Raw genomic sequence first — 113663 nt, 5'->3', positions numbered from 1 at the left:
GGCGGGGCCGAAAACATCGCTGCCTTCGGTACTTCCGTCCTGCAACACCGCGTTCCCGGCGATGCCCATGTTGAGCACCGCCAGCGGCCGGTGCGCAGCGAGGAGTCGACGGGCCAGGACATCGGGCCACCGTCCGTCGACGTCGAGGCTGTCCTGTGCTTCGGTGTTCACGTCCGCCGGTTGCTGGAAGCCGTCGGTGATCGAGTCGCCCAGCGCCACTACGGCACCGGTGGAGCGCGGCGCGAGGACGTCGACACCCGTCACGAACGGCCTCGTGGTGGTGCGCTGAGTGAACGCGCCGCCGTCGACGTCGGTGGTGTGGTCACCGGCGTCTTCCGGTGTCAGATACGAGGTCTGGCGCGCCGTGTAGTGCTCGGTGGGCTTGCCGACATCGCCGGCCACGTAGACGCTGACCGCCAGCGGTTCGAACGCTTGAAAGGAGAATCCGACGGGGTCGCTGACCACATCGTGCCCGGGTGCAACGGTTACGTCCTGACCGCCGTTGAAGGTCAGCGCCTGCACGGTGTCCGGCACCAGGGCTGCCTCGGAGGCGCGATGCGCGATGGTGGCGTGAGCGAACGTCACCGGCACCGCGCCGAATCGGTTCGACAGCCGCACCCGAGCCGTGGATCCACCGTACGTCGGCGTCAGGATGGCCCGCGTGGTCTCATTGCGCACCGCGGACTTGGGATTCATCGACTGGTCGAACTGGTCGGTGTCGAACGAATCGGAGGTGTCGGTGCCACGCGAGGCGTCCGACGGCGCCGCCGCCCACACGCCGACCCAGCCCTGATCGGTGCACCGCGGCAGGGGTGCCGCAGCCGCAACGCCGGGACTGCCGACCAGCGCCGCCAAGCCGACCGCGGTGATCGAAAGGGCTTGGTGTACAAGAGAACAAGTAGTAGCCGCGCAGTGCGAGCCTGCGGTGGTGGTGCGTCGGTACGGTGTGTGATCCATGCCAGAGCCTCTCGCCGGTTGACGCGCATCGTAATTTGCCGGCTGCCATAGCGAGATCGGTATCGAAAAGGCGAAGGCAACCGCGTGGGCGACCGGGGAGTCCCAGATACTCGCGATTGCAAGGATCTGGGTGCCGCCGGATTTCACAGCAAATTAGCAGTTTAGTCAATTTAAGTGCGAAACGGATTTGCCGCAAAGCATCAAGACATACCATCCGGTGGCGAGTGGTCTGACTGTTCCGCGGAGTGACCCTGTGTCAACCCGGGCCGATCAAGCCGTCCCACCGTTTCACAGACGGGAGCCGTCATGGCTGAGGTGACGAAAGTAGGGGTGGCTGCGCAGACCGCCGACTCGTTCTGCGAGGACTGCGGCTATCAGCCGGAGCTCAAGCGAAGTTTGGGTGGATTTCAGGTGTTCGCGATCTCGTTCGCCTCCATGTCGGTGGCGATCGGGATCTTCAGTACCTACGACGACGTGCTGCGTAGTGCAGGCCCGGTGGGAATCTGGTTGTGGCCCATCGCTTTGGCCGGGCAGCTGCTGATCGCACTGGTGTATGCCCAGTTCGCGGCCCGCATCCCGCTGACCGGCTCGTCGTACCAGTGGGGCTCTCGGCTGGCCAGCCCGAAGATCGGCTGGGTGTACGGGTGGCTGTCGGTCTGCGGCGGTGGAATCACCGTCGCCGCGATCGATTCGGCGCTCGCCAACACCGCGTTCATGCCGCTTTTCGGCATTCCGCCGAATGAGAACACGGCACGGTTGATCACCCTTGCGGCACTCGCCGTCCAGGTCGTGATCGCGATCGCCTCGACCCGGATCATGAGCATGATCAACACGGCCGCAGTGGGACTGGAGTTCGTCATCGTCATCGCGCTGGGCATCGCACTTGTGGTTGTCATCATCGTCACCGGGACAGCTACGCCCGGTAACCTCACTTCACTCGGCGTCGCCGAACACACCGCGAACTACTTCGGCATCGGTGGCGGCTTGATGCTGGCCATGCTGATGGGCATGACCACCCTGCAGGGCTTCGAGGTCGGCGCGAATATGGCCGAGGAAGCCAAGGCGCCGTTCCGGAGCGTGCCCCGGGCGATCGTGGGATCGGTGGTCGCATCCGGATTGCTGGGCATGCTGTTTCTGATCGTGCTGACCATCTCGATCAAGGACATCCCTCGCGTCAGCGCCAGCGAGTCCTCGGTCGCATTGATCATCCACGACCGGCTGGGTCCGGTGGTGGAGCGGGTGCTGCTGGTCGGCATCATCTTCGCGTTCTTCGGCGGCGGTCTGGTCGTCATCGTGACGTGTGCCCGGATCGTGTTCGCGATGGCACGAGACGGGCGATTCCCCGGTCACCGGCTGATGCGACGGGTCAATTCCCGTACGCAGACGCCCATCCCGGCGACGATTCTGTACTTCGCCCTGGGTGTCCTGCTGATGGTGGTCCTGCCCGGGTCTGCGCTGCTGAAACTCATCCAGGCCGGGACTCTGAACGAGACGCTCCTCTACAGCATGACCATCCTGCTGTACCTGGCGGTACGCAAGCGGCTTGGCCGCCGAGAAGGCGCGTTCGACCTCGGACGCTTCGAGATGCCCGTCGCGGTCGGCGCGTTCGTCTGGTCTGTCCTGGTGATGTTCATGGTCATTGCGCCCTCTGACTCGCTGGCGCCGGTGTGGGTCATCGTGGGCCTGGTCGCCATCGGCGGGGCGTACCTCGCCTTCCTCTGGCGGGCCAAACCTGAAGTGCTCGCACACCAACCCGGAGATGACCTCTTCGACATCGATCACGCGGTGACCACATGAGCATCGACACAGAGCTGCCGGTCGTGGTGATCGGTGCCGGACCGCAGGGTCTGGCCGCCGCGGCACACTTGGTGCGGCGGGGTCTGGAACCCGTTGTGGTCGAGGCGGGCGACGGCCCGGGTGCGGCCATCGCGGAGTGGGGACACGTGCACACGTTCTCGCCGTGGCCCGAGCTGATCGACGACGCCGCGGCCGAACTGTTGGCTCCGACAGGCTGGACCGCGCCGACGTTCGGGTACCCGACTGGCCGCGGATGGATCGACAACTACCTGGTCCCGCTGGCGAATATCCTCGGCGAGCGGGTGCGGTACCGCCTGCGTGTCACGGGCGTGTCCCGGCAGGGGCATGATCGCGTCCTCACCCCGGGCCGCCACGACGCGCCGTTCGTCGTTCACCTCGTGGGGAAGGACGGAGCCGAAACGCGGTTGTGCGCCCGTGCCGTGATCGACGCATCCGGGACCTGGGGCCAGCCCAATCCCATCGGCTCCGACGGTATCTCGGCCGTCGGCGAACGCGCCGCGGCTGCAGCGGGTTTGGTGACCTATGTGCCACCGTCGCCCGAACAGGCCGCGTCGTGGGCGGGCGGCCACGTGGTGGTGGTGGGTAGCGGTCACTCGGCGATGACGGCGATCATCGGGCTGGCCGAGACGGTGCGCCAGGAGCCGACGACACGTGTGACCTGGGCGCTTCGTCGCGGCGGGGTGGGCGACGCGTTCGGCGGTCCTGCCGACACCGCGCTACCGGAACGGGGCGCGTTGTGCACGCGGGTCCATGCCGCGGCAGACGACGGATTGATCACCGTGATCACCGGGTTCCGCACCGAACGTATCGATGTGGACGGTGGCCAGGTCGTTCTCGTCGCCGAGGATGGGCGTGCGCTGCCTGCCGCCGACGTGATCGTGGGGCTCACCGGTTTTCGCCCGGACCTGTCGTTCCTCTCGGAACTGCGGTTGACGCTTGATCCCGTGTTGCAGGCACCGCTGAAACTCGCGGCTCAGATCGACCCCAATGTGCATACCTGTTCCAGCGTCCCACCGCATGGGGTTGTGGAACTGTCACATCCGGACGAACCCGGCGTCTATGTCGTCGGGATGAAGTCGTACGGACGTGCGCCGACGTTTCTGGCGCTCACGGGGTACGAGCAGGTCCGCAGCGTGACGGCGGAACTGGCGGGTGACTACGAAGCCGCCCGCCGCGTTGAGCTCGTGGTCGCCGGCACCTCGCTGCAGAGGCCCCTGCGTCAGTCCACGAACTCCGACTGAGTCTCGATGAAGTCCCAATCCTCCGCGGTCAGACCGTCGCCGGCCTTGTCCGGAGGCCCTCCGGCCTCGGCAATGTGTTGAGCCACCTGCGACGGTAGTTTTTGAGCACGCAGGTTCTCGCGCAGCCATTCCTTGCTGTCCAGGGGCAGATCCAACCACCACATGTTGATTTCCATAGCGTCACCACCTTCCGTCGAATCAACCGTAGGCCCGGCAGAGGGCACGCTACAAGGGGTGGGTAGGCGTGAATGACGTTGCGTGAACGAAAGACCGGGGTGCAGCGAGCCGCTGGTGATCAGGGGAGCGCAGCGAATCGGGATACCGCTTCCTCGATCGCCGTACGCATGGCGGGACTGCCGGTGTGACCGGAGTCCTCGATGATCTTGAGCTCGGCATCGGGCCACGCCTGGGCGAGTTCCCACGCCGTGAGCAGCGGCCCGGACAGATCGAGGCGCCCGTGGATGAGGACACCGGGAATCCCGCTGAGCCGATCCGCATTTCGCAGCAGTTGGTCGTCCTCCAACCAGGCGTTGTGGGCGAAGTAGTGGGCGCAGATCCGCACGAACGCCAGCTTCGCCGCATCCGCCTTGGCGCTGTACTGGCCTGGGTTGCCGTGCGTCTCGTGGGCGATCACGGCGTCCTCCCAGGCGCACCAGTCGTGCGCGGCTTGCTCGCGGACCACGTGGTCGGGGTGCTCCATGAGATGGCGATAGGCCTCGACGAGGTCGTCGTCGCGTTCGGGAGCGGGTACGCCGGCGCGGAAGCGTTCCCACTCCACGGGCAGAAGAAGGCGCAATCCGTGGTAAAGCCAGTCGATTTCGCGAGGCCGCGTCATCGTCACGCCGATGAGGATGATTCCGCTCACCCGCTCCGGATGGCGTTCGGCGTACGCCAGGATCAGCGTCGAAGCCCATGACCCGCCGTAGAGCAACCAGCGGGCCAGCCCCAGATGGCGTCGCAGCGCCTCCATGTCGGCGAGGAGGTGTTCGGTGGTGTTGTGAGCCATGTCGGTGGCCGGGTCCGCGGCGCTGGGCACGCTGTCTCCACATCCGCGCTGATCGAATGTGATGGTCCGAAACACCGTCGGGTCGAACATCTTGTGGGCAGTGCGGGACCGTCCACTGCCCGGTCCGCCGTGCACGATCAGCACGGGCTTTCCAGTGCGGAGTCCTCGGGTCTCCCAATACACGCGATTGTCGTCGCCGACGTCGAGCAGCCCCCAACGATCCGGATCCTGTTCAGCCCCAGCCACGACTGGCCACCGTAACGGACTTCGGCAAAATGGTCCGCCCGGCGCGCGCGAAGACTACGTGATGGACGCGATGGTGCGATCCGCCGCCGATGGGGACAGCAGATCGATGGCCGGGAGCAGGGCGCGCAGCACCGCCGCGTTGACTTCGACGGGCTGGTGGGTCACCGCGCGGACGATCCACCGGCCGCCCTCCTGCGCCGAGAGCGCGCCCGCACCGGTGTATTCGGCTGTCGGAGCGATCATTTCGGTACGGACCAGGGGAAAGTACACATTCGTCGCGCGGACGTTGGGATGTGGCCGCTCGGCGTTGAGGCTGCGGCCGAAGATCGCCAACGCACTCTTCGAAGCCGCGTACGCCGAGAAGCGCGGAAACGTGTTGGCATGCAGGGCCCAGGTGCAGACGTTGACGATCTGGCCGCTACCCCGTTCGATCATTCCGGGTAGCAGTCCCAGCGTGAGCTGTACCGGGGCAAGGTAGTTCAGTGTCATCGTCCGCTGGTAGTCGTGAAGCCGGTCGGAGGCGTCGACGATCCGGCGCCGGATGGACCGGCCGGCGTTGTTGACCAGTACATCGACGTGGTCGTCGGCGAGATCGTCGAGCAGCCGTGCGATCGCGGTTTCATCGGCAAGGTCGCACGTGCGCCACTCGCAGCCGGTCTCCGCGGCGAGGGAACGCAGCTCATCGGCGCGCCGTGCCACGCCGACGACGCGGGCGCCGCGCGCTCGCAGTTGCGTCGTCGCCTCCCGGCCGATGCCCGCGGATGCTCCCGTGACCACCACGGTCAGATCACGGACGTCGCGGCCCGGCCCTGAGAGGGCGGCCTCGACCCGGTCGGGTAACAGGGTGCGGCGCTGGACCAATTCCTCGATGGCGCGGCGAATGGACAACGTGTCCTCCTAACTCGCGGCGGATGCCGTACATCCGCTGATATTACCGCTAGGTCACTTCAGGGGAAACTGTGCCCGCGCCCGGCGCCACTCAAGTGATCCCTCGGTCCAGGCAGCCCTGGCAGGCATCGGTCGGGCTGCGCCGACGCTGGACACCTGTATCGATGCCTGGCCGGAGACCGCGACCGGGCGGCATGATGGGCACAGCGCCAATGGTGCGGACCCGAGTATCGGGAGGAGATCACGATGACCATTGCACTGTCGACAACCCTGCATTCCTCCTTCGCGGATGCGGTCGAGCGGACTCGAGAATCCCTGGCTGGTGAGGGATTCGGTGTCCTCACCGAAATCGATATGAAGGCGACGTTGAAGGCCAAGCTGGATGAGGACATGGAGGACTACCTGATCCTGGGAGCCTGCAACCCGGCCCTGGCGCATCAGGCTGTTTCTGTCGACCGCCAGATCGGATTGCTGCTGCCCTGCAACGTCGTTGTGCGCAGAGACCCGGACAGCGACGGCCTCGTTCATGTCGAGGCGATGAACCCTCAACTGCTCGTCCAGGTCACCGGCGAGCCCGCGCTCAAAGCCGTCGCCCATGAGGCCGCAGTGAAACTTCAGGCGGCGCTCGATCGCCTGACGGATTCTTGACGCATATGTGAAAGGGTTTGTACGCCAGCGGTTATCGGTCGACATCTGGTTGCCGAAGGGCCCCGTCGAGGGCTCGGTAGAGGTCGCCGAGCCGAGTCTGTCCGGCCTGTGGGGCCGGCATGCGGGTGACGACGTCACGGACGTGGGCAGTGGCATGGGCTGCCGCCCAGTCGATTTCGGTATCGGCCGCGGCGCTATCGCCGGCCAGTTCGCGGGCGCGCGCGGCATAGACGGCGGGAGCGAGCAGGTGCATGGTCTGTCGGGCGGCTGCGGTGGCGGTCAGGTCCAGGTGGGTATACGCAACGGCCACAGCCATTTGCGCCGCGCGAGCCGCGGCCTTGGCGCTCGGGTCGTCGACCTCGCCGCAGGCCTTCAGAGCGGCGAACGCCAGCTTGCGCATTCGCTTGTCTCGCTGCTGCCCGCCCCCGAACGCCCGCGCTCCGTCGATGGCGTCGCGGGTACGGGAGTCGCCCGGCAGCGCATTCTCGAAATACGGAAGAGCACGGTCGGCGCAGTCCGCCGCCCACAGGGATACGGGCCGAAGGTCGTCCACCGTTATCAAGGTCATGAGTGGGTACAAGTATCCCTGCGCCCGGTGACGTGACCACCGGAGCGGGTTTGCGTGCGCTGCCGAGTGGGTATCCGTGGTGGTCAGCGACGGGGTCGTCCGGGAGAGAGCGTTGGATACTTACGAAGCGGGACCGGGCTCGGAGAAGCGCTACAACGCGCAGATGCGGATGATCAGCCTCGCCGCGGGGATCCTGGTCGGCCTGCGTTGCCGGCGGTGGGAAGACGAAATCGTCGAACTGATCGAGGTGGCGCAAGGCTGCCGGATGTCTCCGTACGAACTGGCCAAGGCGCTGGTCGACCTGGCCTCCGGCGCGCAGGTGACGAGCGAGGCATACCGACTGCATCCGGCATTGCGGATCGTGCGTCGGCAGTGGGGTTACCTGCTCAACGCGTCCCCCGGCCGCACATCGGTCGCAGGCAAGCGGCACGCCTAGGGCCTATCAGGCTTTCGCTCGGCGCCTTCGCAGCGCCTGTTTTGGGATCTGCCGATCGGGTATGGAACAGCGGGCGCGCCGACAGCCCCGGCGCGACCGACCGAAATCACTGGAGGAGGAATCCGTGGCTGATGTAGCTATCAAGTCCCAAGCCGACGTGATCGACCTGTTGATCGGTCAGCACGAAAAGATCAAATCGCTGTTCGAGGCCGCTTTGGCCGGCTCTGGCAAGGAACGTGAATCGACTTTCCGTGATCTCCGGCGCCTGCTCGCGGTGCACGAGACCGCGGAAGAGGAAATCGTGCATCCTCGGGCCAAACACAAGGTGCCGCATGGCGACACGGTCGTCGAGGCGCGGCTGGAGGAAGAACACGAAGCCAAGAAAATCCTCGCGGAGCTGGAGGAACTCGACGTTGACAGCGCGGAGTTCGTCACAAAGCTGACGAAACTCCGTCAAGCGGTCATCGACCACGCGCAGCGCGAGGAAAAGGACGAATTCGCCAAACTCAGCACCGAACTGTCCGGAGCCGAGCTCGAACGAATGGGCCGTGCCGCGGAGTTGGCCGAAGCCATCGCGCCTACGAGGCCACACGCCGGTGTCGAATCTCAGATCGCCAATGTGATGGTGGGACCGTTCGCATCCATGCTCGACCGCGCTCGCGACGCCATCAGCGGGAAGGCCTGACCGGCGTCCCGCCGGCGCGGTCAGTCCTCAGATACCTTGCCGCGCCGGCGGTACCGCAGCACGGCGCAGACACCGCCGAGACCTTCGGTGGCCGGGTATCCGGATGGGCACGGCAACGATCGAGGAGAAAGGTGATGACCGAATTCAGCATTCCGGGAGTGACCGAATCGCCGAGCCGGCGGATCCGGGATCTCCTGCAGACCCAACTGAGCACCTACAACGACCTGCATCTCACCCTCAAGCACGTGCATTGGAATGTGGTAGGGCCCAATTTCATTGGCGTACACCAGATGATCGATCCGCAGGTCGAGCTGGTCCGGGCGTTTGCCGATGAAGTCGCCGAACGCATCGCTGCACTCGGGGCCGCGCCGCAGGGGACACCGGGCGCGATCTTGAAGGACCGCACGTGGGATGACTACTCGATCGGGCGGGACACAGCGCAGGCGCACCTGGCGGCGCTGGACCTGGTGTACACCGGTGTCATCGTCGACATCCGCCGTGCGATCGACGAGCTCGGCGAACTCGACGTCGTGTCGCAGGACGTCCTGATCGGGCACGCGGCCGAGTTGGAGAAATTCCAGTGGTTCATCCGGGCTCATCTCGAAACCGCTGACGGCCAGCTTATCGATCACGGGGCCGAGCCGGGACGGGCCGCCGAACGCGCCAAACATGGTCAGCCACCACGTGGTTGGTCGATTTGAGCGCCGAACCCGATATCAGTCGATCACCGCGCTGACGTCGAGGCGCGACAGTCGTCGCGGCTCGGCCAGCACGTCGATTTCGGTGATCCTGCCGCCGACGACGACAAAGCCCATGACCGCGGCCACCCGGTCCGCGGCGGTGATGACGGCACCGGCCGCGCCATTGACAGTGGCCGGGTGTACCGCACCGCCACCACGGGCATACAACCCGGCAAGACGTGCCACGGCCTCGGCTCCGTGCTCCGATCGGCGGTCGCCGGGCCCGAAGTCGCCGTGTAGCACCACATCGGGATGCAGCACGGCCAGCAACTGGGCGAAGTCGCCGTCGCGGGCGGCGGCGAAGAATGCGTCGACGACTGTGCGCTGGGCAGCTAGGTCGCCATCCGGCGACGCGTCAGCTGCCTGGATGCGTTGGCGTGCCCGGCTGGCCAGTTTGCGGGTGGCTTGCACCGACCGGTCGACAATCGGCGCGATGTCGTCGAATGGCACCGCGAACACGTCGTGCAGCACGAAGGCGAGACGCTCGGCGGGCGCGAGCGTGTCGAGGACGATGAACAGCGCCAATCCGACGGAATCGGCCAGCAGTGCCTGATGTTCGGGGTCGACATCGTCAGCCGCGTCGATCACCGGGTCGGGCAGTGTCGACAGGGATTCTCGCTGTTGCCGGACGTGGCGTGCCCGCAGGGTGTTCAAACAGATCCGAGCCACCACGGTGGTCAGCCAAGCGTCGATGTTGTGCACGGCAGCGGTGTCGGTGCCTTGCAACCGCAACCAGGCCTCCTGCACGGCGTCTTCTGCGTCGGCGAGCGAACCCAGCATGCGGTAGGCCACCGCGCGTAACTGCGGTCGAGCCCGTTCGAACGGCTCTGCCCAGTTGTCGGGCATGGCGTGGGACTCCTTTGCCGCTGTCATGGGCCGGACACCGACCGGCCGGTGGAGCCGCTGACGCGGCGGGATGGTGGACGCAACGCCCACGACGCGACGACGAGTGCGAGCGCGACGGCCAGGACTCCAAGCTCCTGCAGGTCCTTGCCCGTGGTCAAGTGCGAGACCATCGCGCCGGAGAACACGAAGAAGGCCCCGGCGTATGCCCACTCCTTGAGTACGGGATAGCCCGGCACCAGGACCGCGGCCCCGCCCAGCAGTTTCCAGGTTCCCAGGATCACCATCAGGTACGTCGGATATCCGAGGTCGACGACAACGTCGCGGGCCAGTGGGATGCGCAGGATGTCCCAGATGCCGCCGACGATCAGTTCGGCGGCGAGCAGGCCGGTCGTGATCCAGTAGGCGACCGCACGTGTGGACGTGCGGCGCAGTGTGGTGAGTGCAGTCATGTCGATGCCCTGTTCGGTGTGATCGGTGAATGTGCTTCTACTTGTTCGACACCTCAGGACCGGCATGTGTGACAGCCGCTCGCTGAGATGCACCGACCGGGGCGGTCTGCTACCGTACGTTCGGTAATACACTTGTAGAACCATTTGAATAAACGCACGGTTGTCGCGGGTCTGCCCGCGGCACCGCATCCATTCGGGCATCGGCGACACGACTCACCGCGGGCGGCCAATGACGTTGGGAGCACGCGGGTTCCGGCAGTGCCCGAGTGGATTCTCCAGTCCTGACTAGCTTCGAGGAGCACCGATGAGTGAGCTGGACGCGGTAGAGGTGTCGGGCGCCGGCCAGCCGGTAATACACCTCTCCCAGCTGTTGCGGGCGCCGCTGGTGAGCCGGTCCGGTGAGGCGGTCGGCAAGGTCGAGGACGTCATCGTCCGCCTGCGCGGGGCCGACACGTATCCCATGGTGACCGGCCTGGTCGTCGGAGTCGGCAGTCGCGCGGTATTCGTCGGAACAGACGCAGTCGAGGAGTTGGCGCCGGGGCGAGTTGTACTCGCCAAGAACAAGATCAACCTTCGCGGTTTCGAACGCCGTGACGGCGAGGTGCTGCTGCAGGCGGACGTGCTCGATCACCGGCTGATCGATGTGGCAGCCGCCGACCTGGTCCGTGCCTACGACGTCGAACTGGAGAGCTCCGGCGAGGGGTGGGTGCTGACCCGGGTCGACACCCGTCGCCCTGCGCGGTTCTTCGGTCTCATCAAGGGGTCGGGCGGGCATGCGGCCCGGGACTGGAAAGCGTTCGAGCCCTTGATCGGCCATCATCGCTCGGTCGCCGTACGTCGGATCTCCGGCCGGGTCGGAAACCTCAAGCCGGCTCAGATTGCCGACCTCATCGAGGACGCCGATCGGGCCGAGAGCGGGGAGATCCTCGAGCGGGTGCGCAGTGATCCGGAGCTGGAAGCCGACGTCTTCGAGGAGTTGGATCCGGACAAGGCCAGCCGCCTGCTGGGGGACATGTCCGACGCCGACGTCGCCACGCTGCTGGGTCGCATGCGCGCCGACGATGCCGCCGACACCATCGCGGATCTCAAGCAGTCACGCCGGCGGCACGTGCTGGACCTCATGCCTGCTCCGCATCGCACCAAAGTGCTGACGTTGATGGGCTTCAGCCCCGACAGCGCGGGCGGGTTGATGAACGTCGACTACGTCTCGTGCGCGCGTACCACCACCGCAGCCGAGGCGCTCGCCTCGATCGGTGCCGCCACGACCATCCAGCCCGAGGCGCTGCTGAAAGTCCATGTGCTGGAACAGGATCAGCACCTGGCAGGAGTTGTTTCGGTGATCGCGCTGCTGCAGGTCGCGCCGGCGACGGCGGTCACCGAGGTGATGGACGCCGATCCCGTCCGGGTCAACGCCGACGCGGACCTCACCGATGTCGCGCTGCTGATGGCCGATTACAACCTCTATCTGGTTCCCGTTGTCGACGACAACGACCGCGTGCTGGGCGTCGTCACGGTCGACGATGTGCTCGAAGCGACCATTCCCGAGGATTGGCGGCGCCGAGAACCGGCTGCGCGTCCGGTGCGCGATGCCGGCGACCAGAGCCCGACGGTCACCGGAGCCCACGACTAGTGACGACCAACAACACGCCGCACACCGCGGTGCTCGACTCGGCGCACCTCGGCGATATCGAGGGCGCATTCGGGCGCATCAACGTCAACGATCCCGACCGGCCCCGCACCCTGCGCACCCGACTGCTCACCCTGCTGGCCATCGTCGGCCCGGGCCTCATCGTCATGGTCGGCGACAACGACGCCGGCGGTGTGGCCACCTACGCGCAAGCCGGTCAGAACTACGGCTACAGCCTGCTGTGGGTCCTGTTGCTGCTCATTCCTGTGCTCATCGTCAACCAGGAGATGGTCGTGCGGCTCGGCGCGGTCACCGGAGTCGGGCACGCGCGCCTGATCAACGAACGCTTCGGCCGCGGATGGGGCTGGTTCTCGGTCGGCGATCTGTTCCTGCTGAACTTTCTCACGCTGGTCACCGAATTCATCGGGATCAGCCTGGCCGCCGACTACATCGGGCTGTCCAAATACATCGTCGTGCCGACGTCGGCCGTCGCGCTCATCGCGATCATGGCGACCGGCAGCTTCCGGCGTTGGGAGCGGATGATGTTCGTCTTCATCGCGATCACCCTGTTGCAGATCCCGATGCTGCTCATGTCGGACCCGCAGTGGGGACGGGCGGCGAAATCCTTTGTGGTTCCCCATATCTCCGGCGGGATAAGTTCCGACGCGGTGTTGCTGATCATCGCCATCGTCGGCACCACCGTCGCGCCGTGGCAACTGTTCTTCCAGCAGTCCAACATCGTCGACAAGCGGATCACGCCGAGGTTCATCTCCTACGAGCGGGTCGACACGGCCTTGGGCGCGGTCGTCGTCGTCCTCGGCGCCGCGGCGCTTGTGATGACCGGTGACTGGGCCGGGCGATCCGCCGGCGCGATCGGCAGTTTCCTCGACGCGGGCGACATCGCTCACCTTCTCGGCCAGAGCAGTTCGATTCTCGGCGGCCTGTTCGCGATCGTGCTGCTCGACGCTTCGATCGTCGGCGCCGCGGCGGTGACGCTGTCGGCGAGCTACGCCTTTGGTGATGTGTTCGGGCTCAAGCATTCCCTGCACCGCGGCTTCTCCGACGCCAAGCCGTTCTACCTGTCCTATACCGCGATGGTGGCACTGGCGGCGATCATTGTGCTGATCCCGGGTGCGCCGCTCGGCCTGATCACCACCGCCGTGCAGGCACTGGCGGGGCTGCTGCTACCGAGCGCCAGCGTGTTCCTGCTGCTCCTGTGCAACGACCGGGAAGTGTTGGGGCCGTGGGTAAACCGTCCGTGGCTCAACGGTGTTGCGGCGGTGATCGTCGGGACATTGTTGTTGCTGTCGGGCATCTTGATGGCCACCACGCTGTTCCCGAATGTCGACGTGGTCTCGGTCGCGGAGTACCTGGGGCTGGCATTGGTTGTGTTCGGAGTGAGTGCCACCGTGGTGTTGCGGTGGATGTCACGGCGCCATGGGCGGCCATTGGAGCGGGAGGCGCTCATCGGCAAGCTGGCCGGTGCCGACAAGAGCACCTGGCGCATGCCGCCGTTGACCTTGCTGGAGCCGGTGAAGTGGTCGCCGGGGACGCGGTTGGGCATGATCGCACTGCGCAGCTACCTGGTGATCGGAGCAGTCCTGTTGATCGTCAAGGCGGTTCAGCTCACGCACTGACGTGTGACGGCCGGGAACACGTGCTGCGGCAGCGGTGCAGCGGGAAAACCGTTGCACCGCTGCCGAATAGTCGGCTCATACGGTCGGGTGGCCGCCCAACGAGGCCGTGATGACCGCGAGGGGAGTGGTGGTCAGCGCATGCAGGTTGGCGCGTTCCTCTGCAGTGAGGTTTCGGCGGGCCCACAGCCGGCCGATCGCGCCTGTGCCGGAACGCGGCCGGCGGTTGAGGCGAAACGTGTTGTGGATTGCTACGAAGGACATCGGGCCTTCTCCTCATGGGCAGCATCCAGCGGTACGCGAGCATCAATCACCTTGGCACAGAGGAGATCTATCCGATCGAGCGGATTGTCTTGCGCCGTGGATCAGCTGTGAATGACTCGTGCCCTGGCCGGATGGAACGGAATAGGACTGGGATAGGGACTTTCCCCACTACTAATCGTCCTCACCTCCTCAGGGCCGTGGCGCGCGTGGGCGCCGGTGTTGGGCACATAGGAGTGGATCGGACCGCGGAGCGGCCGGATGCACCCCTCTCGTCACAGCTTCGGCACTGCACGGCGTATTCGGATCGGAATCCGAAAGCCACTTGGGCTCAACCCTTAAGCCGGGAGGAGCTGTCCTGACCGGGGGCGTCTCTCGACGTTCGGGGTCAGTGGCCTGTGTCCATGCAGACGCCTCGCCCAACGAGGTGCTTGCGTTACAGGTGTACACCTCACGAACACTCGCGTCAACTTGCCGCCGCTCGTTTCGCGCACGCTGCGATTTCGGTCATGACTGTGAATAGTGCTGGCGACCAACACCTCTCACGTTCTGCTGCCGTTCTGGCGGCTGCGAATACCGCTCACCGCCCAACCACGCAAGGCCTCTCGACGCCCAAAAGGCCAGAAACCCCGCAGGGTCCCTGGCCTTTTGGCTCAGCGTGTGCGCTTAGCGGCCGATGCCCGCGTTGACGCCACCGTCGACACCGGCATCGCCGACGGGGGTGTTCACGCCACCTTCGACTCCGGTGTTGGTGGAGACGCCTGCGGGGGCGAACGGGTTGAGCGGGTTGGGCAGGTTGACACCGGTTCCGCCTTCGACGTTGCCGCCGCCGATCGGGGTGTTGACGCCGCCGCCGGCGTTGGTGTCACCGGAGACGCCTGCGGGGGCGAACGGGTTGAGCGGGTTGGGCAGGTTGACACCGGTTCCGCCTTCGACGTTGCCGCCGCCGATCGGGGTGTTCACGCCGCCGCCGGTGTTGGTGGAGACGCCTGCGGGGGCGAACGGGTTGAGCGGGTTGGGCAGGTTGACACCGGTTCCGCCTTCGACGTTGCCGCCGCCGATCGGGGTGTTGACGCCACCGCCGGCGTTGGTATCACCGGAAACTCCCGCGGGAGCGAACGGGTGGAACGGGTTGGGCAATTCGACGCTCGACCCGCCTTCGACATTGCCGCCGCCGACCGGGGTGCTCACGCCGCCGTCGGCGCCACCCGACACACCGTTATCGGCCCAGGCAGCGCCGGCGGTCGCAAGCGGAATCAGTCCGGCGGCGAGCAGCGCGGTAGCGCCCATGCCGAGGCCAAATGCAACTCCGTTACGCCTAGTCTTGCTCATGCGGATAACCACTCCAATCATGGATTATTCGGGTGTTGTCGCGGTCTCGACACCATCACGGGTGTCCACCATCGACGGAATTGATATCGGTCGTTACGCCGTCACCGTTACACCGCCGCGAAAAATTCCCTCGCAATCGTCGCTGGCCTGCACTGACATCCCTGGTTGACACGTGTTGAGCTGTTGGGACGCATGAGAATCGATCGCACCGAACGCATTGTCGCACGAAAGCTATTGATACACAGGTAAATATCAGGATGACCTGATAATGGCGCGGCTTTCTGTTTACCGCTGAATGTCCCCTGCCGAATGCGGTGGGGGTAGACGGAATATGAGAACTGTCAACACTATTAGTCATGTGTCCATCGAAATATGCTCATCTGCAAGGGTTATCGGAAGTCTGAAAGATATTCCTCGCTCTCGTCGCGTGGCCGCATGCGAACGGGGTGCCGGCCGAAGTGCGCGATCGGACCCGTGAGCGCGGGTTCCGCGGCATGCCGGCCTCAGATGCCGGTTGAGCAGCACGTTCGGTCCTTCACAAGACGGGTGTCCGGTGACCGGAACGTCACGGTAAACGCCTTCGCGCAGCTGCGCCACCAATTAGGGTCTAGCCACACCCGGCGTGCGCTCAGCGCGAATGCCGGATCGACGGACCCTGGAAGGACGGTTTCCCGGTGACGCGCTTTGATGTTGTGGAGGCCGGCATTGCGCAGCTGCGTCGCGCGCTCGAAGACGGCTCGGTGACCAGCGAAGAATTGGTGCGGCGCTACCTCGAGCGAATCGACGCCTACGACCGCAACGGCCCCCGGCTGAACGCGCTCGTGGTGATGAATCCCGATGCCTTGGCCGATGCCCGGGCCTCCGATCAGCGACGTGCCCACGGGCAGACGCTCGGACCGCTCGACGGCATCCCGTATACGGCGAAGGACAGTTACCTGGCGAAAGGGCTCACCGCCGCGGCCGGCGCACATGCGTTCGAACATCTGGTGGCGCAGCGCGACGCATTCACCATAGAGCGGTTGCGTACCGCTGGTGCGGTGCTGATCGGCCTGACCAACATGCCGCCGATGGCCAACGGCGGTATGCAGCGCGGGGTGTACGGACGCGCCGAAAGCCCCTACAACCGCGACTACCTCACCTCGGCATTCGGCTCGGGCTCGTCCAACGGCTCGGGGACGGCGACCGCCGCGAGCTTCGCGGCGTTCGGCTTGGGGGAGGAGACCTGGTCGAGCGGACGGGCACCGGCGACCAACAACGCCCTGTGTGCCTACACCCCGTCGCGCGGGGTCATCTCGGTGCGCGGCAACTGGCCGCTGGTGCCCACCATGGACGTCGTCGTACCGCATACCCGGACGATGGCCGACCTGTTCGAGGTGCTCGACATCATCGTCGCCGACGATCCCGACCCCCGTGGAGACTTCTGGCGGGTGCAGCCGTGGATCGAGATCCCCAAGGCGTCGGACGTGCGGCCCGCGTCGTACCCGTCGCTGGCGCCGGAGAGCCGTGAAGTAGCGCGGAACACGTTGTCGGGCAAGAAGTTCGGTGTCCCGAGAATGTACGTCAACGCCGACCCCGAGGCCGGGACGAGCGAACATCCTGGTATCGGCGGTGCCACCGGGCAGAGGATCGAAACCCGCCAGTCCGTCATCGACTTGTTCAACGCGGCCACGGCGGATCTGCAGGCCGCCGGAGCCGAGGTCGTGCTCGTCGACTTCCCGGTGGTCTCCAACTACGAAGGGGACCGGCCAGGCGCGCCGACCGTGCGCACCCGCGGCCTGATCAGCAAGGAGTTCCTGGACCGCGAGATCCTCGATCTGTCGGCGTGGTCCTGGGACGACTTCCTGCGGGCCAACGACGACCCGAAGCTCAATCGGCTCGCCGACGTCGACGGCGCGCTCATCTGGGTTCACCCCGTCGGTGCGCTGCCGGATCGCGCGGAGGGTTTCGGCGACGACATCACCACCTATCCCGACTTCATCCGGGAGCATCCGATCGAGGACTTCACCAAGATCCCGCACATCGAGGAGGGCCTGCGGGGACTGGAGGAAACCCGCCGGATCGATCTCGAAGAGTGGATGACCGAACTCGGCCTCGACGCGGTGATCTTCCCGACCGTCGCCGACGTCGGTCCCGCCGACATGGACGTCAACGAAGCCTCGGCAGATCTCGGCTGGCGCAACGGGGTGTGGGTGGCCAACGGCAACCTGGTGCCGCGACACCTGGGCATTCCCACGGTGACCGTACCAATGGGCACCATGGCCGACATCGGTATGCCGGTCGGCCTGACCTTCGCGGGCCGGGCCTACGACGACACCGCGCTGTTGTCCGTGGCCGCGGCCTTCGAGGCGACCGGGAACCGGCGTACCGTGCCGCCGCGAACTCCGCCCCTTCCGTAGTTCAGAGACCACATTTCACGAGGCTGACCGTGAACAGCCGAGGAGGACCAGTGACCGATAACCCCACGCTCATGCCAGCTGAGACGGCCGCCCAGGACCGGGTCTGGATGGCCTTTCCCAGCGAGGGCTACTCGCTGGGCGACACCGAAGCCGAACAGCACGAGGCCCGATCCGCCTGGGCCGCTGTCGCGCATGCCGTCGCCGGGTTCGAACCGGTCACCGTACTCGTGGACCCTGGCGAACTGACCGCGGCCCAGAAATACCTGTCGGCAGACATCGACATCATCGAAGCCCCGCTGAACGACGCCTGGATGCGCGATATCGGGCCCACCTTCGTGCATCGCGCCGACGGCTCGGTGGCCGCGGTCGACTGGGTGTTCAACGGGTGGGGTGGCCAGGACTGGGCGCAGTGGGACCGCGACGAGAAGATCGGGGCCACGGTTGCGCGGCTGGCCGGCACCCCGGTCATCAGCTCCCCGCTGGTCAATGAGGGTGGCGGTATCCAGGTCGACGGCGAGGGCACAGTGCTGGTCACCGAGACCGTGCAACTCGATCCCGGTCGTAACCCGGGGCTCACCCGCGCCGACGTCGAGGCCGAGTTGGCCCGCACCATCGGGGCGACCCACGCGATCTGGCTGCCCCGGGGCCTGACCAGAGACTCCGAGCGATATGGCACCCGCGGCCACGTCGACATCGTCGCGGCCATCACGTCGCCGGGCCGGCTGCTGTTACACACGCAGCAGGATGCGAATCACCCGGATTACCTCGTCAGCAAGGAGGTCCGTGCGGTGTTGGAAAGCAGCCACGACGCCGCGGGCAGATCCTGGGAGATCACCGAGATGCCCGCGCCGGCGACACTGACCGACGCCGAGGGTTTCGTCGACTACAGCTACATCAACCACCTGGTGGTCAACGGCGGGGTCGTCGCGTGCGGCTTCGGCGACCCGGTCGACGACACCGCGGTGGCGATCCTCGGCGAGCACTATCCCGGCCGCACCGTCGTGACGGTGGATGCCAGGCCGTTGTTCGAGCGTGGCGGAGGCGTCCACTGCATCACCCAGAACCAGCCTTCGGTCAGATAGCACCGTGGCGCGTGCCCTTGTCGGGCGGGAGTGGGAGAATGCGGCGGTGGCGTATGTCTTGAGCCGCCCAGCGCGACGGCCATCCGTGGCAACCATCCGTGTGGCGGTTGCGCCGTGAGTCCATACGACCATTACTACGGACGCACCGCACACCTTGCGGCCCTCGGGCTGCGCACCCGGATGCGTGGGCTCAACGCCTTGTCCATGCTCGCGCTGAGCGTGGTACCGCTGCTGCTGCTCGCCAGTTCGATGGGCCCGCGCGGCCCTGAGCGCTACGTCGCCGGCCTGGTGACCCTCGGTGGGATCGTGATGGCCTGGCGGTGGTGGCGGCTGCAGTGGCCGAGTCGCACCGAGTCGTGGATGATCGTCGTCGTCGGCGCCCTCGGGATCATCGTCACGTGCCTGATGCTGACGAACCCGATGATCGGTCTGCTCGGCATGTCGATCTACGCGATGCTCACCAGCTACGCGGCCTTCCTGCACAGCAGGCGAGTATGGGCGTTGACGCTGGCGGTTGGTGAGGTCGTCGTTCTGTACCTCGCTGTGCGGGTGGCGATGGTCGACATCCTGCTGGGCGTGGCAGGCGCGGTCGTCGTCACCCTCGTCCTGACGTTCACGTCGCTGATGTGCCGCATGGCGGTGCGCCTCATCGACCCGGACGCGATGAGGCACCCGAACGAAATCGAACCGTTGACCGGGCTGCTCAATCGAGAGGCCTTCGACATCGCGGCGGCCACCATGTTCGGTGCGGCAAGCCGCCACGATGACCAGTACCTCGTCGTGGTGGCGGTGTCGATCGACGACATGGAACTGCTCACCCACATGGAAGGTATGCACGGCACGCTGAGCGCGCGGGTGGCCGTCGGCCGCGCACTGCACGAGACCATTCGGCACAAGGTGCCCTTGGCCCATGTCAGCGACACCGACTTCCTCATCGCCGACGTGTTCAAGACCAACGATCCCTCGCCGCTGGTCGGCCGAATCCGCGGATCGATCAAGACCACCGAGATGCGGCTGACCACCAGTATCGGATCGGTGTGCAGCCCACTGCGCACGGCGGCGGACCTGCCGGCCGAGGAGGTCGTCGACACGCTGGTGACGCTGGCGACCCGGGCGATGCAGCAGTCCAGGGACGGCGGCGGCAACCGGGTCACCAGTGCCTACTATCCGACACTGGCGTGCGGCGGCGAGGCGCCCGACTGACCGGCCGGTGCCCCGCACACAGAAAACCCGCCGGCGCACACGGCGCCGGCGGGCCAGATGAAAGGTGCGGCTACTCGACCACGAAGACGGGGATCTGCCGGTCGGTCTTGGTTTGATACTCGGCGTACGGCGGATATGCCTCGACGGCCAGTTTCCACCAGTGCTCACGCTCGTGACCGCTGAGCTCGCGCGCGGTCAGCTGCACGACCTTGTCGCCGTCCTGCGCCGTCACCGCCGGGTTCGCCTTGACGTTGAAGTACCACGACGGGTGTTCCGGCGCGCCACCCTTGGACGCGACCATCGCGTACTTGCCGTTCTCCTCCACCCGCATCAGCGGCACGTACCGCTTCTTGCCGGACTTCGCGCCCGTCGTGGTGAACAGCACCACGGGCCGGTCGAAGATCTCGACGCCGTCGGTGGTGCCCTGTTTGAGGATCTGTTCGGTCTGTTCGCGTACCCAGTCGGTGGGGCTCAGCTCGGCATCAGTCACGCCGTTCGCAACATCGGGCCTCGGCGTGCTATTCCATCGGCGCTTCGGCGCGGTGATCCATGCGGATGGATTCAATTGGTGCTGCAATGGTGCGATGGCGCGACACCAGGATGTGCAAGACCCGACGCCCGCCGATGCCGACCGCAGAAGCCGACCGGCGAGCCGCGACGAGGTGAAGGCGTTCGAGGTGGCCACGAGAGACCTCGCGGGTGTCGCGCTGCGCAGCATCGATCAGCTGGGCGACGACCTGTCGCTGCCTCAGTTCCGGCTGTTGCTCGTGGTCTACGAGAACGGCCCGTGCTCGTCGGTCGAGGTGGCCCGTGCGATGGGCTTGGCCGCATCGTCGGTCACCAGGCTGGCCGACCGGCTCACCGAATCCGGGCATGTGGTGCGCCGTGCCGATCCGGGTAACCGCACCGTGGTGATCCTCGATCTGTCGACCTCAGGTAAGGCTTTGGCGCGCAAGGTGATTCGCCGTCGTCGCCGGGAGCTGGCGGCGCTGCTCGAGCATCTGGATCCCGACGTGCGGGCGGCATGTGCTCAGGGACTACGTGATCTGCACGCGCACATCGGCGGCGAATACACCATCGGCCGCCGCGGGCTGGTCCCGCTGTAGCGCGTCGGCTGTCAGTCTTGCTCGGGCGGTGTCGGCGGGGCAGTCCGCGACGCCTTCTCGATCGGCGATGCCCAGCTGGCCAGGATCCTGAGCCGCTCGTCGGATACCGATCCTGGTTCGGCGGTCATTACATACAACGTCAATCCGGGATGGGACGACACCTCCATGCCCTCGAACGTGAGGTCCAGATCGCCCACCTCCGCGTGGTGCATACGTTTGACGCCGGTGCGATGGAACCGCACATTGTGGGCGCCCCACCGGGTACGGAAATCGTCGCTGCGGGTGGAGAGCTCACCGACCAGCTTGGTGAGCCGTTCGTCGTAGGGGTTACGTCCGGCGGACGTGCGCAGGATGTCGACCGCGTTGTCGGCGTGCTGCTCCCAGTCCCGGAAGAAGTCCCGTGACTTCGGATCGAGGAAGACGTACCGGGCCAGGTTGACGGGCCGTTCCGGGTCGGAGAACGCGTCGGCGTACAGCGCTGCGCACAGCCGGTTGGTGGCCAGGATGTCCAGTCGGTCGTTGCTGACCCAGGCCGGTGCATCCACCAACGCGTCGAGTACGTGCTGCAGGTTGGGGCGGACCTGCGCGGTGGTCGGCTTGGGTTGGGCCTTGCGGATGGTTGTCGAGGCGCGGACGAGATCCCATAGGTGGGCACGTTCGGCTTCGTCGAGTTCGAGCACCTTGGCGACGGCGCCGAGCACGGTGTCCGACACTCCGGTGAGGTTGCCACGCTCCAGGCGGGTGTAGTAATCGACGCTCACTCCGGCCAGCAATGCGACCTCTTCTCGACGCAGTCCCGGCACCCGCCGCTTGGCCCCGTAATCCGGAATGCCTGCTTGTTGCGGAGTGATCCGGGCCCGCCGGGTGGTCAGGAAATCCCGAATATCCTTGCGCGGGTCCATGGATCCCAGCCTAAGACGCGGCATCAAGCTGGAGGGGGGTTTGCTGGTACCCCGGTAGAGCGCGTCCTGTTGCGGGCTGCGACGACACGGTTGACTGACGCTCAGGGACACCGAGATACCTGAGACGAGGAGCGCAGCATGGACACGGTCACCTTCCCCAACGGTCCGATCAACATGGCAGGCAACCTGTATCTGCCGCCGGGCTTCGATCCGCAGGACAGCTACCCCGCAGTGGTGACCGTGCATCCTGGCGGGGGTGTAAAGGAGCAGACTGCCGCCCTGTACGCCGACAAGCTGTCCGAACAGGGCTTCGTCAGCCTGGCGTTTGACGCGTCGTATCAGGGTGACAGTGGCGGCGCTCCACGCCATCTGGAGGACCCCGACGCCCGCGTGGAGGACATCCGGGCCGCGGTGGATCACCTTCAGTCGCTCGACTACGTCGACGCGGAGCGTATCGGTGTCTGGGGGGTCTGTGCCGGCGGCGGCTACGCCGTCGCGGCTACCATGACCGACCACCGCATCAAGGCGATCGGCACGGTGAGCGCGGTCAATATCGGCGCGTCGTGGCGCCGCGGGTGGTACGGCACCGGCGTCGATTCCGACGCGCTGCCCACCCTGAACGCCGCCGCCGCTCAGCGCACTGCCGAGGCGCAGGGCGCCGACGCGGCGTTCGCGCCCTACGTTCCCGCCCAGTCCGACGCCGATACTCCGTACGACCTGCAGCAGGCCGCCGAGTATTACCTGACCCCGCGGGCACAGCACCCGAACGCGCAGAACAGATACCTGATGAGCAAGAGCCTGGCGAAGATCTTCGCGTTCGACGCCTTCCACCTGGTGGAGGATCTACTCACTCAGCCGATCCTGATGGTCGCGGGCAGCGACGCGGGATCACTGTGGGCCACCACCGGACTGCATGCGCGAGTGCGCAGCGACAAGAAGCTGGTGATCATCGACGGCGCCACTCACATGGACTTCTATGACGTGCCCAAGTACGTCGATCTCGCTGTGGCTGAAGCTGTTCCGTTTTTCATCGAGAATCTGAAGGGGAATTGACATGGCACTGGACCACATCGAAGCAGCGACGGTCAGGACGCCCTACTGGGACATCGCCGCTGACATCTACTTCCCGCCGGATTTCGACGCGTCGAGCAAGTACCCGGCGATCGTCAGCGTGCACCCGATCGGCAGCTGCAAGGAACAGACATCCGGCAACGTCTACGGTACGGCCCTGGCCGACGAGGGTTTCGTGGTCATCGCGTTCGATGCGAGCTTCCAGGGCGCCAGCGGAGGCGAACCGCGCTTCATCGAAGATCCGACCCAGCGCGTCAAGGACATCAGCCACGTCATCGATCACCTGGTGACGTTGCCGTATGTGGACGAGAACCGGATCGGCATCATCGGCGTGTGCGGTGGTGGCGCGTACTCGATCAATGCCGCGACCACCGAACGGCGCATCAAGGCGGTGGCCTCCATCACGGGGGTGAACTTCGGGCGGTTGATGCACGAGGCGTTCTCCGGGTACGACCCGATCGGAGCGCTGGAAGCCATTGCGGCACAACGTACTGACGAAGCCCGAGGTCAGGAGCTCAAGGTGAACAACCTGCTTCCGCCAGATCCTCAGACGGCGGCCGAGCAGGGCATCACCGAGATCGATGTGGCCGAGGCCACCGAGTACTACCGCACACCGCGTGGGGAAAAGCCTGGTGGTGCAACGAGTTCACTCTTCTCGCATCAGGCGACCGCGGTCGGGTGGGATGCCTTCAACCGACTTGAGGTGCTGCTCACGCAGCCGATGATCGTTGTGATCGGCGACAAGCCAGGTGCGTTCGGCGCGTACCGCGACGGGCTGGAGGCATACCGCCGGGCGGCGTCGAAAGACAAGGAACTCGTGGTGGCCGAAGGCTTCTCGCACTACGACCTGTACGACAAGCCCGAGCCGGTGGCGCTGGCGTTGGCCGGAGTGGTTCCGTTTTTCAAGAAGCACCTCTGAGTGTGACGCCGGCGCGGTCAATCGGTATATGTCGGTTCAGGTCTCGCGCTGCTTGCTGAACGCGTCGGCTCCTGCGCCCGCGTCGCAGGCGTTTTGTCCGCTGAGCCCGATGATGATCCGGAATCCAGCAGGCTCTGCTGTACGCGAATGTCGAGTCGATAGTGGGCGAGCCGGTGCAGCAGTTCGGGGAAGGCTTTGGGCTGCACCTGTCCGTAGAGATCGCAGATGGCTTCCATCACGATGCGGGTCACGAGTTCAGGTGGTAACAGTCCGTCGAACTCCGTTGCCAGCCGCGCAGCGACGTCATGAGCCGGCCGGACGGTGTCTAGTGGCTTGGTCTTCATACGGTGACCTTCTCGGGTGCGAGCAGTGATTACCTATCCGCCGGTGTTTCTTGGGCGTTGACGGCTTTTTCAAGTCGCTCGAGAACCGCACGCAGCTCCGCGAGTGCCTGTTTGAGATCCGTCGCTGCTTCAGGTGGACCGCCGGCACCCGGCGGCGCGCCCGCGGGTGGGCGGGATTGCGGTCGTGACGTGTCCGGTGGTGGTGTCGCGGCGGCGTCGCCACCCGGGGCGGTCGCGGCGCGCCCGGCACCGGCGCCGAACACCTGGTCGAGCGCCTCGGCCAGCGTTGGGGCATAACCGATTCGGACTCCGCCGTCGGCTCGGGGTTCGCGCAAGCTGACCAGCACCCGGGACAGCTGCGGAAACGTCGAGCTATTGGGCGTGGTCGGAATGCGCTCGGTGTAAAGCGGTTCCACATAGAGCACGCCGCCGTCGGCGATCGGAAGGGTCAGTAGGTTGCCGTAATGGATTCGGTTGGATCGCTCCAGCAAGGTGCGCTCGGAGGCGACCCGGGTGTCGGAGATCATCGAGTTCTGGATCTGTTGCGGGCCCTGCGTCAAGGTATCCGTCGGTAGTTGCAGCACCCTGATCTTGCCGTAGTTCTCCGGATCGGAGTCCACCGAGATGTAGGCCGAAAGGAATTCCCTGTTGTAGCCGACCATCGCGCTGGCCAGCCGGAACGACGGTCGCGCGCTCCGCTGGTCTCCGACGAGGACATAGAAGGGTGGCTGCGGTTCGTCGGACTCGGTGGTCGGATCGCTGGGCACCGACCAGAAGGCGTTGGTGGTGAAGAACTCTCGAGGTTCGTCGACGTGGTATCTCGCCACCATGTCCCGTTGGATCTTGAACAGGTCCTCGGGATAGCGGAAATGCGAGCGCAGTTCGTCAGAGACATTGTCCGCCGATTGCACGGCACCGGGGAACACGCGCATCCATGCCTGGAGCACGGGATCGTCGCGGTCGACCTCGTAGAGCGTCACGGTGCCGTCGTAGGCGTCGACCGTTGCCTTGACCGAGTTGCGCACATACCCGACCTGTGCGCCGGGCTGGCTGACGCCGGCGGCAGTGGTGACCAGGCCTTGCAGCGAGGTGCGTTGCGCGTACGGGTAGCGTTCCAGCGTCGTGTATGCATCGACTATCCAGACGATGCGGCCGTGGACCACCGCCGGATAGGCATTGGCGTCGGTGGTCAGCCACGGGGCCACCCGCTGCACGCGTTCCTTGGGGTCGCGGTAGAGGATCAGTTTCGACTCCTCGCTGATTGCCCGCGAGAACAAGATGTTGCGTTCGGCGAACTTGGCGGCGAACAACGTCCGGTTGAACCAGTCACCGATCGGCACCCCGCCGGCACCGGTGTAGGAGTACTTCGCGGTGTCGGTGTCGTACTCGCGAGGCGGCGCATCCGGCGGTCCGCCGACGATCGCGTAATCCGGATCCGCCTGGGCAATCACTTCACCGAAGTAGATGCGTGGTTGGTCGACTCGGATGGTCTGTCGATCGGACCCATGGGATGCGATGTCGCTGATCGTGTAGATCGGGTACCCGCTGTTGCTGTCCGCGGGTTCCGCGGCGTCACGGACTGCCGCATTCACCCGATTCGCCGGTGCGGCAACGAAACCGTTGCCGTGGGTGTAGACGGTGTGCCGGTTGATCCAATCGGTCTGATTCCCGGTCAGGCTGTCCGGTGACAGTTCGCGGACGCCGACGATGTAATCCCGCAACTGGCCGTCGATGTGATATCGGTCGACGTCCAATTCGGCTGGGAAACTGTAGAAGTTCTTGAGCTGCTGTTGCTGGGTGAACGTCCGGGAGAGCACGGTCGGGTCGAGCAGTCGCACATTGGCGATGGTGGTGACATCCGCGGCGACGTCGCGGGGATTCTTGGTCCCGATGCCGGGATAGTCGTGGTATTGCACCCAGTCGCCGCCGAGCCGATACGCGTCGCGAGTCGCGGCGATGTTGCGTTCGATATAGGGGCGCTCGACATCGGCTGCATTGGGCCGCACCGAGAACTGTTCCATCACCAGCGGCCACGCACCGCCTACCAGAACCGACGAGAGTACGAGCAGCGCGGTGGCCATCGCCGGAATCCGCATGTCCCGCAGGAAGATCACCGCGAACATCGCCAACGCGCACAGCACCGCTATGGCGAGCAGGACAAGCTTGGCAGGCAGCTCGGCATGGATGGTGGTGTGGCCGGCACCGGTGAACGTCGGTTCTTTGCGGGTGCTGAACACCAATTCGTAGTGGTCGAACCAGTATGCGATCGCCTTGAGCAGGATCGCCGTACCGGCCAGCATCGCGATCTGAATTCGAGCGGGCTGGGTGAGTGTGCCCTTGCCTGCGGCCAGCCGGATACCATCAAAGAGGTAGTGCGTCAACACATTCGCGACCAACGCCAGGCATACGGCGACAAAAAACCAGTCGAGTATGAATCGGTAGAAGGGCAGGTCGAATACGAAGAAGGCGATGTCGCGCCCGAATTCCGGATCAGTGATACCGAAGGGTTCGCCGTGCAGGAACAGTTGAACCGTGACCCAATTGCCCTGGCCGACCAGACCGCACAGCGCCGCGACCGCCGATGCGACGCCCCATGACAGCAGGCGGGGCCGGCGCATCGCGAGGGTCCGATAGTGCGCGATCGGGTCGTTGTCGCGTTTGGTAGGGACGAAGATCAGCCGGGTGCGATATGCCAGCGCCATCGCCAGCAGAACGCTGCCGCCAACGAGCAGGGCCACTGCGATGAAGATCGCGACCCTGGTCAACAGAACCGTGATCCAGACGTTGCGGAAGCCGACCTCACCGAACCACAACCAGTCCACGTATGAATTCAGCGGCCCAGAAACGACAAGCAGAAGTACGACCGCGGTCACGGCTGAGCCGATCAGCACGCGGACACGCCTGGACACCGCGAATCTGTCGGCCGACCCGTTCTGCATCTGCTACTCCGAACGTCGAGACACCTTTTCCAAATCGGTCGTCACCGCCGCGTGGGCAGAGCAACGTGGTGTTCGGCCAGTCTTCTCGGTCGGGCGGTCGATCTCTATCGGGTCCGACACCCATTCATGCGGGGACATGACCTGTATGCCCCGGTGCGGATCCACGCACGGGCCGCCGCCGGTGCGGTGTCAGCGCTGCAGGTACCGTACGGGCATCGTGCGGGGATGGCCGTCCACGAAGCCCAGCGTGGCCGTCGCGTAGGGAGCTAGGGTGCGGCTGCGCGTGACCGCGCTCGACGCGACGTACTCGTTGTCGGGGTCGGTGCTGCCGGGCTGGCGGAGGTAAGGGCGTAGCACGCGGTATACGCCCGTGCGGGTCTCGTGCATCTCTCCGAACGCGTCGGGGTACACCTGTGTTCGCGTGGCGAGCGTTTCGTCCTCGGAGGCCGGCCCCGCGCCGGGCGGGCGCTGATCGAACGCCGTGGGATCGAAGGCCAGGCCGTAGCCGCGCGCCCGGCCCACCATCCACAGCAGGGCGATATCGCTGAGACCGTGCTCCGGATAGCCTCCGCCGATATCGGAGTGCACCCCGGAGAACCACACCTGTTCCACCCGTTGATCTTTCGGAGGGTCCGGTTGTTTGGCCCACAGGGTGGGCTGGAACGGGCCGCGCTTCTCGTCGATGGCCAGCGCCTGGAAGGCCGCGTCCACGTAGCTGCTCAGCGCGGTGTCGTGAAACGCCCATCGTGCGTTCACCAGCTTGGCGAGACCGAACCCGCTCACCGGAATGCCCAGTGCGCCGACGGTATCCCAGACGCCGATGAATCGAATGCGGGATTCGTACGAGTACGAGCGCCGAAACAACGTTGACTCGGTGCTTCGCGGATGTGTCTTGCTGGTGCGGTCGCGATAGAGCGCGTAGGCATCGTCGATTCGATTGGTGTGCTGAGGTCGCAGGATGCCGGCGTTGCGGACGAATCCGGCGGTGCTGCGGGCGGTGAAGGCGCCCCTGCTGAACCCGAACAAGAACAGCTCGTCACCCGGAGCGTAATTCTCCACCACGAACCGGTAGGCCTCGATGACGTTGTGCGACAGCCCGTATCCGAACGCGCCGCCGGTGATCCGCTCGCCCCGGCCGGTGCCGACCCCCAGCGAGTAGAACACACGCTGTTCGATCCCTTTGGCGTCCCGGTCGGCCACCGCGAGGGCGACCTTGGTGACATTGGTCGGAGCGAGCTGATCGGGGGTGTTCCACGTCCCGTCGCAGCACAGCACCAAACGTTTCGGCATGTCTCTCCCTTGGCCGAATAGCCGAGCGGTGTCGCAGCAAGTTTGACTGTGCCAGAACGCAAATGGGCGACATTCGAGGTGAGCCCTACTCGAAGTCGTTGCGTACGCAACAAGGCCTCAACGCAGGCGCAGCACCACTTTGCCCTTGGCGCTGCGGTTTTCCAGCGCGGCGATGGCATCGCCGGCGCGTTCCAGCGGATAGACCTCGGGCGCGGGGGCCGCGATGGCGCCCTCGGCGAGCAGCGGGTGCAGCTCGGCCCACTGTTCGGCCAGGAAGCCCGGATGGGTGAACGTCCAGGCGCCCCACCCGGCGCCGACGACATCGACGTTGTTGAGTAACAGCCGGTTCGCCTTCACGGTCGGGATCTCCCCGCCGGTGAACCCGATGACCAGCAGTCGGCCACCCACCGCCAACGAGCGCAGCGAGTCGGTGAACCGGTCGCCGCCGACCGGATCGACGACGACGTCGACCCCGCGCCCGGCCGTGAGCTCCTTGACCGCATCGCGGAAGCCGTCGGCCAGCACCACGTCGGAAGCCCCTGCCGCCCGGGCGATCTCGGCCTTCTCCTCGGTGGACACCACGGCGATGGTGCGTGCGGCGCCCAGCGCGGGCGCCAATCGCAGCGCCGAGGTGCCGATCCCGCCGGCCGCACCGTGCACCAGCACCGTCTCGCCCGCGGCCAGCCGGCCTCTGGTGCGCAGCGCGAAATGCACGGTCATGTCGTTGAACAAGATGCCTGCCCCGGATTCGAACGACACCGATTCGGGCAGCGCGAACACGCGATCCGGTGGCAGCACAACGACTTCGGCCATCCCGCCGGAGAGCATGGTCAGGCCGAGCACCCGGTCACCGGCTGCCACGTGGGCTCCTGCGGGGGCGCTGCGCACCACGCCGGCGACCTCGGCGCCGGGAGTGAACGGCAGCTCGGGCTTGTACTGGTAGAGGCCACGAGTCAGCAATGCGTCGGGGAAAGCCACCCCTGCCGCATGGACGTCGATGGCTACCCCGTCGCTCTCGGTCGGTTCGTCGATATCGACCAGCTGTACCGCCGACGGTCCGTCGAGCCGGGTGATCTGTGCTGCGCGCATCGGGGCCTCTTTCTGTGTCGGGTCGGGCCCAATTCTGCGCCTGCCGCCGTCGCTGTTCTCGTCCGGTCCGGGAAACCATGACCACTCTCGACAGGTGTCAAGTCGGTGCCCTAGCATCAGCCGATGCTCACAGCCCGCGCCGCGGTCCTGCTCGACGCCGGAGCCGATCCACAGCTGACCGATGTCCAACTGCGGGAACCCGTCGGCGACGAAGTGCTGGTGCGCATCGATGCGGTGGGCATCTGCCACACCGACATCAGCGTCGCCGCCCGATTCCGCAAGGTGCCGATGGTGTTCGGGCACGAAGGCGCCGGCACCGTGGTCGCGGCGGGACCGCAGGCCCAGCGGCGAGTCGGTGAGTCAGTGGTTCTCACGTTCGCGAGCTGCGGCGGGTGCCCACACTGTGCCTCCGACCAGCCGGCGTACTGCGATCACGCCACCGACCTCAACATGCGGGGCGGTCGTCGCGACGAGTCCAGCGCACTGCGCCTCGATGGCGCGCCGATCACCGCCGGCTTCTTCGGGCAGTCCAGTTTCGCCACCCACGCCATCGCCCGCAGTCGCAGCGCGGTCACGGTGCCCGAGTCCATCGACCCGGCACTGGCAGCGCCGCTGGGCTGCAGCGTGCAGACCGGAGTGGGCGCCGTGCTCAACGTGCTCACACCCGAGCCCGTCGACCCGTTCGTCGTCTTCGGGGCCGGCGCCGTGGGCCTTTCTGCCGTCATGGCTGCCCGTATCGCCGGCTGCCGCACCATCGTCGCCGTCGACCCCGTCGAGCAACGACGCACGCTGGCAACGGAATTGGGCGCCACCGCGACCATCGACCCGGCCACTACCGACGTCGCTGCCGAGGTGGTCGAACTCACCGGGGGAGCAGGCGCCGCGGTCGACACCACCGCCCGGCCCGACGTGATCGCCGCGGCGGTCGCGGCGCTGCGCACGCGCGGGTCCCTGGCGCTCGTGGGCCTCGGTGCGCTGACCGCCGAGCTGCCCGTCGCGCTCATCATGGGCAAGGGTCTGGCAGTGCGCGGCGTGGTCGAGGGCGACAGCGAACCGCAAACATTCATACCCCGACTTGCAGACCTGCACCGCCACGGCGAGCTGCCGTTGGATAAGCTCGTGACGACTTACCCGTTCGATGACTTCGACCGGGCATGGGGCGCCGCCAAGGCCGGTGAGGTGGTCAAACCGGTACTGGTGACCGGCGCGTAGGCTGCCAATTCAGTGCACTTCCGCAAGGCAACGACGCCGACGATCGGAGCATCGATGACCGCAGCAGCTCTGCCCCAGCTACCTCCCGGACGTCCGCTGCAGGTCCGCGGCACCGATGGTGTCCGGCTGCATGCCCAGGTGTTCGGGCCGGCTGACGGTCAGCCGATCGTGTTGGCGCACGGCATCACCTGCGCCATCACGGTGTGGGCGCATCAGATCGCCGACTTGGCCACCGATCACCGCGTCATCGCCTATGACCATCGCGGGCACGGCCGCAGCGAGACGCCGCGTGCGCGCCGCGGCTACAGCCTCAACCACCTGGCCGGCGATCTGGACGCGGTGCTGGACACCGCCCTCGCACCGGGGGAGCGGGCCGTGATCGCCGGCCATTCGATGGGCGGCATCGCGATCAGTGCGTGGTCGCAGCGCTACCCGCGCCGGGTGCGCCAATGCGCTGCCGCGGTCGCGTTGATCAACACCACCACCGGCGACCTGCTGCGGGACGTGCAGCTGGCACAGGTTCCGGCGCCGTTGAGCGCGACCCGGATCCGGGCCGCGGGGACCCTGCTCAAGACGTTCGGCGCGACGCCTGTGCCGCGGCTCGTCGACGGCCCCAACAAGCGGTTCGTGTCCTACCTGGCCGTGGGTCGCGACGCCGACCCGTGGGTCGCGCAGTTCGTCTACGAGCTGTTCGCCTCGACCCCGGCCGCGGGGCGGGGTGGCTGGGCGCGTGTCCTGGTGGACAACCTGGGGTCGCGGCACATCTCGTTGCGCAACCTGACGGTGTCCACCCTGGTGATCGGAAGTGCGCAGGACCGCTTGCTGCCGATCAACGCGTCGCGCCGGATCGCCGCGGACGCACCCAATCTGGCCGCGTTCGTCGAGCTCACCGGCGGTCACTGCGCCATCCTGGAACGCCCGGAGCAGGTCAACCACCAGTTGCGTGCGCTGGCCGACTCGGTAGCCCCACAGGAACGCGTCAGCTAGAGCTCGCGAGCGCCTCGGCGACCTCGGTGGCCGCGCGTTGCCCGGAGCGCACGGCCCCGTCGAGGAATCCCGTCCACCGGTCGGCCGTCTCGGTGCCGGCCCAGAAGATGCCGTCCACCGGTTTGCGCAGCCAGGGCCCGTAGGTCGTCCAGGACCTCGGCGGCACGGCCGCTGTCGGTCCGCCCGGGGCGAATGCCTCTGTGCCCCAACAATGGTCGACGTAATCGATGGGTTTCAACGCGGCCTTGCCGAACAGCCTGGCGAAGCCGGCAAGCGCCTGGTCGCGTCGTTGCTCGGCGGGCAGCGGGTCGAACGCCCGGGCGTCGGTGAACCCGAGCAGGATGCCGGGACCGTCCTCGGGGCTGACGTCGAACGTGATGAACACCGGCCCCTCGTCGGACAACGCCTCACCCGAGCACCCGGCTGCCCGCCAGAACGGCTTGTCGTAGGCGGCGTACGCCTTGCTCAACGTGCCCTGCGGCCAGTGCTTGGTCAGCTCCGTGTACTGCGTGGGCAGCGGCGGGGCGAACGCGATCTGTGCCCGCTGCTGGGGTGCGATCGCCACGATCACCGCGCGGGCCGACACCTGACCGCCCGCGTAGCCGACCACGACGCCGCCGTCCGGTCGGCGTTCGATGCGCTGCACGGGCGTCCCGAGCACCACGCGCTCGCCCAGTTCCTCGGCCATCCGCAGGGCGATCTGCTGCGTGCCGGCCGGGAAGCGGTCCTGCTGAGCACCGCCTTTGACGTCGAGCAAGCGGCCCAGCCCGCCTGCGGCTCTGATGTAGCGCACGGCATGCAGCATCGACACCGCATCCGGTTCGGCACCCCAGGTGACCCGGGACACGATCGCCATCAGGTTGCGCGTCGAGGCGCTCGCGTGCACCGACCGCAGCCAGCGCTCCATGGTGATCTGGTCGAGTTTGCGGGCGGTGGCGCCGCTCCACGGCTCGGACACCCGGACCTGGCGGCGCAGCCGCTCGAACCTCCACTGGATGCGCGAGACGTCGACCAGTTCGATGATCGACAGTTTCGGGATGGTGCTGCGGTACGACCGGACCTTGCCGTGCCAGCGGATCAGGTTCTTGCCGCGGCAGTAGGTCGGCACGGTCTCGCAGCCCAGCTCGGCGGCCAGCTTGAGCACCGCGTCCTGTGTCGGTCCGACGAACGTGCCGCCCAGGTCCACCGGGACACCGGCGATCGTGGTGGTCGACGAACGGCCGCCGACCCGGTCGCGGCCCTCGAGTACCAGCACGTCGTGCCCGAGGCTCTCCAGTTGGCGGGCGGCCGCCAGCCCGGCGAATCCGGCCCCCACCACGACGACGTCGGCGTTGGTTGGGATGCTCATCTGACTAGGCTCTCACGCCATGCAGGTGATGACGGCGTTGTTCGGGCCGACGGACGCGATCGACCGGGCTCACGCGCTGCGGGAGGCCGGTGCACGCGGCGTGTTCACCTTCGAAGGCCCGCACGACGTGTTCGCGCCACTGACGTTGGCGTCGACCGTCGGTGGCCTGGACCTGCTGACCAACGTCGCAATCGCTTTTCCGCGCAACCCCATTCAGCTGGCCCATCAGGCCGTCGACCATCAATTGCTGTCCGGCGGGCGATTCACCCTGGGATTGGGCACGCAGATCCGGACCCAGATCGAAAAGCGTTACGGCGCAGACTTCGATCGCCCGGTGGCCCGGATGACCGAACTGATCGCCGCGCTGCGAGCGATCTTCGCGGCCTGGCAGACAGGCGAACGGCTGAACTTTCACGGCGAGTTCTACCGGCACACGCTGATGACACCCACATTCACGCCGCGGGACAACCCCTACGGTCCGCCGCCGATCTATGTCGGTGCCCTCGGCCCGCGGCTGACGCGCGCGACCGCCCAATTCGCCGACGGGCTGCTGGTCATGCCGTTCGGTTCTCGACGGTTCCTGCACGACGTGACGCTGCCCGCGGTGCGTGACGGGCTGGGCGCCTCCGGTCGCGAACTCGCTGATTTCGCGGTGGTCCCGGAGATCATCGTGTCGGTCGGCTCAGAGCAGGATCCGACTCACGACGCGACGCGGCGGCTCCTGGCGTTCTACGGGTCCACCCCGGCGTATCGGCCCGTGCTCGACGTGCACGGCTGGGGGGACCTGCAGCCGGAACTCAATGCGCTGTCCAAGCAGGGCCGCTGGCAGGACATGGGTTCGCTGATCGACGACGAGATGCTGCACACCATCGCCGCGTGCGGTAGCCCCAGCGACATCGCCGCGCACATCCGTGACCGGGTGCAGGGGGTGTCCAACCGGGTGTGCCTGTATCAGCCCGGTCCGATCCCGGTTGATTCGCTGGCCGAGATCGTTGACTGCCTGGGCACCTGAGGTCCTAATGTGGGTGGTACGCAGTGGGACCAGAGGAGGTTCGCCATGGCGGCCACGGAACCTGATTACGCGGATGTGCTCATCATCGGGGCCGGTATCTCCGGAATCGGTGCGGCCTACCGCATCCACGAGAAGAACCCTCGCCTGACGTACACGATCCTGGAGCGCCGCGCACGCATCGGTGGCACGTGGGACCTGTTCCGCTATCCGGGAATCCGTTCCGACAGCGACATCTTCACGCTCAGCTTCCCGTACGAACCGTGGACCCGGCCCGAGACCGTCGCCGACGGCGCCGACATCCGCGAATATCTCACCGCCACGGCACGCAGGTACGGCATCGACCAGCACATCCGGTTCGACACCCGGGTGCTCTCGGCGGATTGGGATTCGACCACCGACACCTGGAACGTGCAGGCACAGCATGACGGACAGGCCCGGACCTACCGGGCGCGGTTCGTCTTCTTCGGCACCGGTTACTACAACTACGACGAGCCCTACACCCCCGGATTTCCCGGGATCGAGAATTTCCGCGGTGAGGTGGTGCACCCGCAATTCTGGCCGGAGGCGCTGGATTACACGCGCAAGCGGGTGGTGGTGATCGGCAGCGGCGCCACCGCGATCAGCTTGATTCCCGCGCTGGCCCGCCGGGCCGGTCACGTGACCATGTTGCAGCGCTCACCGACCTACATGTTGTCGCTGGCGCGTATCGACCCGGCGGTGCAACGGATTCGGAAGATGCTGCCGCGCAGCGTTTCTCACCAGGTCGTCCGCTTCCGAAACGCGATGGTCCAGGTGCTGCTGTTCGTCATGTTCCGCAAGGCGCCCGAGTTTGGTCGCCGGCTCGTCCGCAACCGCACGGTCGCGGCGCTGCCCTCGGGCTATCCCGTCGACGTGCATTTCAGGCCGCGATACAACCCCTGGGATCAGCGCATGTGCTTCGTGGTCGACGACGATCTGTTCGAGCACATCAGCGACGGGCGGGCCGACGTGGTGACCGATCACATCGACCATGTGGACGGCGACGGCATCGTGTTGCGCTCCGGTGCTCGCGTCGACGCCGACATCATCGTCACCGCAACGGGTTTACAGTTGCAGGCGCTCGGCGGCGTCACCCTGAGCATCGACGGCACCGAGATGAAGCCGACCGAGCGCTTCGTCTACAAGGAGTATCTGCTCGAGGACGTCCCGAACATGGCGTGGTGCATCGGATATACCAACGCGTCGTGGACGCTGCGCGCCGACATGACTGCCCGGGCCGTGGCGAAGCTGTTGGCGTACATGGACTCCCACGGATATACCCACGCCTACCCGCACCGGGGACCGGGCCCCATGCAGGAGAAGCGGACCTGGGATCTTGAGGCCGGCTACATCCAGCGCGCCGAACATGCGCTGCCCCGTTCGGGCACCAAGCGACCATGGCATGTTCGGCACAACTATCTGCTCGATGCCATCGACCACCGGTTCGACCGCATCGAGGAGTCGATGGTGTTCGGCCGTGCCCCCGCCGTGGCCCGCTCCGACTCCGAGTCCGGTGCCGAGTCCGTCGCCTAGGCACCGCGACCGTGCGTGTCTGCCCTCCGACACGCCGTGTTTCCTCGGCACTTTGCGCACGCTCGTCAGGGCGTGCGGATGCGTAGTCCGGTCTGTAGCAGCCGTGTCGCCGACAGCCCGAACGTGGTCTTGAAGCTGTCCGCCAGATGCGACGGGCTGGCGAAACCGGAGTCGACGGCCGACGTGGTCAGATTCTGACCGGCCGCGAGGCCCCTACCCGCCAACACCAGCCGACTCCACATCCGGTAACGCCGCAGGCTGGTGCCGACCTCGCGACGGAACAGGTGCAGAAAGCGCGAATCGGACAGCCCCGCGGCCGCTGCCAACTCGCGGGCTGACCTCGCGCGGGTCGGATCGTCACGAATCTGCTTGGCCACCAGTGCAATCCGTGGATCGATTTGGTGCGGTATCTCCGGAGCCGCCACGTCGAGCCAGCGGAGAGCGGATGCGTCGTCATGTGGAGCCACTGTGAGAGCCTGCTGATCAAGGTGATCCACGCCGACGGGGCCGCGGAATTCGGCGAACTGCCGCCGGCACGACGCGGTGCGCGGCGAGCCTGGATCGAGGTAGCACGACACCACCACCCCGTCCATTGACAAGTGATGAGTCAGCCGCGGCGGAATCAGCACGCTGCGGGCGACGATGGCGATGCCCGCAGCCGTGACGGTCAGTGGCGCGTCAACCCCGACTGCCAGGCACCACACCGAGCCGGAATGGGGTTGCAGACCAAGCCCCGGCCCGGCGTAGAGCGCGTGCCCTGGCCACAACCACACCGTCGGACAGCAGGTTTGTGGAAGCGCGGCAGCTGCATCGGACACCATGCTCTACTCCTGATCGTTCTGAACAGGAGGCTACCGTGGTCATGATCGTCGCTGTCGGCGTGTTCTTCGCAGGGATGGGGCTCTACGCCCTCGCCGCCCCGGCATTGCTGCTGCGCCCGTTCGGGCTGGTGCCCGGCGAAGCCACTGCCCGCGCCGAGGTGCGAGCGGTCTACGGCGGATTCGGGCTGGCGATGGCGGCCATCCTCGGCTACGCCGCCGTCACGCCAGGGCAACTGCGCACCGGGATCATCATCACCGTGGCCGCCGCCCTGGCAGGAATGGCCCTGGGCCGCATCATCTCCGGGCTGATCGACGGACCAACCTCGTTCTATCCCAACTGGTTCTATTGCCTGGTCGAGGCCGCCGCGGCCGGCGGCATGATCTCGGTGGCCTAGTTCCCCCGCGCTTCTCCCGCGAGCAGACACGGCGGTCCGCGACACGCCGCGTTTCGCGGACCGCCGTGTCTGCTCGCGGGAGAAACTCGCGGTAAAAGGGGATTAGGGGGCGACCGTCAGCCAGTCCTTGAAACCTGACGGGTCGTGACGGCCCAGCGCACCATGCTCGAACAGGCCCCAGCCCTGCACGGGTGCACCGTTGCCCTCGGTGCACACTGCGCGGCCGACGTGGTCGATCACGCCGAACGCGGCCCTGCCGATGATCGCGGGATCGGTCATGTCGTAGGTGAGCCGTTCGGTGAACCGGTCGCCTTTCCACATGCCGTGCAGCCAGTCGACGTCACCGCCGTAGCCGCCGCCCACGTGAATCGGCACGGGCAGCTTGGATTCCACGTCGAATCGCACCGGCGAGCCGTCGAGAGCCGTGGCGTCGATGGTCGCCCCGGTCGGGATGCGGGTGCCCGAGCGGTAGTGGATCTTCACGCGCGGCCAGCCGAGTTGTTCGACGCGGCCGTCCTTCCAGATCCGCGTGCAGTCGTTGAGCGAGCGGAATCCGTTGGGTTCCTCTTGGATGATGATGACGATCGAGAACTCGTCGAACGCGATCGGTACGTAGAGCCACCACATGCCCTCGAACGGCGGGTCGGCGGGACGGCCTGCCGGCTCGGCCTCGCCGATCGGGCGGATTCCCCACGAGCGGTCCCGAGAGCCGATCCACGTTGCCGGGTCGACGGCGATGTGCTCCCCGTCGATCTCCAGATGACCGGTCCACGAACCCAATTGGGCGAACCGCTGAGCGTCGAGGGTGACCCGGTTGCCCTGCCGCATCAGATGCGGCTGCTCCTGGACGACGTCGAACAGCCCGTTCCAGGTGAGATCCGCTGCGATACCGTGGGTTTCGTCGAGCACGATGCGCACCTGCTGCAGAGGCTCGGTGACCTCGACGCGATAGCCGAGCACGTGCTGATGCAGCCGGTCCTGGTCGATGGCGTCGGACAGATGGACGGCGGTCTGGGTGTCACCACTCCCGCCAAATTTGCCGCTGCCGCGGCCCCCGCCGAATTTGCCGCTGCCGCGGCGGCGGACCAGCAGGTAGGCGTCCTTCACCCCGAGGTTGGGGTAATAGCCGATGCCGGTGATGACGAAGATGTCGCCGGTGCGGTCGTGGGCGTTGAAGTACGAGCGGTCGTAGAAATTCCGGTCCGACGACCCGGGCCAGGCGATGGGCTGGGGGACCTGGTGTACCGGGAATTCGTCCATGGGGCCGAGCACTATGGTGTCTCCTCGATCATGCGTTGCAGCAGTGGCCGGTGGTAGAACAGGGTTTCGACGTCGTCAGGTTTTTCCATCTCGCCGAAGTGCACGCGGCGTGCGCCGGTGCGCATGAAGACGCAGGCCCACACCACCCCGGAATACACGTAGAACCATTTCAGGTCCCCGACCTCGACACCGCTGTGCTCGCGATAGGTGGCGCGGACATCGTCCTCGCGCAGCACATCGGGCAGTCCGGGCAGGCCTGCCATGCCGCACAGCTCCTGGAAGACCATGTGCGCGTAGATGATCCACGCGACGTCGAACTCTCGCGGGCCCACCGTGGCCATCTCCCAATCGAGTACGGCGGCGGGCGTGAAATCCTGGTAGAGCACGTTGCCGATGCGCGAGTCGCCCCACACCAGCACGGACTCGCGTGCCGCGATGTCCTCGGGGAAGTTCTCTTCGAGCCAGTGCAGCGCCCGATCGACCAGCGGTGACCGGCCGATGCCCGGTACGGCGAATTCGTACCAGTCCTTGAGCCAGCCGAAGTGCCTGCGCAGCGCGGTGTCTCCCGGCGGATCGGCCTGGGTCAGGAAGTCAAAGGTCTTCTCTGCGTTGGGGATCGCGTGCAGCTGGGCCAGCACCCGCACGGTCGAGTCCTGCAGGGTCTGCTGCTGCTCGGTGGTGGCGTCGGCGAACCAGTTGTTGCCGAACGTGTAGGGCATGACGTCAGGAGGGACCACCCCGTCGACCCGGTCCATCAGGAAGAACGGCCGGCCCAGCACCTCGCCGGTGGGTTCCAGCCAGCGCACCACGGGTACCGGGACATCGGTCAGCTCGCGGGCGAGCCGCATCACCTCGAACTGATCGCCCAGTCGGTACGCCGGAAACACGGGCACGTCGTCGTCGCTGGGCGCCACGCGGGCCACCCACTGCTGTTGTCTGGCTTCGCCGTCCTCGGTCCACCGGCCCGTGAGAATGATGGTCTCCGAGGACATTCCGTTGGAGTCGACGCCGCTTTCCACGGTGATCTCCGGTGCCACACCGCCGGGCATCACCGTCGACAGCCACTGCGACATCACCGCGGGCAGATCGCTGGTGTCCCGACTGGACCGTTGCAGTCGGTCGACGTCCTCTACGGCCCGTTCAGCGGCCACAAGCTTTTCCTTCCCGACGTAATTACGATACTGTGGGTAGCGTTATGAAAGCAGACCCGTCTTCGAATGGCAAGGTTTCGGGCGCCGGGCGCCCCCGCGACCCGCGCATCGACGCTGCCATACTGCGCGCCACCGCGGATCTGCTTGTGGAAATCGGTTATTCGGCCGTCACCATGGCCGCCGTCGCCGAACGCGCAAAGACCACCAAGACGGCGCTCTACCGGAGGTGGTCGAGCAAAGCCGAGCTCGTGCACGAGGCCGCGTTCCCCGCGGCGCCGAGCGCGCTGGCCACCCCGGCAGGCGACGTCGCCGCCGACGTGCGCGCCATGATCAGCGCCGCACGCGACGTGTTCACCAGCCCGGTGGTGCGTGCCGCTCTGCCCGGGCTGGTCGCCGACGTGGCCGCCGACCCCGAGCTCAACGCACGGGTGATGGCCCGCTTCACCGGGATGTTCGCGGCGGTGCGCGACCGGGTGGACGACGGCATCACCCGCGGTGAGGTGCACGCCGACGTCGACCCGGACCGGCTCGTGGAGATCATCGGCGGGGCGACCATGCTGAGAATGCTGTTGTGGCCGGGCAGCGACCTCGATGACGAATGGGTGGCCCAGACCACCGCGATCGTGGTGCACGGTGTGACGATCGGTTGACATGAACCGTCGTCAAAGACCGACACTGGGATCATGAGCGAGCAACCGTTCCCCACGGACTGGCAGATCGCACTCGTGCTGGTGCCTCACCCGGACGATCCCGAGTACGGCATCGGCGCGGCCGTCGCCAAGTGGACTGATTCCGGCAAGACCGTGCATTACGCCCTGGCCTCCCGTGGCGAGCGGGGGATCGCCGGCATGCCGCCCGAGCAGACCGGACCGTTACGGGAAGTGGAGCAGCGCCGGTCGGCGGCTCTGGTCGGGGTCAGTGACGTGGCGTTCTGGGACTTTCCGGACAGCGACATTCGTGACACCCCCGAGCTGCGCGCCAAGATCGCCACGACCGTGGCGTCCTTGCACCCCGACGTCGTCGTCACCATCTACAGCGGCGCGAGTTGGGCGCCCGACGCGCCCAACCAGCGGGACCACATCGAGTTCTCGCACGCGGTCGCGGCGGCGTTTGATAGTTTGGTCGAGCCGCCGGCCTGGCTGTTCGAGAACGGGCCCGAGCCGACGCACTGCGAGGCGGTGGACGGTTACACCGAGCGGGCGGTCGAATCGCTTGCTGCCCATGAGGTTTACCTGTCTGTGCTCGACCCGCACACGCCCGTCGTCGAACAGGCCCGCCGCCAGGTGGAGATGACGACCCCGGTGCGGGAGGCGGTCGGCGGACGCGCCGTGGATTTCATTCTCAAGCGACACCACTGAGCGAGGGCCCGGCCCGCCTACCATCGACGTGTGCGAGCCGTGGTGTATCCCGAGGTCGGAGTGCTGCCTGCAGTTGTCGATGTCGGCGCTCCCGAATGCCCTCCCGACGGTGTAGTCGTCGAAGTGGCCGCCACCGGCGTGTGCCGTTCGGACTGGCATGCCTGGCGCGGTCACGATCCAGTCGAACTGCCCATCATCCCTGGACACGAGTTCGCCGGGACGATCGCTGCGATCGGCGCGGATGTCACCGGCTGGCAGGTCGGAGACCGCGTCACGGTGCCGTTCGTGCTGGGTTGTGGGCGGTGTGAGTTCTGCGTGGCCGGCGACGCGCAGGTGTGCCCCGACCAACTGCAGCCCGGCTTCACCCTGCCGGGATCCTTCGCTCAGCGGGTGGCTGTGCCACGCGCGCAGACCAACCTGGTGCGGCTGCCGGATACGGTTTCGTTCGTCGCGGCGGCGGCACTGGGATGCCGGTTCGCCACGTCGTTTCGTGCCGTGGTCACCCATGGCGCGGTACAGGCCGGTCAGTGGGTCGCGATCCATGGCTGCGGGGGCGTCGGCCTGTCGGCGGTGATGATCGCGAAAGCGTTCGGCGCCAACGTCGTTGCCGTCGACCGCAGCCCAGAAGCCCTCGCCACGGCCGGTGCACTCGGCGCCGACGTACTGATCGACGGCTCTGAGATCGACGATGTCGCAACCGAAGTCATCCATCGCACCGGGGGAGGTGCGCACATCGGAGTCGACGCCATCGGCCACCCCGCCGTCGCGGCGACCTCGGTGTCCGCACTGCGCCGTCGCGGTCGGCATGTCCAGGTGGGTTTGCTGCTCGGCGACGCGGCGCAGACCGCCCTGCCCATGGATCGCGTGATCGCCCAAGAGCTCGCGGTCCTCGGCTCGCACGGCATGCCCGCCGTGGACTATCCGGCGATGCTCGCACTCCTCGCAACCGGCGCGCTGGACCCGGAACGGTTGGTGACCCGGGTGGTGGGACTCGACGAGGCGGGTGCGGCGCTGGCCGCCATGGACGCACCGACGGGCCCCGGGATGACCATCATCGAACCCGGCCGTACACGGTGAGTCGTACCATCAGCCTGTGATCAGCGCTTCACGGACCAACGGCAGCGGCCACACTGTGCTGGCCGAGGTCGACAGCACCTCCTACCAGTCGCTGCGGCACCGACCGGTGTCGCGTGCCGAGCGGTACGCGATCGGTAAGGGGCTGCGGAAACGAGTTCCGCGTCGCACGCTGGCAGATTGGGATCTGCGCATCGGACGACCCGACCCGGTCCAGTTGATCACCATCAGCCACGAGGGCCGCGTCGATCGGCTCATCCCAGTGCGGGTCGGTCGCATGGTCGCGTCGCCGTACGGCTTTCTCCGTGGTTCGGCGGTGGTCATGGCCGAGGACGTCGCGCACCTTCCGAGCACCGGCATCAACCCGGTCGTCTGCGGTGACGCGCATCTGGGCAATTTCGGGTTCTACGCGTCGCCGGAGCGGGACCTGGTCATCGATCTCAACGATTTCGACGAGGCCCATCCCGGTGGCTGGGAATGGGATCTGCGTCGGTTGGTGGCCAGCATCTGGGTCGCGGGCCGGCACAACGGCGCCAGTGAAGAGCAGTGCGCCACCTCGGTGCAAGCCTGTGTTGCGTCCTACCGCAAGCAAATTCGCTGGCTGGCCGATCAACCGCTGTTCGCGCGGTCGTTCCAGCGGATCGGCGCCGACGAGCTGGCCGCCGAGGCTGGGGGCAAGCTGCAGGACGAGGTGAACCGCGCCACCAAGCGGGCCCGCAACCGCACGAGCGACCGCGCCCTGCCCCGGTTCACCGAGGAGGTCGCGGGAGTACGCCGGCTGGTCGAGGAGCCCCCGCTGATCACCCGGCTGTCCGAACCGGACGCTGATCAGCTCGCCGAGGCGCTCGACGAGTACCTGTGCACGTTGGCCCCGCACTGGCGTCGCATGCTCGGTGGGTACACGCTGGTCGACGTCGCGCACAAGGTGGTCGGGGTCGGCAGTGTCGGATTGCGAGCCTATGTGGCACTGCTCGAAGGCTCGACGGCTGACGACGTGATCTTCCTGCAGCTCAAACAGGCCCGCCGGTCGGTGCTCGCGCGGTATGTGCACGGCGAATCGGCCTGGCACGCCCACCAGGGGCAGCGGGTGGTGGAGTATCAGCAGGCGCTGCAGACCGTCAGCGATCCGCTGCTGGGCTGGACCAGCATGGACGGTCGGCAGTACTACGTGCGGCAGTTCCGCAACATGAAAGGCACCATTCCCCTGGATGCCATCGACGCGGCCGCACTCACCGACTACGCGGGGGTCGTCGGACAATTGCTCGCGAAAGGCCACGCCCGCACGAGTGGTGCGTCGATGATCGCCGGCTACATGGGCTGCTCCGACCGAGTGGACCAGGCGCTGTGCCTGTTCGCCCGGCGTTACGCCGACCAGACCGAGGCCGACCATGCTGCTCTGGTGGCCGCCGTGGATCGTGGACTGCTGCCCGTGGAGCGCGGCGTCTAACTCTCGATCTGATCCCGGTTGCGTTGGGCCACAGCGCGATATCGGTCGCCGAGCGCGTCGAAGTCGTGCTGTTGGGCGGAACTGACAGCTTGTTCGGCCGCCAGCGCGGGTCCGACGACCGTCGTGGCCCCGCGGCCATAGATCTCTTTGAGGCCGGCCATGACCGGGCCGGGCACCTCGGTGATCTGCCCGGCCAGTTCCAAGGCGCGGGACAGCAGCCGATCGTGCTGGACCACCTCGGTGACCAGTCCCACCCGCAGTGCCGTCGCGGCGTCGAGTACCTCGCCGGTCATCGACAACCGACGGGCCATCGCCGCGCCGACGAGGTGGGGCAGTCGGGCGGTCATCCCACCGCCCGGCAGGATTCCGACGCGGGCGTGGGTGTCGGCGAACACCGCCCGCTCGGAGGCGATCAGAAAGTCGCAGCCCAGCGCCATTTCGAGGCCGCCGGTGAAGGTCGCCCCGTTGATCGCGCCGATGATCGGGGTGCGCATCTCGCCGGTGCGGGTGATGCAGTTGTTGGCGCGGAATTCATCGAAGTACGCCGTGCCGAGTGATTGCGCCTCCTTGAGGTCGACGCCTGCGCAGAACGCCGGATCAGCGCCGGTCAGCACCACGGCCCGCACCTGTTCATCGGCGTCGGCAGCGTCGAGCGCGGCATAGAGGGCTTCGATGAGCGCACGGCTCAATGCATTTCGCGCGTCCGGTCGATTCATTGTGAGGATCCGGACCGAACCGTGATCGCTGCAGGTGAGGATCTCTGGCGCCATGAACTGAATCTAGCGGGCGTCGCCGGCGGGGTGTATTTTAATTACGGTACCGTTTCGTTATTGAAGTGAGGATCATGGCTGACTCGCAGGTGCTCATCGCCGGCGCAGGCCCTACCGGACTGGCCTTGGCCTGCGGCTTGCTGAGCCACGGTGTGCCGGTGCGCATCGTCGACAAGGCCGACGGGCCGGCGACGACATCGCGGGCCAACTTCGTGCACGCGCGGGGCTCGGAGGTACTCGACCGCATCGCAGCGCTCGGCGACTTGCCCCAGCAGGCGGTGCGTGCCATGCGGATCACCACCTACCTCGGAGACAAACCGGTCCTGCGGGTGCGGTTCGGCGATCCCGGAATCCGTTCAGCCGCACCGCCGATGGTCATCTCGCAGGCCACCGTTGAAGCTGCGCTGCGGGACCGGCTCGCCGAGCTGGGCGGTGCGGTGGACTGGTCGACCCCGCTGAGCGGGCTGCGGCAGGACGCCGGCGGTGTCGTGGCGACCCTCGGAGACGGTACGACGGCCCGCGCGGCCTGGCTCGTCGGCTGCGACGGTGCCGCCAGCACCACCCGGCGCCGCGCCGGGATCGGCTTCCCCGGTGTACGACTCAGCGAACGCTTCCTGCTGGCCGACGTGCGACTCGACTGGGATCTCGACCGGTCGGGCACCACGGGCTGGATCCACCCCGACGGCATGGTCGGGGCCATGCCGATGCCCGACGGCATCTGGCGCATCATCGCCTACGACCCCGATATGGCCGGTGATGCGGCCGACGATGAGATCCTGCAGCGGCTGCGACGATTACTGCCCGAGCGAACCGGGCGGACCGTGCGGGTGACCGACGCCGAGTGGCTGTCGATGTTCACCGTGCACCGCAGGCTGGCGGACACCTACCGCCGAGGGCGTGTTCTCATCGCGGGCGACGCCGCGCACACCCATGCGCCGTTCGGCGGGCAGGGCATGCTGACCGGGCTCGGCGATGCCGAAAACCTCGCGTGGAAGTTGGCTTTGGTGATCTACGGAGTGGCGGAACAACCGCTGCTGGACAGTTACGAGGCCGAACGTCGCCCACTGGCCACCGACGTGCTGCGCAGTACCAGTGCGGTCACCAAGGTGAACATCACCCAGCGGCCGGTGGGCCGGTTCGTCAGGGACCGGATCGCGGTGCCCCTACTCAATCTGCCTGCCGTGCAACGCTGGATCACCTACCAGACGTCGCAGCTGTGGGTGAGCTACCGCAAGGGTCCGCTGGCCGAAAGGTCACTTCCTTTGGCGGACAAGCCCAGACCCGGCGACCGCGTCCCGGACGGTACGTACGCGGCACCTGATGGCAGCCCGGTGCGGCTCTACCCGCAGCTGCGCGGACATTGGGTGCTGATCTCCACTACCGAATCGGCAGCATGCGGCGTCGTGCGGGCTCATCTGGCCGATCGGGTGACCATCCTGCACCAGGCCGGTCGATCTGAGGTGTACCTCGTCCGCCCCGACGGCCATCTGGCCTGGCGCGGAACGGATCCCGAGCAGCTCGACAGCTGGCTGACCCGGGCGCTGGCCACCGGGCGCGTGCGATGACCGCGGCCCGCGGACGCCCCCGCGACCCGGCTGTCCACACCGCGATCCTCACTGCCGCCCTGGACCTGTTCATCGAGCAAGGCATTTCCGCGATGAGCATGGAACAGATCGCCAAGCGTGCCGGCGTCGGGAAACCGACGCTCTATCGACGATGGTCGACGAAAGAGGCATTGGTCGCCGACGCGATCGAAACACTCGTCACCGCCGACGTCACCTGGCCGACCCATGACGAGATCGCTGCCACACCAACGCATCAGCTCGTCAAGCACAACATCACCGCCGCCGCCCGGACGGCAGCCGATCCGCGCTTTCGTGCCCTGGTCGCCCAGATCTACGGTTCGGCGGTGACCCACCCATCGTTGATGCAGACCTATTGGACGCACTACATCCAGCCTCGCCGACAGTTGGCCATCGCGATGCTGCACCGGGCCCAGGCCGACGGCCGGATCGCACCCGACGCCGATCTGGACGTGCTCGTCGACATGCTCGCCGGCGGGGTGACCTACCGTGTGCTGCAACCAGACCCGCCGACCGTCAAGCAGATGAAACACTACCTGGAGGCCGCCTACCGCCAGGTGGGTCTGTTGCCTTAACGCGCGAGCAGACACTGCGGTACCGGAAGTGCGGCGTGTCGCGTACCCCGGCGTCTGTTCGCCGGGGAAAGCCAGCGGGAAAAGTCAGCGCAGGAAGGCCTCGGCGTTGTTGGCGAGATCCAGCAGCGGCTGCGGGAGCGCACCGAGGGCGAAGGTCACTACCGCGGTGACGGCCACGACGGTCATCGTCGGGCCGCTCGGCACCACCACGTCCGGGGCATCATCAGGAGGATCGGTGAAAAACATCAACACGATCACCCGCACGTAGAAGTACGCGGCGACGGCGCTGGCGATCACGCCGACGATCACCAGTGGGATGGCCCCGCCCTGACCGGCCGCCTTGAACACCGCGAACTTGCTGACGAACCCACTGGTCAGCGGGATACCGGCAAACGCCAGCAGGAACAGGGAAAACACCACGCCGACAACCGGATAGCGTCGTCCCAACCCGGCCCACCGGGACATGGCCGTCGCCTCCTCGCCCGTGTCGTCGCGGACCAGGCCGACCACCGCGAACGCGCCGACCGTGCTGAAACCGTAGGCGAACAGGTAGAACAGCGTCGACGACACCCCGGCCGGATTCGCGGCGATCACACCGGTGAGGATGAAGCCCGAATGCGCGACGGCCGAGTACGCCAGCATGCGTTTGACGTCCGTCTGGGTGACGGCGGTGATGGTGCCGATCACCATGGTCAGGATCGCGATCGCCCACAGCACCGGGCGCCAGTCGGCGCGCAATTGCGGTAGTGCGACATAGAAGATGCGCAGCGTGGCACCGAAGGCCGCGATCTTCGTGGCGGCCGCCATGAACGCCGTGATGGCCGTCGGCGCCCCTTGATACACGTCCGGAATCCACGAATGGAACGGCACCGCACCCACTTTGAACAGCAGCCCGACCAACAGCAGGCCGATGCCGATCAGCGCCAGCGACGTGTGCCCGCTGCCGGTGGCTACCGCGTCGGCGATACCCGGCAGCGTCAACGTGCCGGAGTAGCCGTACAGCATCGCCGCGCCGTACAAGAAGAACGCTGACGAAAACGCCCCGAGCAGAAAGTACTTCAGCGCCGCTTCCTGGGATAGCAACCGCCGCCGCCGCGCCAGCCCGCACAGCAGATACAGCGGCAACGACAGCACTTCCAGCGCGATGAACATGGTGAGCAGATCGTTGGCGGCCGGGAACAGCAGCATGCCGCCGATGGCCAGCATGGTCAGCGGAAACACCTCGGTCTGCATGACCCCTGCGCGGGTCGCCAACTGCTCGGCCACACTGCCCGCGACCGCCGAGGCCTGCGGGGTGAAACCGTCCAGACCCCGTGCGCTGTCACCGCTTTGACTGCCGATCTGGCGCTCGGCGATCAGCAGGATCCCGAGAATGCCGACCAGGGCGATGGTGGCCTGCAGGAACAGCGCCGGCGGATCGAGCATGACGGCGCCGAGCACCGCGGCCCGGCCGGGAGTGCCGTGCAGGTCGCGCGCCAGCAGCCCCACCGCGCCGATCGCGGCGATGAGCCCGCCGAGCGCGAGGGTCACCTGAACCGGGTAGCGGCTGCGCCGCGGCGCGAAAGCCTCCACGAGAACACCGGCGACCGCCACGCCGAAGACGATCAGCATGGGGGAGAGCAAGCCGTATTCGATGCTGGGTGTCACCATGTCAGCGGCTCCCTTCCGCCACGGTCGGCGGTGCGCTCGGTACGGGATCGGTCTGGCCCATGATCGTCAGGGTGTGGTGGACAGCGGGATTGATCACGTCGAGCGCGGGTTTGGGATAGATCCCGAGCACCAGCAACAGCGCGATCAGCGGTGCCACCACGGCGAGCTCGCGAGGAACCAGATCCCGCAGATTACGCACAGCGTCGGTGCCGTCGCCGTCGTCCTCACGGACCGGTCCGGTCATCATCCGCTGGTAGGTCCACAGGATGTAGACCGCCGAGAGCACCAGGGCGGTCGCGGCGAACACCGCCAACACCGGGTAGCGGGTGAATGTGCCGATGAGGACCAGGAATTCGCTGATAAACGGGGCCAGGCCGGGCAGTGACAGGGTCGCGAGGCCGGCCACCAGGAAGGTGCCGGCAAGGACAGGCGCCACCTTCTGCACCCCGCCGTAGGAGGCGATCAACCGGGAACCGCGCCGCGACACCAGGAATCCGGCGATGAGGAACAGCGCAGCCGTGGAGATCCCGTGGTTGATCATGTACAGCGTCGACCCGGACTGGCCCTGACTGGTCATCACGAAGATGCCCAGGATGATGAAGCCGAAGTGCGATATCGACGTGTAGGCGATGAGCCGCATCACGTCGACCTGTCCGATCGCCAGCACCGCGCCGTACACGATGCCGATCACCGCCAGCGTGATGATGACGGGCCGGAAATAGGTTGCCGCGTCGGGGAACAACGGCAGGCAGTAGCGCAGCATGCCGAACGTGCCGACCTTGTCCATGATCGCCATCATCAACACCGCGCTGGCCGGAGTGGCCTCCACCGCGGCGTCGGGCAGCCAGCGGTGGAACGGCCACAGCGGGGCCTTGACGGCGAACGCGAACATGAAACTCAGGAACAGGAAGCTGCCGACGGCGGGGCTGAGCACGAGTCGACCCGACGCCACTGCCTCGACGATCGCCCGGAAATCGAAGGTCCCGGACCCGAAGACGTCGCTCTGCGCGGTCACCACGTACAGTCCGATCACCGCGGCGAGCATGACCAGGCCACCGAAGAGGTTGTACAGCAGGAACTTCACTGCTGCACGGGACCTGTTCTCACCCCCGAAGCCGCCGATGAGGAAGTACATCGGGATCAGCATGGCCTCGAAGAACACGTAGAACAGCAGGATGTCCAGGGCCACCAGAGACATGAACACCATGCCCTCGACAGCCAGCATCAGGGCGAGATACGCCTGCACCGAACGGCCGGCCAGCCCTGTCCGGTCGGTGGCATCGTTCCAACCCGCGATGATCAAAAGTGGCATCAAAACCGCAGTGAGCACCACCAGCGCCAGGGCGATCCCGTCGACACCGAGGATATATCCGGTCCCGAAAGACGGTATCCACGGATGGGATTCGACGAACTGGTACTGCTTGCCGGCAGGGTCGAAGCCGACCGCGAGCACCACAGCCACCCCGAGTCCCACCACCGACACGGCCAGTGCGAGCCATTTGGCCAGCACCCGCTGCCCGGCCGGGATGAGGATCACGATCGCGGCGCCGATCGTCGGGACCGCCCAGAGCACCGTCAGCCACGGAAAGGTGTTCACCACAGCCGCACCGCCAGGATCGCCGCCACCACGAGCGCCGCGCCGGCGAGCATCGACAGCGCGTAGGACCGGGCAAAGCCCGTCTGCCATTGTCGGGACCGGTCGGAGGTTCTGCTGACCAGAGCGGCCAGCCCGGTGGCCGCCCCATCCACACCTTTGTCGTCGACCTCGACCAGGGCCGCCGTCAACGTCTGCCCACCTCGCATGAACACCGCCTCGTTGAACGCGTCGCCGTAGAGGTCGCGGCGGGCGGCCACTGTGAGCGCCGATCCGGCCGGAACCTGTTCCGGAACCGGTTGCCGCGCATACATGCGGTAGGCGATGACGATGCCGACGGCCACCACCGCCAGGACGACGACGGTGACCACCCATGCGGGCAGGCCGTGCTCGGCCTCATGCCTGCCGACGACCGGTTCCAGCCAGTGCGACAACGTCCCACCGATGGCCAGGGCGCCGCCGGACACCACCGAGCCGACCGCGAGCAGGATCATCGGCCAGGTCATGACGGCCGGTGCCTCGTGGGGATGAGCATCTGCAGCCCAGCGCGGTTCGCCGAAGAATGTCATCAGCATCACCCGCGTCATGTAGAACGCGGTGATCCCGGCGCCGAGAATCGCTGCGCCACCGAGGATCACACCACGGACACCACCCGCGCCGAGTGCGGCTTCGATGATGCCGTCCTTGGAGAAGAACCCGGCCAGCGGAGGCACCCCGATGATCGCGAGGTAGCCGAGCCCGAATGTGGCGAACGTGACCGGTAGGGCCTTGCGGAGCCCGCCGTAGCGGCGCATGTTCACCTCGTCGTTCATGGCGTGCATGACCGAGCCGGCACCGAGGAACAGCCCGGCCTTGAAGAACCCATGGGTGAGCAGGTGCATGATGGCGAAGGCGTATCCGGCCGGGCCGAGCCCGGCCGCGAGCACCATGTAGCCGATCTGGCTCATGGTCGACGCGGCGAGGGCCTTCTTGATGTCGTCCTTGGCGCACCCGATGATCGCGCCGAACAACAGCGTGACGGCGCCGACGATGACGACGCCGGTCTGCGCGGCCGGTGTCAGATCGAAGATGGGGCCAGACCGCACGATCAGGTACACGCCCGCGGTGACCATGGTGGCCGCGTGGATCAGCGCCGACACCGGCGTCGGGCCCTCCATCGCGTCGCCAAGCCAGGACTGCAGCGGCACCTGCGCGGACTTGCCGCACGCCCCCAGCAACAGCAGCAGCCCGATGGCCGTCAGGGCCGGTTGGCTCACCCCGGGCGCGGCGGAGAACACGCCGACGAACGAGATGGAGCCAATGGAGGCGAACATGATCATCAACGCGATCGCCAGACCCATGTCGCCGACCCGGTTGACGACGAATGCCTTCTTGGCCGCGGTCGCCGCCGACGGCTTGTACGACCAGAACCCGATGAGCAGGTAGGAGGCCAGGCCGACGCCTTCCCAGCCCGCGTAGAGCCCGAGGTAGTTGTCGGCCAACACCAGCAACAGCATGGCCGCCAGAAACAGGTTCAGGTACGCGAAAAACCGTCGCCGGTCAGGATCTTCGGCCATGTACCCGATCGAGTAGATGTGGATCAGCGAGCCGACGCCGGTGATCAACAGCACGAAGCACACGGACAGCTGATCGAGCTGCAAACCGAAGTCGACCTGCAGCCCGGCCACCGGCACCCAGGAGAACAACGATTCGTGCAGACCCCGCGCTTCGCCTGTCCGGCCCAGCATTCCGGTGAACAGCACCGCGCCCACCACGAACGCGGCGATCGATGCGGCACATCCCAGCAGGTGGCCCCAGCGGTCCGATCTGCGCCCTGCCAACAGCAGGATCGCTGCCCCCGCGGCTGGGAAGGCGATCAGCAACCAGATAGGAAGTGTCATGGCGCCCTTAGTGTTTCAGCAGACTGGCGTCGTCGACCGAGGCCGAGTGCCGGGTGCGGAAGATGGTCATGATGATGGCCAGGCCGATCACCACCTCGCAGGCGGCGACGACCATGGTGAAGAACGCCACCACCTGACCATCGAGATGACCGTGCATGCGGGAGAACGTCACGAACGCCAGGTTCGCCGCGTTGAGCATCAACTCCACGCACATGAACATGACGATAGCGTTGCGCCGCAACAACACTCCGGCCGCACCGATGGTGAACAGCAGAGCAGACAAATAAAGGTAATTCGCGGGATCCATTATGCTCCTCGCGTCCGTAGATCCATCTAGCGCTCCCTCTCCGCGTCAGCCGCCACGCTGCGCTGCGGCAGAATGGCACTCACCGACAGCACGGCGTCCGAGCCGTCGGGCAGCCGCGCCGGGATGTCGACGGCATTGTGGCGCGCGTAGACGCCGGGATTGGGCAGCGGCGTCGGCCGCCCACCGGCCTGGAAGCGTTCGATCGCCAATTCCCGCTGGGTTTTTCGGCGTTCGAAGCGTTCCCGGTGCGCAAGCACCATGGCGCCGAGCGCGGCCGTGATCAGCAGGGCACTGGTGAGCTCGAACGCCCACAGGTACCGGGTGAAGATCAGCGCCGCCAGGCCCTGCACGTTGCCGGCGCTGTTGGCCTGTGCGAGTCCGGTGAAACCCACCGCCGACACGTTGCCGATACCACCGATCAGCAGGATGCCGAAGCCCAACCCGGCGATCAGTGCCGCGACCCGTTGCCCGCGCAGGGTTTCCACCAGCGACTCCGTCAGGTCGACACCGATGAGCATCAGGACGAACAGGAACAGCATCATCACCGCACCGGTGTAGACGACCACCTGCACCACGCCGAGGAACAGCGCATCCTGGGCGACGTAGAGCACCGCCAGGGCGATCATGGTCGAGGCCAGGAACACCGCCGAATACACGGCCTTGGGCGCAGCCACCACACCGATCGCTCCGAGCACCGCGACCGCGCCGAGAATCCAGAACACCACGGCCTCCGACGTCGAGGTCCTGGTGGCTGCGTCGGTGGCCGCCGCGAGCAATTCGGGCGTCATCGGGCGTCCTCGGTACAAGGCGTGATCTTGCCCAGGTAGTAGTCCTCATCGGTGCTGCCCGGGGCCATGTCGTGCGGCGGCGCCAACATGCCCGGCTGCAACGGCGCCAGCAGTTTGTCCTTGCCCAGGATGAGGTCGGCGCGGTTGTCGTCGGCCATTTCGTAGTCGTTGGTCATGGTCAGCGCCCGAGTCGGGCACGCCTCGATGCACAACCCGCAGCCGATGCAGCGCAGATAGTTGATCTGGTACACCCGCCCGTAGCGCTCACCCGGGGAGAAACGCTCGCCGGGCAGGTTGTCGGCGCCCTCCACGAAGATGGCGTCGGCCGGGCAGGCCCACGCGCACAATTCGCAGCCGATGCACTTTTCCAATCCGTCGGGATACCGGTTGAGCTGGTGGCGACCGTGATATCGGGGCGCGACGGGCCCGGGTTTCTCTGGATACTCTTCGGTGATCGGCTTTTTGAACATCGAGCCGAACGTGACCGCGAAACCGGCCAGCGCGTCGAGGAACTTAGGCATCGGCCGTCTCCTTCCTGACGGACGGGAGCGGCGGGACGGGATACGCTCCGGCGCTCTGCTCGGGTGGCGGCGGGAGACTTCTGCGCCGCAACGACTTCCACAGCACCACCGCGAGCAGCAGGACGATGATGACGGCCGCGCTGATCAGGCCGGTGGCCCAGCCTTGATAACCGTGCGTGCGCAGGCTGTGGGTGACGGCCACGACCATGATCCAGACCAGCGACACCGGGATCAGAACTTTCCAGCCGAGCGCCATGAACTGGTCGTAGCGCAGCCGCGGCAGGGTGGCCCGCAGCCAGATGTAGATGAACATGAAGGTCCACACCTTGGCGGTGAACCACAGCAGCGGCCACCATCCGCTGTTGGCGCCGTCGATCATGTTGAACGGGAAGGGGGCATGCCATCCGCCGAGGAACATGGTGGTGGCCAGCGCCGAGACGGTGGTCATGTTGACGTATTCGGCGAGCATGAACATCGCGAATTTCAGTGACGAGTACTCGGTGTGGAAGCCGCCGACGAGTTCGCCCTCGGCCTCGGGCAGATCGAAAGGCGCACGGTTGGTTTCGCCGACCATCGAGGTCACGTACACCACGAACGACGGCAGCAGCACGAACACGTACCAGGTGCGGTCCTGAGCCGCGACGATCCCCGAGGTGGACATGGTGCCGGCGTAGAGGAACACCGCGGCGAACGAGAGCGCCATCGCGATCTCGTACGAGATCACCTGGGCGCTGGACCGCAGGCCGCCCAGCAGCGGGTAGGTGGAGCCCGATGCCCATCCGGCCAGCACGATTCCGTAGACCCCGATGGAGGTGACGGCCAGCACGTAGAGCACCGCGACCGGGAGGTCGGTCAGCTGCAGCGGTGTGCGGTGTCCGAACACCGACACCGCGCCGCCCATCGGGATCACCGCGAACGCCATGAACGCGGGGATCACCGAGATCACCGGCGCCAGTAGGTAGATGGGCTTGTCCACGCCGGCGGGGGTGAGGCCCTCTTTGAGCGCCAGCTTGATGCCGTCGGCGAGCGACTGCAACAGACCCCAGGGGCCGACGCGGTTGGGGCCGGGCCGCATCTGCATGCGGCCCAGCACTTTGCGTTCGACGAGGATGGCGGTCAACACCGTCAGCAACAGGAACACGAAGATCGCCAGCGACTTGGCGAGGATCAGCCACCACGGATCATGACCGAACAGGGTGGGGTCGGGATATGTCATGATCCGGCTCCGATCGACACGATGGCTCCGGCGGATGCGCCCAGCTGTCGATACACCGCCGAGCCGGGGGAGTGCAGTGGCAGCCAGACCACCCGGTCGGCCATCGCGGTCACCGCCAGCGGCAGGGTGACCGTACCGCGGTCGGTCCGGACGGTCACCGGATCGCCATGGGCCACACCGATTTCAGCGGCAGTCGCGGCCGACAGTCGAACCACCGGCGTCGGTGCTGTGCCTGCCAGATAGGGTTCACCGTCCTGCAGTCGCCCGGAGTCCAGCAGCATGCGCCAACTCGCGAGGACCGCCTGCCCGGGGCCCGGCTCGGCCTGCGCGGCGGGCGGCACCGACGGTGCGTCGGCTCGTGGCCCGGACCACGAGCCCAGGGTGGCCAACTCGGCGTCGGCGGCCGCAGCGCTCGACATTCCCAGGTCGACGCCGATCTCGTCGGCGAGGTAGTGCAGGACCCGCAGATCGGGAATTGCGTTCGTGCGCAATGACGGTTCGAACGGCCTGATGCGGCCCTCCCAGTCGACGAATGCGCCGGCCTTCTCGACCACGGGTGCGACCGGGAACACCACATCGGCCAGTTGGGTCACCGCGCTTTCCCGCAGTTCCAGGCTCACGACGAACGGGGTCGCGCGCAGCGCGGACACCGCAAGAGCCGGGTCAGGAAGATCATCGAGTTCGACACCGCCGACGAGCAGGGCGCCCAGCCGGCCGTCGGCCGCCGCGGTCAGGATCGCAGTGGTGTCCCGGCCCGGGGTGCTCGGCAGCTCGCCGGAGCTCCAGGCCTGTTCGGCCTGTGCGCGGGCCTGCGGATCGGTGACCGGACGGCCGCCGGGCAGCAGGTTCGGGAGGGCACCGGCCTCCACGGCGCCGCGTTCCCCGGCTCGCCGCGGAATCCAGGCCAGCCGGGCGCCGGTGGCGGCGGACAGTCGGGCGGCCGCCGACAGTGCGCCTGGCGAGCCGGCGAGCCGTTCACCGATCAGGATGACCGCACCCTGTTCGCGCAGCCGCGCATCGCCGGTCAGCGCGTCGAGCGCGGCGGCCTCGGCGCCGGGGACGGTGGCGATCAGCGTTCCGGCCATCTTTTCCAGGCCACGGGTGGCGAACGGCGCCAGCGCCACTACTCGCACCCTGTGCTTGCGGGCTCCCTTGCGGAGCCGCAGGAAGACGATCGGTGATTCCTCTTCGGGTTCGAAGCCCGCCAGCAGGACGGTCGGCGCGGTTTCCAGGTCGGCGTAGCGCAGCGTCATCGGTCTGCCCGCCACGGCGGTGGCGAGGAAGTCGGCCTCCTCCGCGGAGTGGTCGCGGGCTCGGAAGTCGATGTCGTTGGTGCCGAGCACCATTCGGGCGAACTTCGAGTAGGCGTAGGCGTCTTCCACTGTGCTGCGTCCGCCCACCAGGACCGCGGTGTTGCCGCCCGCCGCCAACAGGCCGCCCCCCGCCACGGTGAGGGCCTCCGACCAGGAGGCCGGCCGCAGGGCGCCGTTGTCGTCACGCAGCAGCGGGGTGGTGATGCGGTCGCCGACGGTCGGGTAGGTGAACGCCCACCGGCCCTTGTCGCAGTTCCATTCCTCGTTGACCTCGGGGTCGTCACCGGCCAAGCGGCGCAGGACTTTTCCGCGGCGGTGGTCGGTGCGCTGGGCGCACCCCGATGCACAGTGCTCACACACGCTGGGGCTCGACACCAGGTCGAAAGGCCGGGCGCGGAACCGGTAGGCGGTGCCGGTCAATGCCCCGACCGGGCAGATCTGCACAGTGTTGCCGGAGAAGTAGGACTGGAACGGCTCGTCGGGTGCGATCCCCACCTGTTGCAGCGCACCGCGTTCCAGCAGGGCAATGAACGGATCACCGGCGATCTGGTCGGAGAATCGGGTGCACCGCGCGCACAGCACGCAGCGTTCGCGGTCCAGCAGCACCTGGGCGGAGACATTGATCGGTTTGGGGAACGTGCGCTTGACATCGGTGAACCGGGTCTCCGGGCGCCCGTTGGACATGGCTTGGTTCTGCAGCGGGCATTCCCCGCCCTTGTCGCAGATCGGGCAGTCGAGCGGATGGTTGATCAACAGCAGTTCCATCACACCGCGCTGGGCCTTGTCCGCCGCTTCGGAGCTGAACTGTGTGCGCACCACCATGTCCGGGGTGACGGTCGTGGTGCAGGACGCCATTGGCTTGCGCTGTCCCTCGACCTCGACCAGGCATTGGCGGCAGGCGCCCACCGGATCCAGCAGCGGGTGGTCACAGAACCGCGGGATCTGGATACCCATCAGCTCGGCCGCGCGGATGACCAATGTTCCCTTCGGAACACTGATTTCGTCGCCATCGATGGTCAGCGTCACCATTTCCACCGGCGGCGTGTCCTTGGTCGGCTCAGCCAATGTCACGAGCGGCCCCCTTTCCTTGCGCGAACAGACACTGAGGTCCCCGCAACCTCGGCGTGTCGGGTACCTACCGTGGGGGCCCCTCCCGCTTGCGGGGGACTGCTCGCGGTGAGAAACATCTACACACCCGCCTCTTCGGTCGCCATCAACGCCGAGGTGTGCGGATCGAACGGACAGCCGCCGTCGAGGTGCGCGACATATTCGTCGCGGAAATACTTGATCGACGACATCACCGGCGACGCGGCGCCATCGCCCAAGGCGCAGAACGACTTCCCGAAGATGGTGTCGGAGATGTCGAGCAGCTTGTCGATGTCGGCGTCGGTCGCCGCACCGGTTTCCAGCCGGGCGTAGATCTGCGCCAGCCAGTAGGTGCCTTCGCGGCACGGCGTGCACTTGCCGCAGGATTCGTGGGCGTAGAACTCGATCCAGCGGCGCACCGCGCGGACCACGCAGGTGGTCTCGTCGAAGATCTGCAGTGCCTTGGTCCCGAGCATCGACCCGACGGAGGCCATGCCTTCGTAATCCAGTGGGACATCGAGGTGTTCGGTGGTCAGCAGCGGTGTCGAGGACCCGCCTGGAGTCCAGAACTTCAACGTGTGACCGGTGCGCACACCACCGGCATAGTTGAGCAGCTCCCGCAGCGTGATGCCCAGCGGCGCCTCGTACTGTCCTGGCCTGTTCACATGTCCCGACAGCGAATACAGCGTGAAACCCGGGGATTTCTCCGAGCCCATGGACCGAAACCAGTCCACTCCGTTGAGCAGAATCGGCGGCACGCTGGCGATGGATTCGACGTTGTTGACCACGGTGGGGCAGGCGTAGAGGCCCGCCACCGCGGGGAACGGCGGACGCAGCCGGGGCTGGCCGCGACGGCCCTCCAGCGAATCCAGCAGCGCGGTCTCCTCACCGCAGATGTAGGCACCCGCACCGGCGTGCACCGTCAGTTCCAGGTCGAATCCCGAATTCAGGATGTTCGAACCCAGATAGCCGGCGTCGTACGCATCGGCGACGGCGGCCTGCAGACGCCGCAACACCGGCACGACTTCGCCGCGAACGTAGATGAAGGCGTGCTTGGCGCGGATCGCGTACGCCGCGATGATCACGCCCTCGACCAGGAAATGCGGTGTGGTCAGCATCAGCGGGATGTCTTTGCAGGTGCCGGGTTCGGACTCGTCGGCGTTGACCACAAGGTAGTGCGGCTTGGCGCCGGCGCCCTCGGTGCCCTGCGGGATGAACGACCACTTCGTGCCCGTCGGGAAGCCGGCACCACCGCGGCCACGCAGGCCCGAATCCTTGACCAGCGCAATGACATCGTCGGGCGGCATCGCCAGCGCCCGCTCCAGCGCCCGGTAGCCGTCGTGGCGGCGGTAGGTCTCCATCGTCCACGGTTCGGGTTCGTCCCAGAACCTGCTCAGCACGGGTGTCAGCGGAGTCATGTGCCTGCCCCATCCGGATTCGTCGGCGACATCCCGAGTTCCCGGGCCTGGTGCAGCCCCGCCAGAGTGGCCGCGCCGGGTGCGCCGCCCGGTACCTGCGGGTCGGTGAGTCCGGCCAGGGTGCGGGCAGTCTCGCGGAAGGTGCACAGCGGCGCGCCGCGGGTCGGTTCGGGCGGGTTGCCGGTGCGCAACCCGTCGACCAGATCGCGTGCAGACGAGGGGGTTTGGTTGTCGAAGAATTCCCAGTTGACCATGACGACGGGCGCGTAGTCGCACGCGGCGTTGCACTCGATGTGCTCGAGGGTGACGCGCCCGTCGGTCGTGGTCTGCCCGGCGTGGATGTCCAGATGCTGCTGCAGCGCATCGAGAATGGCGTCACCGCCCATGATCGCGCACAACGTGTTGGTGCACACGCCCACCAGGTAATCGCCGGTCGGGGTGCGCCGGTACATCGAGTAGAACGTCGCCACCGCGGTGACCTCGGCATCGGTCAGACCGAGTCGCTCTGCGCAGAACCGGATTCCGGCGGGCGTGAGGCACCCGTCCTCGGACTGCACCAGGTGCAGCAATGGCAGCAGGGCCGAGCGCGCATCGGGGTAGCGGGCGGTGATGCGTTCCGCGTCGGCGGTCAACCGGTCGGTGACGTCGTCGGGATATGCCGCGGGCCCGTTGATCGGCGGGCCCGCTTCGTCGGGCCGTTGCCCGAGTTCCAGGAAAACTTCGCTCACCTAGCGGTCCACCCCTCCCATGACCGGATCGATCGACGCCACTGCCGCGATCGCGTCGGCGACCATGCCGCCTTCGCACGTCGCCGCCACCGCTTGCAGATTGGTGAACGACGGGTCGCGGTAGTGCACCCGGTAGGGCCGGGTGCCGCCGTCGGAGACCATGTGGACGCCGAGCTCACCGCGTGGCGACTCCACCGCCACGTAGACCTGCCCGGCCGGTACCCGGATGCCCTCGGTGACGAGCTTGAAGTGGTGGATCAGGCCTTCCATCGAATGGCCCATGATCTTCGCGATGTGCTCGGGGGAGTTACCGAGCCCGTCGGGTCCGACTTTGAGGTCGGCGGGCCACGCCAGCTTCTTGTCGCTGATCATCACCGGCCCGGGCTCCAGGCGGTCGATGCACTGCTGGACGATCTTCAGTGACTCGCGCATCTCCTTGACGCGAATGATGTAGCGGCCGTAGGAATCACACCGGTCGTCGGTGATGACGTCGAATTCGTAGTTCTCGTAGCCGCAATACGGTTGGGTCTTGCGCAGGTCGTGCGGCAACCCGGTGGACCGCAGCACGGGCCCGGTGATGCCCAGTGCGATGCAGCCGGTGAGGTCGAGATACCCGACACCGACCGTGCGGGCCTTCCAGATGTAGTTCTCGTTGAGCAGATCCTCCAAGTCGTTCAACCGTTTCGGCAGCAGCTCCATCAACGCCCGCAGCTGGCCGATCGCATCACCGGGGAGGTCGACGGCCACGCCGCCGGGCCGGATATAGGCGTGGTTCATGCGCAGGCCGGTGATCGATTCGAAGACTTTCAGGATTTCCTCGCGCTCGCGGAACCCGTAGAACATCGCGCTCATCGCGCCCAGCTCCATGCCGCCGGTCGCCAGCGCCACCAGATGCGATGTGATCCGGTTGAGTTCCATCAGCATCACGCGGATCACGTTGGCGCGTTCGGGGATGTCGTCGGTGATACCGAGCAACTTCTCCACGCCCAGGCAGTACGCCGTCTCGTTGAAAAACGGTGACAGGTAATCCATTCGGGTGACGAAGGTGACGCCCTGGGTCCAGTTGCGGAACTCCAGGTTCTTCTCGATGCCGGTGTGCAGATACCCGATGCCGCACCGGGCTTCGGTGATGATCTCGCCCTCGATCTCGAGGATCAGGCGCAGTACGCCGTGCGTCGACGGATGCTGTGGGCCCATGTTGACCACGATGCGCTCGCCGGCATGCTCGCGGGCCGCGGCGACGACCTCGTCCCAGTCCTGCCCGCCGACCATGACGACGGAGGATTCGTCGGTAGTCATCAGTTGTACGACCTCCGCTGATCGGGCGGCGGGATCTGCGCGCCGTGGTACTCCACCGGGACACCGCCGAGGGGATAGTCCTTGCGCTGCGGATGGCCCACCCAGTCGTCGGGCATCTCGATGCGGGTCAGCGCTGGATGACCGTCGAACACGATGCCGAAGAAGTCGTAGGTCTCGCGCTCATGCCAGTCGGTGGTGGGATAGATCCCGTACAACGACGGGATGTGCGGATCGGCATCCGGCGCGGCGACCTCCAACCGGATCCGGCGGTTGTGCGTGATGGACAACAACGGATACACCGCGTGCAGTTCACGGTCGGTGTCGTCGGGATAGTGCACACCGCTCACGCCGAGGCACATCTCGAACCGCAACGCGGGATCGTCGCGCAACACGGCCGCGACCGCGGGCAGCTGCACCCGGCTGACCTCCAGTGTCAGCTCGTCGCGGTACACCACGACGCGCTCGATGGACACCGCGTAGCGTTCTTCGCCCAGCACCTCGGCCAGCCGCTCGACGACCTCGTCGAAGTAGCCGCCGTAGGGCCGTGGTGAGCTGCCGGGCAGGGCGACCGACCGGACCAGGCGGCCGTAGCCCGAGGTGTCCCCGGTACCGCGTGCTCCGAACATGCCGCGGCGCACCCCGATCACCTCGGGTCCCTCGCCCTTGGAGTCGCTCACCGCAGCAGCCCCTTGAGCTCGATGGTCGGCTGGACCGCCAGGGCGGCCTGCTCGGCCTCGCGGATGGCTTCGGCCCGGTTGACTCCGAGCGGCATCTGCTGAATCTTGTCGTGCAGCTTCAGGATTGCATGCAGCAGCATTTCCGGCCGGGGCGGGCAGCCCGGCAGGTAGATGTCGACCGGCACCACGTGGTCGACCCCCTGGACCACCGCGTAGTTGTTGAACATGCCGCCCGAGGAGGCGCAGACGCCCATCGCCAGCACCCATTTCGGTTCGGCCATCTGGTCGTAGATCTGGCGCAGCACCGGGGCCATCTTCTGGCTGACCCGGCCCGCGACGATCATCAGATCGGCCTGTCTGGGCGTCGCCGAGAACCGCTCCATGCCGAACCGGGCGATGTCGAACCGCGGGCCGGCGGTGGACATCATCTCGATGGCGCAACACGCCAGGCCGAACGTCGCAGGCCACAGCGATCCCTTGCGGACGTACCCGGCCACCACTTCGACTGTCGACAGCAGAATGCCGCCGGGCAGACGTTCTTCTAGTCCCAATTCAGGCCCCCTCGCCGCCATACGTAGGCGTACGCCACGAACACCGTGAGCATGAACAACAGCATCTCCACCAGCGCAAACAGGCCCAGACTGTCGAAGGCGACCGCCCACGGGTAGAGGAACACGATCTCGATGTCGAACACGATGAACAACATGGCGGTCAGGTAGTACCGGATCGGCATCCGCTGGCCGGTGTTGCCTGCCGAGCCGGGCGGCATCGGTTCGATACCGCATTCGTAGGCTTCGAGTTTCGACCGGTTGTAGCGCCGCGGCCCGATGACGAGTGCGATCCCCACCGAGCCGACCGCGAAGGCAGCCGCGATCGCGCCGAGAACCAGAATTGGTGTGTAGAGACTCATGCCGGGTGAACGCTCCCTCGGTGGGCTGTCGATGTGAGCTGACCCACAGCCTAGCGAGCTTTGGGGCCCACGCCACGCATTTTGATTAGTATCGGTTACTAACGCGCCGACGTACCACGGCGCACCCCGCGCTGCTGTGAATTTCTAACGGCTACAGGTTGATTCGCGTTCTGATTACCTGGCCGGGGTGCGCAGCAAGGACACCACCGCATCACCCAGCCGGATCGGGTCGATCGGGTGCGGAACGGCTGCCTCGGCGCGTGACCAGCTGGCCAACCAGGCGTCGTCAGGCCGCCCGGTGAGTACCAGAATCGGCGGGCAGTCGTCGATCTCGTCCTTGAGCTGTTTGGCGATGCCCATGCCGCCTGCCGGGGTGGCTTCGCCGTCCAGGATGGCCAGGTCGAATCCGCCCACGTCCATCTGCGCGATCACCATCGGTGCGGTCGCGACGTCGACGTAGTCCAGTTCGGGCAGTTCGGGGTGAACGCGTTTGCCGAGCGCGAGTCGTACCTGTTCGCGGGTGCGCGGGTTGTCGCTGTACACCAGGATGCGCAGCGGCGCGGGGCCGACCATGGTGGCGATGCTACTGGCTGAGTCCGCGCGTACCGATCAACTCGGCGAATTCTACTGTGCGCGTTCAGGCCCGGGTGAACACCAGGTCCGCCGAGATGTCGGTCTTCGGTCCGACCATGCCGAGCATGTTGCCCGACACGCCGAATTCGCGCCGACTCACCGTGCAGCCACCCGACACGCGTACCCCACCGTCGTCGAGAACCAGCACGGTGACGGGCAATTCGATGGGCTGTGAGGTGCCTCGGACCGTCAAGGTCGCACGCAGTCGAGCGCTACGGGTGTCCGCGGGCTCGAATCCGGTCACCTCGACCACGATGTCGGGGTGGGTGTCGACGTCGAAGAAATCGGCCGAGCGCAGGTGGTTGTCCCGCTTGGTGATCCCGGTGTGCAGCGACGTCGCCCGGATCACCAGCCGCCCGGTGACCGTTTCCCCGACGACGCCGTCGCCGCTGAACTCGGAGAACTCGCCTGTCACCGTCGCCAGCCCCCAGGCGGTCTTGTTCCGGAACGTCACCGAGGACCGGTTCGGGGCCAGCGTCCAACTGCCCGCGGTGGTGACGAGGATGTCCGAAAGGGCGGTCATGGCGCCTCCGTGCAGATCGTGCTGTCGGGTCGTGTCTTGATCACGATGTGGGCCGGTGGTCGGATCAATCTCCTGGACCGCCATTGACCTCAAGTGCCATTGAGATTGAACACTGGATGGCATGGACGAAACACCGACCATGTCCCGGTTCGATCAAGCGTACGCATCGAACACCGCCCCCTGGGTGATCGGCGAGCCGCAACCGGCGATCGTCGAACTCGAACGCACCGGCGGCATTGCCAGTCCGGTGCTCGACATCGGCTGCGGTGCCGGCGAGCACACCATCCTTTTGACCAGGCTGGGTTACGACGTCCTCGGCATGGACTTCGCGCCCCAGGCCGTCGAACAGGCCCGTGCCAACGCCGCGGCCCGGGGCGTCGACGCGCGGTTCGCGGTGGGCGACGCGCTGCGGCTCGACGGCACGTCGACGTACCAGACCGTCATCGACAGCGCACTGTTCCACATCTTCGACGACGCCGACCGCGCGGCATACGTGCGCAGCCTCGCCGCCGTGTGCCGGCCCGGCGGGGTCGTGTACGTGCTGGCCCTCTCCGATGCCGGCCGAGGGTTCGGTCCTCAGGTCGGCGAGGACACCATCCGTACCGCGTTCGGCACCGGCTGGGACCTCGAGGCGCTACACACCACGACGTACCGGGGTGTGGTGGGGGAGGCGCAAGCGGCGGCGTTCGGGGTTGCGGTGGGCACAATGGTCGACGAACCGGCTTGGTTGGCGCGGGTGCGCCGGCTCTGAACGCCTCACTGCTGTTCGTATCCCGGGTGCGCTACGCGTAGCCGGTGCCGGACCAGAGCATGCAGGGCGGGCACGACCTCGTCGCCACAGTCGCCTGCGCGGATCGCGGCAGCCAGCTCCGCTTCGTCGTCGTAGCCCAGCGTCCGCATGACCCGCAATGGCTCATCGGCGGTGTCGTCGAGCAATTCCCGTTCCACCGTGCGCAGGACGTTGGCGGCGACGCGGGCGTGGAACCGCAGAGCTGCCGCCCGATCATCAGGGCCGGTGCCGTCGCGCACCTCGGTCTCCAGGAACTCCGCGACGGCAGCCACCAGTTCGGCCGCGGTCGGTTTGTAGTGCAGGCCGGTCATGTCCGCTCCAACAGGGTCAGCAGGTCGTACTCGGTTTCACAGACGCGGCGCCCGATCGCCGCCAACTCCACCGACCGCGTCTGGCCGCACCGGTGCCGCTCGTACTGGTAGCGGCAGATGACGCCCCAACGCAGGGTTGCCAGCACCAGCCACCAGTGCAGGGTGTCCCGGTCGACGGGGACACCGCCGCCGGCCTGATAGGCCGACACGAAGTCGTCGATGCTGCCCAGCCCACCCGCGGCGAGTTCCTTCGGTGCGCCGAACCGCCAGGCCCGAATGCAGAACCAGGCCAAGTCGTCGGCGGCCTCCCCGACATGGGTGAGCTCCCAGTCCAATACCGCAGCCAGCCTGGCCGTTTCGGAGCTGAAGTCCACGATCAGGTTGCCCATGCGGAAATCTCCGTGCACCAGGACAGGACGTGTCCGCGCCGGCCGATTGCGCTCCAGCCAACGGAACGCCCATTCGAATGTGGCTGTCGTGTCGCCCATTTGGTCGAGTTCGCGGCGCCAGTCGGTGAGCGGGTCGGATTCCACCAAGCCGATCCCATGCGCGTCGGCGCGGTGGATCTGTGCGAGCGCGTGTGCGCACTGGCCCAGCAGTGCCGGGCGGGACGTGTCGTCCAGAGCGCGGGCGATTTTGCGGGCGATGGTCTCGCCGTCGATGAAATCGCAGATGAGGTACGGATTTCCGAGCGGCTCAACGGAATTGGAAGCCGTCAGGACATGTGGGACGGGAGCGCCTGCCGCGGCCGCCCGACGCAGCGCGGCGGCCTCCAACTCCATACCGGCATGCACGTCGTCGGGCGGTCCGATGCGCAGGATCAGCGGCCGGCTGTCTGCGGCGAACGCCCAGGTGCTCCGACTGGCGCCGCCCGTCAGCTCTCGCAGGCCGTCGATGGTCACGGCGCCCAGTTCGGGTGCCAACACTGCGGCAAGGGCCGCGGTGTCGATCACTTTCGTCCGAACTTCAGCATGCGCTGCGCGACGCGGCGGATCTGGATCTCCTCGGCTCCCTCGGTGATCCGATAGCGGCGGTGATGCCGGTAGATGTGTTCGAACGGTTCGTGTCGGCTGTAGCCGAGCCCGCCGTGGATCTGCATGGCCCGGTCGGCCGCGTCGCACACCAGCCGGTTCGCACGGTAATTGGCCATCGACACTTTGTCGGACACCTCCATGTGGTGATCCCGGTCCAGATGCCAGGCGGCGTAGTAGACCAGCAGTCGCACCATCTGCGCCTCGGTCTGCAGTTCGGCCAGCGGCCACTGCACGGCCTGGTTCACCGCCAGGGGTTTGCCGAAGACGATGCGCTCGCCGGCGTAGGCCGCGGCGCGGTCGATGCAGTACTGGGCGGCGCCGAGGCTGCTGGCTGCCTGGCGAATCCTGTTCTCGTGCAAGAAGGTCTGGCCGACTTCGAGGCCGTGGTCGACCTCGCCGAGGACCGCGTCGTCGGGCACCCGGACGTCTTTGAGCACCACCTCGCCGTGATCGCTGGGCATGTTGAAGGTCCACCAGTAGTACGGCACGGTGAAACCCGGTGTGTCGGTGGGCACCAGAAACGCGGTGATACCGACCGCTTGACCGGGTTCGCCCGACGTCCTGGCGAAGATCAGGTCGTGGGTGGCGCGGTGCACCCCGGTGTTCCAGCGTTTGGCGCCGTTGATCACCCAGCCGTCACCGTCTTTGACCGCAGTGGTCTCCAGCCAGGTGGCGTCACTGCCGTGATCGGGTTCGGTGAGCCCGAAGGCCATCGACCGCTTGCCGGTGATCATCGCCTCGACCCATTCTTTCTTCTGGGTTTCGGTGCCGAACCGGCTCATCATGATGACCTGCGGAAAATTGCCGACGATCGACGACTCGTCCTGCAGATCATTGTGCAGGCCGAGTCCCTTGTGCGCCAGGTGTTCCCGGATGACGGCCATGTCCAGGTTGGTGCCGTCGCGGCCACCGAACTCGCCGGGCAAGCCGTAGCGCAGCCAGCCGGCCGCATCCGCGCGGCGGCGCATCTCGTCAAGCAGGTCCTCCCACTCGCGGGCGGGCACCCCGCCGTTCTCCAGATCGGTGCGGGCGAATTCGCGGCGCCGGTCGAAGTACTGCATGTGCTGCTGTTCGAGCGGTTTGATCTCGGCCTCGATGAAGGCGTCCATCTCGGCCAGCAGTCCTGGAAGGTGTTCTGGTAGAGCGAAATCCACTCTGGTCCTTCTTTCTGCTCTCAGAAGCCGTACAGGGTTTTCTTCCAGATCGTCGACAACGTCGTGATGGCGTCCTCGTCGCTGATCTGCAGTTCGGATCCCGGGTTACCGACGACCACGGCGGTGAAGTTCTCGAACAGCAGGATTATCGCGGCGGCAATGTGCTCGGGATTGAGGCCCTGCGCGTGGCCTTGCGAGGCGGCGTGCCGCACCGATTCGGCGACCATGTCCATGCCGAAACGCCGGAACTGATGCTGTACCTCGGCGAATCTTGGCTGCGTGGCGGCGAGTTGCGCGATCGCGATCATGATGCCGATGTTCTGCTTGAACAGATTCCAATACCCGGTGACCACGGTGGTGAAGTAGTCGGTGTCCTGAGGCGAGTCCGGCAACGGCACACTCATGCCCGACGGGGTGACGATGTCGCGCAGGAACGATTCGGCCAGCGACGCCAGCAGGTCTTCCTTGTCGTCGAAGTACCGGTAGAACACCGCCGAGGATTTGCCCGCCGCCGAGGTGATGTCGGCCAGCGTGGTGCCGTGAAAACCGCGCTCGGCGAACAATTTCCGGGCGGCCAGCTCGATGGCTCCCCGAGTCTGGCGGCCCTTGGCGGTGAGAGATTCGGCCGGCGTCATGTGTGCTGTCAGTTCAGGATCCGGTCACCCGCGCGCAACAGCGCACTGGGGAGGTCGTGCCCGACCAGCTGCTGGGCCACCTTGGCGGCCTCGATCGCGGCGGTCAGGTCGACGTCGACGTCGATATCGCTGTCCCGCAACAGATACACCAGGTCTTCGGTGGCGATGTTGCCGGTGGCGCCGGGAGCGAACGGGCAGCCGCCGAGGCCACCGACCGACGCGTCGAGGCGGGTCACGCCGGCCTGCACCGCGGCGTAGGCGCTGGCCAGCCCGGCCCCGCGGGTGTTGTGGAAGTGCGCCCCCAGCGGCAGGGCACCGACGATCGGGCGGAGCTGCTCGATGAGCGAGGTGACCCGGCGCGGGGTGGTGGTCCCGATGGTGTCGGCGACAGCGATCCGATCGACGCCGAGTTCGATTGCTGCAGTGACGATGTCGAGCACCCGCTGCGGTGCGGTCGGCCCGTCGAACGGGCAGTCCCACGCCGTGGCGATGATGACCTCGACCGCGGCGTCGCTGTCGTGCGCGACCCGGGTGACGTCGGCGATGGCTGCGGTGGCCTCTGCGGTGCTGCGGCCGACGTTGGCCTGGCTGTGGGCATCGGAGGCCGACACCACGTACTCGATGGAACGCAACCCGGATGCGATGGCGCGTTTGGCACCGTTGGGGCTGGCGACCAGAGCGGAGAACTCCACGTCCGGAAACGCCGCCAACGCTTCGGCGAACTCGGGGGCGTCGGCCAGGGCCGGCACCTTGGACGGCGACACGAACGCCGTCGCCTCGATCTCCCTGACACCGGTGGCGACGATGGCTTCCAGCAGTGCGACCTTGGCCGACAACGGAATCGGATCCTCGAGCTGCAAACCGTCGCGCAGACAGACTTCGCGGATATCGACATGGGTGGGCATGGTCACAGCACCCCCTCGGTGCGCAGTTTCTCCAAGTCGTCGGCGCCGAGGCCCAGCAGGCCGCGGTACACCTCGTCATTGTGCTGACCCGGCTGCGCCGGCCCGGCGTTGCGGATGCGGCCAGGCGATTCGGACAGCACCGGCACGATGCCGGGGCCTTTGACGTTGCGGCCGATCCGCTCGTCCCAGTGATCGGCGATCATGCCGCGGGCCTGCAGCTGCGGGTCCTCGACCACCTCGGCGACGGTGTTGATGGGGCCGGAGATCACGCCGGCTTGCGACAGGGTCGCGATGATTTCCGATGGGTGACGCCGGGCTGCCCATTCTGCGATGATCTTGTCCAGTTCATCTTGATTGCGCCCGCGCGCAAGGTGATCGACGAACCGGTCGTCGGTGGCGAGTTCCGGACGGCCGATCGCTGTGCACAGTCTCCGGAACACGGTGTCCTGGTTGGCCGCGATCACCACCCAGCTGCCGTTGGCGCTCTGATAGATGTTCGACGGCGCGATGCCTTCGAGCCGCGTACCCGACGGCCCGCGCACCACACCGCCGGTGTCGTAGTCCGGGATGGTGGATTCTTGGATGGCCAAACATGATTCGGTCAGCGCGGTGTCCACCACCTGACCTTCGCCGGTGACACTGCGGCGGTAGAGCGCCGCCAGCGCCCCCTGGGCTGCGAACATCCCGGCGAGGCTGTCGCCCAGCGACAGCGCCAGGCGCGGGGGAGGACCGCCGGGAAAACCGTTCATGTGCCGCAGTCCGCTGGCCGCCTCGGCGACCGAGGCGTAGCCGGCCTTACCGGCGTCCGGCCCGGTCTGCCCGTACCCGGACACCCGCACCAGGATGATGCCCTTGTTGCGTTCGCGCAGAACGTCGTAGCCCAGGTTCCACTTCTCCAGCGTGCCGGGCCGGAAATTCTCCACGATGATGTCGGAGTGGTCGACCAGATCGAGGAACAGCTCCCGGCCACGGTCGGTGCGCAGGTCCAGGGTGACGGCCTTCTTGTTACGTGCGTGCACCGTCCAGAAGAAGTGGTGCCCGTCGAGTTCGGCCTGGCCCCAGGTGCGCAGCGGATCCGGGCTGCCGGGCAGCTCGACCTTGACGACCTCGGCGCCCATGTCACCCAGCAGCCGGCCGGCGAACGGCCCTGAGATCAAGGTCCCGAGTTCGAGCACCCTGATACCGTCCAGCGCCCCCGTCGCGGCTGCTCGCTGAAGTGCGTTCATAGCGAGAACCCGTGCCGGTGCAGCCAGTCGGTGCACACGCCGACGGCGTGGCGCAGCTTGTTGCGCTGATCGGGCCCCGAGTAGTAGTGGTTGGCGCCGGGAATCTCGTGCATCTCCTTGTCCGGATGCCCGATCGCCTCGTACAGGCGACGGGTGTGGCTGGGCGTGCAGGCGTCATCGGCGAGGTTGCCGATCACCAGCGTAGGCACGGCGATGTCCGGGCCCGCCTTGACGGCGTCACCGTTGGCATCGTCATAGCTCCATTGCGACAGCCAGCTGCGCAGCGTGCAGAATCGGGCGAGGCCGACCGGGCTCATGTTCACCACCTGAGGATCGCCCAGATAGCACTGTCCCGGGGTGCGTTCGTTGGGATCGACCGTCGGGTCGAGCCAGCGCGGATCGGCCATGGTGCCGTGCACGACGAAAGCGAATTCGTCATCCGGGCGGCCCGCCGCCTTGAGCTCGGCCAGCTTTTCTTTGACCCACCTGGTGATTCGTCGATTCCGGTCGATCTGTGCCTGGTGATAGCGCTCGAGGAACTCGGCGGTGTACGGCGGCTGGTTCGGGTTGTCCGGGTTGTACAGATCCAACTCGGGGTCCCGCTTCGACGGGTCGTTCTCGTCGAGGATGGAGGCATCCATCCACTCGGTCATGGTCCCGTGCCTGCTGATGTGCGCGGCCAGCAGCATGATGCCGTCGGCGGGGATCAGGCCGAGCGTGGTCAGGTCGGGGCCGTCCCCCGACGGGCTGGCCGTCACCGTCGGGTGCTGGGCCTGCTGCTGGTAGAACACCGACAGTGACCCGCCGCCGCTCCAGCCGGCGAGGACCACTTTCGAGTACTCCAGCCGGTTCTTGGCGTCCTTGATGCATTCGCCGAGGTCTTCGACGACCTTCTCCATGAGCAGTGCGGAGTCGGTGCCCCGGAAGCGGCTGTTGCAGTAGATGACGTGATGTCCGGCGCGTGCCAGCGCGTTGATCATCGGCAGATAGGCGCCGCCGCCGATCGGGTGCATGAACACCAGTGCGGTGTCTGACGGCTTGTTCGTGGGCTTGAGCAGATAACTCTCCAACACCACCAGCTCGGCCACCCCGCCGTACACATCACGTACGGCCGAGTTGTTCTGGTAGGCAACCAGATACGGGATGCGCTGGTATTCGTGCTTCACGGGTGCTTCAACCGTGCTCATCAGTGCTGCCCCAGGTCGTTGGCGAGGATCTCGGCCGACGGTGTGAGCCTGCGTCGGGTGTCGATGGCGATCACCGACCAGTCCACCCGGTCATATTCGTCGAACTTGCGCCGGGCCCGCTCCCGCGCCTTCTCCGGTGCGCCGTGGTGAACTCCTTGCGGCGCATGGGAAATCAGGCCGGGTGGCATCGGAATGCCGTAGAGCGAGCCGGCGTGGAAGAACGCGATCTCGTCGTAGTCCACATTGCGGTGATACCAGGGCGTGCGCTCGGTGCCCGGCACGCTCTCGGCGGGTTTGGGCAGGAAGTTCATCACGTATACGCCGGTGGCCTGCATGAACAGGTGCACCGTCGGCGGCAGGTGCACGCTCTCGGACGTGATGACGGTGTAGTCCTCGATGTTGAAGGTGAACGGGAAGTTGTCGCCGCGCCAGCCCTCCACGTCGATGGGATTATGGTGGTAGAACAGCGAAGTCGGGCCGCCTTCGTGGTAGAGACGTACCTCGTATTCATCTCTACCGTCGTCGTCGATGGGGGCCGGTTCCGGGATCGTCACCTGCGCCGGGTCGAACGGGAAGTGCCGGCCCAGTGTGCCGGCCGGCGGCACCCGGAAGTCGTCGGTCGCCTGGATCATCAGCCACGTGGTTTCGGTGTCCGGCACCTGACGGAACGTGCACGCTTTCGGGATGTACACCCAGTCGCCCTCGCGGTAGCGCAGCGGGCCGAACTCCGTCTGCAACAGCCCGGATCCGTTGTGGACGAACAGCAGCAGGTCGCCGTCGACGTAACGGACGAAGAAGGGCATCGCCTCGCCGCGCCGACTCAACAACACCTGACAGTCGGCGTTGGAGAACATCAGCAGCGGACCGCCCTGGGCATCGCCGGCATCGGCGGGCTTGAGCTCCGAGGACAGCACGTCGGTGGGGCGCAGCGGACCCACGGTGCGGTAGGCCGTGGGGTCGTTGCGCCGGTACATGTTCGCGGTGCGCCCGACGAATCCACCGCGCCCCAGTTCGTCGTCCTTGAGGCCGTCGAGGTCGGCGTGTACGCGCTTGGGGGTTTTGCCTTTGCGCAGGTGGACGAACGATTCCATACCGGGCTCCTGGGGAGGTACGACGAAAACTAAAAGTGACTTTACTTTTTGTTTCAGGGGTTCGCAAGGGTTCACGGAGCGGCGTTTCAGCGTCCCCGTCGCGGGGTAGCCAGCTCCCACGGAGGAAGTCGCGGACGCCTTTCGCCGAAGTTGATCCCGCGACTTCCTTCACGCTGTAACCCGTATCAGCGCGGCGCACAGGCGATCTCGTTACTTGACGCCGTGCAGGACGAAAGGACTCGCATGCCCAAGGAATTGCAGGGCCGCAGGATCGGCATTCTGGCCGCCGACGGCGTGGAGCGCATCGAACTCGAGCAGCCCCGCACCGCGGTCGAGAACGCCGGCGCCCGGGTCGATCTGCTCTCACTCAAATCGGGCGAAATTCAGGCCCGTGACCACGATCTCGAACCGGCAGGCAGCTTTCCGGTGGACCGCGAAGTCGCCGACGCGAAGGTCGATGACTACGACGCACTGATCCTGCCCGGCGGCACCGTCAACCCGGACAAGCTGAGGCTCGACGAGTCCGCTGTCGCGTTCGTCCGCGACTTCGTCCGCTCGGGCAAGCCCGTTGCGGCGATCTGCCACGGACCGTGGACCCTCGTGGAAGCCGACGTCGTCCGGAACCGCACCCTGACCAGCTATCCGAGCATCCGCACCGATCTCCGCAACGCCGGCGCCACGGTCGTCGACAAGCAGGTCTGCGTCGACGGCAACATCATCACCAGCCGGTCCCCGAAGGATCTGCCTGCGTTCTGTGAGGCGATCACCGACGAGTTGGCGAGTACTCCCGCACAGACGTGAACACGGGTCGAGTCATGACAGGTCGTGCCTCGACCGACGCGGCAGATCCGGCTTCCGCCGCCGCGTCGTCGAGCCTTCGGCAACGCAACTTCGTCTTCCTGGCTGTCGTACTGGGCATGCTCTTGGCGGCCCTCGACCAGACGATCGTGGCGACCGCGTTGCCCACCGTCGTCGCCGATCTCGGCGGAGCCGGACACCAGGCCTGGGTGGTCACCAGCTATCTGCTCGCCTCGACGATCGTCACGGCAGTGGTCGGCAAGCTGGGCGACATCTTCGGCCGCAAGAAGGTGTTCCAGGTCGCCATCCTGCTGTTCCTCGCCGGATCGGTGCTGTGCGGCGCGGCGCAGTCGATGGGGATGCTCGTCGCCTCCCGGGCGCTGCAGGGACTCGGCGGCGGAGCCATCACCGTGACGGCCGTCGCGGTCATCGGTGAAGTGATCCCCCTTCGTGAGCGTGGCCGGTACCAAGGCGCGCTGGGCGCGGTGTTCGGTGTCACCACCGTGGTCGGCCCGTTGCTCGGAGGCCTGTTCACCGACCACCTGAGCTGGCGGTGGGCATTCTGGATCAACGTTCCGGTGGCGATCGTCGTCATCGCCATCGCGGCGGTGGCGATACCCGCGCTCGAACGCACCGCCAGACCCGTCCTCGATTACGCGGGCATCGTCCTGGTCGGTCTCGGCGCCGCGGGCCTGACCCTGGCCACCAGTTGGGGCGGCACCACCTACGGGTGGGGTTCGCCGATGATCGTCGGGCTGTTCATCGGATCCGTCGTGGCACTCGTGGCCTTCGTCATGGTCGAGCGCCGTGCCACCGAGCCGGTGCTGCCGATCCGGTTGTTCTCCAACCCGGTCTTCACGGTCTGTTGCGTGCTGTCCTTCGTCGTCGGGTTCGCGATGCTCGGTGCGCTGACGTTCCTGCCGACCTACATGCAGTTCGTCGACGGGGTCTCGGCCACCGCCTCGGGGCTGCGCACATTGCCCATGGTTGCCGGACTGCTGGTGACCTCGTTGGGCAGCGGCGTGCTCGTCGGCCGCACCGGCAAGTACAAGATCTTTCCCATCGTCGGCACGGCGATCATGGCGCTCGGATTCGTGCTGCTGTCGCGGATGGACGCCGACACCTCGACGCTGATCCAGTCCCTGGACCTACTCGTCCTCGGCACGGGGATAGGTCTGAGCATGCAGGTGCTCATCCTGGTGGTGCAGAACACCGTCGATTTCAGCGACCTCGGCGTCGCCACCTCCGGCGTGACGTTCTTCCGCACCATCGGCAGCTCGTTCGGGGCCGCCATTTTCGGATCTCTGTTCGCGAACTTCTTGGACGACCGGCTGCCGTCGGCGATGGCCACCAGTCACGCGCCGCCCGACGCTGCGACCGCGCCCCAGGTGCTGCACCGCCTGCCGCACGACATCGCGGCACCGATCATCAACGCCTACGCCGATTCGCTGACTCGGGTCTTCCTGTTCGCGGCGCCGTTCGCCGTGGTCGGTTTCGTGCTGGCGCTGTTCCTCAAGCAGGTTCCGCTCCGCGACACCGCAGCCACTGGCAGTACCGACATGGGGGAGGGCTTCGCCATGCCGACCACCGAGCCGCCGGAGAAGGTCCTCGAAGTCGCCATCGGGCGGCTGCTGCAACGCAGTCACGGCGTGGACCTCGAAGCGCTGGCGCATTCGCCGCGCAGCCGCCTGGACACCGCGCAGCTGTGGGCCCTGATGCAGATCTACCGATACGCCGCAGCCACCGGGGCCGCGAACCTGCTCGACATCGCCGACGAACGACGGGTGCCGCGGCAGATTCTGGAGCCGGCGTTCGACCGGCTGGTTGCCACCGGCTTCGCGACGCGCGAGGGACACGAATTCTCGCTGACACCGGCCGGAGCCGCAGAGATCAGCTCGGCGCGCAACGTCATCTCCAGCTGGCTCACCGAGAGCCTCGCGCAATCCCCGGACTTCCACGGCCGGCCGGATCGCTTGCAGGTGCAAGGCGCGCTCGACCGCGTAGCCCGAGGTGTACTGATGGATCGCGACCACGCACACGACGAGACCAGGCCGATGAAACTGGGCCCGTCTCACCGGCCGGTGGCAGTACCACCCACGACACGCCTGCGAACCCCGTCGGCCGAGCCACGGGCGGAACCGCCGACCCGTCCCTTCCGGCCGCGGGCGGCGCCGCCGTCGCGGCCGGGCCCACGGTCGCCGCGGCGCTGAGCGATCAGATCATCGCCGTGCGAGGGACCTTCATACCCAGTGCGAGCGCGCCGGCCAGTTCTCGGCTGGTGTCGTAGTCGAACACCACGTGCCCGGCCAGCACGTCGACGTCACGCTTGAACCGTTGCATGGGGCTGGACAGGAAGTGGATGCTGGCGCCACCGGCGCCGAGCAGCTCGGCGATGACCGCGCGCGACTCGGCGACGATGTGCGCCGCGGCCAACCGAGCCTGGGCCCGCACGGGCTTGTCGACCGGGTCTCCCGTGGCCACGATGGCCTCGATCTGGCCGACGGTGTCTGCGAGCAGCCCGCGCAAGGCGCGTAACCGGACCTGCGCGCCGGACAGATGGGTCTGGGCGATCGGCTTGTCCTTCTGCACGACGCCCTCATATGGCAGCACCCGCTCGGCGAGCCGTTGCGCGTACATCTCGGTGACACGTTCGGCGCTGCCGAGCGCGGGCATCGCCGCCAGCAGTGCCAGTGCAGGCACCATCGGCCAGCGGTAGGTCGGACTGCCGTGCAGCCCTGCGCCCGGCGCAGTGCCGGCATAGATGTCGGTCACCTTGACCAGCCGGTGCTCGGGCACGAACGCGTCGGTGACCACCACATCGTTGGATCCGGTGGCCCGCATGCCGTCGGTGTGCCAGACGTCCTCGACGGCGACGTCGCCGATCGGCAGCAGAGCCAGGGCGGGGTAGAGGCCGTCGTCCGGTCCGCACAGCGCTGCCACGATGATCCAGTTGCCGTGCATCACGCCGGTCGCCCACGACCACCGACCCGACAGCCGCACGCCACCCGGCGTGGGCAGTCCGCGGCCCGTGGGTGCCAACGGAGCCGGAGCCAGGAACGGTCGGGTTGCGTAGGCCTCGTCCTGGGCCTGCTCGCCGAACAGGGCCAGCATCCAGTTGTGCAGCGTGTAGAAGCCGATGGTCCACGCGCTCGACGTGCAGCCGTGGGCCATCCGGCGGACCGGGTCCAGGATCGCCGCGAAGTCGGCCTCCCGACCGCCGTAGCAGGCCGGCACCAGTAGTTCGGTGAAACCCGTCTCGGTCAGCTCGGCCACCGTGGCATCCGGCAGCCGCCGCAACTGCTCTGCCTCGGCGACGCGCTCAGCCAATCGCGCGACGAATTCGTCGGCGATGACGGATTCCACTCTCGGCAGTGTCGGCATGGCCGAAAAGTTACCATACTTTTTAGTATGGTCATTTTGAATGACGCCGTAGGAATCTGCTCGGCGACGATCGGATAACCCTCCGGACACCGGTTGTGCACAGATTGGCGTCGACGGCCACCGCGGGTGGTCTGCGCAGAAGGAGGCCAGCCGCTATTTCGGCTGGTAGCACGCCCCAAGAGACCGTGAAGACAAAGGTCGCGTCATTTTTTGCTGCTTCGAGTTGTGCCGCGCCGTAACGGGCCGTCGGTTTTCTCTCATCGCGGCCTCATGATTTACTCAAGGCGCAACAACTGAATTTTCTCGGTCCGCTCCCCTGAGGCACCGGGCTCAGCCGAGCGGGCGCGACAATGCAGCGATCCTTCGTTGCATGTCGCTGGGTGATCCTTGATCGCGCAGTACAGGCGTAGTTGACCGGAAGATGGACGGATTCGCAGTATGACCTTCATTGACAAGATTCGTGGCCATTGGGCGCGCCGATTTACGGTGGCGGCCATGGCAGCACTGCTGCTGCCTGGCTTGATCGGCGTGGCCGGCGGATCGGCGACCGCGGGAGCGTTCTCCCGGCCTGGCCTGCCGGTGGAATACCTGATGGTCCCGTCGCCGTCGATGGGCCGCGACATCAAGATTCAGTTCCAGAGCGGCGGACCGGGCTCGCACGCGGTCTACCTGCTCGACGGCCTACGGGCCCAGGACGACTACAACGGCTGGGACATCAACACCAACGCGTTCGAGATGTTCCTCAACACCGGCCTGTCGGTGGTCATGCCCGTCGGCGGTCAGTCCAGCTTCTACAGCGACTGGTACTCGCCGGCATGCGGCAAGTCGGGTTGCGTCACCTACAAGTGGGAGACCTTCCTGACCAGCGAGCTGCCCCAGTGGCTGGCGGCCAATCGTGACGTCGCCGCAACCGGCAACGCCGCGGTCGGTTTGTCGATGGCCGGCTCGGCCTCGATGATCCTCGCTGCCTACCACCCGGAGCAGTTCATCTACGCGGCTTCGCTGTCCGGCTTCCTGAACCCCTCCGAGGGCATGTGGCCGTTCCTGATCAACATCTCCATGGGTGATGCCGGTGGCTACAAAGCCAACGACATGTGGGGTCCGACGGAAGACCCGAACAGCGCCTGGAAGCGCAACGACCCGATGGTGCAGATCCCCAGGCTCGTCGCCAACAACACCCGGCTGTGGGTGTACTGCGGCAACGGCCAGCCCAACGAGCTCGGTGGCGGCGACCTGCCCGCGACCTTCCTGGAGGGCCTGACCATCCGCACCAACCAGACCTTCCGCGACAACTACCTCGCGGCCGGCGGTAACAACGCGGTGTTCAACTTCCCGGACAACGGCACGCACAACTGGGCTTACTGGGCCCGTGAGCTGCAGGCCATGGTCCCGGACCTGCAGCGGGTCCTGGGCTAAGCCCAAGCGATAACGAAAATCGCCCAGAACACTTCGGTGTTCTGGGCGATTTCGTGTTTCGCGGTCAGAAGCCGCCGGCGACCCGGACCACCGCCCGTCCGCTGAAGCGCCCGGCGCGCACGTCGTCGATCACGCCGAGGACGTCCCTGACGTCGACGTCGCGGCTGATGTCGTCGAGGTGGCGCGGCTTGAGCGGGCCGCCGAGTTTCTCCCACAGCGCTCGGCGGGCGGCGATGGGCAGTTGCACCGAATCGATGCCGATCAGGGCCACACCGCGCAGGATGAACGGCATCACGGTGGTGTTCAGAGCGGCCCCGCCGGTGAGCCCGCTGGCCGCCACCGCCCCGCCGTACTGCAGGGTGCTGAGCACGTCGGCCAGCGTCGCACCGCCGACGCAATCGACCGCGCCGGCCCAGCGGGTCTTGCCGAGCGCGCGCGGCTTGGCGTCGGGATCGGCGGGCAGCCGCCCGATCACCTCGGCGGCGCCCAGTTCGCGCAGCCGCTCGGCCTGATCGGCCTTGCCGGTCGAGGCGATCACCTCGAATCCGGCGGCGGCGAGCAGGTCGACGCTCACGGAGCCGACGCCTCCGGTCGCGCCGGTCACCACGATCGGTCCGGCATCCGGGGTGATACCGCGATCGGACAGGGCCTGCACGCTCATCGCGGCGGTGAACCCTGCGGTACCGATGGCCGCACCCTCGCGCGGGGTCAGGGAGCCGAGTGCGACGACCTGATCGGCGGGCAGCCGCGCATATTCGGCGTATCCGCCATGGTGGCCGGTGCCGATCTGGTAGCCGTGCGCCAGCACGAGGTCGCCGACCGCGAACTCCGGTGACTGCGACGCGACCACCTCACCGGTCAAATCGATACCGGGGACGATTGGATACTCGCGCACCACACCACCTTTGGGTGTCAACGCGAGGGCGTCCTTGAAGTTGACGCTGGAGTAGTGCACCCGGATGGTGACCTCGCCCGGCGGAAGCGCGGACTCATCGAGAGTCTCGACTGCCGCCTCGATGCGGTCGCCGTCCTGTCGTGCGATGAGTGCCTGAAACGATGCCATGGCCTCACCCTATTGGCCGAGCAGACGCAGAATCGCACGATTCGGCTGCGCGAAGTGCGATTCTGCGTCTGCTCGCGAGGACCTACTTCAACTCGGCCGAGGACAGGCCCAGCAACCGGCGAGCGACCACGAGCTGCTGAATCTGCTGCGTGCCCTCGAAGATGTCGAGGATCTTGGAATCGCGGGCCCACTTCTCCAGCAGGGTCTGCTCGGAATAGCCTACGGTTCCGGCCATTTCGACGGCCTTGAGGGTGATGTCGCTGGCCACCCGCGCCGCCTTGGCCTTACCCATCGAGGCCTCTTTGGAATTCGGGATGCTGTTGTCGGCCTGCCACGCGGAGCGCACGGTCAACAGATAGCCGGCCTCCCAGTCGGCCTCCATCCGGAGGAACTCCGCCGCGGGGGCGCTTTGCGCGTGTGCGGGCTTGTCGTAGGAGATCTCCACGCCGGCATCGGTGAGGATGGCCCGCAGGTCCTCCAGGGCGGCGCGGGCGATACCCACGGCCATGGCCGCCACGATGGGCCGGGTGTTGTCGAAGGTCTCCATGACCCCCGCAAAACCCTTCTCCACGTGGATCTCCGGATTGCCCAGCAGGTTGTCCTTGGGGATGCGGGCGTTCTCGAAGCGGATCACCGCGGTGTCGGAGGCCTTGATGCCGAGCTTGTGCTCGAGGCGCTCCACGGTGACTCCGGGGTGTTCGCGCGGCACGATGAACGACTTGATGGCCGCCCGGCCCAGGGACTTGTCCAGCGTCGCCCACACCACGATGTGGGTGGCGCGGGAACCCGCGGTGACGAAGATCTTCTCGCCGTTGATGACGTACTCGTCGCCGTCGAGCACGGCCGTGGTGGTCACCGCGGCCGAGTCGGAACCGAAGCCCGGTTCGGTGATCGCCATCGCGGCCCACACGTCCTTGCCCAGCCGCTCCAACTGCTCAGGGGTGGCGACCGACGAGATGGCGGCGTTGCCCAGGCCCTGGCGCGGCACCGACAACAGCAATGCCACGTCGCCCCAGCTGATTTCGAGGGCATTGAGCAGAGCCGACATGTTGGCACCGTTGACCGTGGTCTTCTGGCCGTCGCCGTTGGCGTCGTCGCGGAACGCCTCGGCACCCGCGAACGAGATGGTCTTGGCGCTCGAGATCCCCTCGAACAGGTTGGCCAGGGTGTCGAGCTCGACGGGATAGGCGTGCTCGGCCAGGTCGTACTTGCGCGAGATGGGGCGGAGCATCTCCGCGGCGCCTTGATGGCCCTTCTCGATGACCGCCTGCAGCTTGCGGGGCATTTCCAAATTGATTGCCATGATGTGTCTTTCGCTTGAAGGACCGCTTAGAGGACTACGACACCCTCGGCGACGCCGATGGCCCGCAGATCGCGGTACCAGCGCTCGACCGGGTGTTCCTTGGTGTAGCCGTGGCCGCCGAGCAGCTGGACGCCGTCCAGACCGATCTGCATGCCCTTGTCGGTGCCCAGCTTCTTGGCCAGTGCGGCCTCGCGGGCAAACGGCAGGCCCTGTTCGGCACGAGCCGCACCGCGCCAGGTGATCAGCCGCAGACCGTCGAGTTCGATCGCGATGTTGGCGGTCATGAACGCCACCGACTGGCGGTGGGCGATGGGCTCGCCGAAGGCGTGGCGTTCCTTGATGTAGGGGATCACGTAATCCAGCACGGCGTGCGACGTGCCGACCGCGAGTGCGGCCCAGCCGAGCCGCGACAGTGCGATCGCCTCCGAGTAATCCTCGTCGGTGGCGTCGTCCTCGCCGAGTCGGGCGCTCAGCGGCACCGTCACATTGTCGAGTTCGACCTGACCGAGCGCGGCCGCGCGGATGCCCATGCTGGGATCGGCCTTGACGGTCAGCCCTGCCGATGCCGCCTCGACGATGAAGAGCGCCGGCTTGCCGCCCAGTTGTGCTGCGACGATGAACAATTCGGCGTCGGCGGCCGCCGGCACCAGAGATTTCACTCCGGACAGGCGGTAGCCGCTGGGAGTGCGGACCGCGGTGGTCTTGAGCGCGGTGGGGTCGAACAGCGCATGCGGTTCGGCGATCGCCACACACCCTTGCGGCACATTCTCGCTCGCGAATTCCTTGAGGTAGGTGGCCTGCTGGTCCGCGCTGCCCCAATGGGTCAGTGCGGCCGCGACGCCGCCGGGCGCCAGGATCGGCAGGGCCAGGCCCATGTCGCCGTAGGCCAGTGCCTCGGCGACCAGCGCATTGGTGACGGTGCTGCGGTGCTCGGCGATGCCGTCGAAGTCCTCGGGAACGTTGACGGCGGTGATGCCCAGCTCAGCTGCCCTGGCGATCAGGTCGGCCGGATAGGTGGCGGCTTCGTCGGCGTCGTGGGCCGCGGGCCGCAGGATCTCTTCGGCGAACTCGTTGACGGTCTCGACGATCATCTTCTGGTCGTCGTCGGGCGTCAGGTCGAAGTAGTCGGCCCCGCTCGGCTTGAGCCTGGTGGGGGCCTTACCCACGCCCTGGACCCGCTTGAACTGCCGGGTGGCCGCGCCCGCGGTGGAAAATACTTGCTTCACACCGTATTTCAGGCCGCGATTGAGCGGATCGCGCAATCCGTAGCGATCCAGGAACTCCTGGCCGACGATCGGGGTGATCAACGCCAACCCGATGTCGGTCGCTGTCCGCTTGTGCTTGTGCAGGCCCACGGCGCTCGGCCGGGCGGACCGCTGGGGACGGGGTGCAGAGCCGTTCTTGGACGGCAGGGTGTTGGTCATGTCAGCTGCCTCTAGTTGGGAGTGGCGACGCCATGACCGTATCTTACTCCGGAGTAAGGTACGCCGCCGTTGTAACCAACTTCACACCCGTCACGCGGCTTGGTTCAGCTTGCCGACAGCCGCTTGAGCACCTCCCCGTGCAGCTGTCCATTGGTCGCCAGCGCGCTGCCGCCGTGCGGTCCGTCGGCGCCATCGATGCTGGTGAACACCCCTCCGGCTTCGCGGATGAGGATGTCGAGCGGTGCGATGTCCCACAGCTTCACCTCGGGCTCGCAAGCGATGTCGACGGCGCCCTCGGCGACCATGCAGTACGACCAGAAGTCGCCGTAGGCGCGCACCCGCCACACTGCGTCAGTCAGGTCGACAAAGCGGTCGCGGCGGTCCTCCCAGCCGGTGGTCAGGTCGGAATACGACAGGCTTGCCGAGGCCAGGTCACTGATGCCGGAGACGGCCAGCTTGCGGGTCTGCCCGGCGAACGAACCGAACGCGCCCTGGCCCGCACCCGCCCACCAGCGGCGCGCCAAGGCCGGTGCGCTGACAACGCCGACGGTGGGCGCGCCGTCCTCCAGGAGGGCGATCAGTGTGCACCACACCGGCACCCCGCGGACGAAGTTCTTGGTGCCGTCGATCGGGTCCAGAACCCACTGCCGCCCGGTCAAAGTGGTTGTGCCACCGAACTCTTCACCGAACACGGAATCATCCGGTCGTGCTTCGGCCAGCGTCGCGCGCAGTGACTCCTCGGCGCCGCGGTCGGCGTCGGTGACGGGGGTCAGGTCGGGTTTGGTTTCGACGCGCAGGTCCAGGGCGCCGAAGCGGGCCATGGTCAGGGCGTCGGCCTGATCGGCCAATGCGAGTGCCAGGGTCAAGTCATCTGCGGGGGTGCTCATGGCAGCAGTCCTACCATGGCCTTGTGTGGGAATTCGGGATACTCCTGTTGCTCGTGGGCGTGCTGGTGTTGCTGCTGGCGCCGCGGATCATGCGACGTCGCGGGATGGGGCCCGATGCCGTGTCCGGGACGCTGCTGGTCACGGGCGTCAGTCCGCGTCCGGACGCCGAGGGGGAGCAGTTCGTCACGATCACCGGGGTCATCAACGGGCCGACGGTCAACGAGCACGTGGTGTATCAGCGCATGGCGGTCGACGTGTCCGCCTGGCCGACCATGGGTCAGCTGATTCCCGTGGTGTATTCACCGAGGAACCCGGACAAGTGGGGGTTCGCTCCGCCATCCTCCGAGGTGCCACCGGTTTAGGTTCCGCACCCGCCTTCGAAGGTCCGGATGATGGTCGGCACCACGGCGTGACGGGGCAGTGTGCCCGCATTGGCGTCGCGGCACGCCCAGTGCACCAAGGCGAACAGCGTGTGCTCGATCCACTCGACGCTGAGGTCGGAGGTGAACACGCCTTCCTCCTGTCCTCGCCGGATGAGATCCAGGACCAGGTCTTCGTTGGGCTGTTCGGCTGGGGGAACGTCGCGCATCACGGCGGGGTCGTCGAACAGGAACAGGATGCGGTCACCGGCCGAGGCCATCGCCGCGATGGCCCTGCGCATGGCGTCGCGTGCGGGGCCCTGGTCGGTGGCGGCCTCGCGAATCGCCTTGTCGAGCATGCGGATCGAGTCGGCCCTGGTCCGGGTCATCAGGCATTCCCGATCCGGGAAGTAGCGGTGCACCGTGGTGCGGCCGACGCCTGCGGCCTGGGCGATGTCGGGCAAGGTGGCGGCGCGGTTGCGAGCGATCACCGAGGCGGTCGCGGCGAGGATTGCGTTACGGGTCCGGACCTGCGAACCAGACAGCTGCTCTGTGACGGCGCCCATCGTGCCATCGTAACTCCGCCCCAAAGTGGAGCGTTGACGTTCCATTAATGAACTAGTAAGTTCTCTCAAGGTTTTGGAGGACCTACTCACGGGATGCACCCTCCATTGGTCGGGAAGGTGGGTGGCGATGCTCGGTTTCCTTGGTGCCCTGCGACGGGGCTGGATACCACTGATTTTGGTGGCGGTGCTCGCGGTCAGCGGATTTGCCATGTATCGCATGCACGGCATCTTCGGCTCGCAGCAGTCGGCAGGTGCCGGCGGCGGGGGAGTCGACAAGATCGTGCCGTTCAACCCAAAACGGGTTCTCTACGAGGTATTCGGGCCCGAGTCGACCGTCGGCAGCATCAGCTATCTCGACGAGAACGCCCAGCCGCACCGTGCCGACTTCACGTCGCTGCCCTGGTCGGTCCAGGTCACCACGACTCTGCCGTCGATGTTCGCCAACCTCGTCGCGCAAGGCGACAGCAATATGATCAGGTGCCGGATCACCGTCAATGGTGAAGTGCGCGAGGATCAGTCGTCCACCAGCCACGACGCGCAGGCCTTCTGCCTGGTGAAAGCCGCATGACCGGCGCACACGCGAGCCGGCCCAGAATCGCCAGGACGATCCGGGTGCTGTCCATCCCGATCATCCTGATCTGGCTGGCGATCACCGTGGTCACCAACGCCACTGCGCCACAACTGGAACAGGTCGGCAAAGAGAACTCGGTGTCGCTGTCGCCCAAGGACGCGCCTGCGATGATTGCGATGAACCGCATGGGCGCGCAGTTCCAGGAGTTCGACTCCGACAGCATCGCGATGATCGTGCTGGAGGGTGACGAGACACTCGGCGACGAGGCGCACCGTTACTACGACGGCCTGGTCAAGGAACTCGAAGCCGACACCAAACACGTTCAGCACGTGCAGAACTACTGGGGCGACCTGATCACCGCCGCCGGTTCGCAGAGCTCCGACGGCAAGGCGGCCTACGTACAGGTCAACCTTGCGGGCAACCAGGGAGAAACCCTTGGTCTGGAATCGGTCGAAGCCATTCGCGAGATCGTGGACCGATCGCACCCGCCCGCAGGGGTGCACGCGTATGTGACGGGTCAGGCGCCGCTGACCACCGACATGACCGAGGCCGGCGACAAGTCGATGGTCAAGATCACCGTGATCACCCTGATCGTCATCACCGTGATGCTGCTGCTCGTCTACCGCTCCATCGTCACCACGGTGCTGGCGTTGTTCGTCGTGCTCATCGAGATGAATTCGGCCCGGGGCGTGGTCGCGGTGATCGGCAATCAGCACCTGCTCGGGTTGTCAACCTTCTCGACGAGCCTGCTCACCTCACTGGCGATCGCTGCGGGCACCGACTACGTCATCTTCCTGGTCGGCCGCTACCAGGAGGCCCGTCAGGCCGGGGAGGACCGAGAAGACGCTTATTACACCGCATTTCACGGTGTCGGGCACGTCATCCTGGGCTCCGGGCTCACCGTGGCCGGCGCCATGCTGTGTCTGCATTTCACCCGCCTGAACTACTTCAGCTCCATGGGCATCCCGAGCGCCATCGGCTTGTCCATCGTCGTGGTGGCTTCGCTGACACTGGCGCCAGCGGTGCTCACCGTCGGCAGCCGGTTCGGCGCATTCGACGCCAAGCGGGCGATCAAGACCCGCGGCTGGCGGCGCGTCGGCACCGCGGTGGTGCGCTGGCCCGTGCCGATCCTGGCGGCGGCCATCTCCGTCGCCCTGGTCGGACTGCTCGCCCTTCCGGGCTATCGGACCAGCTATAACGATCGGCACTACATTCCGCAATCGCTGCCGTCCAACGTCGGATACGCCGCTGCGGAACGGCATTTCAGCGCCGCCCGGATGAACCCCGACATGCTGCTGGTGGAGGCCGGCCAGGATCTGCGTACGGCATCGAACATGATCGTGCTGGACAAGATCGCCAAGAACATCTTCCGGGTGCCCGGCATCGCCCGCGTGCAGAACATCACCCGACCGCTGGGCGACCCGATTGCCCACAGCTCCATACCTTTTCAGGTCAGCCTGCAGTCGGTGACGATGACCGAGAACATGCAGTTCCTCAAGGGCCGCGTCGGTGACATGCAGCAGATGAGTGACCAGCTCGGCATCATGATCGGCTCGATGGAGAAGATGCTGGACCTGATGCGCAAGCTGACCGGCACCACCCACGAAATGGTGGGCACGGCGACGGAGATGAAGACCGTCACCGACGAGATGCGCGACCACATGGCCGATTTCGACGATTTCTACCGGCCGCTGCGCAACTACCTGTACTGGGAGCCGCACTGCTTCGACATCCCCATGTGTTGGTCCACGCGATCACTGTTCGACGGGCTCGACGGCGTCGATCGGCTCAGCGACAGCCTCACCAAGCTGCTGCGCAATATGAACGACATGGATGCGCTCATGCCGCAACTGCTCGATCAGCTGCCGCCGATGATCGCGGTGTCCAAGGACATGCAGGGCACCCTCAAGACGATGTACAGCACGTTCAACGGCCTGATCACCCAGATCGACCGGATGACCGACACCGCCAGCGCGATGGGTCAGGCGTTCGACTCGGCCAAGAGCGACGATTACTTCTACCTTCCGCCCGAGGCGTTCGACAGCCCGGACTTCCAGCGAGGTCTGCGGCTGCTGATCTCGCCCGACGGCAAGTCGGCACGGTACATCATCACCCACGACACCGATCCGGCCACCCCGGAAGGCATTTCGCACGTCGACGCCGAGCTGCAGGCGGCCAAGGAGGCCGTCAAGGGCACCCCGCTGGCCGATGCCAAGTTCTGGCTCGGCGGTACTGCGGCCACCTACAAGGACATTCAGATCGGCGCCAAATGGGATCTGCTGATCGCCGCGTTGGGCGCGATCACGCTGATCTTCATGGTCATGCTGATCATCACCCGGGCACTCATCGCGTCGTTCGTGATCGTCGGGACCGTGATCCTCTCGCTGGCAGCATCATTCGGGTTATCGGTGCTGGTGTGGCAATGCCTGCTCGGGATAGAGCTGCACTGGATGACGCTGGCCTTCTCGGTGATCATCCTGCTGGCGGTCGGTTCGGACTACAACCTGTTGGTGGTGTCCCGGTTCAAAGAGGAGATCGGCGCGGGCATCAAGACCGGCATCATCCGGGCGATGGGCGCCACCGGCGGCGTCGTGACCGCGGCCGGCTTGGTCTTCGCCGTCACGATGGCGTCCATGGTGACCTCCGACCTGCGTGCGATCGGGCAGGGCGGCACCACCATCGGCCTCGGCCTGCTGTTCGACACGCTCGTGGTGCGGTCCTTGATGACACCGTCCATCGCGGCCATCCTCGGGCGCTGGTTCTGGTGGCCGTTGAAGGTGCGCAGCAGGCCGCGGCGCGTGGTCGCCGTGCCGGAATCGGTGAATCAGCCGGCCTGACGCCGCCCACACCTGACGAATGGCCAGTTGTTGCACGCGGTGATCGAAAAATCGTGCAACAACTGGCCATTCGGCACGCTAGCCGTGGCTGATCTTGAGCATGTCCGCCACATTCGTCAGCTTCACACGGGGCCGTCCCAACGCCTCACCTGCGGCACGCTCGTGGGCATCGATGCGCTGCCAGTGGTCGTCGGTGATCAGCAGGGGCTGGCGGGACAGCAGCCATTGCGCGAGCTCGTCGGCGTGATCGGGGCCGAAGTCGCTCAGCGCGGCCGAGGACAAGTCGGTCAGCAGGGTCTCGACGGTGTCGGCGGAATCCTTCTTGTTGCTGCCGATGACGCCCGACGGCCCGCGCTTGATCCAGCCGACGACGTACTCGTTGCGACTGCCGTCCACCCGGCCGTCGGTGTGCGGGATGGTGCCGGAGCGCTCATCGAACGGAAGGCCGGCAGTGGGCACGCCGCGGTACCCGACGGCGCGCACCACCAGCTGTGCCGGCAGCTCCTCACGCACCCCGGTGTCCTTGGCGACCACCCGGTCGGACACGGTGACCAGTTCGTTGCGGCCCAACACGATCGACTCGACCTTGCCGTCACCCTTGATCTCGATGGGGGAGGTGCAGAACCGGAACACGATGCGCCGTGCCGCCCCCGTGGGCTCCTTGGCGGCGTAGCCGCGCAGCACCTTGATGTTCTGCTTGACCGTCTTGCCTGCGGACTCCAGTGCCTCGTCGGTGATGTCGGCGAAATCGGCGGGGTCGACGATGACATCGACGTCGGCCATCGCCTCGAGATCACCCAGCTCCCGTAATTCCAGCGTGGTGAACGGCGCCTGCAGCGGTCCGCGCCGGCCGATCACCAACACCTCCTCGACCCCGCCGGCGTGCAGCGCGGACAGGGCATGGTCGGCAATATCGGTGCGCGCCAACACTTCTGGGTCACTGACGAGGATGCGGGCCACGTCGAGTGCCACGTTTCCGTTTCCCACCACCACGGCGCGGGCGTTCGTGACGTCAGGCGCCATCAGCTCGAAATGCGGGTGCGCGTTGTACCAGCCGACGAAGTCGACGGCCGCCACGCTGCCGGGCAGATCTTCGCCGGGGATACCGAGCGGTCGGTCCGACTGCGTCCCGATGGCGTACACGACGGCGTCGTAGCGCTCTGCCAGTTCACCGGCCTGCACGTGCTCACCGACCACGATGTTGCCGAAGAACCGGAATCGAGGATCATGCGCGATCTTCTCGAACTGGGCGCTGATCGTCTTGATCTTCGGGTGGTCGGGTGCGACGCCGGAGCGCACCAGCCCCCAGGGTGTGGGCAGCATCTCCAGCATGTCGACGCGGACATCGCGGTGCTCAGCACTGTCGGTGGAATCGGCAAACTTCAACAACGCTGCCGCGGCAAAGAACCCGGAGGGTCCCGAGCCGACGACTGCCACATGGTATGGGCGCATGCATCAGCCTTCTGATAGCCAATCGCTCTCCCGGCCGTGCGCAAGGGGCTGTCGCGACACAGCTGGGCTGGGTACACCCCGACTGTAAACGCGGATCCGGGGAGCTGCCGCCGGTCAGCGATAACTTCCTCGAACGGGCTACAGGTAACCTCAACTTTCGTGGATCTAGACCGTCAAGCCGATATCGCCGCACTCGACACCACCCTGACGACGGTGGAGCGGGTGCTTGACTTGGACGGCCTGCGTGACCGGGTGGCCAAACTCGAGCAGGAAGCGTCGGACCCGAAGCTGTGGGACGACCAGACGCGTGCGCAGAAGGTCACCAGCGAGCTGTCGCACGCCCAGGGTGAGCTGCGCCGGGTGGAGGAGCTGCGCGGCCGTCTCGACGATCTGCCGGTGCTGTACGAGTTGGCTGCCGAGGAAGGCGGCGAGTCCGAGATCGCCGAGGCCGACGCCGAGCTCAACAAGCTGCGCGAGGACATCGAGCAGATGGAGGTCCGCACGCTGCTGTCCGGCGAGTACGACGAGCGGGAGGCCGTCGTCACCATCCGGTCCGGCGCGGGCGGCGTCGACGCGGCCGACTGGGCCGAGATGTTGATGCGGATGTACATCCGGTGGGCCGAGCAGCACAAGTATCCGGTCGAGGTCTTCGACACCTCCTACGCCGAGGAAGCGGGCATCAAGAGCGCGACGTTCGCGGTGCACGCGCCGTTCGCCTACGGCACCCTCTCGGTCGAACAGGGCACCCACCGGCTGGTGCGGATCAGCCCGTTCGACAACCAGAGCCGGCGCCAGACCTCGTTCGCCGATGTCGAGGTGCTGCCGGTGGTCGAGACCACCGACCACATCGAGATTCCCGAGGGCGATCTCCGCGTCGACGTGTACCGCTCGAGCGGTCCGGGTGGGCAGTCGGTGAACACCACCGACTCGGCGGTGCGCCTCACCCACATCCCGACCGGTATCGTGGTCACCTGTCAGAACGAGAAATCGCAGCTGCAGAACAAGGTTTCGGCGATGCGGGTTCTCCAGGCAAAGTTGCTGGAGCGTAAGCGGTTAGAGGAACGCGCCGAGATGGACGCGCTGAAGGGCGACGGCGGAAGTTCCTGGGGGACCCAGATGCGGTCCTATGTTCTGCAGCCCTATCAAATGGTGAAGGATTTGCGCACCGAGTACGAGGTCGGTAACCCGACCGCGGTGCTCGATGGAGACATCGACGGATTCCTGGAAGCGGGAATCAGGTGGCGCAACAGAAAAGATGACGACGAGTAACTTGGCCGCCACAGTGCTGGCTTACCCGATGGCTCAGCGCTGGCATGACTTCTGGCACGGCGAGTTCGGCGTATGGATCCTGACCAAGGGTCTGCGCATCGCGCTGCTGCTGATCGGCGGGCTGCTGCTGGCCCGCTTCATCAACTGGGCTGCGCAGAAATTCGTACGGCGCATCGACGCCGAATATGAGGAAAGCGACCAGCTGGTGCGCTCGGAGAGCGCCAAGCACCGGCAGGCCGTCGCATCGGTGATCTCCTGGGTGTCGGTTGCGATGCTGTTCGTCGTCGTGCTCGTCGAGGTCAGCGATGTGTTGGCGGTGCCCATCGTGTCGCTGGCCGCTCCGGCGACGGTGATCGGCGCTGCGCTGGGTTTCGGCGCGCAGCGCATCGTCCAGGACCTGCTCGCCGGCTTCTTCATCATCACCGAAAAGCAGTACGGCTTCGGTGACCTGGTCCGGCTGACGATCGCGGCCGCCAACGAGGCCGAGGGCACCGTGGAGGACGTCACCCTGCGCGTCACCAAGCTGCGGTCTTCCGAGGGGGAGATGTACACCGTCCCCAACGGGCAGATCGTCAAGTCGCTGAACCTTTCCAAGGACTGGGCCCGCTCTGTGGTCGACATCCCGGTCCCGGCCAGCGCCGACCTCAACGCGGTCAACGACGTCCTGCACGAGGTGGCGGACAAGGCTGCCGACGACGAGGAACTGTCCAAGCTTCTGCTCGACAAGCCGCAGCTCATGGGAGTGGAAAGCATCGGACTGGACACCGTCAACCTGCGCATGGTCGCCCGGACCCTGCCCGGCAAGCAGTTCGAGGTCGGCCGGCGGCTGCGGGTCCGGGTCGTGCGTGCCCTGCGGCGCGCCGGCGTGGTCACGCCCACCGATGGCGCGACGCCCACGGTCGAGTCCATCCCGCATCCGGCGACGGTGCCCGGGGCCGAGCAGACGCCCTCCGGACGGCCCACCCGGGAGACGACGTCATGAAAATCGACTTGTCCGCGCAGTTCGCGACGGTCAAGGACATCGCGGTCAAATACTGGCCCAAGCGCCTTGGCCGGCTACGCACCTCGACGGTGGTGCTGGTGGTGGCGTTCGTGGCGTTGTTCTGGGTGCAGCAGGCCTATCGGCCGCCGGCGCCGACACCGACGGCGCCACCCGGATTCGTGCCCGACCCCGACTACACCTGGGTGCCGCGCACCAATGTGGCGCCGCCGACGACGACGCATCGCACGACCACCACCACGTCGACGACGACCGAGACGACGACACCGGAGACCACCTCCGAGACTCCGACCACCGGTTCATCGAGTCCGACCACGACGTCCCCGTCGCCGGGCCCGCGCACGACGGTGATCGATCCGGACGGTCCCGGACCGTTGCCGCCGATCACGCTGCCGATCCTGCCCGGCATGGCTCCACCGGCGCCGACCCCGACGCCGGCGCAGCCGCCTACACCGGTTGCCGAGCAACCATCGCAGGTCGGCGAGCAACCTCCTGCTCCGACACCGCAGCCGTAGCGTGACCCGGCCTTTGCGTACTCACCGCTACACTGGCGTGCCGTGATGATCACCCTCGACCACGTGACGAAGCAGTACAAGTCGTCGGCGCGCCCCGCGCTGGACGACGTCTCGTTGAAGATCGACAAGGGTGAGTTCGTGTTCCTCATCGGCCCGTCCGGGTCAGGCAAGTCCACGTTCATGCGCCTGTTGCTCGCAGCCGAGACACCCTCCGCCGGCGATATCCAGGTCTCCAAGTTTCATGTGAACAAGCTGCCGGGCCGGCACATCCCGAGCCTTCGGCAGGTGATCGGCTGCGTGTTCCAGGACTTTCGGCTGCTGCAGCAGAAGACGGTGTTCGAGAACGTGGCGTTCGCCCTCGAGGTCATCGGCAAGCGAGCCGAGGTGATCAACAGGGTGGTGCCCGACGTGCTGGAGATGGTGGGGCTGTCCGGCAAGGCCAACCGGCTGCCGAGCGAACTCTCCGGTGGTGAGCAGCAGCGCGTCGCGATCGCCCGCGCCTTCGTCAACCGCCCGTTGGTGCTGATCGCCGACGAGCCGACCGGAAACCTCGATCCGGAGACCAGTAAGGACATCATGGATCTGCTGGAGCGGATCAACCGCACTGGAACGACGGTGCTGATGGCCACCCACGACCATCACATCGTCGACTCGATGCGTCAGCGGGTCGTCGAACTCGAACTCGGCCGGCTGATTCGTGACGAGCAGCGCGGCGTCTACGGAATGGATCGCTAAGTGCGCTTCGGCTTTCTTGTCAATGAAGTTCTGACCGGGCTTCGTCGCAACGTCACCATGACCGTTGCGATGATCCTCACCACAGCCATCTCCATCGGGCTGTTCGGTGGTGGGCTGCTGGTGGTGCGGCTTGCCGACCAGTCCCGCGACATCTATCTCGACCGGGTCGAGACGCAGGTGTTCCTGACCGACGACGTCTCGGCCAACGATCCGAACTGTGATGCCGACCCGTGCAAGGCGCTGCGCAGCAAGCTCGAAGAGAACACCGACCAGGTCAAGTCGGTGCGGTTCCTCGACCGCGACCAGGCCTATCAGGACGCCATCCGCAAAATCCCCCAGTTCAAGGACGTCGCCAGCAAGGATGCGTTCCCTGCGTCGTTCATCGTCAAGCTCAACAATCCCGAGCAGCACGCCGAATTCGACAAGTCGATGATCGGGCAGCCGGGCGTACGCAGTGTGCTCAACCAGAAAGAGTTGATCGACCGGTTGTTCTCGGTGCTCGACGGCCTGAGCAACGCGGCGTTCGCCGTCGCGCTGGTGCAGGCCATCGGTGCCGTGCTGCTGATCGCGAACATGGTGCAGGTGGCCGCCTACACCCGGCGGACCGAGATCGGCATCATGCGGTTGGTCGGTGCCACACGCTGGTACACCCAGCTGCCGTTCCTGGTCGAGGCGATGCTCGCGGCCCTCATCGGCGTCATCATCGCGGTCGTCGGGCTCATCATCGTGCGGGCGGCGTTCCTGGAACGCGCGCTCAACCAGTTCTATCAAGCCAACCTGATCGCCAGGGTGGACTACGCCGACATCCTGTACATCTCGCCGATCCTGCTGTTCGTCGGCGTGGCGATGGCAGGCCTGACCGCGTACGTCACTCTGCGGCTGTACGTCCGTAGGTAGGTCGTCGTGGTGACCAAGAAGGCCAGCCCCGCTGGCAACAAGCAGATCGTTGCGAGCAATCGCAAGGCGCGGCACAACTACACGATCCTCGACACCTACGAGGCCGGGGTCGCGCTGATGGGTACCGAGGTGAAAAGCCTGCGTGAGGGACAGGCTTCCCTTGCCGATGCGTTCGCCACCGTCGATGACGGCGAGATCTGGCTGCGCAACGTGCACATCGCCGAATATCACCACGGCACCTGGACCAACCACGCGCCGCGCCGCAACCGCAAGCTGCTGCTGCACCGCAGGGAGATCGACAATCTCATCGGCAAGATCCGCGACGGCAATCTGACGCTGGTGCCGCTGTCGATGTACTTCTCCGACGGCAAAGTCAAGGTGGAGTTGGCGCTGGCCCGAGGCAAACAAGCGCACGACAAGCGCCAGGACATCGCCAAGCGGGACGCCGACCGCGAGATCACCCGCGAACTCGGCCGCCGCGCCAAAGGCATGTAAGGCCCGTACGGCATCTGCAGCTTCTCCGGCACCTACGGCAGGCAGTGCACCCCGCACCGCGACCGTGCGTGTCTGTCGGCCGACACGCCGCATTTCGTCGGCGTTGTGCGCACGCTCGTCGACAGCGAGCGTGACGTTCAGCGATCAATGGGGATCGGCAGAGGCCCACGCCGCGTCCACGAGCGCCTGGATCGCCCATTGCTTGACTTTCCGCGCGTCCGCGTCGTCCACCTGTAGGACGTCGTCGAGAACAACGATGGCCTCGGTGCCGATGATGAGGGCGAGCGCTTTGCACAACGTGTCGACCGTGGCGGGCGGCAACTGATCCCGGACGGGAGCGAGCGCGGCCTCGATCAACGGTATGCGGCGATTCTGGCGCCGCGGAAGGTCGTCGTCCTCGCCCTTCATATTGCGTTGCAGGCTGTGCACCAACATCATTCGAAGCGACGTGTCATTGTCGCGGATCACGTCGTGCAGCGCGGTGTCGACGCGCTGCACCCGCGCCACGGGGTCGGTCGGCTCGTCGTCGCCGAACAGTTCGTCCGGTTCCGGGACACCGACATCCACCGCCGCTTCGACGAGCAGTGCTTCGACGCTAGAGAAATAACGGTAAGCCGTCGCGCGTGACACGCGCGCCTCCTCGGCGACGTCTTCCAGGCTGGGCTGGCGTCCTTGCTTCAAAAGGTGGGACGTAGCCCGCAGCAGATCCTTTCGGGTTCGGCTCCGCTGATTCGGGCGTCCCACGGATTCGGTGCCAGGCACGTCAATCCTGCGGCAGCTGTCGGATGATCGCCGCCAGATCGATCCACACGTTCTCGCGGGCGATGTCTCCGCTGGCGGCGAATTCGATGATGTGCAGAAGCCGGAATTCAAGTGGGCGGCCTCTGCCTTCGAGACCAAAGGGCGTGCCCGGCGCGGTTCCGCGCCACATCGATTCGTCGACGATGAATCGATCGCCGTACAGCCGACGCAGGCATTCGACCTTGCTGTCGGACAGGTCGGCGAACAGTGATTCGTAGAAATCGCGGGCGCCCTCGCGGCCGTGGGACGGGCCGGCGGGCCAGCCCACGATGTCGTGCTCTACCTCGGGCGCGAGCGTGGCCAGCACGCCCTCCACGTCGTCGTGGGCCTCGAAGGCGAAATGCTCATCGACCTTCGAGTCCATTTGTGCACGGGACATGCTCACGTTCGACTCCTTATCGGGCAGCAGTGATACGGCGATCGCTTGATGAGACGATAGTCTCATCGATGGATTGCTGTCCAGATTCGTCCCGATCACGGGAATGACTGCTTGGCATCAGCTGTTAATGCTGGCGTAGGATGATGTGTCCTGCCGAAAGTCGGCAGGGATGCGAGGGGCTGATCGGTTTCGACTTCGCGCATCGAATCAAGGGAAGCGTGCCGGTGCAGGCAAGAGACCACCGTAAGCGTCGTTGCAACCAATTAAGCGCCGATTCCAATCAGCGCGACTACGCCCTCGCTGCCTAAGCGACGGTGTGTCTGTCAGACCGGGAGCGCCCTCGGCCCGGACCCTGGCATCAGCTAGAGGGACCCACCCACGGGTTCGGTCGCGGGACCCGTGGGGACATCAAACAGCGACTGGGATCGTCATCTCGGCTTGTTCGCGTGACTGAGAGATCCGAGTAGAGACACAGCGAACTGCGCACGGAGAAGCCTCGAAGACATGCCGTAGGACCCGGGTTCAATTCCCGGCAGCTCCACAACAGAAGACGCAGGTAGGCCCCCAGAAGTGGGGGCCTTTCCTGTATCCGGGTGTTGTCGCCGGTTTTTCGGTCGCGCTCTGCCACGCTGTGCGGGTGGACCTGGTCTGGGGTGTCGTGGCGCTGACCGTCGCGACGTTGACGGTGCTGTTGGCGGTTCGCCGGTTCGTCATGGTGGGAAGCCAGTTGGTGTTCTCGCGCTACGTCGCCGTTGGCGGGTTGGTCGCGTTCTCTGCGCACCGCGACGACGCCGACGCCTATCGCGTGCGGTTCGAAGTGGGCGGGCCAGGGGTGTTTCACAACGTGACGGTGCAACTGTTCGGGGTGTCCGACACGGGTGGCGTGCAACGCCCCGCCGTCCGGCACACCATGGCCGCCGGTGACAGTCCGATCGAGTGGACCTTCTGCCTCCCCGCCGAGGCGGCAGAACAGGCGTGGGTGATGGTGACGTGGGTCCGGCCGTATCTGCAGGGTGTCGAATCGGAGGCGCTCGCGCAGTGGTTGCCGACGGGCCGCCTGTACGAATGGCGGTGGTACTCCGAGACGACCCGGTACGTCCGGACCGTCATGCGGTTCGTTGCCCGACGATGGCCGGTGCTCGGCGAGTCGATGCGTGAGTTGCCGCTGTACGGCCGGTGGCGACGCACGTCGTCGAACACCAGTGCCGATCTGCTGGGCCCGGCTGCCACCCCGCCGCCGAAGGTCTGACGGCGATGCCGCCGGGGCCCGCAGGCGGGCAGCACCTCCCACTCGCGGACCCCGGCAGGGTTTGCCCGTCACCGCAAACGAGTCGAGCGTCCCGGTCGATGGCATGCCCGACGCGGCCTGGCAGTGCTTGCCGGGACCGCGGCGTGCCCCAGGGAGCGAGGACGCCTGCGGGCCGCGGGTCGTGCGATGCGCTGGACGGGGGCCGCGTTGACCGCTATCGCCGCAAGCAATTCGGTGTAGCTCCAGCCGATTTCCGTTCCGGACAGGGCCGACAGGTTGATCATCTGATCTCGGCCGGGCCGACCAGGGCCCGTCATGCTGGGCTTCATGTTGATGTCGATGGCCTTGATGACCCCATTGGCGTCTTCGCGGCAATCGATCCGGATCGGTGCCGTGGCGTTGAGGAACTGCGCGACTCGGACAGCGTGACGGCTGAATTCGCGGAGTCGGTCGTCGTCGCCCGCGGGCTTGCTGTTCGACTGGATCGGCACCACGCCGCTGAACGGCATCACGCCGCCGTGATGACCGGTCCGCTCGATCGCCGGAAGAGGCCAGTGGGTGGCTTCGCGGCGCACCCCGTCCGCCGTCTCGTAGGTCCCCGGCGGCATCACGGTCACGGCCAGCTCGCGGCCCGACAGGTACTCCTCGAGCAGAAATTTGTTGCCGAACTTCGGTCCGACCAGTGACTCGATGTGCTCCGCCGCTTCGGCAACGGAGTCGACGACCTTGACGCCGGCGCTGCCGCGTCCTCGCGCCGGCTTCACGATGATCGGGAAGGTCAGCCCCTTGGTCGAAACGGCATCCTGCACTTGACCTTTCGCAGGTCCAGTCTCGACATTGACCAGGGCTTGCATGGGTACCGGGACGCCGATCGCGCTGATGGCGGCCTGGCACACGTTCTTGTCCTCGAACTTCTCGACGACATCCAGTGGCTGACCGACGACGTACAGCCCGACGCGGGAACCGAAGTGGGCCATCGGATGCTCGTCGAACAAGCTGGTGTTGGCCCACAAGATCTCGGCTCCGTCGGCGACGGCTCGGGAAATTCCCTCGAGCGTGTCCGGGTACGTCCAGTCCACATCGACATCGGGCCGCGGATTGCCCACCGGGGTGAGCACGTCACAGCCGGCCTGTGCCAGCGCGAAGGCGATGTCGGCAGATGAATCCCGGTAGCCGAAGGGGTTCGAAGGCTTGACCGCCCCGCCCAGCGACGGCGGTGTCACCGCCTGGTGCAGAACGGCGACCGGTTTGCCGTACAACGCTGGCGCGTTCGACACGGTGATGTCGCCGGTGCTTCGCATGTCTGCTGTGTTCATTCGAGTTCTCCTGTTTCAGTGCGTATTTGGTATTTGTCATTGGGTTTGGTGTGACCTTGCCCAACCGAAGTTACGGATCTGTCGACGCCCTGGCCCGCTTGTGCGCACAACACCTACAAGCGCGCGATCTTCGGCTTTTGTGCGTTCCGCTCATCGCGGTTGCGGCGTGCCCGGGAACGCAGCGATGATGTCGCCGACGTCCGAGCAGGTCTCCAGGTCGAGGATCTTGGCTGCGAGCCGGTCGATTTCGAAAGATGTTGCACCGAGCCGCATTTCGAGGCAGTCGGAGAACTTGGCGATCGCCTGGTCCTCCGTCATCGGCTGCTCCGGGCTGCCCTCCATGAACTCCAGGACGCGTTCGATTCGTCGTCCGTCCCGGCAGAGGATGCGCACCCGGGTCGGCGACATGGCGCCGGGTGCGATCGCGTCGTCCATCACCACCCGGGTACGCGCCGCGAGAGCGCTGACAACGGGATCCGAGATCTGCGGCCGTTGGAACGTCGCCACGTCGACGCGACCGTGGATGAGCGCCGACGCAAAGCAGTAGCAGGCGTTGAACTGGGCGTGAATCGTCGAATCCCTGGCGACGTCGTAGGGTTCGCCGACGATCTTGGTGTTCACCTCGCTCATGCCGATGACGACGCTGTCGATCTCCGCTGGGCTCAAGCCTTCTCGGTGCAGTGCCTGACCGATGGCGATCGCATTATGGGTGCAGCGGCAGCAGGGATAGGGCTTCATGCTGTGCGTCATGACCTCCCACGTCCGACCCAGGTCCTGTAGGAGCGCGTCGGGGAGAACCTCGCCACGCTCATACAGCTGGAACAGTCCGGCTTCTCCCTCCAGGAAGCGGGTCGGGCCGGTCAATCCGGCTGCGGCGAGATAGGCCGCGGCCGTGCCGTTGCGGGCGGCGAAGCCCGCTCCGAGTCGCTTGGCCAGCACGCCGTCGTTGAGCGCCTGCCGCGTGCCCGAGGCTTGATGGAAGGCCAGTCCGACGGCGTCGCAGAACTGCGTGTCGCGCAGGTCCAGCACTCGTGCGGCCGCGGCTGCAGCGCCGAGCGCACCCATGACGGTGGTCGGATGCCAGCCGCGGGACATGCTGTGGGGCGCGGCGAGTCCGAGCCGGGCCTGTAGCTCCACGCCGGTGGCCAGGGCTGCGATGAGATCGCGTCCGCTGACGCCGCCGCGCGCTTCCGCCGCCGCCATCGCCGCGGGCAGGATCACGGCGTAGGCGTGTACGCGGCCGGGGTCGTGGTTGTCGTCGAAGTCCAGTGCGTGCGCCGCTGCGCCGTTGGCGAGTGCGGCCGTCGGTGGCGCTACGCGCCCTTTGCCGATGAGCACGGTCGACGGGCCGGCGCTCTCCCAGTCGAGAAGGAGATGGTTCACCTCGGGGATGCCGGGGGCGTCGGCCGCGGCGGCGATCACGCCCAGGGTGTCGAGCACGAAGAGCTTGATCCGCTGCACCACCGAAGCGGGGAGAGCCGAGTAACTCCAGTTCTCATAGGCGGCCATGACTGTGCGGCTGAACCCGTCGGCGGGCGCGTACTGTTCCGTGGCCGGCGCGATCGGCAGGCCTGCTGTCGTTGTGGTGTTCATCGTGGTGGCCTCTCAGATCAGTTGCGGGGCAAGAAGAATGCTGCGGCGGCCGCCGCAGCGCCGGCGAGGATGAGGACGGTCGAGGCGACGGCCGTCCACCCTGCGAAGTCCAACGCGATGCCGCCGAACCAGCCGATGATGCTCGATCCGGCGTAGTAGAAGAGGTTGTAGAGCGACGAGGCCTGCGCCTTGCCGACGGTGGCTCCGCGACCTGCCCACCCGGTGGCGATGGCATGCGCGCCGAAGAAGCCGACGGTGGCCACCACCAGGCCGATCAACACGAGAAAGAGGTTGGCGCACAACGTGATCACCACTCCGGTGAGCATGATGGTGATCGAGGCGAGGAGAACCGCCTTGCGGCCGAACCGAGCGGCAAGCGCACCCGCGAGGGTCGATGCTCCGGTGCCCGCCAGGTAGGCGAAAAAGATCAGGCTGACCACGGTTCCCGGCAGGTGATAGGGCGCGGCGGTGAGCCGGAAGGCCAGGAAGTTGTAGATCGCCACGAACCCGCCCATCAGCAGAAAACCTTGGGCGAACAGCGTGAGCTGGCGCGGTGACCGCAGGTTGGACAAAAGGCGGTGGGCCAGAGTGCCTTCGAGACGGGTGCCGAAGCCGTTCGATGGGGTGAAACCGCGTGAGTGCGGCGCGAGTTTGACGAAGCCCGCCGCAGCGGCGGTGCACAGGACAGCCACGGTGAGCATGCCGACCCGCCACGTCGCGACGTCGGTGACGGGGCCGGCGACCACCCGGCCGAGAAGTCCACCGATGCTGGTGCCCGAGACGAAGGTCCCGGCCGCACGGGCGGCGTGCTCGGCGGCTATCTCTTCAGTGAGGTAGGCGATCGCGATGGCAGGCACCCCAGCGATCACCAGGCCCTGCAGCAGCCGTCCGGCGAGTAACAGATGAAAGGTCGGTGCGAACGGGGTGAGCAGCCCGAGCACGCTGGACGACAGGACCGAAACCGACATCGCCTTCACCCGGCCGATCCGGTCGGCGATCATCGACCAGGGGATCACGCCGACGGCCAGGCCGATGGTGCAAGCCGACACCATCAGCGCGGCGCCTGCCGCTCCCACGCCCAGGTCGGCCGAAATCCGGGGTAGAACGCCCTGCGGGGAGTAGAGCTGAGCAAAGGTTGCTATTCCCGCGCAGAACAACGCCGCCAGCAGGCGGCGGTATTCGGCGGATCCGCGCCGGTGGCCGGCCCAAGTTTGTTTGCGGCTGACAGAGACGGATGTCATTTCGAGCCTTCCGGTGCCGTTCCAGGGCGTTGACGAGGGCGAATGCCGCCAAGCTAGGCCGGTGTCGACCGGCTTGGCTCGCTTGTGCGCGCAACCTGCGCAGTGCGCGAATTTCCCTTTTTGCGCATTTCGCTCACCAACGGCCGGCGTATGTCCACCGTGACCGGTGGTGACGCGACCTTGATCCTTTGCCGGCACGCGCTAGATTGAGGCGTGTTTTCTCGCCGCATACGTAGCCCCCGGACGGGCAGTGCGCGGTCAGGTGGTCGCTGGGTCGGGCTTGGCGCTACTGCACTGTTCACGGCCGGCGTCGCGCTGGTCGCCCCAAACCTGCCGGTGGCATCTGCCACCGACTGCGCCGACGCCGAGGTGATCTTCGCGCGCGGTACCGATGAGCCGGCCGGTCTGGGCCGTGTCGGCGACGCCTTCGTCGATTCGCTGCGCAAGCAGACCGGCATGAACATCGCCAGCTACGCGGTGAACTACAAGGCCAGCAAGCTGCAGTTGCACGGTGGTGACGGCGCAAAGGACGCGATCTCCCACCTCAAGTCGACGGTGTCGTCCTGTCCCAACACCCAGATCGTCTTGGGCGGCTATTCACAGGGCGCCAGCGTGATGGACATCGTGGCCGGCGTCCCTGTGGGCGGGATCAGCTGGGGTGATCCGCTGCCCGCCGAGTACGCGAAGAACGTCGCGGCGGTCGCGACCTTCGGTGACGTGGCGACCCGAACCGACCAGGCACTGCCGACCCATAGCGCACTGCTCGGTGCGAAGGCGATCGACTTGTGCAATCCCGCCGACCCGATCTGTCACCCTGGTCCGGGCAACGCGTGGAGCGGCCACACCGAGGGCTACGTCGGGGTGTACACCACCCAGGCGGCGGCGTTCGCTGCGGACAAGCTGATGGCCGGGTCTGCTCCGACGGTGCCCGGATATGGGCCGTCGTCGGGCTACGACCCGGCGACCTCGGTGCACGGCCCGCAACCGGGATACGGCTCCGGAACGCCGGGGTACGGCGGCCCGCAGCCGTCCGTGTCCGGCCCATCGACATCCGACCCCGCTTCGCTGCCCCCTGACCTGGGGTGGGTCTCGGCGGTTCGCTGACGCGCTTCGGAGAGCCTGCGGGCATCGTCCGACGAGATCGAACTCCGCCTGGAATCATGGGTAATCGTTCCCTGCGTGCCATCAAAACGGGGAGATGATCGAAGTGTTCTCTGCACAACGTGAGTTCGCGGCCTACGGCCCCTCGCACTGCGCGGTCTTGGCGGTGTTCGTGGTGGGTGCAGTGCTTCTGGTCGTGGTGGGCCGTCGCCAGACCGAGGCGCAGGCACGGACGTTCAGCCGGGTGCTGGCCGTCCTGCTCATCGCGGCGTTCGCGGTGGCGCTGGGCTACAAGCTGGTCGACCCCACCATGGACACCTCGGTGCCGCTGCAATTGTGCGACGTCGCGGAGCTCGCGGCGGCTTACGCACTGTGGTCCCAACGACATTGGGCGTTCGTTCTCACCTACTACTGGGGCCTCGTGCTGAGCTCGCAGGCGTTGATCACCCCGGACATCGGCACGCCCAGGGAGGGTGCTCCGGACTTTCCCCACCACCTGTTCATCACGTTCTTCACGCTTCACGTACTGGTGGTGTGGGCGGCGATCTATCTCACGTGGGGACGTCGGTATCGACCGCGATGGCGCGACTACCGCTTCGCTGTCATCGCCACCCTCGGGTGGGCAGCTGTCACGCTCGCCTTCAACGCGGCCACCGGAACCAACTACGGCTACCTCAACAGAAAGCCCCCCACGGCATCCCTGCTGGACGTGCTGGGCCCGTGGCCGGTGTACCTCTTGGCCGAGGTCGCAATCGTTCTGGTCGTGTGGGCGCTGATGACCTGGCCGTGGGAGCGCGCCCGGCGACACGCCGAGCAGCCGCGGCCGCTGCAAGAAACCAGTGATTGACAGCAACATTTTGACGAGCTAGTTGTATTACACGCGAGAGCGGATGTGTATCGCTTGCGACCTGTCCACGGGGCGACAGTGGCCTGATCGAAGAGGCAGGTTGTGCGGAGCGACTCAGCAGCGTCGACGGTGGAACCGGCACAGGGTGCCGGTCTCGCGAAGGCCATCAGGGCACTGTCGGTGCCCATCCTGCTGGGATGGGTGCTGCTCACCGTCCTGACGAACGTGCTCATACCACCACTGGAGAAGGTCGGTGAGGAGCACACCGTCGGGCTGAGCGCCCAGGATGCGCCCGCGATGATCGCCATGCGCAAGATCGGCAGCGAATTCCGGGAGTTCGACTCCGACAGCAACGCCATGGTGGTCCTGGAAGGCCGGCAGCCGCTCGGCGACGAGGCGCACCACTATTACGACGGCGTCGTCGCCGCGCTGAAGGCCGACACCGCACACGTGCAGCACGTCGCCGACTTCTGGGGCGATCCGCTTACCGCCTCGGGCGCCCAGAGCAACGACGGCAAGTCGGCCTACGTGCAGGTCTACCTGCGCGGCAACCAGGGTGAAACGCTGGCCAACGACTCCGTCGCCGCGGTGCGGGAGATCGTCGCCAAATCTTCGCCTCCGCCGGGTATCGACGTGTACGTCACCGGGGGCGCTCCGCTGATCAACGATCAGCATCATGCGGGGGACAAGAGCATCGCGAAGGTCACGTCCATCACGCTCGTGGTCATCGCGGTGATGCTCGTGCTCGTCTTTCGGTCGGTCGTGACCATGATCCTGGTGTTGCTGATGGTCTTCCTCGAGCTGGGGGCCGCCCGCGGCATCGTCGCTTTCCTGGCTCATTTCGGCATCATCGGGTTGTCGACGTTCGCGGTGAACCTGTTGACGTTGATGGTCATCGCCGCGGGTACCGACTATGCGATCTTCGCGATCGGCCGGTATCAGGAGGCGCGCGGCGCGGGCGAGGGCCGAGATGTCGCTTACTACACCATGTTCCGCGGTACAGCGCATGTTGTCCTCGGATCCGGGATGACGATCGCCGGTGCCATGCTGTGCCTGAGTTTCACCCGCCTGCCGTACTTCCAGACCATGGGTGTGCCGTGCGCGGTCGGCACGTTCGTCGCCGTCATCGCGGCGCTGACCATGGGCCCGGCGGTGATCGTGCTCGGCAGCCGGTTCGGACGTTTCGAACCCAGACGCAGTATCCGGTCGCGGGGTTGGCGTCGCGTCGGCGTTGTGGTGGTGCGCTGGCCAGGGCCCGTCCTCGTCCTGACGTTGGCGCTGGCGCTCGTCGGATTGCTGACGTTACCGGGCTACAAGACCAATTACGACGCGCGCAAGTACCTTCCGGCCGATCTGCCGGCCAGCGTCGGATATGCCGCAGCTGAACGGCATTTCAGCGCCGCCCGGATGAACCCTGAGCTGCTCATGGTCGAAAGCGACCACGATCTGCGGAATTCCGCCGACTTTCTGGTGATCGACAGGATCGCCAAGTCGATCGTCCGGGTTCCGGGCATCTCGCGCGTGCAGGCGATCACCCGGCCGAACGGCCGGCCGATCGAACACACGTCGATCCCGTTCCTGCTCAGCCGGCAGGGCACCACGAACACGATGAACCGCAAGTACATGCAGGACCGGATGTCCGACATGCTGGTGCAGGCCGATGAGATGCAGCAGACCGTCGACATCATGGAGCGGATGGCGGGCCTCACCCAGGAGATGGCCGACACCACGCATCAGATGGTCACCAAAACCAGGACGATGACCATTGACATCGCCGAACTGCGCGACCACATAGCCGATTTCGACGATTTCTTCCGGCCGCTGCGCAACTATCTGTACTGGGAGCCGCACTGCTTCGACGTCCCGGCCTGCTGGTCCATCCGGTCGATCTTCGACACTCTCGACGGCATGGACACCATGACCGACGACGTCCAGAAGCTTCTGCCGGACCTGGAGCGTCTCGATTCCCTGATGCCGCAGCTCGTTACGTTGCTGCCGCAGCAGATCGAGACCATGAAGACGATGAAGACGACGATGCTGACGATGTACGCCACCCAGAACGGCCTGCAGGATCAGATGGCTGCGATGCAGGAGGATTCGACGGCCATGGGCCAGGCCTTCGACGACGCCCGCAACGACGACACTTTCTATCTTCCGCCGGAAGCCTTCGACAACAACAACTTCAAGCGTGGCATGAAGAACTTCATCTCACCCGACGGCAAGTCGGTGCGGTTCATCATCAGCCATGAGGGTGATCCCGCGACGCCGGAAGGCGTCGAGCATGTCGACCCCATCAAGCAGGCGGCCAGGGAGGCGATCAAGGGCACTCCGCTGGAGGGCTCGAAGATCTATCTGGCGGGCACGGCGGCAACCTACAAGGACATGCGCGACGGGTCGCACTACGACCTGCTGATCGCCGGAATCTCGGCGGTATCACTCATTTTCATCATCATGCTGCTCATCACCCGCAGTGCGGTCGCCGCGGCCGTCATCGTCGGGACGGTGCTGTTGTCCCTCGGTGCCTCGTTCGGGCTGTCGGTGCTCGTCTGGCAGCACCTGCTCGGGCTCGAGCTGCACTGGATGGTGCTCGCCATGTCGGTGATCCTGCTGCTGGCAGTCGGCTCCGATTACAACCTGCTGCTGGTGTCCCGGTTCAAGGAGGAGTTGCACGGTGGGCTGAAGACCGGGATCATCCGCGCGATGGCGGGTACCGGGTCGGTGGTGACATCGGCGGGTCTGGTGTTCGCGTTCACGATGGCCTCGTTCGCGTTCAGTGACCTCAAGGTCATGGCGCAGGTCGGCACCACCATCGCGCTCGGCTTGCTGTTCGACACGCTCATTGTGCGGTCGTTCATGACGCCGGCCATCGCGGCCCTGCTGGGACGGTGGTTCTGGTGGCCGACGGTGGTGCAGTCCGACGCATCGAAGCGTCGCCTGGCGGCGCTGACGGACCGACAGCAGGCACTGGCGTAGGCGAACGGCCAGGTCGGGCCGGTATTGACGCCACCGGCTGCCGGCGGGAACCGTCTTTCTCAGCTCGTGCCCATGTCGATGGGGCAGAATTGCCGAGGTGTCGACACCGCCGCAACGCCCCGGACAACCTGGTTGGCGCGGTCGGGGAGCGCCACCGCCCGACCCCGCGACCCAGCGGCTGCGGCCACCCGAGCCGCCGACCGAACGGCTGAGACCCCCTCCGCCGCGACCGCGGCCGGGCCAACCCGAACCACCGACCGAGCAGTTGCGCGCCCACCGGCCACCGGCCGACAGCCCGGCCACCGAGAAGCTCACCCGCCAGCGTCCGCCGTCGGGTGAGCGTGCACCGAAGAAGCCGCGGCGTTGGCAGGTCGTCGTCCTGGTCGTGGTCATCGTCGTCGCGCTGATCGTCGGCGGACTGGCCGGTGCCGAACTGTATGCCCGGCACCGGGCGGGGACGCTGCTGGCCGACGTCACGCAGTGCGTCGTGCAGGACGGCGCCACCATCTCGTTCGGGGTGAGTCCGCCGTTCCTGTGGCAGCACATCACCGGCCACTACACCAATATCTCCGTCGATACCGCCGGTAACCAGGTCCAAGCGGCCAAGGGGATGACGGCCGACGTGAGCCTGTCCGACATCCGCTTGCAGGGCGATGCCAATTCGAAGGGCACCATCGGATCGCTCACCGCGACCCTGTCCTGGACCTCGGCCGGGATCAAGAACACGGTGGCCGAGAACCTGCCGTTCGTCGGAGACCTGCTCACCGACGTGCACACCGACACCGCCGCGGGCACCCTCATCCTCGAAGCTGCGGGCGGTACCAGCATCACCGCCAAGCCCGTCGTCACCAACGGTGACCTGAACCTGCAGGTGCTCGACGCCACCGGCCCGTTCTCCAAGGACGCCGTGCAGTCGGCGCTCGACGGGCTCACCAAGAAGCTGAATGACAACTACCCGTTGGGTATCCACGCCGACAGTGTCGAGGTGACGAGCACCGGTGTGGTCGGCAAGTTCTCCAGTCAGAACGCGTCAATTCCCAACGGGGAAGCCAACTCCTGCTTTGCGAGCATCTGAGACCCGCACGTGAACATCTGTGTCTTCCTGTCCGCTGCGGACCTCGACGAGCGCTACACCGGGCCGGCGCTGGACTTCGCCGAACTCGTCGGTGCCCGCGGGAACACCTTGGTGTGGGGCGGATCCGACACCGGGTTGATGAAGGTCGTCGCCGACGGAGTGCGGGCCGGCGGGGGCCGGCTGGTGGGTATCTCGGTGGATTTCTTGCGCCACCAGGCAAAAGCGGACGCCGACGAGATGGTCTTCACGCGTGACCTGGCCGAGCGCAAGGCCACGTTACTGGCCCGAAGCGACGCCATCGTGGTGCTGGTCGGCGGCCTGGGCACAATGGACGAGCTGACCGAGATCCTGGAACTGCGCAAGCATGGCCGGCACGACAAGCCCGTCGTGCTGCTCAATACCTCCGGCTTCTACGACGGTCTGCTGGTGCAACTGCGTCGAATGGAGCAGGACGGGTTTCTGCCGATTCCACTGGACGAGTTGGTGCACATCACCGACGATGCGAACGATGCGCTGGCGTATCTGGAACGCGCGCTCGCTCGGTAGAGCGTCGGGGAGTTCAGGCGGCGATCAGGCGCAGCGGCAGCCGGCGGTGCCTGCGGATGATGTTGTTGACCGCCCACTCGGGCTCGCCGACCACTTCGATGCGGTCGACGCGGCGCAGCAGGGCCTGCAACATCGCGGTGGTTTCCAGCCGCGCCAGCCCCTGTCCTGCGCAGGCGTGAGCACCATTGCCGAATCCCATGTGACGGCCGGCATCGCGACCGATGTCGAAAACCTCGGCCCGGTCCCATTCGTCCTCGTCACGGTTGGCCGACGCGTACATCACCAGGACCTGTGCACCCGACGGGATTGCGACACCGGCGATCTCGGTGTCGCAGCTGACTCTGCGGGCGAACGCGCGCAGCGGTGATTCGTAGCGCACGATCTCGTTGACGGCGCCGGGGATCAGCGCGGGATCCTCCTTGAGCCGCTGCCACTGTTCGGGATGCGTGCCCAGCAGATACAGCGCGTTGGGGATGGCGCTGATGGTGGTGTCCAGCGACGGGGCGATGTAATCGATCATCAAGGCCGGGCAGTCGTCGTGGGCCAGGACACCGTCGTCGGCGGCGTGCAGCAGTTCGTCGACGATGCTGCCGGGAACGACGCGACGTTCGGCGACCACCCGCCGGACGAATCGAACCATCTGAACGGCGCGTGGAAGCGCTTTGATTGCTTGCCAATTGAGCGGGCCCAGGATGTCGAAGCTGGCGGCACCCCAAGCCAGCAGATGTTCGCGTTGGTCGCGGGGCCAGCCGACCAGGTCGGGCACCACGGCCAGCGGCAGCGCGGTCGCGAGGTCCACACCGTCGACGGTGCCGCGGGCGACGGCGGCCTCCACGACACTGCGTGCCTGATCGTCGACGGCGTCGCTGACGCCCCGCAGAGCCCGCGGCAGCAGCCGGTGCGCGACCAGTTTGCGCCGCCGCGCGTGCTCGTCACCATCACTGGCCAGTGTGGTTCCGCGGGACAGCCTGTTGCACAAGGCGTTCAGTGCAACGCTGTGATCGGACAGGAACTGTTGGTCGTCGCGCAGCGTGGCCTTGCACTCGGGATAACGCGGCAGTGCGAAACACTTGTGCCGGTTGAGCCATACCGCCGGGCCGAGCCGGCGCATCCGCTGATAGTGGGGGTAGGGGTTGAGGATGGCGTCGGTTGTGTAGATGTTCGCCGGGTACTCCGCAACGGTGGTCATGGCATCCTCCTGGCCGGGGTGTGGAAGGTGGGCAAGGCGTCGAGCAGGGCGCGCACGTCGCGTCCGGCGCAGGCCACAGTGCGGTCCGGACGCACGACGGCCGCGACGGCATGACCGCGCCGCAGCCAATCACCAACGGCACCAATGGAATCAATATACGTCGTGGCACCGCACGCGGCGACGCGGGCGGATTCGGCATCGGTCAACGCCCGGACACTCAGCACCGCGAAACCAGGGCCGAGCCGGGTGTCTAGTCGTGTTCCGTCGTCCAGGACCGGGTTCGGGCACAACCGGCCGGCCAGCTTTCCGGGCCCGGCCGGCCGCAGCGACGGGGTGCGCGAATCGAGCACCCTGCGGCGCAGGACCGGGACGAGATGTAGTCGGGGCACCACGACGCGGCGCGCCAGACGGCCGAATCGGCCGCCTGCGGTCATCGCCCGTCCGACGTTGAGCGCCAACCCGATCATGCTGCGGGCATGGGGTATTCGTTCGGACTCGTAGGTGTCCAGCTCCGCAGGGTCGAGACTGCCGTGCAGGACACCCGCCAGCTTCCAGGTCAGGTTCACAGCGTCGCGCAGGCCGGCGCCCATGCCCTGGCCGATGAACGGCGGGGTGAGATGGGCCGCGTCGCCCAGTAGGAAGATGTTCCCTCGGCGCCAGCGGTCGGCCACTTGCGCGCGGAAGGTGTATTCGGTGACGCGCACGAGTTCCAGTCGGTCCTCGGTGACTTCGGCCGTCCACGGCGCGATCAGCGGGCGTAGCGCGGACAGCGTCGAGAAGTCGGCGGCGGATTCTCCTGGCAGCAGCCGGAACTCCCAACGGTAGCGGGTAGCGCCGATCCGCATGTAGGTGCCGGCTCGGCGGGTGCTGCACACCTGATGCACACCCTCCCACTGGTGCAGGTCAGCGGTGGTGGCGACGTCGACGACCAACCAGCGCTGCTCGAAGCGAAGATCACGCATCGTTGAGCCGATTCGGGTGCGCACCACACTGTTCGCGCCGTCACACCCGAGCACGTAGTCGGCGGTGAGGGTGTGCATGGTCGTCCCCGCGGCGACGGTGATGCGCGCGGGCGTGCCGGGTTCGATGTCGACCACCTCGGCGCCACCCCACAATCGGATGTGCGGGTACCGGGAAAGGTTGTCGCGTAACAGCTTTTCGAACTCCGGCTGGTCGAACATGGTGGCCTGCGGGAAGCCGTTGGGACTGTGCGCGGGATCGCGGCGGAACTCGTTCAAGACCCGCAGGTCGTCGTCGAGCAACCGCAGCCCCAACGCAGGTCGCGAGATCGCCGAGAACTCCTCGGCGATGCCGAGCCGGTCGATGACGCGGTAGATCTCGTCGTCGAGATGCACCGCACGGGGCTGCGGGTAGACATCGGGCCACCGGTCCAGCACCAGCGCGTCGACGCCGTACTGGGCCAGCAGGGTGGCTGCGGTGACCCCGGTCGGGCCGGCGCCGATGATGACGACCGGATGGTGGTTCACCACCGCACGCGCATACGTTGCGCCCCAAGGTCGATAGCTGCGTCGTCGGTGGCGATGGTGGCCTCGACGACGTCACCGTCCTTGAGGTATTTCGGATTGGCGGCCTGGCGTTTGAAGAATGCCTTCCACTTCAGCGCCGGCGGCAGCAGATTGCCGATGATCTCGATCGGTTTCGGTGGGGCGCTGAGTGCGGTGCCGACCGGGGTGCCGGTCAGGATCAGGTCGCCTGCCGACAGATCCTGAAAACGGGTCAGCGACTGCAGGGCTTGCAGTGGGCGGTACAGCATGTCGCCCTCGACCAGTGCGTTCTGCCGCTGTTCACCATTGACGCTCAGGCGCAGCCGCAGATCACCGAACCGCTTGAGTTCGTCGGCGTCGAGCAGCACCAGTTCGGGCCCGACCGGCGTGAACGTCGGATAGGACTTGGCCTCGTAGAACTGGGTCTGCGGCAACTGGACGTCGCGCGCGGACACGTCGTTGGTGATCACCAGCCCGGCGATAGCCCCGGCCAGGTCTGCTTCGGAAAGGGTTGTCCCCACTGGGATATCGCGTCCGATGACGAGGCCGATCTCCACCTCATAATCCAGTAGCCGAACATGCGGCGGCTTGACGATGTCGCAGAACGGCCCGCTGATGGACGCCGAGGACTTGCGGAAGAACGTCAGGGGAATCGTTGTCGGATCCATACCGGCGTCGCGGACATGGGATTCGAAGTTGGTCATCTGGGCGATCACCCGGCACCCAGCGGTGACAGGAGACAGCAGTTCCAGGCTTTCCAGTGACACCGACTCGCCCGATCGTGCCGCGTCGATGGCGGCCCGGTCGGCCAGCAGGGCGCCGGTGGTGGCGGCGCTGGTCTGGATGCGGGCGGCGCCGTCGGGCGTCCTGACCCACCACGTGTCGGTGGTACGGAGCACGGAAATCGTCATGAGGCAGCAACTTTCAGTAGACCGATGAGGCGTCGGAGGTCGAATTCGTTGTCCGCGCGTAGCGCAGCGATCATCGAGCGCAGTTCGTGGCGAGCCGATCTCAGATCGGTGCCGAGGAAGTCCTTGCTGACGGGTGGTCCCCACTGCGACAACCCCGAGGCTGTGAACGGCGCCCAGCCGGGTTCCACGGTGTTGTCGAACATGTCGCCGTCGGTGAAGTGTTCGACGAGAAATCCGTCCGGATCGCGCCAGTAGTCGAACAACTGGCTGCCCTGGATATGCCGGCCGATACCCCACGAGCGCAGATAGCCACGGTCGCGCAGGTATTCGCCGCCGGCTGCGAGCGCGTCGAGATCGCTGACCTGGTAGGCCGAATGCACGTAGCGATCGGCCGGGCCGAGAGCCAGGGCGACGGTGTGGTGGTCGGCCGGTGTGGTGCCGCGGTCGCACCGGATGAAGCTCATCGCCGGGCCGCGGTCGCGCTGACCCGGGAAGAACTGGAAGTCGCTGACGATCATGCCGAAGGTCTCGAGGTACCAGTCGAGGGTGCGGTGATAGGTGGTGGACTGCAGCACCACATGGCCGAGGCGTTGCACCCGGGCAGGCACCCGCGCCGGTCGCTGCATCGCGTTGGCGCGCCTGTGTTCGCGGCCGGCGTTGACGACCAGCGGTGGTTGCGTGGGCAGCTCGGCGAGTTCGTGCATACCGGCCACGACCCGCACTCGCGTGCCGCTCGGGTCGACGAGGTCGACGGCGAGCCCGCCGAGTGCCTCGGGAAGGGGCCGGACCGAGAAGCCGGTCTTATCGGCCAGGCGCAGCACGTCGACCTCGTCGGCGGCGCGCAACGCGAGCCCACCGAATCTGCTCCGGGCGCTGCGGCGCGCCAGTACGCACGGCGCACCGGCGTCGGTGCCGCGCAGGTGCAGTTCGTCGGGGGTGCGCAGCGCCGTCTGGAAACCGAACGCCCGGGCGAACGCCTCCGCACGCGCCAGGTCGGGCTTCTCGAATTCCAGCCAGGCCAGGTCGGCGACCTTGATCACCGGATTCTTGGCGCGCCCGCTGTGCTCGCCCCGGCGGGGGCCGTGCTCGCTGTGCACGTTGTCGTGCGGATCGTGTGCTGTTTTGCGCAGGTGAGCGGTCATGACACCTCCTTGTCTGACGAAATCGTCACATACGACGTAATGATCAGTCAACGATTTCTGACGAAATCATCAGAAATGAGGCACACTGGTCAGGTGTCCGACGAACCGGTGAGCCGCTCCCAGCGGCGCAAGCAGCGCACCCGCGCGGCGTTGATCGAGGCGGCGCAGTCCTTCATCGCGGCGGGCAAGCTCAACGCGCCGATCCTGGAAATCACCCAGGCTGCCGATGTCGGGATGGGCTCGTTCTACAACCATTTCGACAGCCGTGAGCAACTGTTCGAGGCGGCCGTCACCGAGGTGCTCGACAATCACGGTGTGCTGCTGGACGAATTCACGTCGTCCATCGACGATCCGGCCGAGATCTTCGCGGCCAGCTTCCGGCTCACTGGGCGGTTGTTCCGCCGCAGGCCCCAGGAAAGCCAGGTGCTGCTCGCCAACGGCATGTCGCTGCTGGTGTCCGACCGCGGGCTGGCCCCGCGTGCGTTGCGCGACATCAAGGCAGGGGTCGCGGTTGGCCGCTTCACCGTCGCTGATGCCGAATTGGCGCTGGCGATCGCCGGAGGGGCGCTGCTGGGCCTGGGGAATCTGCTACGCGCTCAGCCCGATCGCGACGACGCGCACGCCGCTGACGTCGTCACCGAAGATGTGCTACGGCTGTTCGGGATGTCCGCTGACGACGCTCACGACATCTGCACCCGGCCACTGCCGGACCTCTCGGCGCTGAGGCGGCCGGATTCGGTGGCCTGACGCAGCGGCCGGTTGGTTCGCGGGCGCCGGTGAGCGTCAGTGCGGCTGGGCCAGGATGGCCCCGCCGAGCCAGCGTTTGAGAAAGCGCCGCAACTCTTCTCGGCTGCGGCCGGGTTCATTGGCCGCGACGAAGAACGACATCATGGTGCGCAGCGTGAATTCGACGAGTTCGTGCTGGGCTGGTTCGTCGTATCCGTATTTGTCCCAGTCGACGTCGAACCGCTTGAGCATCCGCAGGCCGATGGCCTGCGCCTCGTCGGACGCCAGGTTGCCCGAGTTGGCGGCCACATACGGTTCGGAGAGCAGGATGCCCAGATGCGGGGTCCGGGCCACCTCCTCGAGCGAGAACAGCACGCCCTCGGCCATCGCCTCCGCCGGATCCGAGATGCCGTGGACTGCATCGGTGAGCCGATCGAGGAAGCCGTCGACCGAGGCGATCGCCGCCGCGTGCATCAGGGCCTCGGCGGTGGGGAAGTAGCGGTACACCGTCTGCCGGATGACACCAAGCGACGCCGCGACGTCGGCAACACTCACGTCTGACCCGGTCTCCGAGATCAACCGGACGGCCGTCGTGACGATGCGCTCGACGGCCTCCTCGTCGCTGCTGGGAGGGTGCCCGTCCCACCCGCGCCTACGCGCCACAGGGTCGAACCTTCGCCACCGACATCCTTGCAGGATATCGGTCGTTGACGCGATGGAGCCGGATGCGGTAATCATACAACTAACGCCTTATGTGTATGTTTACTTCGAATCGAGGTGTCAGCGATGACTGATCTGATCGTCCGGAAAATGCGGTTCGCGTTCGCCGACCATCACGTGCCTTTCCTCTGGAACGAGGCCAATCCGGCCTTCTCGTCCATGGCCAACGCGGTGTCGTTCCTGGCGATCGCCTTCGAGAAGATGATCGGCCAGATGATCCCCGAGGCCATGCCGTACCTCACCGATCCGGAGATCGCCGAGGAGGCACAGGCTTTCGTGCGCCAAGAGGGTCAGCACTCGATGGCCCACCGCCAGCACGTGAAGGGGTTGATCAAGAGCTATCCCGCACTCAAGGAGACTCTCGACGAGGTGACCGCGGCCTTCGACGATCTGACGGCCAACACCCCGCTGAAGTACCGCCTGGCCTACACCGCCGATCTGGAGGCGACGTTCACGCCGGCGTTCAAGCTGATGCTCGACCACGACACCACCCTGTTCGCGCCGGGGGACGATCGGGTGGCCTCGCTGTTTCTGTGGCATTTCGTCGAGGAGGTGGAGCATCGCAGTTCGGCGTTGATCATCTACGACGCGGTCGTCGACGACCCGTGGTACCGGATGCGGGTCGCCCCATCGATTTTCAAGCACGTATGGGGTGTGCTCCGGCTGGCCTGCGAGGGGTTCAACAAACACGTTCCGCTGGCGGACCGCAAGGTCGACGCACTGTCGATGTTCGGTGTGCAGCGCCGGAAAAAGGCTCTGATGCAACGGCTTCCGTTCCTGCACGGGCCCGACGACGGCCCGTTCGACAACGCCTTCGGTCATCTGCCCCTGCGTGATCAACTGATCGCGATGGCCGGCATCGTGCGCAGCCAGATCCCCGGGCACAATCCGGCGCACGAGCGGCTGCCCGCACTGGCCGACGAATGGTTCGCACGCTACGAGGCCGGCTACGAGGTCACCCAGTGGTACACCGCTGGCACGCGCGTGGAGCCCGCCGATGTCTGACCTGTGCACCCCGACCTTCGCGGATCTCGCTGCCCGGCTGGGCTTCTCGTGTGACACCGCAGGCGGAATCGTCGAGGTCCGCAATCCGTTCGCCCTGCAGAATTGGACGCTGCCGGTGCTGGAGATCACCGTGATCGTCGGCGCGGTGCTGACACTGGCGTACGCGATCGTGCGGCTGCGCCGTCACAACGATCCGACCAACCTGGTGCTGTGGTTCGGCGCCATCGCGTATCTGCTGATCATCGAACCACCGTTGTACTTTCCTGGCCCTTTTGGGATCAGCGAGCACGTCGACACGATGTTCGCGCACAACGTATTCACCGTCGACTTCCTGTGGGGCCGGTTGCCCCTCTACATCGTGGCGATCTACCCGATGATGGCGACGGTGGCGTTCGAGATCGTCCGGATCCTCGGCGTTTTCCGTCGCCGCGGCGTCCTGGTCGGGGCGCTCTGCGTGGGGTTCGTCCATCATGCGTTCTACGAGATCTTCGACCATCTCGGACCGCAGTTGCGTTGGTGGGAATGGACTTTGCAGCACCCGATGAACCAGCCGTTCTTCGATTCGGTGCCGTTGCCCAGCGCCGTGGTGTTCGCCGCGCTGTGGCCGATGTCCCTGGCATTCTGCGTGCAGCTCTTCGTCGGTCGCCACGTCGACGACGGCACGACATTCACCGGTCTGCAGATCGCGGGGCGCACCGTCGTCGTCGGCGTGTTGGCCTCCATCGGCACCGCCATCCTGCCGTTGCCCGCGACCATCGGTGGTTCGCTCAGCGGCAGCGTGACCGTCGGGGGCGCGATCTACGCGGCCGAACTGCTGGCCCTCACGGCCGTGGCGATACCGGTGCTGTTCGGTCAGTGGCGCAGTCTACGTCGCGACCCCGCGGCGGCGGACTATGCCAACCCGCTCGTGCTGCGCTACGCCGCGGTGTACCTCGCGGTCATGACCGTGTTGTGGATCAGCGCTCTGCCTGCGTACTTCGGTGCGGTCAACGGCGTCACGACCGAGGGGGGCCCGGTCGGCAGTCTCGGCTACAGCGTCATCTGCCTGCTGATCGCGGGACTGTCGATCGCCGCGGCCGTCAACGTCTCGACGGCGGTGTCGACCGCGAAATTGACGTTTGTGCAGTCCTCCATCGGGTAACTCCCCGGTGCAGGAGGTCAGGAAATGCCTACATGGAGTTGGATCGTCATCGCGGTCGTCGTCGTGGTCATCGTGGTTCTCGCGCTGATCGC

General features: G+C 66.5%; 109 protein-coding genes, 1 other RNA gene and 1 riboswitch (2 of these 111 running past the window's edge). Of the genes, 49 read left to right on the top strand and 61 right to left on the bottom strand.

The window, feature by feature from the left end; all coding sequences use genetic code 11:
• On the bottom strand, positions 1–957 hold the 5' portion of the coding sequence (locus BTO20_RS25305; protein WP_087078788.1) for an SGNH/GDSL hydrolase family protein. The gene continues 438 nt to the left of window position 1, outside the view; only the first 957 of its 1395 coding nucleotides appear in the window; the start codon lies at positions 955–957; its stop codon lies beyond the left edge, outside the window.
• A 306-nt stretch (positions 958–1263) separates the two neighbouring features.
• On the opposite strand from BTO20_RS25305, the gene BTO20_RS25300 reads away from it, so the two are divergent.
• Positions 1264–2754, top strand: a complete 1491-nt coding sequence (locus BTO20_RS25300) for an APC family permease (RefSeq protein ID WP_087078787.1) — start codon at positions 1264–1266, stop codon at positions 2752–2754.
• Between the two features lie 2 nt (positions 2755–2756).
• Positions 2757–4016: an FAD-dependent oxidoreductase gene (locus BTO20_RS25295; protein WP_198344568.1), complete on the top strand. Its 1260-nt coding sequence runs from the start codon at positions 2757–2759 to the stop codon at positions 4014–4016.
• Here the strand turns inward: BTO20_RS25295 and BTO20_RS25290 are convergent.
• From BTO20_RS25290 to BTO20_RS25280, 3 genes are all read right to left on the bottom strand, one after another.
• Positions 3995–4192: a hypothetical protein gene (locus tag BTO20_RS25290; RefSeq protein ID WP_087078785.1), complete on the bottom strand. Its 198-nt coding sequence runs from the start codon at positions 4190–4192 to the stop codon at positions 3995–3997. The genes BTO20_RS25295 and BTO20_RS25290 overlap by 22 nt on opposite strands.
• Positions 4193–4311: 119 nt before the next feature.
• Complete coding sequence (pip, locus tag BTO20_RS25285; protein ID WP_087078784.1) at positions 4312–5268, bottom strand: prolyl aminopeptidase; 957 nt, start codon at positions 5266–5268, stop codon at positions 4312–4314.
• A gap of 54 nt (positions 5269–5322) precedes the next feature.
• Complete coding sequence (locus tag BTO20_RS25280) at positions 5323–6156, bottom strand: SDR family NAD(P)-dependent oxidoreductase (protein ID WP_087078783.1); 834 nt, start codon at positions 6154–6156, stop codon at positions 5323–5325.
• 246 nt (positions 6157–6402) lie between these two features.
• Between BTO20_RS25280 and BTO20_RS25275 the strand changes: the two genes are divergently transcribed.
• Entirely contained in the window at positions 6403–6804 is a 402-nt protein-coding gene (locus BTO20_RS25275) for a DUF302 domain-containing protein (RefSeq protein WP_087078782.1), read from the top strand.
• Between the two features lie 31 nt (positions 6805–6835).
• On the opposite strand, the gene BTO20_RS25270 is transcribed toward BTO20_RS25275, so the two are convergent.
• Positions 6836–7372: a putative immunity protein gene (locus tag BTO20_RS25270; RefSeq protein ID WP_087078781.1), complete on the bottom strand. Its 537-nt coding sequence runs from the start codon at positions 7370–7372 to the stop codon at positions 6836–6838.
• 112 nt (positions 7373–7484) lie between these two features.
• Here BTO20_RS25270 and BTO20_RS25265 point away from each other — a divergent pair, with 112 nt between their 5' ends.
• The 3 genes from BTO20_RS25265 (at position 7485) to BTO20_RS25255 (ending at position 9194) form a co-directional block, all read left to right on the top strand.
• The gene (locus BTO20_RS25265; protein ID WP_232490845.1) at positions 7485–7808 is read left to right on the top strand and encodes a hypothetical protein; all 324 of its coding nucleotides are present in this window, start codon (positions 7485–7487) and stop codon (positions 7806–7808) included.
• Positions 7809–7932: 124 nt separating this feature from the next.
• The gene (locus BTO20_RS25260) at positions 7933–8493 is read left to right on the top strand and encodes a hemerythrin domain-containing protein (protein ID WP_198344060.1); all 561 of its coding nucleotides are present in this window, start codon (positions 7933–7935) and stop codon (positions 8491–8493) included.
• Between the two features lie 134 nt (positions 8494–8627).
• Positions 8628–9194, top strand: a complete 567-nt coding sequence (locus BTO20_RS25255) for a Dps family protein (RefSeq protein WP_087078779.1) — start codon at positions 8628–8630, stop codon at positions 9192–9194.
• 15 nt (positions 9195–9209) lie between these two features.
• Here BTO20_RS25255 and BTO20_RS25250 read toward each other — a convergent pair whose 3' ends face one another.
• Together BTO20_RS25250 and BTO20_RS25245 are read right to left on the bottom strand one after the other, a co-directional pair.
• A complete protein-coding gene (locus tag BTO20_RS25250) occupies positions 9210–10079 on the bottom strand; it encodes a sigma-70 family RNA polymerase sigma factor (RefSeq protein ID WP_087078778.1) in 870 nt (289 codons plus the stop codon).
• Between the two features lie 23 nt (positions 10080–10102).
• A complete protein-coding gene (locus BTO20_RS25245; RefSeq protein ID WP_087078777.1) occupies positions 10103–10528 on the bottom strand; it encodes a DoxX family protein in 426 nt (141 codons plus the stop codon).
• 304 nt (positions 10529–10832) lie between these two features.
• On the opposite strand from BTO20_RS25245, the gene BTO20_RS25240 reads away from it, so the two are divergent.
• Entirely contained in the window at positions 10833–12158 is a 1326-nt protein-coding gene (locus BTO20_RS25240; RefSeq protein WP_198344059.1) for a magnesium transporter MgtE N-terminal domain-containing protein, read from the top strand.
• The gene (locus tag BTO20_RS25235) at positions 12158–13792 is read left to right on the top strand and encodes an NRAMP family divalent metal transporter (protein ID WP_232490844.1); all 1635 of its coding nucleotides are present in this window, start codon (positions 12158–12160) and stop codon (positions 13790–13792) included. Before BTO20_RS25240 ends, BTO20_RS25235 begins: the two co-directional genes overlap by 1 nt.
• 75 nt (positions 13793–13867) lie before the next feature.
• On the opposite strand, the gene BTO20_RS25230 is transcribed toward BTO20_RS25235, so the two are convergent.
• Complete coding sequence (locus BTO20_RS25230) at positions 13868–14053, bottom strand: hypothetical protein (protein WP_087078776.1); 186 nt, start codon at positions 14051–14053, stop codon at positions 13868–13870.
• 257 nt (positions 14054–14310) lie between these two features.
• A riboswitch (M-box (ykoK) riboswitch) is annotated at positions 14311–14484 on the bottom strand.
• A gap of 232 nt (positions 14485–14716) precedes the next feature.
• The gene (locus BTO20_RS25225) at positions 14717–15382 is read right to left on the bottom strand and encodes a hypothetical protein (protein WP_157680320.1); all 666 of its coding nucleotides are present in this window, start codon (positions 15380–15382) and stop codon (positions 14717–14719) included.
• 674 nt (positions 15383–16056) lie between these two features.
• Here BTO20_RS25225 and BTO20_RS25220 point away from each other — a divergent pair.
• From BTO20_RS25220 to BTO20_RS25210, 3 genes are all read left to right on the top strand, one after another.
• Entirely contained in the window at positions 16057–17778 is a 1722-nt protein-coding gene (locus tag BTO20_RS25220; protein WP_087078774.1) for an amidase, read from the top strand.
• 71 nt (positions 17779–17849) lie between these two features.
• The gene (locus tag BTO20_RS25215; RefSeq protein WP_087078773.1) at positions 17850–18860 is read left to right on the top strand and encodes an agmatine deiminase family protein; all 1011 of its coding nucleotides are present in this window, start codon (positions 17850–17852) and stop codon (positions 18858–18860) included.
• Positions 18861–18974: 114 nt separating this feature from the next.
• Positions 18975–20063: a nucleotidyl cyclase domain-containing protein gene (locus BTO20_RS25210; RefSeq protein WP_087078772.1), complete on the top strand. Its 1089-nt coding sequence runs from the start codon at positions 18975–18977 to the stop codon at positions 20061–20063.
• Between the two features lie 70 nt (positions 20064–20133).
• On the opposite strand, the gene BTO20_RS25205 is transcribed toward BTO20_RS25210, so the two are convergent.
• Positions 20134–20553: a nitroreductase family deazaflavin-dependent oxidoreductase gene (locus tag BTO20_RS25205; RefSeq protein WP_087078771.1), complete on the bottom strand. Its 420-nt coding sequence runs from the start codon at positions 20551–20553 to the stop codon at positions 20134–20136.
• Between the two features lie 94 nt (positions 20554–20647).
• Here BTO20_RS25205 and BTO20_RS25200 point away from each other — a divergent pair, with 94 nt between their 5' ends.
• A complete protein-coding gene (locus tag BTO20_RS25200) occupies positions 20648–21169 on the top strand; it encodes a MarR family winged helix-turn-helix transcriptional regulator (protein WP_087082633.1) in 522 nt (173 codons plus the stop codon).
• 11 nt (positions 21170–21180) lie between these two features.
• On the opposite strand, the gene BTO20_RS25195 is transcribed toward BTO20_RS25200, so the two are convergent.
• Positions 21181–22071 (bottom strand): helix-turn-helix transcriptional regulator, encoded by an 891-nt coding sequence (locus tag BTO20_RS25195; protein ID WP_087078770.1) that lies wholly within the window; start codon positions 22069–22071, stop codon positions 21181–21183.
• A 138-nt stretch (positions 22072–22209) separates the two neighbouring features.
• Between BTO20_RS25195 and BTO20_RS25190 the strand changes: the two genes are divergently transcribed.
• Both BTO20_RS25190 and BTO20_RS25185 read left to right on the top strand, forming a co-directional pair.
• Entirely contained in the window at positions 22210–23124 is a 915-nt protein-coding gene (locus BTO20_RS25190) for an alpha/beta hydrolase (RefSeq protein WP_087078769.1), read from the top strand.
• A gap of 1 nt (position 23125) precedes the next feature.
• Entirely contained in the window at positions 23126–24061 is a 936-nt protein-coding gene (locus BTO20_RS25185; protein ID WP_198344058.1) for an alpha/beta hydrolase, read from the top strand.
• Between the two features lie 17 nt (positions 24062–24078).
• On the opposite strand, the gene BTO20_RS40705 is transcribed toward BTO20_RS25185, so the two are convergent.
• The 4 genes from BTO20_RS40705 to BTO20_RS25165 form a co-directional block, all read right to left on the bottom strand.
• Positions 24079–24405, bottom strand: a complete 327-nt coding sequence (locus BTO20_RS40705; RefSeq protein WP_232490843.1) for a hypothetical protein — start codon at positions 24403–24405, stop codon at positions 24079–24081.
• Between the two features lie 29 nt (positions 24406–24434).
• The gene (locus tag BTO20_RS25175; protein WP_087078768.1) at positions 24435–27344 is read right to left on the bottom strand and encodes a UPF0182 family protein; all 2910 of its coding nucleotides are present in this window, start codon (positions 27342–27344) and stop codon (positions 24435–24437) included.
• Positions 27345–27533: 189 nt separating this feature from the next.
• The gene (locus BTO20_RS25170) at positions 27534–28634 is read right to left on the bottom strand and encodes a DUF2235 domain-containing protein (RefSeq protein WP_087078767.1); all 1101 of its coding nucleotides are present in this window, start codon (positions 28632–28634) and stop codon (positions 27534–27536) included.
• A 117-nt stretch (positions 28635–28751) separates the two neighbouring features.
• Positions 28752–29723, bottom strand: a complete 972-nt coding sequence (locus BTO20_RS25165; protein WP_087078766.1) for an NADPH:quinone oxidoreductase family protein — start codon at positions 29721–29723, stop codon at positions 28752–28754.
• A 123-nt stretch (positions 29724–29846) separates the two neighbouring features.
• Here BTO20_RS25165 and BTO20_RS25160 point away from each other — a divergent pair, with 123 nt between their 5' ends.
• The gene (locus BTO20_RS25160; protein WP_087078765.1) at positions 29847–30935 is read left to right on the top strand and encodes an NAD(P)-dependent alcohol dehydrogenase; all 1089 of its coding nucleotides are present in this window, start codon (positions 29847–29849) and stop codon (positions 30933–30935) included.
• 54 nt (positions 30936–30989) lie between these two features.
• The gene (locus BTO20_RS25155; RefSeq protein WP_087078764.1) at positions 30990–31922 is read left to right on the top strand and encodes an alpha/beta fold hydrolase; all 933 of its coding nucleotides are present in this window, start codon (positions 30990–30992) and stop codon (positions 31920–31922) included.
• Here the strand turns inward: BTO20_RS25155 and BTO20_RS25150 are convergent.
• Complete coding sequence (locus BTO20_RS25150) at positions 31915–33270, bottom strand: flavin monoamine oxidase family protein (RefSeq protein WP_087078763.1); 1356 nt, start codon at positions 33268–33270, stop codon at positions 31915–31917. The two genes, BTO20_RS25155 and BTO20_RS25150, sit on opposite strands and share 8 nt — an antisense overlap.
• A gap of 28 nt (positions 33271–33298) precedes the next feature.
• Here BTO20_RS25150 and BTO20_RS25145 point away from each other — a divergent pair, with 28 nt between their 5' ends.
• Together BTO20_RS25145 and BTO20_RS25140 are read left to right on the top strand one after the other, a co-directional pair.
• On the top strand, positions 33299–34282 hold the full coding sequence (locus tag BTO20_RS25145) for a TIGR03617 family F420-dependent LLM class oxidoreductase (protein ID WP_198344567.1): 984 nt from the start codon (positions 33299–33301) through the stop codon (positions 34280–34282).
• 45 nt (positions 34283–34327) lie between these two features.
• Positions 34328–35833: a flavin-containing monooxygenase gene (locus BTO20_RS25140; RefSeq protein WP_087078761.1), complete on the top strand. Its 1506-nt coding sequence runs from the start codon at positions 34328–34330 to the stop codon at positions 35831–35833.
• Between the two features lie 65 nt (positions 35834–35898).
• Here the strand turns inward: BTO20_RS25140 and BTO20_RS25135 are convergent, their stop codons facing one another.
• Positions 35899–36654: a helix-turn-helix domain-containing protein gene (locus BTO20_RS25135; protein ID WP_087078760.1), complete on the bottom strand. Its 756-nt coding sequence runs from the start codon at positions 36652–36654 to the stop codon at positions 35899–35901.
• A gap of 41 nt (positions 36655–36695) precedes the next feature.
• Here BTO20_RS25135 and BTO20_RS25130 point away from each other — a divergent pair, with 41 nt between their 5' ends.
• Positions 36696–37049: a DUF4345 family protein gene (locus tag BTO20_RS25130; RefSeq protein ID WP_198344566.1), complete on the top strand. Its 354-nt coding sequence runs from the start codon at positions 36696–36698 to the stop codon at positions 37047–37049.
• Positions 37050–37151: 102 nt separating this feature from the next.
• Here BTO20_RS25130 and BTO20_RS25125 read toward each other — a convergent pair whose 3' ends face one another.
• Both BTO20_RS25125 and BTO20_RS25120 read right to left on the bottom strand, forming a co-directional pair.
• Positions 37152–38309: a hypothetical protein gene (locus BTO20_RS25125; protein ID WP_198344565.1), complete on the bottom strand. Its 1158-nt coding sequence runs from the start codon at positions 38307–38309 to the stop codon at positions 37152–37154.
• An 11-nt stretch (positions 38310–38320) separates the two neighbouring features.
• Positions 38321–39460 (bottom strand): phosphotransferase family protein, encoded by a 1140-nt coding sequence (locus BTO20_RS25120; protein ID WP_087078757.1) that lies wholly within the window; start codon positions 39458–39460, stop codon positions 38321–38323.
• A gap of 44 nt (positions 39461–39504) precedes the next feature.
• Here BTO20_RS25120 and BTO20_RS25115 point away from each other — a divergent pair, with 44 nt between their 5' ends.
• Genes BTO20_RS25115 through BTO20_RS25100 form a run of 4 tightly spaced genes read left to right on the top strand, consistent with a single transcriptional unit; the run spans position 39505 to position 43339 of the window.
• Positions 39505–40110, top strand: a complete 606-nt coding sequence (locus BTO20_RS25115) for a TetR/AcrR family transcriptional regulator (protein WP_087078756.1) — start codon at positions 39505–39507, stop codon at positions 40108–40110.
• 33 nt (positions 40111–40143) lie between these two features.
• Positions 40144–40818, top strand: a complete 675-nt coding sequence (locus BTO20_RS25110; RefSeq protein ID WP_087078755.1) for a PIG-L deacetylase family protein — start codon at positions 40144–40146, stop codon at positions 40816–40818.
• 30 nt (positions 40819–40848) lie between these two features.
• Positions 40849–41895 (top strand): zinc-dependent alcohol dehydrogenase family protein, encoded by a 1047-nt coding sequence (locus BTO20_RS25105; protein WP_087078754.1) that lies wholly within the window; start codon positions 40849–40851, stop codon positions 41893–41895.
• A gap of 16 nt (positions 41896–41911) precedes the next feature.
• Positions 41912–43339, top strand: coding sequence for a DUF2252 domain-containing protein (locus BTO20_RS25100; protein ID WP_408632126.1), 1428 nt, complete (start codon positions 41912–41914; stop codon positions 43337–43339).
• Here BTO20_RS25100 and BTO20_RS25095 read toward each other — a convergent pair.
• Positions 43336–44109, bottom strand: coding sequence for an enoyl-CoA hydratase (locus tag BTO20_RS25095; protein ID WP_087078753.1), 774 nt, complete (start codon positions 44107–44109; stop codon positions 43336–43338). The two genes, BTO20_RS25100 and BTO20_RS25095, sit on opposite strands and share 4 nt — an antisense overlap.
• 74 nt (positions 44110–44183) lie before the next feature.
• Between BTO20_RS25095 and BTO20_RS25090 the strand changes: the two genes are divergently transcribed.
• Positions 44184–45674, top strand: coding sequence for an FAD-dependent monooxygenase (locus BTO20_RS25090; RefSeq protein ID WP_087078752.1), 1491 nt, complete (start codon positions 44184–44186; stop codon positions 45672–45674).
• A complete protein-coding gene (locus tag BTO20_RS25085) occupies positions 45671–46267 on the top strand; it encodes a TetR/AcrR family transcriptional regulator (protein WP_087078751.1) in 597 nt (198 codons plus the stop codon). Before BTO20_RS25090 ends, BTO20_RS25085 begins: the two co-directional genes overlap by 4 nt.
• 84 nt (positions 46268–46351) lie before the next feature.
• On the opposite strand, the gene nuoN is transcribed toward BTO20_RS25085, so the two are convergent.
• The 16 genes from nuoN to BTO20_RS25005 all read right to left on the bottom strand — a co-directional run bounded on the left by nuoN (position 46352) and on the right by BTO20_RS25005 (position 62810).
• A complete protein-coding gene (gene nuoN / locus BTO20_RS25080) occupies positions 46352–47917 on the bottom strand; it encodes an NADH-quinone oxidoreductase subunit NuoN (protein WP_087078750.1) in 1566 nt (521 codons plus the stop codon).
• A 1-nt stretch (position 47918) separates the two neighbouring features.
• The gene (locus tag BTO20_RS25075; RefSeq protein ID WP_087078749.1) at positions 47919–49517 is read right to left on the bottom strand and encodes an NADH-quinone oxidoreductase subunit M; all 1599 of its coding nucleotides are present in this window, start codon (positions 49515–49517) and stop codon (positions 47919–47921) included.
• On the bottom strand, positions 49511–51391 hold the full coding sequence (nuoL, locus tag BTO20_RS25070) for an NADH-quinone oxidoreductase subunit L (RefSeq protein ID WP_087078748.1): 1881 nt from the start codon (positions 51389–51391) through the stop codon (positions 49511–49513). Before nuoL ends, BTO20_RS25075 begins: the two co-directional genes overlap by 7 nt.
• A 7-nt stretch (positions 51392–51398) precedes the next feature.
• The gene (nuoK, locus tag BTO20_RS25065) at positions 51399–51698 is read right to left on the bottom strand and encodes an NADH-quinone oxidoreductase subunit NuoK (RefSeq protein ID WP_029372627.1); all 300 of its coding nucleotides are present in this window, start codon (positions 51696–51698) and stop codon (positions 51399–51401) included.
• A gap of 26 nt (positions 51699–51724) precedes the next feature.
• Positions 51725–52486: an NADH-quinone oxidoreductase subunit J gene (locus BTO20_RS25060; protein WP_087078747.1), complete on the bottom strand. Its 762-nt coding sequence runs from the start codon at positions 52484–52486 to the stop codon at positions 51725–51727.
• Positions 52483–53007, bottom strand: a complete 525-nt coding sequence (gene nuoI / locus BTO20_RS25055) for an NADH-quinone oxidoreductase subunit NuoI (RefSeq protein WP_087078746.1) — start codon at positions 53005–53007, stop codon at positions 52483–52485. The genes BTO20_RS25060 and nuoI overlap by 4 nt, the downstream gene beginning before the upstream one ends.
• On the bottom strand, positions 53000–54223 hold the full coding sequence (gene nuoH / locus BTO20_RS25050; RefSeq protein WP_087078745.1) for an NADH-quinone oxidoreductase subunit NuoH: 1224 nt from the start codon (positions 54221–54223) through the stop codon (positions 53000–53002). The genes nuoI and nuoH overlap by 8 nt, the downstream gene beginning before the upstream one ends.
• A complete protein-coding gene (locus tag BTO20_RS25045; RefSeq protein WP_087078744.1) occupies positions 54220–56607 on the bottom strand; it encodes an NADH-quinone oxidoreductase subunit G in 2388 nt (795 codons plus the stop codon). Before BTO20_RS25045 ends, nuoH begins: the two co-directional genes overlap by 4 nt.
• 116 nt (positions 56608–56723) lie before the next feature.
• The gene (gene nuoF / locus BTO20_RS25040; RefSeq protein ID WP_087078743.1) at positions 56724–58040 is read right to left on the bottom strand and encodes an NADH-quinone oxidoreductase subunit NuoF; all 1317 of its coding nucleotides are present in this window, start codon (positions 58038–58040) and stop codon (positions 56724–56726) included.
• Positions 58037–58768 (bottom strand): NADH-quinone oxidoreductase subunit NuoE, encoded by a 732-nt coding sequence (gene nuoE, locus BTO20_RS25035; protein ID WP_087078742.1) that lies wholly within the window; start codon positions 58766–58768, stop codon positions 58037–58039. The genes nuoF and nuoE overlap by 4 nt, the downstream gene beginning before the upstream one ends.
• Positions 58769–60067, bottom strand: coding sequence for an NADH dehydrogenase (quinone) subunit D (nuoD, locus tag BTO20_RS25030; RefSeq protein ID WP_087078741.1), 1299 nt, complete (start codon positions 60065–60067; stop codon positions 58769–58771). It abuts the gene before it with no gap.
• Positions 60067–60744 (bottom strand): NADH-quinone oxidoreductase subunit C, encoded by a 678-nt coding sequence (locus BTO20_RS25025; protein ID WP_087078740.1) that lies wholly within the window; start codon positions 60742–60744, stop codon positions 60067–60069. The genes nuoD and BTO20_RS25025 overlap by 1 nt, the downstream gene beginning before the upstream one ends.
• Positions 60741–61295 carry a NuoB/complex I 20 kDa subunit family protein gene (locus BTO20_RS25020; protein WP_029372640.1) on the bottom strand — a complete coding sequence of 185 codons (555 nt, stop codon included), beginning with the start codon at positions 61293–61295 and terminating at the stop codon, positions 60741–60743. The genes BTO20_RS25025 and BTO20_RS25020 overlap by 4 nt, the downstream gene beginning before the upstream one ends.
• Positions 61286–61654 (bottom strand): NADH-quinone oxidoreductase subunit A, encoded by a 369-nt coding sequence (locus BTO20_RS25015; protein WP_087078739.1) that lies wholly within the window; start codon positions 61652–61654, stop codon positions 61286–61288. The genes BTO20_RS25020 and BTO20_RS25015 overlap by 10 nt, the downstream gene beginning before the upstream one ends.
• A 174-nt stretch (positions 61655–61828) precedes the next feature.
• Positions 61829–62227 (bottom strand): Rv3143 family two-component system response regulator, encoded by a 399-nt coding sequence (locus tag BTO20_RS25010; protein ID WP_087078738.1) that lies wholly within the window; start codon positions 62225–62227, stop codon positions 61829–61831.
• 64 nt (positions 62228–62291) lie between these two features.
• Positions 62292–62810, bottom strand: a complete 519-nt coding sequence (locus BTO20_RS25005; RefSeq protein ID WP_087082627.1) for a YceI family protein — start codon at positions 62808–62810, stop codon at positions 62292–62294.
• A 121-nt stretch (positions 62811–62931) separates the two neighbouring features.
• On the opposite strand from BTO20_RS25005, the gene BTO20_RS25000 reads away from it, so the two are divergent.
• On the top strand, positions 62932–63561 hold the full coding sequence (locus BTO20_RS25000; RefSeq protein ID WP_087078737.1) for a class I SAM-dependent methyltransferase: 630 nt from the start codon (positions 62932–62934) through the stop codon (positions 63559–63561).
• A 5-nt stretch (positions 63562–63566) separates the two neighbouring features.
• On the opposite strand, the gene BTO20_RS39960 is transcribed toward BTO20_RS25000, so the two are convergent.
• Genes BTO20_RS39960 through BTO20_RS24965 form a run of 8 tightly spaced genes read right to left on the bottom strand, consistent with a single transcriptional unit; the run spans position 63567 to position 71143 of the window.
• Positions 63567–63911, bottom strand: coding sequence for a DUF6285 domain-containing protein (locus BTO20_RS39960; protein ID WP_198344057.1), 345 nt, complete (start codon positions 63909–63911; stop codon positions 63567–63569).
• The gene (locus BTO20_RS24995; RefSeq protein WP_198344056.1) at positions 63908–64864 is read right to left on the bottom strand and encodes a phosphotransferase family protein; all 957 of its coding nucleotides are present in this window, start codon (positions 64862–64864) and stop codon (positions 63908–63910) included. The genes BTO20_RS39960 and BTO20_RS24995 overlap by 4 nt, the downstream gene beginning before the upstream one ends.
• Entirely contained in the window at positions 64861–66099 is a 1239-nt protein-coding gene (locus tag BTO20_RS24990; protein ID WP_087078736.1) for an acyl-CoA dehydrogenase family protein, read from the bottom strand. Before BTO20_RS24990 ends, BTO20_RS24995 begins: the two co-directional genes overlap by 4 nt.
• Positions 66100–66119: 20 nt before the next feature.
• Positions 66120–66734 (bottom strand): TetR/AcrR family transcriptional regulator, encoded by a 615-nt coding sequence (locus BTO20_RS24985; RefSeq protein ID WP_087078735.1) that lies wholly within the window; start codon positions 66732–66734, stop codon positions 66120–66122.
• Positions 66735–66742: 8 nt separating this feature from the next.
• The gene (locus tag BTO20_RS24980; protein WP_198344562.1) at positions 66743–67639 is read right to left on the bottom strand and encodes a hydroxymethylglutaryl-CoA lyase; all 897 of its coding nucleotides are present in this window, start codon (positions 67637–67639) and stop codon (positions 66743–66745) included.
• Positions 67640–67641: 2 nt separating this feature from the next.
• On the bottom strand, positions 67642–68865 hold the full coding sequence (locus BTO20_RS24975; protein ID WP_087078733.1) for a CaiB/BaiF CoA transferase family protein: 1224 nt from the start codon (positions 68863–68865) through the stop codon (positions 67642–67644).
• On the bottom strand, positions 68862–70052 hold the full coding sequence (locus BTO20_RS24970) for an alpha/beta hydrolase family protein (protein WP_198344055.1): 1191 nt from the start codon (positions 70050–70052) through the stop codon (positions 68862–68864). The genes BTO20_RS24975 and BTO20_RS24970 overlap by 4 nt, the downstream gene beginning before the upstream one ends.
• Positions 70052–71143 carry a homogentisate 1,2-dioxygenase gene (locus BTO20_RS24965; protein WP_087078731.1) on the bottom strand — a complete coding sequence of 364 codons (1092 nt, stop codon included), beginning with the start codon at positions 71141–71143 and terminating at the stop codon, positions 70052–70054. Before BTO20_RS24965 ends, BTO20_RS24970 begins: the two co-directional genes overlap by 1 nt.
• A 243-nt stretch (positions 71144–71386) precedes the next feature.
• Here BTO20_RS24965 and BTO20_RS24960 point away from each other — a divergent pair, with 243 nt between their 5' ends.
• Positions 71387–71944 carry a type 1 glutamine amidotransferase domain-containing protein gene (locus BTO20_RS24960; RefSeq protein ID WP_087078730.1) on the top strand — a complete coding sequence of 186 codons (558 nt, stop codon included), beginning with the start codon at positions 71387–71389 and terminating at the stop codon, positions 71942–71944.
• A 14-nt stretch (positions 71945–71958) separates the two neighbouring features.
• A complete protein-coding gene (locus BTO20_RS24955; protein ID WP_087082625.1) occupies positions 71959–74151 on the top strand; it encodes an MDR family MFS transporter in 2193 nt (730 codons plus the stop codon).
• Positions 74152–74155: 4 nt separating this feature from the next.
• Here BTO20_RS24955 and BTO20_RS24950 read toward each other — a convergent pair whose 3' ends face one another.
• Complete coding sequence (locus BTO20_RS24950; protein WP_087078729.1) at positions 74156–75322, bottom strand: acyl-CoA dehydrogenase family protein; 1167 nt, start codon at positions 75320–75322, stop codon at positions 74156–74158.
• A 438-nt stretch (positions 75323–75760) separates the two neighbouring features.
• On the opposite strand from BTO20_RS24950, the gene BTO20_RS24945 reads away from it, so the two are divergent.
• Positions 75761–76738 (top strand): esterase family protein, encoded by a 978-nt coding sequence (locus tag BTO20_RS24945; protein WP_087078728.1) that lies wholly within the window; start codon positions 75761–75763, stop codon positions 76736–76738.
• A 64-nt stretch (positions 76739–76802) separates the two neighbouring features.
• Here BTO20_RS24945 and BTO20_RS24940 read toward each other — a convergent pair whose 3' ends face one another.
• The 4 genes from BTO20_RS24940 to hisN all read right to left on the bottom strand — a co-directional run bounded on the left by BTO20_RS24940 (position 76803) and on the right by hisN (position 81415).
• Positions 76803–77801 (bottom strand): oxidoreductase, encoded by a 999-nt coding sequence (locus BTO20_RS24940; RefSeq protein ID WP_087078727.1) that lies wholly within the window; start codon positions 77799–77801, stop codon positions 76803–76805.
• A gap of 82 nt (positions 77802–77883) precedes the next feature.
• Positions 77884–79104, bottom strand: coding sequence for an acyl-CoA dehydrogenase family protein (locus BTO20_RS24935; RefSeq protein WP_087078726.1), 1221 nt, complete (start codon positions 79102–79104; stop codon positions 77884–77886).
• Positions 79105–79130: 26 nt separating this feature from the next.
• Entirely contained in the window at positions 79131–80528 is a 1398-nt protein-coding gene (locus tag BTO20_RS24930; protein WP_198344054.1) for an acyl-CoA dehydrogenase family protein, read from the bottom strand.
• A gap of 104 nt (positions 80529–80632) precedes the next feature.
• Positions 80633–81415 carry a histidinol-phosphatase gene (hisN, locus tag BTO20_RS24925; RefSeq protein WP_087078725.1) on the bottom strand — a complete coding sequence of 261 codons (783 nt, stop codon included), beginning with the start codon at positions 81413–81415 and terminating at the stop codon, positions 80633–80635.
• A gap of 23 nt (positions 81416–81438) precedes the next feature.
• Between hisN and BTO20_RS24920 the strand changes: the two genes are divergently transcribed.
• Positions 81439–81777, top strand: coding sequence for a hypothetical protein (locus BTO20_RS24920; RefSeq protein ID WP_087078724.1), 339 nt, complete (start codon positions 81439–81441; stop codon positions 81775–81777).
• Here BTO20_RS24920 and BTO20_RS24915 read toward each other — a convergent pair.
• Entirely contained in the window at positions 81774–82340 is a 567-nt protein-coding gene (locus BTO20_RS24915; RefSeq protein WP_087078723.1) for a TetR/AcrR family transcriptional regulator, read from the bottom strand. The two genes, BTO20_RS24920 and BTO20_RS24915, sit on opposite strands and share 4 nt — an antisense overlap.
• Before the next feature lie 127 nt (positions 82341–82467).
• Between BTO20_RS24915 and BTO20_RS24910 the strand changes: the two genes are divergently transcribed.
• Together BTO20_RS24910 and BTO20_RS24905 are read left to right on the top strand one after the other, a co-directional pair.
• Positions 82468–82908: an MmpS family transport accessory protein gene (locus BTO20_RS24910; protein ID WP_087082621.1), complete on the top strand. Its 441-nt coding sequence runs from the start codon at positions 82468–82470 to the stop codon at positions 82906–82908.
• Positions 82905–85748, top strand: a complete 2844-nt coding sequence (locus BTO20_RS24905) for an MMPL/RND family transporter (RefSeq protein ID WP_087078722.1) — start codon at positions 82905–82907, stop codon at positions 85746–85748. Before BTO20_RS24910 ends, BTO20_RS24905 begins: the two co-directional genes overlap by 4 nt.
• 78 nt (positions 85749–85826) lie before the next feature.
• Here the strand turns inward: BTO20_RS24905 and BTO20_RS24900 are convergent, their stop codons facing one another.
• Entirely contained in the window at positions 85827–87200 is a 1374-nt protein-coding gene (locus BTO20_RS24900; protein WP_087078721.1) for an FAD-dependent oxidoreductase, read from the bottom strand.
• A 159-nt stretch (positions 87201–87359) separates the two neighbouring features.
• Here BTO20_RS24900 and prfB point away from each other — a divergent pair, with 159 nt between their 5' ends.
• Genes prfB through smpB form a run of 6 tightly spaced genes read left to right on the top strand, consistent with a single transcriptional unit; the run spans position 87360 to position 92111 of the window.
• Positions 87360–88469 carry a peptide chain release factor 2 gene (prfB, locus tag BTO20_RS24895; RefSeq protein ID WP_087078720.1) on the top strand — a complete coding sequence of 370 codons (1110 nt, stop codon included), beginning with the start codon at positions 87360–87362 and terminating at the stop codon, positions 88467–88469.
• Entirely contained in the window at positions 88456–89451 is a 996-nt protein-coding gene (locus BTO20_RS24890; RefSeq protein ID WP_087078719.1) for a mechanosensitive ion channel family protein, read from the top strand. Before prfB ends, BTO20_RS24890 begins: the two co-directional genes overlap by 14 nt.
• Entirely contained in the window at positions 89448–89984 is a 537-nt protein-coding gene (locus BTO20_RS24885; RefSeq protein ID WP_087078718.1) for a hypothetical protein, read from the top strand. The genes BTO20_RS24890 and BTO20_RS24885 overlap by 4 nt, the downstream gene beginning before the upstream one ends.
• A 45-nt stretch (positions 89985–90029) precedes the next feature.
• Complete coding sequence (ftsE, locus tag BTO20_RS24880) at positions 90030–90719, top strand: cell division ATP-binding protein FtsE (RefSeq protein WP_087078717.1); 690 nt, start codon at positions 90030–90032, stop codon at positions 90717–90719.
• Positions 90720–91616, top strand: a complete 897-nt coding sequence (gene ftsX / locus BTO20_RS24875) for a permease-like cell division protein FtsX (RefSeq protein WP_087078716.1) — start codon at positions 90720–90722, stop codon at positions 91614–91616.
• Positions 91617–91622: 6 nt separating this feature from the next.
• Complete coding sequence (smpB, locus tag BTO20_RS24870) at positions 91623–92111, top strand: SsrA-binding protein SmpB (protein WP_170064301.1); 489 nt, start codon at positions 91623–91625, stop codon at positions 92109–92111.
• A gap of 144 nt (positions 92112–92255) precedes the next feature.
• Here the strand turns inward: smpB and BTO20_RS24865 are convergent, their stop codons facing one another.
• Complete coding sequence (locus BTO20_RS24865; RefSeq protein ID WP_232490842.1) at positions 92256–92792, bottom strand: TetR/AcrR family transcriptional regulator; 537 nt, start codon at positions 92790–92792, stop codon at positions 92256–92258.
• Positions 92793–92874: 82 nt separating this feature from the next.
• Positions 92875–93291 (bottom strand): ester cyclase, encoded by a 417-nt coding sequence (locus BTO20_RS24860; RefSeq protein ID WP_232491269.1) that lies wholly within the window; start codon positions 93289–93291, stop codon positions 92875–92877.
• 175 nt (positions 93292–93466) lie between these two features.
• Between BTO20_RS24860 and ssrA the strand changes: the two genes are divergently transcribed.
• Together ssrA and BTO20_RS24850 are read left to right on the top strand one after the other, a co-directional pair.
• Positions 93467–93835: a transfer-messenger RNA gene (gene ssrA, locus BTO20_RS24855) on the top strand.
• Positions 93836–93928: 93 nt separating this feature from the next.
• A complete protein-coding gene (locus tag BTO20_RS24850; protein WP_157680319.1) occupies positions 93929–94540 on the top strand; it encodes a hypothetical protein in 612 nt (203 codons plus the stop codon).
• Between the two features lie 68 nt (positions 94541–94608).
• Here the strand turns inward: BTO20_RS24850 and BTO20_RS24845 are convergent, their stop codons facing one another.
• The 3 genes from BTO20_RS24845 to BTO20_RS24835 form a co-directional block, all read right to left on the bottom strand.
• The gene (locus BTO20_RS24845) at positions 94609–95856 is read right to left on the bottom strand and encodes an ATP-binding protein (protein ID WP_087078714.1); all 1248 of its coding nucleotides are present in this window, start codon (positions 95854–95856) and stop codon (positions 94609–94611) included.
• A 150-nt stretch (positions 95857–96006) separates the two neighbouring features.
• Positions 96007–97449, bottom strand: coding sequence for an MmgE/PrpD family protein (locus BTO20_RS24840; RefSeq protein ID WP_087078713.1), 1443 nt, complete (start codon positions 97447–97449; stop codon positions 96007–96009).
• 17 nt (positions 97450–97466) lie between these two features.
• Positions 97467–98690, bottom strand: coding sequence for an MFS transporter (locus BTO20_RS24835; protein WP_087078712.1), 1224 nt, complete (start codon positions 98688–98690; stop codon positions 97467–97469).
• Between the two features lie 294 nt (positions 98691–98984).
• On the opposite strand from BTO20_RS24835, the gene BTO20_RS24830 reads away from it, so the two are divergent.
• The 5 genes from BTO20_RS24830 (at position 98985) to BTO20_RS24810 (ending at position 105232) form a co-directional block, all read left to right on the top strand.
• A complete protein-coding gene (locus BTO20_RS24830; RefSeq protein WP_232491268.1) occupies positions 98985–99794 on the top strand; it encodes a cutinase family protein in 810 nt (269 codons plus the stop codon).
• A 94-nt stretch (positions 99795–99888) separates the two neighbouring features.
• Positions 99889–100638: a YwaF family protein gene (locus tag BTO20_RS24825; RefSeq protein ID WP_198344053.1), complete on the top strand. Its 750-nt coding sequence runs from the start codon at positions 99889–99891 to the stop codon at positions 100636–100638.
• Between the two features lie 129 nt (positions 100639–100767).
• Positions 100768–103611 carry an MMPL/RND family transporter gene (locus tag BTO20_RS24820; RefSeq protein ID WP_087078711.1) on the top strand — a complete coding sequence of 948 codons (2844 nt, stop codon included), beginning with the start codon at positions 100768–100770 and terminating at the stop codon, positions 103609–103611.
• Between the two features lie 97 nt (positions 103612–103708).
• The gene (locus tag BTO20_RS24815; RefSeq protein ID WP_087078710.1) at positions 103709–104686 is read left to right on the top strand and encodes an LmeA family phospholipid-binding protein; all 978 of its coding nucleotides are present in this window, start codon (positions 103709–103711) and stop codon (positions 104684–104686) included.
• Between the two features lie 9 nt (positions 104687–104695).
• A complete protein-coding gene (locus BTO20_RS24810) occupies positions 104696–105232 on the top strand; it encodes an LOG family protein (protein ID WP_087078709.1) in 537 nt (178 codons plus the stop codon).
• 13 nt (positions 105233–105245) lie between these two features.
• Here the strand turns inward: BTO20_RS24810 and BTO20_RS24805 are convergent, their stop codons facing one another.
• The 4 genes from BTO20_RS24805 to BTO20_RS24790 are packed head-to-tail and all read right to left on the bottom strand — an operon-like array spanning position 105246 to position 109979.
• Positions 105246–106421, bottom strand: coding sequence for a cytochrome P450 (locus BTO20_RS24805; protein ID WP_087078708.1), 1176 nt, complete (start codon positions 106419–106421; stop codon positions 105246–105248).
• On the bottom strand, positions 106418–107908 hold the full coding sequence (gene mhpA / locus BTO20_RS24800) for a bifunctional 3-(3-hydroxy-phenyl)propionate/3-hydroxycinnamic acid hydroxylase MhpA (protein WP_232490841.1): 1491 nt from the start codon (positions 107906–107908) through the stop codon (positions 106418–106420). Before mhpA ends, BTO20_RS24805 begins: the two co-directional genes overlap by 4 nt.
• The gene (locus BTO20_RS24795) at positions 107905–108837 is read right to left on the bottom strand and encodes a fumarylacetoacetate hydrolase family protein (protein ID WP_087078706.1); all 933 of its coding nucleotides are present in this window, start codon (positions 108835–108837) and stop codon (positions 107905–107907) included. The genes mhpA and BTO20_RS24795 overlap by 4 nt, the downstream gene beginning before the upstream one ends.
• On the bottom strand, positions 108834–109979 hold the full coding sequence (locus BTO20_RS24790) for a VOC family protein (RefSeq protein WP_087078705.1): 1146 nt from the start codon (positions 109977–109979) through the stop codon (positions 108834–108836). Before BTO20_RS24790 ends, BTO20_RS24795 begins: the two co-directional genes overlap by 4 nt.
• A 75-nt stretch (positions 109980–110054) precedes the next feature.
• Between BTO20_RS24790 and BTO20_RS24785 the strand changes: the two genes are divergently transcribed.
• Entirely contained in the window at positions 110055–110726 is a 672-nt protein-coding gene (locus BTO20_RS24785) for a TetR/AcrR family transcriptional regulator (RefSeq protein ID WP_087078704.1), read from the top strand.
• A gap of 36 nt (positions 110727–110762) precedes the next feature.
• Here the strand turns inward: BTO20_RS24785 and BTO20_RS24780 are convergent, their stop codons facing one another.
• A complete protein-coding gene (locus BTO20_RS24780; RefSeq protein ID WP_087078703.1) occupies positions 110763–111368 on the bottom strand; it encodes a TetR/AcrR family transcriptional regulator in 606 nt (201 codons plus the stop codon).
• 123 nt (positions 111369–111491) lie between these two features.
• Here BTO20_RS24780 and BTO20_RS24775 point away from each other — a divergent pair, with 123 nt between their 5' ends.
• The 3 genes in view from BTO20_RS24775 to BTO20_RS24765 are tightly spaced (at most 24 nt apart) and all read left to right on the top strand, a layout consistent with a single transcriptional unit that may run on beyond the window.
• The gene (locus BTO20_RS24775; protein ID WP_087078702.1) at positions 111492–112430 is read left to right on the top strand and encodes a metal-dependent hydrolase; all 939 of its coding nucleotides are present in this window, start codon (positions 111492–111494) and stop codon (positions 112428–112430) included.
• Entirely contained in the window at positions 112423–113571 is a 1149-nt protein-coding gene (locus BTO20_RS24770; protein WP_087078701.1) for a hypothetical protein, read from the top strand. The genes BTO20_RS24775 and BTO20_RS24770 overlap by 8 nt, the downstream gene beginning before the upstream one ends.
• A gap of 24 nt (positions 113572–113595) precedes the next feature.
• Positions 113596–113663: the 5' portion of a hypothetical protein gene (locus BTO20_RS24765; RefSeq protein ID WP_087078700.1), read on the top strand. Its footprint extends 541 nt past the window's final position; the window shows 68 of its 609 coding nt (coding positions 1–68); the start codon lies at positions 113596–113598; its stop codon lies beyond the right edge, outside the window.

Source organism: Mycobacterium dioxanotrophicus (genome assembly GCF_002157835.1).
GTDB classification, from domain to species: Bacteria; Actinomycetota; Actinomycetes; order Mycobacteriales; family Mycobacteriaceae; genus Mycobacterium; species Mycobacterium dioxanotrophicus.
The sequence above is the reverse complement of the archived record's forward strand: the minus strand, read 5'-3'. Positions and strand labels throughout refer to the sequence as shown.

Excerpts from the sequence above, each read along its gene's own strand:
- BTO20_RS25300 (WP_087078787.1), top strand. The coding sequence starts at position 1,264 with ATGGCTGAGGTGACGAAAGTAGGGGTGGCTGCGCAGACCGCCGACTCG.
- BTO20_RS25290 (WP_087078785.1), bottom strand. The coding sequence starts at position 4,192 with ATGGAAATCAACATGTGGTGGTTGGATCTGCCCCTGGACAGCAAGGAA.
- BTO20_RS25275 (WP_087078782.1), top strand. The coding sequence starts at position 6,403 with ATGACCATTGCACTGTCGACAACCCTGCATTCCTCCTTCGCGGATGCG.
- BTO20_RS25270 (WP_087078781.1), bottom strand. The coding sequence starts at position 7,372 with ATGACCTTGATAACGGTGGACGACCTTCGGCCCGTATCCCTGTGGGCG.
- BTO20_RS25255 (WP_087078779.1), top strand. The coding sequence starts at position 8,628 with ATGACCGAATTCAGCATTCCGGGAGTGACCGAATCGCCGAGCCGGCGG.
- BTO20_RS25250 (WP_087078778.1), bottom strand. The coding sequence starts at position 10,079 with ATGCCCGACAACTGGGCAGAGCCGTTCGAACGGGCTCGACCGCAGTTA.
- BTO20_RS25245 (WP_087078777.1), bottom strand. The coding sequence starts at position 10,528 with ATGACTGCACTCACCACACTGCGCCGCACGTCCACACGTGCGGTCGCC.
- BTO20_RS25240 (WP_198344059.1), top strand. The coding sequence starts at position 10,833 with ATGAGTGAGCTGGACGCGGTAGAGGTGTCGGGCGCCGGCCAGCCGGTA.
- BTO20_RS25230 (WP_087078776.1), bottom strand. The coding sequence starts at position 14,053 with ATGTCCTTCGTAGCAATCCACAACACGTTTCGCCTCAACCGCCGGCCG.
- BTO20_RS25225 (WP_157680320.1), bottom strand. The coding sequence starts at position 15,382 with ATGAGCAAGACTAGGCGTAACGGAGTTGCATTTGGCCTCGGCATGGGC.
- BTO20_RS25215 (WP_087078773.1), top strand. The coding sequence starts at position 17,850 with ATGCCAGCTGAGACGGCCGCCCAGGACCGGGTCTGGATGGCCTTTCCC.
- BTO20_RS25200 (WP_087082633.1), top strand. The coding sequence starts at position 20,648 with ATGGCGCGACACCAGGATGTGCAAGACCCGACGCCCGCCGATGCCGAC.
- BTO20_RS25195 (WP_087078770.1), bottom strand. The coding sequence starts at position 22,071 with ATGGACCCGCGCAAGGATATTCGGGATTTCCTGACCACCCGGCGGGCC.
- BTO20_RS25190 (WP_087078769.1), top strand. The coding sequence starts at position 22,210 with ATGGACACGGTCACCTTCCCCAACGGTCCGATCAACATGGCAGGCAAC.
- BTO20_RS25185 (WP_198344058.1), top strand. The coding sequence starts at position 23,126 with ATGGCACTGGACCACATCGAAGCAGCGACGGTCAGGACGCCCTACTGG.
- BTO20_RS40705 (WP_232490843.1), bottom strand. The coding sequence starts at position 24,405 with ATGAAGACCAAGCCACTAGACACCGTCCGGCCGGCTCATGACGTCGCT.
- BTO20_RS25175 (WP_087078768.1), bottom strand. The coding sequence starts at position 27,344 with ATGCAGAACGGGTCGGCCGACAGATTCGCGGTGTCCAGGCGTGTCCGC.
- BTO20_RS25170 (WP_087078767.1), bottom strand. The coding sequence starts at position 28,634 with ATGCCGAAACGTTTGGTGCTGTGCTGCGACGGGACGTGGAACACCCCC.
- BTO20_RS25165 (WP_087078766.1), bottom strand. The coding sequence starts at position 29,723 with ATGCGCGCAGCACAGATCACCCGGCTCGACGGACCGTCGGCGGTACAG.
- BTO20_RS25160 (WP_087078765.1), top strand. The coding sequence starts at position 29,847 with ATGCTCACAGCCCGCGCCGCGGTCCTGCTCGACGCCGGAGCCGATCCA.
- BTO20_RS25155 (WP_087078764.1), top strand. The coding sequence starts at position 30,990 with ATGACCGCAGCAGCTCTGCCCCAGCTACCTCCCGGACGTCCGCTGCAG.
- BTO20_RS25150 (WP_087078763.1), bottom strand. The coding sequence starts at position 33,270 with ATGAGCATCCCAACCAACGCCGACGTCGTCGTGGTGGGGGCCGGATTC.
- BTO20_RS25145 (WP_198344567.1), top strand. The coding sequence starts at position 33,299 with ATGACGGCGTTGTTCGGGCCGACGGACGCGATCGACCGGGCTCACGCG.
- BTO20_RS25140 (WP_087078761.1), top strand. The coding sequence starts at position 34,328 with ATGGCGGCCACGGAACCTGATTACGCGGATGTGCTCATCATCGGGGCC.
- BTO20_RS25135 (WP_087078760.1), bottom strand. The coding sequence starts at position 36,654 with ATGGTGTCCGATGCAGCTGCCGCGCTTCCACAAACCTGCTGTCCGACG.
- BTO20_RS25130 (WP_198344566.1), top strand. The coding sequence starts at position 36,696 with ATGATCGTCGCTGTCGGCGTGTTCTTCGCAGGGATGGGGCTCTACGCC.
- BTO20_RS25125 (WP_198344565.1), bottom strand. The coding sequence starts at position 38,309 with ATGGACGAATTCCCGGTACACCAGGTCCCCCAGCCCATCGCCTGGCCC.
- BTO20_RS25115 (WP_087078756.1), top strand. The coding sequence starts at position 39,505 with ATGAAAGCAGACCCGTCTTCGAATGGCAAGGTTTCGGGCGCCGGGCGC.
- BTO20_RS25110 (WP_087078755.1), top strand. The coding sequence starts at position 40,144 with ATGAGCGAGCAACCGTTCCCCACGGACTGGCAGATCGCACTCGTGCTG.
- BTO20_RS25095 (WP_087078753.1), bottom strand. The coding sequence starts at position 44,109 with ATGGCGCCAGAGATCCTCACCTGCAGCGATCACGGTTCGGTCCGGATC.
- BTO20_RS25090 (WP_087078752.1), top strand. The coding sequence starts at position 44,184 with ATGGCTGACTCGCAGGTGCTCATCGCCGGCGCAGGCCCTACCGGACTG.
- BTO20_RS25085 (WP_087078751.1), top strand. The coding sequence starts at position 45,671 with ATGACCGCGGCCCGCGGACGCCCCCGCGACCCGGCTGTCCACACCGCG.
- nuoN (WP_087078750.1), bottom strand. The coding sequence starts at position 47,917 with ATGGTGACACCCAGCATCGAATACGGCTTGCTCTCCCCCATGCTGATC.
- nuoL (WP_087078748.1), bottom strand. The coding sequence starts at position 51,391 with ATGACACTTCCTATCTGGTTGCTGATCGCCTTCCCAGCCGCGGGGGCA.
- nuoK (WP_029372627.1), bottom strand. The coding sequence starts at position 51,698 with ATGGATCCCGCGAATTACCTTTATTTGTCTGCTCTGCTGTTCACCATC.
- BTO20_RS25060 (WP_087078747.1), bottom strand. The coding sequence starts at position 52,486 with ATGACGCCCGAATTGCTCGCGGCGGCCACCGACGCAGCCACCAGGACC.
- nuoI (WP_087078746.1), bottom strand. The coding sequence starts at position 53,007 with ATGCCTAAGTTCCTCGACGCGCTGGCCGGTTTCGCGGTCACGTTCGGC.
- nuoH (WP_087078745.1), bottom strand. The coding sequence starts at position 54,223 with ATGACATATCCCGACCCCACCCTGTTCGGTCATGATCCGTGGTGGCTG.
- nuoF (WP_087078743.1), bottom strand. The coding sequence starts at position 58,040 with ATGACTCCGCTGACACCCGTGCTGAGCAGGTTCTGGGACGAACCCGAA.
- nuoD (WP_087078741.1), bottom strand. The coding sequence starts at position 60,067 with ATGACTACCGACGAATCCTCCGTCGTCATGGTCGGCGGGCAGGACTGG.
- BTO20_RS25015 (WP_087078739.1), bottom strand. The coding sequence starts at position 61,654 with ATGAGTCTCTACACACCAATTCTGGTTCTCGGCGCGATCGCGGCTGCC.
- BTO20_RS25010 (WP_087078738.1), bottom strand. The coding sequence starts at position 62,227 with ATGGTCGGCCCCGCGCCGCTGCGCATCCTGGTGTACAGCGACAACCCG.
- BTO20_RS25005 (WP_087082627.1), bottom strand. The coding sequence starts at position 62,810 with ATGACCGCCCTTTCGGACATCCTCGTCACCACCGCGGGCAGTTGGACG.
- BTO20_RS25000 (WP_087078737.1), top strand. The coding sequence starts at position 62,932 with ATGGACGAAACACCGACCATGTCCCGGTTCGATCAAGCGTACGCATCG.
- BTO20_RS39960 (WP_198344057.1), bottom strand. The coding sequence starts at position 63,911 with ATGACCGGCCTGCACTACAAACCGACCGCGGCCGAACTGGTGGCTGCC.
- BTO20_RS24985 (WP_087078735.1), bottom strand. The coding sequence starts at position 66,734 with ATGACGCCGGCCGAATCTCTCACCGCCAAGGGCCGCCAGACTCGGGGA.
- BTO20_RS24980 (WP_198344562.1), bottom strand. The coding sequence starts at position 67,639 with ATGCCCACCCATGTCGATATCCGCGAAGTCTGTCTGCGCGACGGTTTG.
- BTO20_RS24975 (WP_087078733.1), bottom strand. The coding sequence starts at position 68,865 with ATGAACGCACTTCAGCGAGCAGCCGCGACGGGGGCGCTGGACGGTATC.
- BTO20_RS24970 (WP_198344055.1), bottom strand. The coding sequence starts at position 70,052 with ATGAGCACGGTTGAAGCACCCGTGAAGCACGAATACCAGCGCATCCCG.
- BTO20_RS24965 (WP_087078731.1), bottom strand. The coding sequence starts at position 71,143 with ATGGAATCGTTCGTCCACCTGCGCAAAGGCAAAACCCCCAAGCGCGTA.
- BTO20_RS24960 (WP_087078730.1), top strand. The coding sequence starts at position 71,387 with ATGCCCAAGGAATTGCAGGGCCGCAGGATCGGCATTCTGGCCGCCGAC.
- BTO20_RS24955 (WP_087082625.1), top strand. The coding sequence starts at position 71,959 with ATGACAGGTCGTGCCTCGACCGACGCGGCAGATCCGGCTTCCGCCGCC.
- BTO20_RS24950 (WP_087078729.1), bottom strand. The coding sequence starts at position 75,322 with ATGCCGACACTGCCGAGAGTGGAATCCGTCATCGCCGACGAATTCGTC.
- BTO20_RS24945 (WP_087078728.1), top strand. The coding sequence starts at position 75,761 with ATGACCTTCATTGACAAGATTCGTGGCCATTGGGCGCGCCGATTTACG.
- BTO20_RS24940 (WP_087078727.1), bottom strand. The coding sequence starts at position 77,801 with ATGGCATCGTTTCAGGCACTCATCGCACGACAGGACGGCGACCGCATC.
- BTO20_RS24935 (WP_087078726.1), bottom strand. The coding sequence starts at position 79,104 with ATGGCAATCAATTTGGAAATGCCCCGCAAGCTGCAGGCGGTCATCGAG.
- BTO20_RS24930 (WP_198344054.1), bottom strand. The coding sequence starts at position 80,528 with ATGACCAACACCCTGCCGTCCAAGAACGGCTCTGCACCCCGTCCCCAG.
- hisN (WP_087078725.1), bottom strand. The coding sequence starts at position 81,415 with ATGAGCACCCCCGCAGATGACTTGACCCTGGCACTCGCATTGGCCGAT.
- BTO20_RS24915 (WP_087078723.1), bottom strand. The coding sequence starts at position 82,340 with ATGGGCGCCGTCACAGAGCAGCTGTCTGGTTCGCAGGTCCGGACCCGT.
- BTO20_RS24910 (WP_087082621.1), top strand. The coding sequence starts at position 82,468 with ATGCTCGGTTTCCTTGGTGCCCTGCGACGGGGCTGGATACCACTGATT.
- BTO20_RS24905 (WP_087078722.1), top strand. The coding sequence starts at position 82,905 with ATGACCGGCGCACACGCGAGCCGGCCCAGAATCGCCAGGACGATCCGG.
- BTO20_RS24900 (WP_087078721.1), bottom strand. The coding sequence starts at position 87,200 with ATGCGCCCATACCATGTGGCAGTCGTCGGCTCGGGACCCTCCGGGTTC.
- BTO20_RS24890 (WP_087078719.1), top strand. The coding sequence starts at position 88,456 with ATGACGACGAGTAACTTGGCCGCCACAGTGCTGGCTTACCCGATGGCT.
- BTO20_RS24885 (WP_087078718.1), top strand. The coding sequence starts at position 89,448 with ATGAAAATCGACTTGTCCGCGCAGTTCGCGACGGTCAAGGACATCGCG.
- ftsE (WP_087078717.1), top strand. The coding sequence starts at position 90,030 with ATGATCACCCTCGACCACGTGACGAAGCAGTACAAGTCGTCGGCGCGC.
- BTO20_RS24860 (WP_232491269.1), bottom strand. The coding sequence starts at position 93,291 with ATGTCCCGTGCACAAATGGACTCGAAGGTCGATGAGCATTTCGCCTTC.
- BTO20_RS24845 (WP_087078714.1), bottom strand. The coding sequence starts at position 95,856 with ATGAACACAGCAGACATGCGAAGCACCGGCGACATCACCGTGTCGAAC.
- BTO20_RS24840 (WP_087078713.1), bottom strand. The coding sequence starts at position 97,449 with ATGAACACCACAACGACAGCAGGCCTGCCGATCGCGCCGGCCACGGAA.
- BTO20_RS24835 (WP_087078712.1), bottom strand. The coding sequence starts at position 98,690 with ATGACATCCGTCTCTGTCAGCCGCAAACAAACTTGGGCCGGCCACCGG.
- BTO20_RS24825 (WP_198344053.1), top strand. The coding sequence starts at position 99,889 with ATGATCGAAGTGTTCTCTGCACAACGTGAGTTCGCGGCCTACGGCCCC.
- BTO20_RS24805 (WP_087078708.1), bottom strand. The coding sequence starts at position 106,421 with ATGACCACCGTTGCGGAGTACCCGGCGAACATCTACACAACCGACGCC.
- BTO20_RS24795 (WP_087078706.1), bottom strand. The coding sequence starts at position 108,837 with ATGACGATTTCCGTGCTCCGTACCACCGACACGTGGTGGGTCAGGACG.
- BTO20_RS24790 (WP_087078705.1), bottom strand. The coding sequence starts at position 109,979 with ATGACCGCTCACCTGCGCAAAACAGCACACGATCCGCACGACAACGTG.
- BTO20_RS24785 (WP_087078704.1), top strand. The coding sequence starts at position 110,055 with ATGAGGCACACTGGTCAGGTGTCCGACGAACCGGTGAGCCGCTCCCAG.
- BTO20_RS24775 (WP_087078702.1), top strand. The coding sequence starts at position 111,492 with ATGACTGATCTGATCGTCCGGAAAATGCGGTTCGCGTTCGCCGACCAT.
- BTO20_RS24770 (WP_087078701.1), top strand. The coding sequence starts at position 112,423 with ATGTCTGACCTGTGCACCCCGACCTTCGCGGATCTCGCTGCCCGGCTG.